Raw genomic sequence first — 115,343 nt, 5'->3', positions numbered from 1 at the left:
GGTTAAGTTGCTCTTCTCTACGGGCGGTTAATATAACTTTATGACCGTTGTTTACTAAGGTTTTTGCCGTTGCTTCACCAATGCCACTAGAAGCGCCGGTTATGAGTACTATTTTCTCTTTTGCCATGGTTTTTTCCTTATTAACAAATGAATAAAGGCGCAGCTCAATGTGCGCCATGCAGTTATTGCGCTATGTCAAAATTGACTGATAAATCGTCAGCTTGTGTTAGGCTAATTTGTTTTAGTTGATAAATATTAAAATCAGCATCTACTTGCTCTGCATCGTCTATGTGTGCGCTACACGTATAAGCAAGTTGATAGTCGCCTGGTGTTATGAATGCGAGTTCAAATTCGTATTCATTATCGTCTGAATCAAATACAACATTGGCGGTAGCTAATGGAGCGTTATCAGGCGTTTGGCCATCTATTTCATGAATATCTGTTGGGGTTTGTGCTTGCGCAGAGTAAAGGTAAACAGCATGGCCAAATGATGAATCATCAGCGGCAAGACCAATGTTGTCAGTCTCGCAATTGTTTATAAGTGTTTGGCTTACAGTGCCTTCAATATCTTGTGATTCAGAAAGGTTTTGTAAACGCACACCGCGAGGTTTTAAAAAGACTTCGTTATTATTTTGTGGATCAACCAATGATTTTTTTAAATCAAACTCTAATACAAACTCGTTGTCGGTTTGATTGAGTGTAAAGCCATCTAGCTGAATTTCGCCCACGCCATCATTACCTTTTCTTTTTACGATAAGCGGTGCAATGCTGCCGTCTTCATAAACTACGTGAGATGTTAAGCTAAGGTTGTTTGTGTCGCCGTTTATTACTTGCGCGCGGATCCACGAATAATCACCTGCAGGTACTTCTTGATCGTCAAGTAATTGAAAAATATCGTCGCCCGTATAGTCTAGTAAGTTGACCATTTGCGCTAAGGTGGCATCGTTTTTAGAGCGAGTTTCAAAGCTAACTTCTTCACCTTCTTGGGCTTTAATTGTTATTGAATCAAATACAACGTTAACCTGTTTTAAACCAGTGACTGGAGCGTCGGAAATTCCTAAGCTAAAAGTGGTTTTATCACTTGTTTGCGGTGGGGTTGTTTCAGCATCGTCATTTGATGAGCCGCAGCCTGCTAAGGCAAAAATAATAGCGCTACTTAATATTGTTGATTTAAAGTTCATGGTTGTTTCCTCTTATTTGATTTGTTAAGTGTATGTATTTAACCCTTAACCTAAATTGAATTAAAAATATGAGAAGTTATAACTTTTAACATGCTGTTTTAAAACGTTTTTAATTTCATCGATTTAATCGTTTTTTACTATATACTCGCGCCACTTCTTTTGAAGTCGGTTTTATTAGATTTAACCATTATTTTGCTGAGTTTCAGCCACATTTATCGGAACAAACATGAAAGATAAACTCTTAGCGTTTTGGCAAAGCCATTCAGAAACAATCATCACTTTAGGTTACAAGGTGATTTTAGCGTTGGTGATTTTAATTGCGAGTGCCTTAATTGCACGATCGGTTAAAAAAGCGATTAAAAACTCTAAATCGCCATTAAAAAGAGTGGATAGTACGCTGCTTCCTCTTTTATCGAGTATTGCTGGTTATTTAGTTTATATAATTGGTGGGCTATTTATTTTAGATATTTTTGGCGTTAATACGGCAAGCTTAATTGCGCTAATGGGTGCTGCTGGTTTAGCGATTGGTTTAGCCCTTAAAAATACGCTGAGCAATATTGCTGCGGGTATTATGCTGCTAATACTCAGACCTTTTAAAATAGGCGATTTTGTTGATGCCAGTGGCACGCTTGGTACTGTGAGTGAAATAAACCTATTTACCACTATTTTTAAAACCACCGACGGTCTTTACATTGCATCACCTAACGGCAAAGTGTGGGGTGGGAATATTAAAAACTTCACCCGTAATGGCAAAAGGCGAATGGACATAGTGGTGGGTATTTCGTATGCCGACTCTATTGATGTTGGCTTAAATGTACTTAAAGAATTAGCCGCATCAGAGAGCCGATTACTCGCAGAGCCTGCACCTAAAGTAATGGTGACATCAATAGGCGAAAGCGCAGTAAACATTCAATTACGTGCGTGGGCTGTTAATGGTGATTATTGGCAAACTGTGTGGGATTTAAATAAACGTGTTAAAGAAGCTATTGAAGGCGCAGGGCTGAGTATTCCGTTTCCGCAGCGTACGCTGCATATATCTGAGTCTATGGCGTCGGCAATAACTGTTAACAAAGATGCTTAAATATGTATTAACATAAACATAAGCACAAATAAAAATAGCGAGCCTTGGCTCGCTATTTTTATATTAGCCGTAGTATTAGCCTTTGTGTAGGCTGATGTATTAACCTTCTAATTGAAAGTCGTACACTGAGCCTAAATTAAGTAGTTGTGTGAGCTCATCAAGTGCTTGGTAGCTTTCAGTCAATAGGGCTGAGTCTGCAAAGTCACTTGCGCCTAATTTGTCGCGGTAGTTACGTTTTGCCCAGTCACACAGTTGTGTGTATTTAGTATCAGTTAAAATAACCTCTGGGTTTACTGCAGCAAGTTCTTGCTCGTTAAGGGCTACACGTAAACGCAAGCAAGCTGGGCCGCCGCCATTTTGCATACTTTGGCGTAAATCAAAAAACTGTACTTGGTTTACTGGGTTATCAGCCATGATCATTTCTTCAATGTAGGCGTTAACCGCGCTGTTGCGTTTACACTCTTGTGGTGCCACTAACAGCATTGAACCATCTTCAAGGCTCACTAGCTGGCTATTAAATAAATAACTACTTACAGCGTCGGTAATGCTTACTTTATCGGTAGGTACTTCAATAATATAAAATTCTTTATTGCCCACATACGCTTCGCGAATATCTTGCAATGCCAAAGCTTGGTTTAAAAATGCTTGCTGGTGGCACAGTAATACGTTGGCGTTACCTACTGCAATTACATCGTTATGAAACACACCTTGATCTATTACGTCTGGATTTTGCTGTAGTAAAATTTGGCTTGAATCTTTTAAGTTATGTAAGCGACAAATTGCTTCTGAGGCTTCTAGTGTTTGCCTTGCAGGAAATTTAGCTGGTTTTGGTAATTGGCTGTTAAACGCGCTGGCACCAAATACAAACATTTCAAGGCCTTGCTCGCCGTGGCTGTCACAAAAACGAGTATGGTTTGCTGCACCTTCGTCGCCAAAAAAGCCTTGGTCTGGTAAATGGGTATGGTGCGCAAAGTATTTGTCGTTGTTAAACATCGCTTTTAATAAGCGTGTAGTGGTTGCAGGCTCTAATGAACGATGAAACTTATTATTCAAATTAGCTGAAGTAAAATGTACTTTGCCGTCGGTTGTATCAGGAGATGGCGATACCGTAGCGGCATTTGCTGTCCACATTGCTGAAGCTGAATAACACGCGCGTAATAAAATAGGATCTGCTTTAAATGCTTTGTGAATTACTTGTGCATCATTACCGGTAAAGCCTAAGCGGCGCAGTACGTTTAAGTCGGGGCGCGCATGAGGGGCAAATACACCTTGAGTTAGGCCTTTGTCGTGCATGGCTTTCATTTTTTCAAGGCCTTGAAGCACAGCCTCTTGAGGATTTGAAAAGCTTGCTGCGTTATTTAACGAGGCAACATTACCATACGATAAACCAGCGTAGTTGTGAGTAGGGCCAACTAAGCCATCAAAATTAACTTCCAAAGCGTGCATACACGTCCCAACTAAAAATTTTCAATAGGATGCAACAATACAACGCAATAGGGCTGCTTGCAAAGTTATAAACGAAGTGTTTTTACTAATTTTTTCGATGTTTTTAAATGTGGAGTTTATTACAAGGGGGTTGTTTTTATATTGAACGATTAATTTGAAGTTTAATTAAAATGTACACATAAATTTCATAGTGTGCAAAAGCTTAGCCTAAAGTAGGTTTTTACATTTAAGCTTTATGCCAAGCCTTTACACAATACGATGTTACTTAACATAGACGCGCTCTTTGTCAGCGGTGGTATGGGTATTTGTTGGATCATTAACTTGCCAAACGCTAATGTCTAAACGCCATAAAAGGTAAAGGGTATGGTATAAGTTGAACATGGTTTTTCCTTGGTATTTTCACTGAACACATCAGTTTATAGAAAGAAGTATGCCAACATTAACTTGAATATTTTATGAATAGAAATCAGGTGTTTAGTATTTAAGTGTAAATACATACTTAAGGGTTAGCACCAAAGAGGTGAAGTATTTTTAAAATATGCACCAGTGTGGTGTGTTTTTAACAAAAAGCCCTGCAACTATTGGGTCACTTAAACGAGCAAGGCTTTTTAAAAAATGTAGTTACTTAAAAAAAAATTAGCGGCCTACTTTTCCTTTTACTAAAGGCTCGAACGACATTACTTTAAACTTACCGTGGCTTTGATTTTTGCCATTATTAAGTACAGGCGAATTATGTAAATCGTCAACGGTAAAGTATATTTTATGATCGGCTCCGTAACTAAAACCATCAGGCCAGCTCAAACGTTCGTCTTTAAATAATACTTCGTAGTCGCCAGTGGGTTTAACTACGCCAATTGCGCCATTGGTTATGTCGGTTACATATACGTTACCGCCGCCATCAACAATAATACCATCTGAAATTGGCTTAGTGCCGTAACGCGTAACTTTGTCTTCAAGTGCTTTACCCGAAAGGCTCTCGTTATTTATATCGCTGGTGGCAATGCGGTAAACCGACGTGCCCGACATTGAGCCAAAGTAAAGCCAGTCTTCGTTAGGGTCAAGCGTAATAGGGTTAACACCTAAACGGGCAGGTTGGCCGCCAAGGCTCATTGTGCGCCCATCAATAACCATATCGATATTTTCGGCTGTGGTGTAATGGCTATTTTGTAATACTCTGCGTGTTACACCTGTTTTAAGGTTTACCGTAATAATAGCGGCTTGGCTGCCTTGTGCTGTGTCGGCAATGTATACAACGCCATGCTTATTATCGATGACTAAATCGTTCAAAAACGAGGTGTCGGTAATGGTCGGTTTAGCCAGGTAAATAATTTTGTGCAGTTGCTCTTTATTTGTATCCCAACCTACTAAGCGCCCAGCGTGATCGGGTCCTGAAGTGTCGAGCATCCATAAAACGCCATCGCTTGATACATTTATGCCAAGTACGTCGTAAAAACCTTTACCGTTATTGTACGCGTATGCCCATTCTTCATTAGGGTAGGGCTTAGTTGTACCATCGCTTAAAAGCTCCATAATTTTTTGCTTTTGGCCAAAAAAGCCATGCACAGATAAAAACTTTCTGCCCGATGGGGTAATAGCAATGTTGCCCGGTGGGTGCTGCGCATCAAAAGTCGCTACTGTTTTTAAATCAGCATTTTGGCCAGCGGTGTTAGCAGTTACGGCGCTGCTACCTAAAAGTGCCGTGCTACACGCCGCTGCTAATAGTAATTTTTTAATATGAGTCATTTTTAAAACCTTTTAAAACACGTTTATTGTTTAAAAATTAAGAGCCTAATCGGCTAAGTCGTTTACTACTAAATCGAGCAGCTGCATCAACTGTTTCGCTTGTGTTGCATCTACACTATCAAATTTACATAAAATATTTTTAGGAATATCGGCTGCTTTTAACTTAAGTGATTGGCTATGCTTGGTTAGCTGAACTAGGCGTTTGCGTTTGTCGTGCTCATCTTTAATAACAGCCAGTAATGATTTGTCGCTCATTTTTTTGAGTATTTGGGTCATAGCACCGCCATCTATCGCGGTTTTATCTATTAGCTCTGCAATTGTTATTTCGTCTTGCTCCCACAGCGCCATCATTACTACGTATTGCGGGTAAGTTAAATTTAGCTCGTTTAAAGGCTCGCGATACGCACGCGCAATGCTGTTAGATGCCATGTATAACCGATGACATAACTGATTTTTTAACTTTAATTGCTCAAACGGCATAACGTTATCCTTTATTTCGATACATGGTATTTTAATTTGCATGCAAAGTATTTGCAATCTCTAATTACTTGTTCTATTATTTTGCACACAAACTAAATTAATTACTAAACTTTGGAGTTCATTATGAATGTATTACAAAACGTAGCTTACACAGCAAAAGCAACTGCAACTGGCGGCCGCGAAGGCGTAGCTAAATCTGATGATGGTCGTTTAGATGTAAAACTATCAACACCTAAAGGTTTAGGCGGAGACGACGGACAAGGCACTAACCCAGAGCAATTATTTGCCGCAGGTTATGCAGCATGTTTTATTGGTGCACTAAAATTTGTAGCAGGTAGCGAAAAAATAGATTTACCAAGCGACACACATATTGACTCACAAGTATCTATTGGCGCGATTGAAGGCGGTTTTGGTATTGCAGTAAAACTTGCTGTGTCACTAGGTGATATGGATAAAGCTGCAGCGCAGGAGCTTGTAGATAAAGCGCACCAAGTATGTCCATATTCAAACGCAACACGTGGCAATATTGAAGTAGAGCTTTCAGTTATTTAATTAATTGCTAAGTTAACTAATACTGTAATAGCTCAGTGGTTTTGCCACTGGGCTTTTTTGTGCGTGGAGTTTAATAAATGAGTCGTTAAATAAATATACAAAAAATCATATATTCACTATTCCATATATTCTGTTTTTGTTTTATTGTATGTGCAATAAAACTGCGAGGACAATATGGAACAATTCAACCCACTTCAATTTTATAAATGCCTAGCGGACGATACGCGTTTAAAAGCAATGCTGCTCATTAGCCATCAAGAAGAGCTATGTGTATGCGAACTGGTTGCTGCACTTGAGCTAAGCCAACCTAAAGTGTCTCGCCATTTAGCGCAGTTAAGACAATGCGGATTGTTGAGCGACCGTAAACAAAATCAATGGGTTTATTACAGTATTAATAAAGCCCTACCAGAGTGGGCTAAAAATGTATTAACGCAAACGCTTACTGCTAACCCTTCATTTTATGAAAACGATTTAACGCGCTTAAATGTTATGGGTAATCGCCCTGAACGTATTACTAGCTGCTGTAACTAACTTATTAAAGGTATTTAATTATGACTATTAAAGTAGGTATTAACGGTTTTGGCCGTATGGGACGTTTAACTCTGCGTGCAGCAGTTGATTGGCCAGAAATAGAGTTTATTAAAGTAAATGATGTAGCGGGCGATGCTAAAACCCACGCACATTTAATTGAGTTTGACTCAGTACACGGGCGCTTAGCACAACAGGTTTCTAGTGATGATAATAGCTTTAGTGTGGGTAAACACACTATTGCAGTTACCAACAACAAAACCATAAACGAAACTGATTGGTCTGATTGCGATGTAGTAATAGAAGCCAGCGGTAAAATGAAAACCACAGAGCTGTTAAATCAATATTTAGCACAAGGCGTTAAGCGTGTTGTGGTAACCGCACCTGTAAAAGAAGACGGTATTTTAAATGTAGTAATGGGTGTAAACGATGAGCTTTATAACCCAAGTGAGCATAAAATTGTTACAGCCGCCTCGTGTACTACTAACTGTTTAGCGCCAATAGTAAAAGTACTGCAAGAAAAAGTGGGTATTAAACACGGCTCAATGACTACTATTCACGACATTACTAATACTCAAACGATTATTGATGCCCCTCATAAAGATTTACGCCGTGCGCGTTCGTGCGGTACAAGTTTAATTCCTACTACAACCGGTAGTGCAACTGCTATTACGCATATTTTTCCTGAGCTAAAAGGTAAATTAAACGGCCACGCCGTGCGCGTACCTCTTACTAACGCATCAATTACTGATTGTGTTTTTGAACTCGAGCGAGGTGTTACACAAGACGAAGTAAACACGTGGTTTAAAGACGCTGCAAATAACGAGCTACAAGGTATTTTAGGCTACGAAGAAAAGCCGCTTGTATCTATAGATTACAAAACAGATCCGCGCAGCTGCACTATTGATGCGCTTTCAACCATGGTCATTAACAACACTCAACTTAAACTATACGCTTGGTACGATAACGAGTGGGGTTATGCAAACCGTACTGCTGAGCTAATGCTTAAAGTTGCACAAAGTGATTTGGTTTAATCTCGTTTAAAAAGGTTTAACGCTATGTTTGCGCAGTTGGCTAATTTACCGAGCTCTATAAAACAATATTTAATAATTACTAGTAACTATTGGGCATTTACTTTAACTGATGGTGCGCTACGCATGTTGGTGGTGCTGTATTTTCATCAGTTAGGTTATGGTGCATTTGCAATAGCCATGTTGTTTTTGTTTTATGAAATATTTGGGGTGATCACCAATTTAGTAGGTGGTTGGCTTGGCGCGCATTTAGGGTTGAACAAAACCATGAATGTAGGGCTTGGGCTACAACTTGTCGCTTTAGCCATGCTTTGCGTGCCAGGGGATTGGCTAACCGTTGCCTATGTTATGGCAGCGCAAGCACTGAGTGGCATAGCAAAAGACTTAAATAAAATGAGTGCAAAGAGCGCCATTAAGTATTTAGTACCGCAAGACGATGCAGGGCAAAGCCAATTATATAAATGGATTGCCATACTTACCGGCTCTAAAAATGCTTTAAAAGGGGTGGGCTTTTTTTTAGGCGGCTTATTACTAACTGTATTTGGTTTTGTGGGGGCATTAATAAGCCTAATTATTTTACTTAGTGTTGCGTGGGTTATTAGTTTAATTTTTTTAAAAGGCGATATTGGTAAAGCTAAAAACAAACCTAAGTTTAAAGAATTATTTTCTAAATCGCGGGCAATTAACTTACTTAGCGCAGCGCGTTTATGCTTGTTTGCAGCGCGCGATGTATGGTTTGTAGTTGCACTACCTGTTTACTTAGCCGCTCAGTTTAACTGGGATCACTGGTGGGTCAGCGGCTTTATGGCTTCGTGGGTAATTGCTTATGGATTGGTGCAATCACAAGCACCGCGAATAACTGGGCAAGGTGATTCAACTTCACATTCGGTCAAAAAAGCATACTGGTGGGTTGCTTTGTTAAGTGGTGTAACTGGCATTTTGGCGTTGTTGATGCAATTGGATATAGCGGTACATTTTACGCTTGTAATTGGCTTACTTATTTTTGGTGGTGTATTTGCTGTAAATTCATCGCTGCATAGTTACTTAATAGTAAGTTTTGCTAAAAATGATGGGGTGTCACTCGACGTTGGCTTTTATTATATGGCCAATGCGATAGGGCGTTTGCTTGGTACAGTGCTTTCTGGTTGGGTTTTTCAAGTATATGGGCTTAGTGCGTGTTTATGGGTAAGTGTGTGTTTATTAGTTTTAGCCGCAATTACAACAGCACGGTTAGCTAAACTTTAAAAAACCCAACGTATTGTATTAAATTCAATTTGTTTAACGATATTCATAGCTTCGTTGGTTAGATCTACTAAACTGTATCAGTAGTTTTAATTTAAAGGGTGTAATGAATGCGAGAAATATCGTTAGCAAAAAAGTTACTCTGGCTTAGTGTCGGTAGTATATTTATAACTGTACTAGTGTTATCAGGCATTTTGTGGTGGCAGTTATCATCAAGTAATAAGCAGTTAGCGACTAAATCTGAAGAGTACATTACTGTAGAAGTAGAAGAAAAGCTTAATGCTCATGCAGCTGGATACGGAGAAAAAATTGCAGGCTTTATTAATGAAGCTTACCGCATTCCTTATTCATTGGCTGCTTTATTAGGTGACGCAGCAAAAAGCGAAACCCTTAGCCGCGATACGGTGGTAAGTATTAACCGCTCGATGTTAGAGCAAAATACTCTGCTTTCTTCTATATATTCGCAATTTGAGCCTAATGCTTTTGATGGGCAAGATTCGAGCTTTAAACAAGGTTACAAACATTCGGTTAATGGTAATGGCACCTTAGAGGTGTATATAACTCGCGACCAAAACGGCGTAATTGAACAGCAAAAAGTAGCCAATGCTGCCGATAAATATATTACCTCTTTAAATGAATTTGGTATTCGTGAAGCGCATTGGTATTTGTGTGCAAAAGACACGCTTAAGCCTTGTATTATGGAACCGTATTTATACGAAATCCCATCGGGCGACTCAGTAATGCTAACTTCGTTAACTGTGCCTATTTTAAAGTCAGGTCAGTTTATAGGTTTAGCCGGCGTTGATTTAACTCTACCTACCTTCCAAGTAATGACTGAACAGCTTTCTAAGCAGCTTTACAATGGCCAAGCTAAAGTAACTATATTAAGTGATTTAGGTTTAGTAGTAGGCAGCAGTCATTATAAATCTAAATTAGGACGCCCAATTAAAGAGGCTGTGAGTGCTAATATATTTAATGATATTGAAAAGTCTAAAGGGCAAAGCGGTATTTTTAAAACAAACAGTGAATATTTAGTAAATTACCCAATTAATATAAAACTAGCTAACACTCAGTGGTCATTAATCATAGAAGTACCTACAGATCTAGCACTTGCAGGGCCTGAAGCGCTAGAAAAAAACATGCAAGAGACAGCAACATCACTCAGATTTATTATTTTAATAACAGGCTTAGTAATTGCTGTGGTTGCTTTTGTTATTATGAAATTAGTAATAGCAGGTGTAATAGCGCCGCTACAACAAATTCAACAACGGGTTGATAACCTCGCAAGTTCTGAAGGTGATTTAACACATACATTGCATGTTGATAGCCACGCAGAGCTTATTGCATTAGCTGGTGGGTTTAATAGATTTTTAGCAAAGCTACGTGATTTAATTTCTGAGCTTAAAACGGTGTCAGATCAAACCAAGCAGCAAGGCGAAATAGCACAACACATAGCTATTGATACTAAGCATAATGTGCAATCTCAATTTCAAGAAATTGAAAGTGTGGTAACGGCTATGAACGAAATGAGCGCAACAGCACTCGAAGTAGCCAGAGCATCAGAGCAATCAGCCCAACAAGCCGATGAAATAAATAGCTTGGTAGTAAGCAGTGAGTCGAGCCTGTCATCTGCGATGACGCAAGTTAAAACGATGTCTGAAGAAATTAAAGAAGCTAACCAAGCCGTTGAAAAAGTTGCTTCGCGTAGTAAAGACATTACGCAAATATTAGATGTAATTCGTACTATTTCAGAACAAACAAATTTACTTGCACTTAACGCTGCAATTGAAGCTGCGCGCGCTGGTGAACATGGGCGCGGCTTTGCCGTTGTTGCCGATGAAGTACGTGCACTCGCTTCTAAAACGCGTTCATCAACAGATGACATAAGCCAGCTAATTGATAGTTTATTATCTGAAGTAGGTAACGCATCCACCGTTATTGAAAAAGGCGTAGTACGTGCACAAAATGCCGTTGATGAAACATCAGTAGCTTTTGATGCTCTGCACAGTGTTGTTGTTAAAGTTGATGAAATAACCAATCAAATTACACATATTGCCACCGCTGCTGAAGAGCAAAGTTTAGTAACTGAAGAAATAAACCGTAATTTAACGCTTATATCTGATGCCGCATCGCAACTTGCTGACTTATCTACACAAGCAGGGGATAGCAGCGAAGCGCTTAATGCACTTGTTGCCCAGCAAGATAATGAACTAAATAAGCTTAAAACGTAACTTACAAATTAAGCTTTAAGCACAAAAAAATGGCCAGTTAATACTGGCCATTTTTATTTAGTAGAATAAATGTAACTTGTTGAGAATGCTCGATAACTGCTATTTATAACTTTTTAATCAACATAAACATTTGGTTGATCATTGGCTCAGCAAATTGCTCTACATTAGGACGATTAAAATAACCGCGTAAACCTGTAAATTGCACTTGAAAAAAGCGCGCATATTCAACAGCGGTCAACGTGTTACTTAACTCACCTTTGTTTATTGCTTGGTTAAATAATTGCGTTAAATAAGCTTCAAATTGAGCTGTTAAATCTAAGCTTAGCTCATACAGGTTTGAATCTTTTTCTGCAAACTCGCTGTTTGCTTTAACTAGCATACAAATAGCGCTTGGACTGCAATCTTTTGTTTTAATTACCACATTTTCAACAAACGCACGTAATCCACCAAGTACTGTATCGGCACTTGATAAAAACCCTTCTATTTGGGTTTTCATTTGTACGGTGTAATCTTTCAGCGATTCGCAATATAGACCTTCTTTAGAGCCAAACGCAGAGTAAATACTACCCGGGCGCATATTAACTGCCTCTTGTAAGTCACGCGTTGAGGTTGCATGAAAACCTTTTTGCCAAAATAGCTGACTAGCAACGCGAACTACATTCTCGCGTTCAAATTTAACCTTATTAGCCATATCATTCTCAATCAATTTGAACATTTGCTCAATTTTAACTTGAACAGTCGCTCAAAATCAAATACTATGTGTCTCGAAGTTACTTAAAACTATTAATTATTAGGAGCTAACCATGGCCGAATTTACTTTATACACTCAAGAAAACGCACCAGAAGAAGCAAAACCGTTACTAGCTGATTCAGTAGCAGCATTTGGTATGCTTCCTAACTTACATGCAGTAATGGCTGAAGCACCAACATTACTTAAAGGTTACCAAGTACTGCATGAGTTGTTTCAAAAAACATCATTCAACGCAGAAGAGCTAACAGTAGTATGGCAATCAATTAACGTAGAGCACGACTGTCATTACTGTGTTCCTGCTCACAGTGGCATTGCAGCGGCAATGAAGGTTGATCAAGGTATTGTTGACGCACTTGTTAACAAAACACCACTTGAAAACCCTAAGCTAGAAACTCTTCGTGAAACTACACTCGCAATGACACGTGAACGTGGCGTGATCAGCGATGAGCAAATCGAAAAATTCTTTGCCGCAGGTTACGCTAAGCAACAGCTACTTGAAATTATTGTAGGCTTGTCTCAAAAAGTAATGAGCAACTACACTAATCACCTTGCTGATACACCAGTAGACGCGCCATTTAAAAAATACGTAAAATAAATACGGTTTTATAAATGACAAAAGGCAGCCTAGGCTGCCTTTTGCGCTTTTAAATCACAGCTATTTAAATTTAACCGTTTTTGTACTGCGTGTATAAATACGTTGTTCGGGTTTTGTCCACTCACCTTTTTTTAAATAAGAGGTCGAAACAATAAATTTATCGTCTTTTAGTTCACTCATCGATTTAACCTTTGTAATACCATCTTGGCTACCAGTTACATCTTCATAGGCTACAAATTGAGTGGGGCTGAGCACTTTCATAGTGCCTTTTGTATAAAATCCTGCGGTTGTGAAATAGTAAAATACCAAAGACTCTTTTTTACTGTCGTAAAAAATCATCGACTCGCCGCCATACTCACCTTCATTAATAGAGTGCTTGGTATGTATCGCTTTACCGTTTAAAGCACGCTCCCAACGGCCAACATCTTGTATTTTTTTAGCACCTTCAGGTACTTTAAAGTCAGCCTGCCAAGTTCCTAAGTAGGGCTTAAATACGGCAAGTTCTTTATCAAGGTTGGTGGGTGTATCGGATGCATAGCTATTAAATGTTGATAAGCATAAGACTAAGAATATCGCTTTAAAATATGTCATAATTTGGCTCTTGTTTTTGTAATACCAATGCCAAGTATAGGCGATAATTAATTGATAAAGAAAATATTAATCACATTCTCATTACTTTATTTAGCCGCCATTTGGCTGGCTTACCTACTGCAATACTTACCTGTTTATATACCAATATATGTACCTGGTTATATAAGTGTATTAAGTGCTATCACTTTTTTAATGTACGCGTGGGATAAGCGACAAGCTAAGCGCTCTTCACATAAAAAAGTAAATCGTACGCCAGAGCGCACACTGCAACTACTTGCATTATTTGGAGGATGGCCGGGGGCATTACTTGCTCAACAATTACTTCGCCATAAATCGCAAAAGCGGCGTTTTATAGTGATGTTGTGGTTATGTATTTTAATAAATGTAGGGGCTGTGGGGAGTTTATTATATTATTTGGTGTAGTTTAAAATTATGCCTTTAATACATGTGAAATGTTTAAAGGCATAATTAAAGTTTAGATATTGGACTAGTTAGCCGCTTCAGTTGCTGCTACTTCATCTAAATTTACTGTTAAAATTGTCTTTTTATCGACTACAACCCACTTGCGGTAAGTTAAGTAACCTGGCTTGCTTACTTCAACGTCGTACTTACCTTCTTTAAGTTCAATGGCATCTTGGTACACAGGCGCAATGTTCATAATGCGTACGCGTGCATCACTAGGGTTAGTGATTACAGTTAATGAAATAGGTGCTACAGCTTCGACAATTTCTTCTTGTACTTGAACTGCTTCTTCTTTTGCAAGTTGCTGCGTTTCATCTACAGACGATGTAGTTGAACAACCACTTAGTATTAGTAATGCCGCTAGTGCGCTTATCTTTTTCATAGGTACTCCATAAACTCATTTAAATAGTGATAATTACGAAAAATCTTGGAGGAGTTTATGCAAAAGATCGCTCAACCCGTCGTCCTTGACCTTCGTTTGTTAAAACAAAACGTTTGTTAGTTTAATATATTTTTAGTTATTTGGTGATGCTCTCGCAATAAATAGTTTTTTAAAGCATTACATTATCAAGAGACTGAGTAATAGCTTCGCTTCTTTCAACTAGTTGCTCTGCTGTACGGTACATCTTTCTTTTCATTAACGTATTTGCCATAGTGATATAACGTCTAGATAATTCTTGTTTTAAAGAAACGAGTAATGAAAAGTCTTTAGGTAATGTTGCAGACTCGGTATTGATTAATTCTTCAAAATCTAATAAATCTCTGTACTCTTCAATCGTCTCTAGTTTTTGTGTGTATCTATCAAATCTAGGACCGTAAAATACGACGGCATCTTCAGTAGGAAAATCAGCTGGTTCACCTAGGTTTACTTTCTTTTTGTAAAGCGTTAAAGCATCTATCGCCGACTCTCTTTTTAGAAGGTCTGCAAAGCCAAGTTCATTTTTTTGATTATTGGTGAAAATAGCTTTACCAACATTAAGTAAAGATTTTTGCGTGATAACATCATCTTCTTCAATCGCTTTATCTAAGGCAAGTTTATAGTTATCAAAATGCACTTCAGACGGGCGATAAACGTAGGTGCTATCGACTACACTTAAATCATTGATTAATTGTGGAATACTATTATTGTCCAGTTCACTATAGCGAGATTGCTCAAGTAACAAATCAATACGAGAAGTAATATCTGAAATTATTGATTGACGCTCTCTTAAAATGCTTTCGAGTTGTACCGATAGCTTTTCTGAATCTGGGTAATACTCCAAGGCTTTACTATAAACATTAATTGTTTCATCAAAGTCTTTAAACTTGTTAGCGCTTGTATTGATTTGATTCGCTCTGTAATCAAAGCTTTGTAGAATATTAGCTTGATTAGATCTTAATAATCCCTGTTTTAATACCTCGTATTGAGGTGGGATTTCTGCAAGCTTGTTTAGAATCTCCGGCCCATCCCAAGACATCCATGTTTCTACTTGTTGGTTAATTGCTTTTGCATTATCTAATTTTGCTTCAAGCTGCTTTATATTATTTGTATTTGATAGATAGTACTGACCAGCCAAAAGGGCTAACACAACAGTACTGGCTGCAAGTGCTATTGCCGGTTTAAAGTTACTTTGAAGCTTATCTAAAACAGGCTTTAACGAATCAGTTCTTTTTGCTGCATCTAAAGAAATTGCTTTATTAAGTGTGCCCCATAACCATAAAGGGCAGTTACTAGGACGTTTTGCCGATGTATCTTTAGGGAGTGTGTCTGCTGCAACACGATTATATGGATGTTTGCTACTTAATAACTCTAGGGCAATACACGCATAAGAAAAAACGTCATCTTTAACGGATGCTGCAGCACCTTTTAATTGTTCAGGACTTGCATAGGTTGGCGTATAACCTCCTACAGTGCCTAGGCTTGATTCACTATTAACTGCATAGGCATCTTCAATGGTTTTGTGTTTAGCAATACCAAAGTCAAGTACCTTGAGACTACCATTTGAATCAAAGATTATATTCGATGGCTTTAAATCGTTATGAATGACGCCACGAGAATGGGCATAAATTAAAGCATCGGCAAGTTGATTAAGAATCACACTCGCTTTTTTGAAAACCATTCCAGAGGGTTTGTTGCGTTTAATTATTTGCTCTAGCGTTTCGCCTTCTACTAATTCCATGGTTACGTAATGTAAACCGTTATCAGAACCTGCAGAATATACTTTTACAATATTTGGATGGGAGAGCTGTTGTGTTTTAGTTGTTTCATCCTTAAGAAGTGAAATAGCTTCTTCAGAATGAGAAAACTCTTCTAATAATACTTTAATCGCTACGAAAACTTCAGGACGACTCGCACTTTCTAAAAATAAATCTCTGGCTCGGTAAATGTAACACATGCCACCTTGGCCAATAAGTTCTTCAACTAAGTAGCGATCCGATACTTTTTTACCAATAAGGTTTAATTTATTTATTGCTTTTGACGTGCGAAGATTTGAGTCAAGCGAAGCTATCTGCGTTTTATCATTAGAACTGTTGACACCGCTCATTATAAATCCTTTTATTGTGTATATTAAAATAATCGCAAAGGTGAGTTTTTTATTTTTATCAATTCTCCCTTTGATAAGCGCTGTATTTTTACAAAAATTAGCCAACTTAGCAATGTTTCTAAAGCAGAACTTTCGTACAAAACTTTAAAAAATTAAGGGCTTTTATATTAATTATTGAAATATCGTTTATTTACAGTTTATTTTTATAAACAGCGTAAGCCTACAGGCATTGTTTTGTAACACTTCTAGGGGCTTAAAATGAATAAAATGTAATGCTAATTATTAAATAGCAATTTTTTAAATGGGAACATACAAAATATCTTTTGTAAGCTTTGAAAAGGCTTTTTTATAGAGGTTTTGTTTAATTTAATTTATTTAAATTTGAGCTTTTGTATGGTTGAGTATATTTTTATATATTAATTTCAATGTTGACAATAGTTTCTCTTCTACTTTATCCTAATGAGAATGTAGATTTATGGGACTAACTTATCAAATGGAACTGATACTAAACATCACTAGTTATCATAGACTCTCTCCAGAAATTGAAGCAACGAAAACAGTAAAAGACTCTCTAATATTTGGCCGTTCAGAAGCATGTGATTGGCACTTTCCTGATCCTGAAAAAATCATTTCTAGTAAGCACGGACGCATAGTTAAAGAGGGCGACTCTTTTTATGTTTACGATACATCTACAAATGGTACTTTTGTAAATTTTGGTGTAGCTCCATTAGGTCAAGGCAACAAACAACGCTTGTCAAATAGTGATACGATCACTGTGGGTGATTTTCAGATAGAGGTAAAATTAGTTACTAATGAAAAAACACCTGACACCGATTATGGTAATTTAAGCGCTGCAGCTAGTATTAGCAAAGAGCCAGAAAGATCTTATCAGCATCCTACTGAGCATTTTTCTGAGCCAGAACAGTACTTTAATGAATCAATAATGGATGAGTCTATGCCTGCAGTTTCTATGACTCAGGCCAGTGACCTTAATTCAGCTAACCAAATACCGGAAAACTGGGATGAGCTTGCTCACTTAATGAACCCAGAAGCTGTAACTCAACAAGCACCCGTTGTAAGTAAACCACAACAAAAACCAGCTGTTGAGCAGCAAACTTCAGTTAATACACCAGTACTAGATACGCCTGTAACTAAACCTCAAGCAGTAAAGCCTGCTCCTAAACCAGTAGTGCAAAAAAATCCAACATCGCCTAGTGAAGATACCGCTTTAACTGATGCTTTTTTGAACGGGTTGGGGGTTAAAGCTGAGTTACAAAATTCATTAAACTCACAAGAACTTTGGTTTGAAATGGGCCAAGGGTTAAATCTATTACTGACCGAGTTGATGGAGTCTCTTCGCCAAAGAGCGCTTGTAAAAAACCAATTGCGTTTAAACCAAACGATGTTTCAAACTCAACAAAATAACCCAATTAAGTTTTCGGCAGATATTGATGACGTTATTCAGAATTTATTCATCAGAAATAGTGCAAGCTTCCTGTCGTCTCAAGAATCAATCAAAGAAAGCTTTGTTGATACGCGAAGACATGAACATGCTTTATTAGCAGGAGCTGACGGCGTATTAAAAGGGATGTTAGAGCAAGTTTCTCCCCAACATATAAATCAACAAATAAATGATAATTCTAACGTATTAAAAATCATCCCTGGTCAAACAGAGGCTAAGTGCTGGAAGCTATACAAAAATTTATATGATGAGTTATCTCATGATGTAAATAGTAAGGGAGCTATGGCGTTGTCAGATGATTTCTTAAAAGCATACAACGATAGAATTAAAGAATCGTTCTAGAAAGGAAAGTAGATAATGAACAAATTTAAGCTCTTTTTAATGAGTTTCAGTTTACTGTTTTTAGCCATGGGTTGTTCAACTGTTAATAAGTTTGTGCCTCCTTCTACGGATCTAAAAATTAATGTGTCTAAAAATGTAAATCCAGACACGTCAGATAGACCTTCACCGGTAGTAATGAAAATTTTTGAGCTTAGCTCGAGAACAATTTTTGATACTCAGGATTTCTTTAGCCTGTATGAAACACCTGAAAAACTATTAGGCCCGGACTTATTAAAAAAAGATGAATTAGAATTACAGCCAAACTCTGTTCAAGAATATAAAATGAGCTTAAACCGCAATACACGATATGTTGGTGTTGTTGTCGCGTACAGAAATATCGATCAAGCACGATGGAGAGCTGTAATCGAAGTTGACCCAACTGGCTATGACGATATAGATGTAAATGTTGAAGCAATTGCTACATACATGAGAGAGCAGTAAAAAAGGATTTGTACAATGAGTGATAACACTCGTGTTGCCTGGACCGAAGGAATGTTCTTAAGGCCGCAACACTTTCAGCAGTCAGATAAGCATTTTTCGCATTTAATTAAGCAAATTTGTAATGGGAATTTAGCAGATCCTTGGGGCATACTTGATATAAGTATCGATACTCAGCTATTAAGCTCAGGCCAATTTGCTATTGAGTCATTGTCAGCTATTACCCCTGATTTGCTACCTATCGATATGCCTCAATCTACCTCTTTGCCTGAGCCTTTAGTGGTGGGCAAAGATGTTTATGATGAAATAATTTATTTAGCGGTTCCTGCACTAAAAGCCAGTGGTATTAATATTTCATCTTTAGATGAGGATATTGTTACGCGTTATAAACTAAACGACTTATCTGTAAGTGATGACTCTTTAGGTGCACAAGCTCAAGAAATTATTCAAGTAGCTAAGGTATTTAGTAAGCTAGTATTGTCATCAGACGACCATGCAGGCTATATATTATTGCCACTTGCACGCATTGTTGAAGTTAGCAGTGAAGGTCAAATTAAGCTCGATCCAAAGTATATACCAGCATCGTTAAAAGTCGGTCAGTGTAAGCCATTACTTGGTTTAGTGAGAGAGATTGGCTCAATGATCAAGCAGCGCTCAGAGAGTATTGCTGTTAGATTGTGCCAAGGTTATGCGGGAAGTACCTCTGTAGCTGATTTTATTATGCTGCAAACATTAAACAAGTATGACGCTGTTTTTGAAAACTTATTATCAGTTAATAATCTTCATCCAAGCGTTCTTTATACACGTCTAATAGAGCTTGCTGGTGAGTTATCTACTTTTAGTACAGTAAACAAAAGAGTGCCTAAATTACCTAAGTACGATCATAAAAACTTAGGCCCGGTATTTAGTGAAGTAGTAAACTTTTTATACCAATCTTTAAGTCATGTAATTGAGCAAACTGCTACAGAAATAAAGTTAGAGCAAAGCAAGTTTGGTATTTCTTTTGGTGCGCTCAAAGACAAATCAGTACTTAGCTCAGGTCAATTTGTATTGGCTATTAAAGCCAGTGTTCCTCACGAGGAGCTTCGTAAGATATTACCTTCTCAAATTAAAATTGGTAGTGTTGAGACAATCCGAGATTTAGTAAATAATCAAATCCCAGGTATTACAATCAGTAACTTACCAACGGCACCGCGTCAAATTCCTTACCATGCAGGTTTTCATTATTTTGAATTAAATAAACATGGCGAGCATTGGGCTAAACTTCATTCAAGTGGTGGTATTGCTATCCACTTGTCAGGAAATTACCCCGAGTTACAACTAAGCCTGTGGGCAATAAGAACTTAACTTTTAAAAGGAAGAGTTTCAATGGACGAAACCATTATAAAACCACGTCCTGGTCGATTAGGGCGTGATGCCTCAAATAATCCTCAAGTAGATAATGATCCAGACAAAACAGTCATGTCTGTTGAGCCTGTTGCAAGTAATATTCCTAGTAATGCAAAGGTTTCTATATTTAGAAACCCATTAATGGAAGCCGCTACAGACTGTTTCTCTTTGGTTATTTCAATTAGAAAATCAGTTGAGATGACTAACTTAGCTGCGTTAAAGCATCGATGTGTAGAGGCTATCAAACGTTTTGAAGTCGAACTACGTAATCAAAATTTATCAAAAGATGTAATCAAAAACTCTCGTTATTGTTTATGTGCAATTTTAGATGAATCAGTTTTAAACTCTAAATGGAGTTCTATGGAATGGGCTGACGAAAGCTTGCTTTCGACATTTCATAAAGAAACTTTTGGCGGTGAGTACTTTTATACTTTACTTGATAATGCATTGACCCAGCCTGAGCAACACAAAGCCTTTTTAGAGCTGCAATACCACTGTTTAAATTTAGGTTTTAAAGGTAAGTACAGACTAGATACTGTGGGTGACAATAAAGTAGAAGAATACCGCTCACAAATGTACCACTTATTAAATCAATTAGATGGGCCAATCAATAATAAGCTTTCTCCTAACTGGAAACAAAGAGTAGCCGCTGGCGTAGAATTAAGAAATCAGGTGCCATTGTGGGTTATTTTTTCTGTTTTAGGCTTACTTTTACTTACCGTTTATTTATTTATAAATATGAAGCTAAATGATGATGTTATGGCTATTAGTGACAAGCTTGCTGTCATTCATCCTGTAGCTGAAGACCAAGCAGTAGATAAAAAAGATCAGCAGTTACTTGTACTAGAGCAGCTATTACAAACCGAGATTCAAATGGGGATTGTAACGATAAAGAAAAATATCGATAGGATCAGAATCTCAATTAATAGTGAGAGCCTTTTTAATCAAGGTGACTCTAAATTGTTACCTTCATTTCAGCCTATTTTAGAAAAACTAGCGTTAAGCCTTGAAGGAACCAAAGGACGTATTTTAATAACCGGCCATACAGATGACACACCAATTAGAACTGATAAGTACCCTTCTAATTGGCACCTTTCTTTAGCGCGCGCAACGCAAGTTGCAAACTCTATGGCTAAAAGTACAAACCTCAGTGGGCGTTTATGGCCCGAAGGTAAGGGCGCAGCAGAGCCTATTGCCAGTAATTCAGATTCAGCTTCTCGGTCACTAAACCGACGAATTGAAATCGATTTATTATTTTAAGAGGCTGAAATGAGTTTTTCACAAAAAATAAAAAAAGTGACCTACGCACTTACATCTCGTACGGCAATGCTAATTATTGGCTTTTTAGCTTTATCATTATTAATTTGGTTTGGCGGCCCATTAATCGCGATAGCTGACTATGTACCACTACAAAGTATTGCAGCAAGACTGTTTACTATTATATTGGTTTTATTGGTTTTTTCTGTGTCTAAAATTTACCGTCTTGTGCAACAAAGCAAACGAGACGAAAAAATGGCTGATGAGTTAATTGATAGTAATAACGATACAAATAGCTCTGAAGTAAATGAAGAAATTACTACGCTTAAAACGCGAATGAACGAAGCTATCGATCTTTTAAAAGACGTAAAGCTGTTCAAAGGTAAAAATATTTACCAGTTGCCATGGTACATAATGATAGGCCCACCAGGGGCTGGTAAAACTACTGTTATTCATAACTCAGGACTTGATTACCCGCTAAAAGACAAGCTAGGTGTTGACTTGGTTCATGGTGTTGGCGGTACTCGTAATTGTGATTGGTGGTTTACCAATAAAGCAGTTTTAATTGATACAGCTGGGCGCTACACAACGCAAAGCAGCCATGCAAAGCATGATTCACGTGCATGGGAAGGCTTTTTAGGATTACTTCGTAAGTACCGTCCTCTTAGGCCTATTAATGGTGTAATGATCAGTATGGGTATTTCTGAGCTTATGAGCCAGACCAAAACTGAGAGAAACCTACATGCTCGCGCTATTAAACAGCGCTTACAAGAGCTGCAAAGCCAATTAGGTATGACCTTTCCTGTTTACGTTATTTTTTCTAAAGTTGATTTAATTGAAGGCTTTAGAGAGTTTTTTGGCGAATTAACAGAAGAAGAGTGTGAGCAGGTTTGGGGCGTAACCTTTGAACTTGATCTAGATAAAGACACGCAAGTAGATGCTTTCAACAAAGAATTTCACTCATTAATTTCTAAATTAACTGAAATGTTAAATCGTAGATTAATTAATGAAAGAAACGAAGAAATTCGCGCTAAGATATTTGAATTCCCTAGGCAGCTTCGTGTTTTACAAGGTGTAGGAGATGCTTTTTTAAAAGAAATATTCACTCCTAATGCATACGAAGAACTACCAATGTTTCGTGGTGTTTACCTCACAAGTGCAACGCAAGAAGGTACGCCATCTAGTTTTTTAAACGAAGCAAACGCAGGTGAATCTGGATACATTAACCAATCTAAAAGCTTTTTTATAAAGAACGTATTAGAAGGTGTAATTTTTCCAGAGCAAAACTTAGCAAGCACTAACAAACATCATGACAAGCAAAATAAATGGCTTCGTGTTGGTAGCATATCGCTTGCATGCATAGCTTTATTTGGTTTTTCAACATCGTGGTACTTTAGTTTTGCTTGGAATAGTAACTTAATTTCAGAGACTGAAGATGCGATTGCAACGTACCAAGAGCTTGATACAGCCTCATTTGACCGTAATAACTTACTAGTACTAAACGACAGATTAAAGGCTCTTAGAAACTTACCTGCAAGCAACCCTGAACTTGTTAATACACAAGAGTCTAAATCAATTGGGTTTGATAAACTAAATGAAATAAAAATGGCTTCTACACAAGCCTACGACCGTTCATTACAAACGTATTTAGAACCGTTTATTGCAAGTACCTTAATTAAAGAAATAGAAGCTCATCCTGAGCACTTAAGTTATTTATACGAAACACTTAAGTGTTACCTCATGTTGTTTCAGCCTGAATACTTTGAAAGTGAAGATATAACGGTTTGGTTTAACGCTTATTTAGAGCGTAACTTACCAGGCGATAAAAATATGCAAACCAGAGTAGAGCTGATGGAGCATGTTGCTACATTACTTGAAAACGGTGTTAGCCAAATTGAAATTGATAATCAAGCAGTGCGTGTTGCGCGAGCTGAGCTAACTAAGCTACCAATTGCTGAGCGAGCATATCAACGATTACAAGCCGACTTCCTAGATAGCAGTATTCCGCCATTTAGGCTTACAGACATTATTAGTTTTGAAAGTGCGCAAAAATTTACTTTCAGAAATGACGGTGAGCTTACGCGAAGTATCCCTGGCTTATATACATTTAATGGTTTTCACGGCATTTTTAATGTTGAGAAAAGTAAAATGCTTGGCAATTTAATGGCAAGTAGCTGGGTGTATGGTGAAGAGGCAACGGGCACTTACGATATTTCTAAAGATGAGATTGAGAAGAAACTAGAGCAGCGATACTTTCAAGATTATATCTATTATTGGCAATCATTTATTGATGATCTGAGCCTGAATCAATATAGCTCTCCGGCTGAGGGGGTTAATATTACTGATGCCTTAGCTGGCTCTGAAGCGCCTATTAAAAATATTATCACTGCAGTACAAAAAAATGTGCAGCTAACTAAATTACCAGTATCTGATAACCAAAAGGCTGCAGGTAAAGTTGCAGCAAATGCTGCTGAAATAGCTATGCAAACCAAAGCTAATCGTATCAAGCGATTTTTACCTGACGAAGCCCCTAAATTTGATATTAAATTACCGGGTCACCAAGTTGAAGAAGCCTTTGAAGATGTAATAAAAATTGATGCTCAACAATTAGATAATATTCAGAAAAACCTAAGAGAGTTAAACGTTTACTTAACCAAACTTGATAGAGGCGATCAGTTAAAGTCGTCAATTAAAGACCAAATTAGCGGTAAAAGTAAGCCTAGCTTTATTCGTCAGCTTGAGTTTCAAAGTCGAGATTTACCTTACCCGTTTAATAGTTGGCTGTTAGATATAAGTAGAGATACTAGTAACATAACTAAAAATAGTGCCAACAGACATTTAAACGAGATGTGGAAAAGTAAGGTGCTACGCGAATATAACGCTGCAATTGTTGGCCGTTATCCGTTTTCTCCATACGCAGATAAAGAAGTGAATATGAAAGATTTCACTCGATTTTTCGGCCCAGGTGGAACAATTGATAGCTTTTTCACCAACTATATTGCACCAAGCGTAGATATGAGCTCAACGCCATGGAAATTTGAAAAAGATATAGGTATTAGCCGAGATACATTAGCGATGTTTGAACTGGCAAATCAAATTCAAACAGTCTTTTTTGATGGCGGAAGTGCAACACCAAGAATTGAGTTTGGCTTAAAACCATTAGAATTAGACCGTACCATCTCTAGCTTTATGCTCGAAATTGACGGTCAGTCAATGACTTACAGGCATGGTCCACTTAGAGTAACAAATTTTGTATGGCCTGGAGCAAGTGGCCAGAGTAAAACACGAGTTGTATTTACTCCTCCAAATGGTGGTCGTTCTATAAATACAACTTACCAAGGTGAATGGTCGCTATATCGCATGTTAGACGAGTTAAGTGCTAAAAGAGCAAAAACACGTGAAGACTTAGAGTTACATTTTTCACTCATGGGAAACAATGCGAAAGTCGAGTTATTGCCTAAATCAATCAGACATCCATTTTGGAATAAAAGTGTAGAGAAGTTTTCATGTCCGACCCGATTATAAATATTGGTTATCTTGGCAAAGTACCTAGTTTAGGTGATTTTGTACAAGATAGCGTTTCGAAAGAATTTTCAGAGCATTGGGAGCAGTGGCTGCAAGCAGCCATTGCAGTGAGTAAAGAACAGCTAGGTGAAGTATGGCAAGATAATTACTTAATTGGACCAGTATGGCACTTTGCATTATCGCCAAACATTGTTGGTGACAAAGGCGTTATGGGGACTTTATTACCGAGTATGGACGCAGTAGGTAGACACTATCCGTTCACAGTTGCTAGTACATTAGAATTTGCACCTATTGATGTTTTAAACTCAGGTGTGTTTTCTTTAGAGTATGAAGACACTGTATTAAAAGTGCTTGATAGTTCGGTTGATTTATTTTCTTGGCGTAAAGAGGTTGCTAAGTCTCTAAGCTCTATAGCAGGAGTTAAAAAGCAGGTTAGTTTTTTAAATTCTGTAGATAAAAATAAAAGTGCAGAAGCATTTGAGTTCTCAGGTGATGAGTTATCAAGTCAAGTCCTCCAAGATGCAATGCATGCTCTTTTGTTAAAAAAACACGGTGATTACAGCGTTTGGTGGACACATGGCTCTTATAATATAAAACCTATGGTACTCATAACGCCTGGCTTGCCTGCGGTAAATCAAGTTGCAGCAATGTTAGATGGAAGGTGGAAACACTGGGAATGGAACTTTACACAGGTAAAAAATAGTGATTAGCAAGTTTAGTACAAGTTATGCAATTACCCACCGAGGCGCTGTGAGGCAGCTTAACGAAGATGCGCATGTAGAGATAAATAACCATAACTTATGGGTAGTCGCAGATGGGATGGGAGGTCACGAAGCAGGTGAAGTTGCCAGTCAGCTTGTTGTAGATGTAATAAGAGCAAAAGTTGAAGAGCTACCACTTGAGAAGCTTGAAGTATCTCACATAGTTGAAGCCATTGAAGATGCGAATAGGCAATTAAACGAATATAGTGCCCAATATTTAGGTAGCAAAACCGCAGGAAGTACAGTTACTGCCTTATTTCTTAAAAATAATAAGTACTATGTTTTGTGGGTTGGTGATAGTCGAGCTTATATGCTTCGAGATGGTCAACTCAAGCAGATATCGAGAGATCACAGTCAAGTAAACGATTTAATTGATGAAGGGATTATTTCAGTAGAAGAAGCCAAGACACATCCATTATCAAATGTAATCACAAGAGCTGTGGGTGTTACTGCGGATGTAAAAGTAGACGTTATTCAAAATGAAGTAAAAACGGGCGATATATTTTTACTTTGTTCAGATGGGCTCACCGGTGAATTGTCTGATGAGGACATATGTTTATCGCTAGAGCCTAGTAGCATTATTGATTCTGGTATGGCGCTTATGCATTCATCATTAGTTAGAGGTGCCAGAGATAATGTGACCTGTATCTTAATTAAGTACGATGAAGGATACGCTGGTCATAAATCAGAAACATTCAACATTCAAGATGAAGCTACTATCCCGCTTTTTTCTAAATAACGATTTTAAGTTAAAAAATTTGGTTTGTATTTTATATTTGAGTTTTTACTTTAATTACATCTATTAATTAATAAGTATATTAAATTTTAATTGTTTATATAAAGGCAATAATTAAGGTTTAAACTCAATTGTAACTAGGCTTGTAATTTATTATAAAGAATGTAATATGAAATCCGCTCCGCTTTATTGGAGTTTTATGGATAATTATTAGGACGACGGAATGTTTTTATTTGAAGAGTATATTTCCCCTATTTCAGACACCGAGGTTGCAGGTATTGATCCTCGCTCAGATGTCTCGCCTACGTCGACTTATTACGCCTTAAAAGATTTAAGAAACCAGCTTCGCGCAGCAGAAAGAAATGCATTAGTGGATGAAGAAGGTATTTCCTCACTAGCAAGAGATTGGCTTCCTTTATTAGAGCAATGTAGCAAAGCAATAAAAACACAAAGCAAAGATATCGAATATTTAGCTTGGTTTATTGAAGCACTTTGTCGAATTCATGGCTTCAAAGGCTTAGCTTTTGGTTTTAAAGTTGCTCATAACTTGCTCGACAATTATTTTGATGAATTATACCCGTCACTGGATGACGATGATGAAGTATCAGACAAAGTATCTGCATTGGTTGGCCTTAATGGCTCAGCAGGCGAAGGTACATTAATAATCCCGATAAAAAGTATCTATCTGACCGATAGCGCCAGTATGGAGTCATATTCTTTTTGGGAATATCAGCAAGGCTATGATATTTCTCGTTTAACAGATGAGAAAAGAGAGAAAAAGCTTAATTTAGGTGCTGTTGACTATGAGCTCATTGAAAGAAGTGCTGCAGAAACAAGTACTGAATTCTTTGTTACTTTAAAACAAGACATTGAAAACGCTATTGAGCAATTTGCTTTATTAAGCGAAGTATTGGATAGAGTAACTGGACAGCCACAGCCAACATCAAATATAAAACAAGCATTAGAAGTTAGTCTTGCTGCTGTTGAGCATGTTGCTGCAGATAAGCTTGAAGCTGCTGATAAGGCAAAAGCTGCATTAAACGAAGTGCAAGAAGTGGTTCAAAGTGAAGACGACGACGGTCAAAGTGTTACAGAGCAAGTTGTAAAAGTTAATCACGAAATTAACTCAAGAGAAAGTGCGATTAATAAACTCAAAGAAATCGCTACTTTTTTTAGAAAGACAGAGCCGCACTCACCTATGTCGTACACCATAGAACAAGTAATTCGATGGAGCGAATTGTCGCTGCCTGAATTATTAAATGAATTAATTACAGATAGTGATGCTAGGACTGGGTACTTTAAGTTGTCTGGCATTAAAATCAGCGAAACTGAAACATAAGTAAAAGGAGTTCTCTATGAGTATCCATGATAAATTAAAACGAGTTCGTAAGCCTCGCGTACACATCACTTATGATGTGGAAACTGAAGGCACTGCAGTAAAAAAAGAATTACCATTTGTTGTTGGTGTTATGGGCGACTTCTCTGGTGATAACACAGAAGCATTAAAACCACTTAAAGATAGACGATTTGTGCAAATAGATCGTGAAAACTTTAATGACGTTTTAAAGCGCATGAGCCCTTCACTAAAATTATTAGTTGATAATACGCTTAATGATGATGGTTCTGAATTTGAAGTAAAACTTAACTTTAAATCGATTGATGACTTTGAACCAGCAGCTGTTGTAAATCAGGTTGAGCCATTACGTAAATTAATGGAAACACGCAACAAGTTACGCGATTTAATGACTAAGATTGACCGCTCAGAAGAATTAGAAAACGTGCTTGAAGAAGTACTAAGCAACACAGCAAGCTTAGATACAATCGCAAAAGAGCTTAAAATAGAGGAGACTGAAAAATGAGTACAGAGCAACTAAGTACTGAATTAGAGTCTACCTCAGAAGCAACGTCTTCACTATTAGAGCAAGCTATTGGCGCAACTAAGCAAACCGATGCAAGCCGTGCAGAAGAGTTACTTAAAACACTGACAGAAGAAGCCTTAAAAGGGACTGTTCAGTGGAACAAAAACATGACAGTGACGTTTAATGAAGCAATTCAATTAATCGATCAAAAGATCTCAAAACAGCTAAGTGTAGTAATGCACAGCGAAGAGTTTCAAAAGTTAGAAGGCTCTTGGCGTGGATTGCACCATTTAGTAATGAATTCTGAGACAAGCTCAACACTTAAAATTCGTATGCTAAATATGAAGAAAAAAGAACTTCATAAAGATTTGAGCAAAGCTGTTGAGTTTGACCAAAGCCAAACATTCAAAAAAATCTATGAGTCTGAGTTTGGTACTCCAGGTGGCGAACCATACGGTACTATCGTTGGTGACTTTGAGTTTACTAACCACCCTGAAGATGTTGAAACATTAAGTCTAATGTCTAATGTTGCAGCCGCTGGTTTCTGTCCATTTATTGCAGCTTCATCGCCATCATTATTTGGTTTTGATAACTGGGAAGAGCTAACCAAACCACGTGATTTAGAAAAAGTATTTGAATCTCTAGAGTACACTAAGTGGCGTTCATTCAGAGACAGCGATGATTCGCGTTTTGTTTCATTAACTATGCCTCGTTTCTTATCTCGCCTACCTTATGGTGCGGCTTCTAAACCAGTTGAAGAATTTAACTATGAAGAGTTTGAAGTTGAACCAAAAGATGGCCGTTCAGTAAGTACTGATAACAGTGATTACTGTTGGAGTAATGCAGCCTACGCTATGGCAACAAATATGACCAAAGCATTTGCTCAATACGGTTTCTGTACTGCAATACGTGGTGCTGAAGGCGGCGGTAAAGTAGAAGGTCTTCCTACGCATATCTTCACAAGTGATGATGGCGATCCAGATCTTAAATGCCCAACTGAAATTGGCATTACAGATCGTCGTGAAGCTGAATTAAGCAAGTTAGGTTTCTTGCCTCTTTGTCATTACAAAAATACAGATTATGCAGTATTTTTTGGTGGACAAAGCTGTCAAAAACCACAAATTTATTCAACTCCAGATGCCACAGCTAATGCGGCAATATCTGCACGTCTACCTTACCTTATGGCAACGTCTCGCTTTGCTCATTACCTAAAAGTAATGGCGCGTGATAAAATTGGTAGCTTTATGGAAGCTGAAGACGTTGAGTCTTGGTTAAACCGCTGGATCCTTTCGTATGTAAATGCGACTGAGGGTGGTGGTCAAGATATCAGAGCACGTTATCCTCTAGCAGATGCAAAAGTATCAGTTAAGGAAATTCCAGGTCAACCAGGTGCATATAATGCAGTTGCATGGTTACGACCTTGGCTACAAATGGAAGAGCTTACTTCTTCTTTACGCCTTGTAGCTAAAATTCCAGAGATCGGTTAATTAACTGATCTTTAGCGTTAAGGATAATGCAGTAGAATGAATCACGAAGAGTTTTCATTTATAAATCAAGACTTCGCTTTTGTACAAAAAGCGCAGTCTAGAATAAGTGATAATGAGGCTTTACTCGATAGGTTTTTAAACGAAAAAAACCTAGATAAAGCCTTGTTGTTATGGCTTGAAGGCTCTTCAGATTCACCTATATCTTGGACTAAAGAATCACTTGGTCCTTATTTACAGCGCGTAATTGTTGAACTCGATCAGCTCATTTCAGAACAATTAAACCTCATAATTCATAATGATAGATTTCAAAAGTTAGAAGCCAGTTGGCGTAATCTTTGGTGGCTAATACTTCAAAGCGAACAATACGACAAAGAAAATAAAGTAAAAATAAAAGTATTGAACTGCGATTGGGCAACACTCTCTAAAGATGTAAACAAAGCTATTGATTTTGACCAAAGCCTATTTTTTCAACTACTTTATCAAAGTGAGTTTGATAGCGCAGGTGGCGAGCCATTTGGTGTAGTAGTAGGTGATTATGAAATTAGTAACATGTGCTCAGCAGGCACAATTTATAATGACATAGACACAATAAAAGAAATATCTAGAACCGCTGCCGCTGCTTTCTCTCCATTTATTTGCTCAGCTTCTCCTAACTTATTTGGTGCAGATAACTTTTCTGATTTAGGCTATTACGCAGACTTATTTAACCAGTTTGAACAACCCGAATACGCTAAATGGCAAAGCTTTCGAGCGATGGAAGAATCTCGTTTTATTGGGCTTACGCTTCCTCATGTATTAGTTAGGCCGCCATATAGCAATGATGGAAAACGCCATCAAGATTTTTACTTTAAAGAACAAATTAAAGACCCTGAAAGCGATATGCTTTGGGGTAATGCAGCATATCAATTTGTATCTACCTTAATAAGAGCATATTGCGATAGTGGCTGGTTTGGGCACATTCGCGGTATTGAGCCAGGTAAAATTTCAAAGGGGCTGGTTACAGGGCTTGCGAGAGACAGTTTTGCAAACGACACTTATCAAAAAGAAGCAAAGCCACCACTAAACTTATTAGTAACAAGCAAATTTGAAAAGCAATTTTCTGAACTTGGCTTTATTCCAGCATCATCAGTGACTAATACAGAACACATTGTTTTTTATAGTAATGCATCGGTTCAAAAAACCAAAAACTATGAATCAAGCGCCGCGAATATTAATGCGCGCTTATCTTCAATGCTGCAATATATTTTGTGTGTATCTCGTTTTGCTCACTATTTAAAGCTATTAGCTCGAGACCGTGTCGGCTCTTATAACACGGCACAAGCTTGTGAGCGAGACCTACAAGCGTGGATAAATAATTATACAACGGCTTCAGATTCCTCCTCCGAGCATATAAGAAGTAAGTACCCATTAAGTAATGCCAGAATAAAAGTCAGTGAAAATAAAGCCAATCCAGGGCATTACTTTTCTGTTTTACAATTACAGCCACATTTTCAATTAGATCAGATGATCTCCAGTATTAAATTAATTACAGAGCTCAGTCCTCATCATAAAATAAAGGAATAGTCATGAAAAAAATACATAGCTTAATTCGCGAGGGGAAACTTACTGATGCATTATCTTGTTGTGCTACAGAGCTTCAAGATGAGCCATTAAACTTTGATATCAGAAGTATTTACGCCGAATTACTTTGCATAAATGGTGAACTTGAAAAAGCCGATAAACAGCTAGATTTCATGGTACAAAAAAATCCAGAATTTGCAGTAGGTGCAGTAAATTTAAGGCACTTAATTCGTGCTCAGCAATCTCGTGTAGATTTTTATCAAGGTAAAGGCATTCCTAAGTTATTTCATGATGCGAATGAGTTAGACACACTATTTTTGAAAATGCATGTTGCTCTGTTAGAAGGCTCAACCGACGAAGCAGCTCAGTTAGCTCAAAAGATGGAGTCTTTAAGAGTTAGCACAGACGAGGCATCAACAAGAGATCTTGATGATTGCTTAAACCCGTACCTAGAGGTTTTAGGTACTAATGGTGAGTTTTATCTAGCAAACTTTAACGAAATTGAATCGTTAAAAATGGAGCCAGTAGAATCTTTATTAGAAAGTATTTGGTTACGTGTTGAAATTACAATTAAAGATGGTCCATCAGGTACAGCTCATTTACCACTTGTTTATATTAACTCTGAATCGGAGCTTGAAAAGCTAGGTCAAGTGTCTGACTGGGTTGAGTTAAAAGATGAATTTATTATTGGTAAGGGCATGAAAATGCTGTTTGTTGATGATGAGGCTATCACCATCCCAAATTTAAAAATAAGCTCACTTGAAACAGCATAATTTAAGCTTAAGCAACCATGATAGAGCATAAACAACAGCTTCAAGCATCCATTATAGATAGGCTCATTGACGATGAGCCCGACTTCCAGGATGCGCCATCACGTACCGAAGGCATCACTATTAGTGAGCTTAGAAAAAACGTGCGCAGAGATATTGAAGCTTTGCTAAATGCTCGAATTCAATGGCATACATGGCCAACTCAATACACCGAGCTGGCTACTTCATGTTTGTCTTATGGTTTACCTGACTTTTCGAGTATGTCTGTAAGCTCTCACGAAGGGCGCGCATTACTGTGCGAAACCGTCAGAAATACAATTTTAAAGTTTGAGCCACGGTTTCTTGAAGTAGAAGTGTTTACAGATGAAGAAGTGCCTTTAAACAGAGTATTAAATTTAAGAATAAATGCGCTTTTATACGCCGACCCTGAGCCAGAGTTTATTAGTTTTGATTCAGAAGTAGAGCCCGTGAACTTGGGTATGAAGATTATTGAGGCATCATTATGAACGATGAGTTATTGAAGTATTACAATCGTGAATTAGCATTTGTGCGTCATTTAGGTAAAGACTTTGCTGAAAAATATCCAAAAGTTGCAGGGCGTTTAAAGTTAAGTGAAGATCATATTGAAGACCCTCATGTCTCAAGATTAATAGAATCTTTTGCATTTTTAACTGCCAATATAAGGCAAAAGCTCGACGATAGTTTCCCGGAGTTAACGGATGCTTTGCTAGGGCAAATGCTACCAGATTACCAAGCGCCAATTCCATCAATGTCAGTTGTTAAGCTCGAAGCTGAGAACTTATCTACGGCAGGGGTGGTTATACCAAAGGCAAGTGAAGTAGAAACTAACGTTGACTCAATGAAGCAATGTAAATTTCAAACGTGTTATGAAACCTACCTTTGGCCTGTTGAAATAACAAATGTGCAATTTGATAATAGCCCATTTGTAGCGCCTAAGCCTCGCTGGCAAGAAAAAGCAAAATCTATTTTCAAAATAGAATTAACAGGTGAGTATAAAGGGGTTTCGCTTGCAGAAACTGGCCTTGAAAAATTACGGATTTTTATCAATGGCCAATGGCATCATACACTTAAAGTTTACGAACTACTGTTCAAACATAGTATTGGTATTGCTATAGACAATGGCGATGAAGGTATTAGATATCTGTCAAAAAGCCAATTAAAAGCAGTGGGCTTTGATTCTAACGAGGCTGTGGTTCCTTATTCGCAGCGCTCATCTGCCGGATATCGTTTGCTCGTCGAAAATTTTACTTTTCCTGAGAAGTTTAGGTTTTTTGAGCTTGAAGGCATTCTTTCATCACTGCCTAAGCAATCTAATAAATGTAGTATTTATATTTACCTAGATACTGAATCTGCTGAGCTTGAAAAGCAAGTAGATAAAGATATGTTCTTATTAGGCTGTACACCAATAATAAACTTATTTGAACAAGAGCTTGAGCCAATACGACCTGAGATCAGTGAATATGAATATCAGTTAACACCGCGTTATATGGACTCGGAAATATCAGAAGTAATTGGTATATCGGAAGTTATTGCATTTGATCACAAAGGCAATAAACAAATTGTTTCGCCTTTTTATGGTCAAACACATCCTAAATATCATGGACATGATGATTTGTTTTGGCATATTCGTCGTGAAACTGCCTCTTGGGCTGGCGGTTATGTAGAGTCAGGAACCGAAACATTTTTATCGTTAGTTGATGCTACTTTTGAAAATAGTGCGATGGAATATGGTGACGGAAACTCTGTACTTACTGTGCGCGCAAATTGTAGTAATCGCAACCTACCAGCAAGCATGCCATTTGGTGATGACGAACTTGGTTTATTAATGCCTGAGCGCGGCGATGTAATTAAAAAAATAAGATGTTTAACGCCATTTACTCATGCAGTGAGACCTATATTAGCTGATGCAACACGGTGGCAGTTAGTTAATCATTTAACGCTTGATACCTTTAGTGGTGAAGATGCATGTAATAAGCTTAAAGAAGTTTTGCGTTTATACGATTTTAGAGCATCACCACAAACTAAAGGCATGATAGATAATATTTATAGAGTGGTAATAGAGCCCTCAACTGCCCGTGTGATTCAAAAAGGTAAAGTAAGCTTTGCAACAGGCAGCGAAATTGAAATTACATTTGCTAACGATGATTTTTCTGGCAGCGGCATGTTCTTCTTTGCATCAATACTTGATCACTTTTTTGCTCAATTTGCAGCAATAAATAGCTACACGCGTTTAAGTTTAAGGCTTAAAGAGCAAGAACAAATTTATTATCAATGGCCTGCAAGAGTGGGTGACTGTCCGTTATTATGATAAAGCAAATAATCTCACAAGCTTCTCAAATTGACTTTTACAAAGCTGTTTTCATAATTGAAAATCAGCTAAAAAAGCGTGGCTTAGATTATCGACATGTCGGTTACGACAGTAATCCAAAGCAAGAGTTGATTAAGTTTACAGCTACCCAAAAGTTTGGTTATCCAGGTAATGCAATTACCAAATTAGAAGAAACTGGTTTTGAAGACGGTATGCATAAAGTAACTATGCAGGTTTCTTTTATGGGGCTGACGGGTTGTTCAGGCGCTTTACCCCAGTTTTATAGTGAACTTGTGATGCAGCGTTTGCGCTATAAAGATACAACCATGCGTGACTTTTACGACATGTTTAATCATCGTTTAGTCTCACTGTATTACCGCGCTTGGAAAAAATATAAGCCTTCGCTTAATCACGTTAATAAAGAAAAAAACAAAGACCCATACACACAAATACTCGGTTTATTAAGTGGTGGCTATAACGAGCACCAACTGCATTTTTCAGGTTTATATAGCCGTAAAATTAGAAATGCATTTGATTTAAAAAATGTACTTTCGTCTTACCTAGGTTGTGATGTATCAATCAAACAAATGGTTGGCCAATGGCACGAGTTAAAAGAGCAAGAACAAACCCGTTTAGCAAGCCAGGCATTATATGAAGGCCAGCACGCCCGTTTAGGTGTTGATACCATGATTGGAAATAAAGTATGGGACGTATCTTCTAATATCGAAATCCACATAAAATCAGATGATCCAGATAAAGCAAAACAACTTTTGCCCAAAGGTCCGCTTTTCGAAATAGCGAATCAAATAACAAAAGACTATGTAGGAAATGCTATTAACTTTCGCTTAGTCATTGAGTCAAATTTTCAAAATTTAGGTGCCGCTAAACTTTCAAAAAATGAGTGTCAGTTAGGCGCTAATAGCTTCTTATCTGTACAAGATAACAAATTAAAATCTAACCCTACTAAGTTATCGTTTAAGGGATAATTAAAATTAAAAGGAAAAAAGTATGTCTTCGATGACACTGAATAAACTAGTTGAAAAACTGAGTCCTGATTGCAGAAAAAGCCTAGAAGGTGCTGTTGCTATATGTAATAGTCGCAGTCATTTCACGGTTGAACTTGAGCATTGGTTACTTGCAATGATTGAGCAGCAATTAGATGATGTTAGACTAATTTTTGGCTCGTTCGATATAGATATTGATAAAGTTCAACAGGATTTAAATCAATCATTAGAGTCGTTTAAAACGGGTAGTGAGTCATCTCCTAGTTTGTCAGTGCATGTTACGAGTCTTCTTAAGCAATCTTGGTTAAGTACCAGTATTGAGTTTACAGATAATCAAATTCGTAGTGCATACGTTATTTATACCCTTACTAAAGACGATACATTATCTAGCTTAGTAACACGTTGTAGTAAGTTATTTAATAAAATAGAGCCTGGTCAATTGCTTCATGCATGGCCTGAAATAGTTGCGCAATCTCAAGAGCGCAACCATTCAGTACAAAATGCGTCAACTCAAGCAAATGTTGGTTCTAAAACTCCAAGTTTAGATCAATTTACTGTTGATTTAACTGCCCAAGCACTCGCTGGAAAAATAGACCCTATTCTTGGTCGTGATTTCGAAATTCGTCAAATGGTTGATATTTTAACCAGACGCCGCCAAAACAACCCAATTTTAACTGGTGAAGCGGGCGTAGGTAAAACAGCTGTTGTTGAAGGGCTAGCATTAAGAATTGCTCAAAAAGACGTACCTGCTGTATTACAAAATGTAAAAATTCACAGCTTAGATTTAGCACTATTACAAGCTGGTGCAGGTATGAAAGGAGAATTTGAAAATCGCCTTAAATCGCTTATCAATGAAGTAAAAAATGCGGTAAATCCGGTTATTTTGTTTATTGATGAAGCTCATACCATGATTGGTAGCGGTGGTGCAGCGGGTCAAAATGATGCGGCAAATCTATTAAAGCCTGCTTTAGCGCGTGGTGAATTACGCACAATAGCTGCAACTACTTGGGCTGAATACAAAAAGTTTTTTGAGAAAGACGCCGCATTAACACGCCGATTCCAAGTTGTAAAAGTTGAAGAGCCAACCCCTGAAAAAGCGGTGGCAATGTTACGAGGCTTAGTGCCTGTAATGGAAAAACACCACAAAGTGTTTATATCTGAGCAAGCACTTGAAGGCGCAGTGCACTTATCACACCGATATATTACTGCAAGGCAGCTCCCAGACAAAGCCGTTGCATTACTAGATACAGCTTGTGCACGTGTTGCAATGAGCCAAGCATCTACTCCAAATACTATAGAGCAGCTTGTAAATCGCTTAAGCGAAATAGAAACACAAGTAAAAATGCTTAACAGAGAGCAAAAAACGGGTTTAGATCATTCACAGCAACTAGACACATTAAAAGCAGAGCTAATTACAATTGAAGAGCGATTAGCGCCGTTAAATGAGCAATTTAGTGCTGAAAAAGAAATTGTAGCTGAGCTTAATCAAGCTTTAGAGCTTATTAACTCTCAAGATGAAGAGTCATCACAAGAAATACTCGATAAGCTAAGACTTAGTAAAGAGAAGCTAGCCTCTTTTGAACATAATATGGTTCATTGGCAGGTTAACGAAGAGCTTATAGCGCAAGTTATTTCAGATTGGACAGGGATACCTGTTGGCAAAATGCATGAAGATGAAATACATGGCATTTTAAATTTAGCACAGCAAATGAAGCAACGAGTTGTAGGGCAAGACCACTCTCTTGATTTAATAGCTAAAGTTGTTCAAACATCTCGTGCTCAGCTAGCAGATGAAAGCCGTCCTAACGGTATATTTATGTTAGCAGGGCCAAGCGGTGTGGGTAAAACAGAAACTGCACTTTCGCTAGCCCAAGAAGTGTATGGTAGTGAAGAAAACGTCACAGTAATTAACATGTCAGAGTTTAAAGAAGAACATAAAGTTTCTTTATTACTTGGCTCTCCTCCAGGGTATGTAGGTTACGGTGAAGGAGGAATATTAACTGAGGCAGTAAGAAGAAAGCCATACAGTGTTGTACTTTTGGATGAGATGGAAAAAGCACACCCAGGCGTACAAGATATTTTTTACCAAGTGTTTGATAAGGGTACAATTAAAGACGGTGAAGGCCGCGATATCGACTTTAAAAACACAATCATTATTATGACCTCAAACGTGGGCACAGATACCACAATGAGCTTATTTGAAGACGAAGAAAGTAAACCAAGCATCAAAGGTTTATTAAAGGCATTACAAGATGATTTACTTGCTTCATTTAAACCGGCATTTTTAGGTCGTATTAATGTAATACCTTACATTCCATTAAGTGACGATATTCTTACTGAAATTGCCGCTATTCAAATAAATAAAATAATTAAACGTGTTAAAAAACACTACAATGCAGAGTTAATTTATAATGACGATGTAATTGAATATATTATTGCTAATTGCCAAAATGCAGGCTCAGGTGCACGTAATATTCACACTATACTTCAAAATAGAGTGCTGCCATTGTTGTCTGAGGTTTTACTTTCTAGCATGATTGACGACAAAGAAATTAATAGTATATCGCTATTAGTAAAAGATAATGAATTTGAACTAGAGCTGAATTAAAGGTTAATTAAAGTTAATTTGAAATAACTTGTTATTAAGGTTGTTTCTTTAGTTTGAGGGCATTATAATTTTGGTGCCTGATATCACTACATGGAATTTTTGAGACATTGTCTTCATCTAAGGAAAGGAATCAGAAGGCCTTTTCATTGCTGTATTAAAGATAATGGTTTCAAAGGAATTTTGGTATATACCAAAGTAAAGAATCCAGTATTAATGGATAACATTGTTTAATAAAAAGGAGCATTATCAAATGCAAGCAAATACATATTTAAAATACGGTTCAATCAAAGGCGAAACTACTGCTGAGTCTTTCAAAGATTTAATTACAGTTTTATCTCTTGATTGGAATGTAAGTCGCGAAATTAGCTCAGCTACTGGTACAGCGATGGACCGTGAGTCAAGCTCTACTCGCCTTGGTGACGTAACAATCACTAAACTTCAAGATAAAGCATCTCCGGATCTTTTCAAAGAAGCGACAATCGGTAAAGGTTTACCAGCTGTTTTCCATATCACTAAGCAAGGTGATAAGGTTGAAGAAATCATGAAAATCGAACTTACAGATGCAATGATTTCTAGCTACTCAGTTTCAGTACAAAATGATCGTCCAATCGAAACAATCACTATCAGCTACACAGAAATGATGATGACTGTTACTCCAACAGACGACAAAAATAACATTACTGCTCCTCTTGTATACGGTTACAGCGGTGTTAAAGGTCAACAAATGTAATATTTGTTACCTTATAATGGCTCTGGGCATTGCTCAGAGCTTTTTTTGATCTTTAGGACGGGAAAAGCAAGGAATGCAAAAAGCAACACAAGATAAAAACGTAATTCAAATTAGCACCCCTGTTGGTAAAGATGCCCTCTATTTAACTCGTTTTGTTGCCCAAGAGGCAATGTCTGATTTGTTTGTTATGTCGGCCAATATGTACACTATTGGAAAGCAGATCGCGCACGAAGACTTAGTGGGTAAACCTGTATCTATTAAAGTAAAAAATGCAGATGGCGGTGGTGAGCGTTACTACCACGGCATTGTTAGTCATTTGGTTTCAAATGGCAGCCGTACGGCTGATGTTGACGAGCAAAAAAATTATATAGATTATCAAGCGACGATAGTTCCATTCGCAGCTTCAATGCGCAATCGTAAAAATAGCCGCATTTTTCAAAAGAAAACAATTAAAGAAATATTTGCTGATTTATTTGGCCAACACAATGTTGCCTTTAGCGATAAAACCAGTAAAACCTACCCTAAATACGAATATTGTGTTCAGTATCAAGAGTCTGATTTTGATTTTATTCAGCGCTTATTCCAACAAGAAGGTATATTTTACTTTTTTGAACACTCAAACAGTAACCATACGCTTGTATTAGCTGATGATATTACGGCTTACGAAGTATGTAATGAAGGCAAAGTTGTATTTTCAACCGGCCATTTAAGCGAATCACACGTATCGCGCTGGCAAGGTGGCTTAAGCATTGCCCCTGGTAGTTTTAAACGTGTTGGTTACGACTTTAAACAGCCATCACGATACCCAGATGGCGAGCAAGCAAACGCTGAACTTCCTACTCAATCGGTCTCTGAAATTTTTGAATACACGGGCGAGCAAGAGTGCCACCCGCGCGCTGCTAATCTAGCGTCTGTGCAGCTAGAGTCACTGCAAAGAGACATGAAGCTTTCTAGTGGGCGCAGTGATTGCCGCTCATTTACTGTAGGTAAGTTATTTAGTTTTAAAAAGCACGAAGACCCACGTCTTGAAGGTAAAACATTTGTTATTACCTCTATGATGACTTCAATTACAGTACCCAACCAATCAGGTTCGCAGCAGTCATCGGTAGAAGAAGTTTATTCAAATCACTTTGAATGTGTCCCAAAAGAAATCCCTTACAGAGCACAAATAAATAAGAAAAAGCCTGTAATAAACGGGGTCCAAACGGCAATCGTAACTGGCGATAGCGCTGATGAAATTATGATTGACCAATATGGTCGCGTAAAAGTGCAATTTGATTGGGACAGAGAAGGCAAAAAAGATTCTAAAAGTTCGTGTTGGATCCGCGTTGCCCAAAACTGGGCTGGTAAAAAGTGGGGGGCTTTTTTCTTCCCTCGCGTTGGCCAAGAAGTACTTGTGGATTTTATAAATGGCGACCCAGATCAACCTATAATAAGTGGGGCCGTGTATAACGCAGACTTAATGCCTCCGTATGCATTACCAGCAGAAAAAACGCAAAGCGGCATAAAAACGCGTTCTACAAAAGAAGGCGGAGCAGATAATTTTAACGAGCTTAGGTTTGAAGATAAAAAAGGCAGTGAGCTGGTTTATCTTCAAGCAGAAAAAGACAAGCAGCTCTATGTTAAAAACGATCAAAATGATAAGACAGATCACGACCACAACATTGAAATTGGCAACGACAGAAAAACAGATATTGCTAACAACGACACCCTTAATGTTGCTAAAAATCGTATTGCCGAAATGGGTGAAAACGATACTTTAAAAGTAGGTAAAACATTAAATATAGAAGCGGGTGATGAAATAGTTATTAAAACAGGCTCTGCACAAATTAAAATGAGCAGTAATGGTAATATAACTATTGAAGGCACTAATATAAATATTAAAGGTAGTAATGTTAAAGTTGACGGCAGTGCTATTACTTTATCAGCTGGAATGATTAAATTAAATTAGTGCAAATATGGAAATAATAAATAGCTTTCATTCAGGACTTAGAAACGGCATTAATAATAACGGATATGTTGTATATTGCCGTTATGGGCTTGCGCATTTAATATGTTTGCCAATTAATAGACCAGACGATCCATTGCTAAATCCAGCATTAAGTCACCTAAAAGCAATGAATGGTTATTACGCTGGCCAGTTTTTAAATAATTTACACCCAGTATTAAATAGTGAAGATGTTGTGTCGGGATTATACCAGTATGCTATGCAAAGCCCTGTTGCACTTTCAGATTATTCTCAAAGTGAATTAATAGAGTGTTTATCTCTATTAGTGGCGCACAGCAAGTTATTAATTATCCCTTTATTTGATTAGTTTTATTTAAAAATATAAACAGACAAGGAGTCTTTATGGGCAAGCCCGCAGCTACAATTGGTCACATGCATGTGTGTCCTAAAACAACCGGCACAGTGCCGCATGTAGGCGGCCCTGTAGTTATTGGTTCAACTAATGTCTTAATTGGTGGAATGCCTGCTGCGCGTAAAGGCGACATGATGGTGTGTATTGGCCCACCAGATAGTATTAAATCGGGTTCTGGCTCGGTTAAAATTAACGGTAAGCCTGCAGCTAGAATGGGCGATGACAGCTCCCACGGCGGTAAAATTGTTGTTGGCAACCCTACAGTATTAATAGGTGGCTAACCTTGCTATCTACATACCTAAGTAATCATAAAGCGCAACTGCTAGCAATTAGTGAAGCACAATATTGCCCTTTTACATGCGTAGGTTTTATTAAAACGCTTAAAACAAAGCTATTAGAAGCATGTTGGTTGACGGCTAAGAAAAATAACGTCCCACAAAAATTTAGCCAGCCAGATTTAGTGCAATTAATCACTTTTTTACAAAGTGACCCCAATATTGATTCCGCTGCACAAGCATGCGTTGAGGTAATGGCTAATTTGCCTCAAAACATTAACTTAGCGTTTATTAACGCTTTAATGAACGAGCCTACCTTACATAGCCTAACTAAATTAATTATTTATAAAGTTCTGTTACAGCAACACAGCTTGAATTTAATCGCTTATATTGACTTAAAAACTTTGTGCTTTGCATTAACCACTGACAAAGAGTCACTTGAGCATTTACAGCCAGCGTTGGAGCAAAATTTATTAATAAGTAGCCAAGCCAAAAATACCGATGTAATAAATACATTTGAACACTTATGCAATGCTGGGCTTATTAATTCTCCATTAATGTCGCTTTTTTTATTATCACTCAGTTGGGAACAGGTGAATGTAGTTGGCAACCATGCAAGCAATACTTTAACGGTTGACCAAACCATGCAGGTATTACTGCAAAGTAGCTTTGCAAAATTAATTCCATTAGCTAATACTTTTTTAAATAAAGTTGCAGAACCACGTACCATTATTGCTTTAATAAGGCGCTTGCTTGGCGATAAGCTTGATTTATTAGTGAGCTTTGAAACACAATTGCAAGCATGGCAAGGTGATGAGTTATCGTGTAGTGAATTTAAGCGTCAGTTACACACTAACTGGCCAAAGTTTGAGGGCGAGCTTTCATCTTCGCGCTTAATAGCTGGTAAAGCGCTAAATACTAAGTTAAATGCTATAGAAATGTCTGCTATGGATAGTTATAGCCAAGCTGTATTTAACTTATATAACTACTACCAACACGCTACTGCTAAAAAGTTAGCTGCGGAGGCCGTGCTGTGAGTGCTTTTAATATTAATATGGAGTGTTTTTTAGCGCCACTTTCACAAGACATAGATGAGCTTTTATACGGCGAAGAGTCTGCATCAAATGAGTTTAAAGAATGGCAATCGTGGAATGCATGCATTTACGATTGCATATTAAAAGCAAAAGAATTATTTGCAAAAGTTGAAGACTTACAAGCGCCTTTAGTTTGGTTGCTTCCTGCGCTTGAATACCAAGGCGAGCTTAAGCAACTTTTGGCAAATAGTTTAAAACAGTTATTTCCACAACATGTAAGTCATATTTTGTTTTATGGTGCTACAGGCGCTAATGCAATGATTGAACTTGTGCAAAAAAATCAGTGGAAAAAGGTTAACGTACTTGCAGTAGACGCTACACACAAAGCAAATATAAACGGTGAATATGCCTATCAAGGTGTTGGTGGTGCACTTGCAACTGTTACAGCGGTTAAAACTGGTTGGATGCAACAAAGCCACGAACTGGCTCCATCTGTAGATTTTATAAAGCATAACCAATTAAGTGGGATTTTTTCTAATATTGCGCTTAATAGTAAAAAACAAATAGATTTTATATGTGCGCCAGGTAATGGCGTAAACCACGAAAGCGATGTGTGGTTAACAAATTTACAATTGCTCAGTAATTTAATTAGTGAGCATACACATTATGAATTACCTAATTACAAATTAGGTAAAATTGGTGCGCTTGAAGGACTCGTCAATTTATATCAATTGACCTCAAGCCCGGCTATTGTAAATCACTTTAAACACGCGTTAGTGATTTCTCAAGAACAATCAAAATACCAGGCCGCAGCATCATACTTATGGATAAGTGAGGAAGTACACAACTAATGCAAAGTAATACAGTTGTTTTACAAGGATCAAGTTACCCCATTTGCCTCGTTGCTGGTAAAGGCCAAACGCCCTCTGGCTATGCACCTGCAGTAGCAAACACGGCACAAAGTGCTAAACAGCAAATAGCTGAAATTGGTGGTGCGCTAACTGGCGATGCTGCCAAACGCCTCGACGTAATTAACTTATTAAATAGCGCAGGCGTTAGCTGCCCACGCAGCGCCTCTGCCCGCGAAACCGCAAGTGCACTTACCCAAGCTTTAATAGCTGGCGCTGTAACGTGTTATCACCAAAAAGCAAAGTCATCTATTCAAGTTAGTGATAACACCAATAGTGGAGCAGCTGGCAAAAAGTCGAGCAAAAAATCAAGCTCAACAGCATCAGGTAAAAGCGCCGCGCAAGCACCTGCAAAAAATACGGGTGGGGCAAGTAATAACACCGCAAGCGAAGAGCCCATTACAAATCAAGAGTGCCGCTCAGATCCGGTTTCAATGCTGTCGGGCGAAGAAATTCTCCCGCTTATCGACTTTACTCTAGCAGGCAGCCGCCAATTAGTATGGCGACGTTTGTACCGCTCATCTCATGCTGATGTGTGCACAACAATGGGGAATGGTTGGCGCCACGACTTTATGGCAAGCCTTACAGAGCATTACTTGCCGCCGCCAAAAGTGGGCCCTAAGCAAAAAGGCACCTACTGGTTAGAGTACCAAGACGAGCATGGCGCTAAACATAAATTTGAAAAGGTAAAGCCTGGCCAATCAAGCTATCAGTTAAGTAGTAACCTTGCGCTACATTACCAAACAAATGGTAAGCAAGTACTTGTAACGCCAGACGACCAACACCTTACGTTTAAACCAGGCGAAAGCGCATGGTTGCTTGAAAAAATAATTAACGAAAAAGGCCAAAGCATCGCGTTTTATTACGATGCAAAAGAGCGCCTACACCGTATAGAAGTAAACAAAGTACGTGGCTGCATTATTAGCTACAACGCGCAAGGTTTATTAAGCAAAATAGCAGCGTACTGCACCGATAAAAACAACAAACAGCAATTGCTATCGCCATTACTAGCAAGCTATGAGTACGACGAAAACAAAAACCTTGTTCAGTCAACTAATCAGCAAAACGAAACTGAGCGCTACGCCTATAACGCCGCTAATTTATTAACAAAGCGTACCCGAGCCAGTGGCTTTAGCCATCATTTTGAGTGGGATAGCTATTCACCGAGTGCTAAATGTACAAAACAATGGGGCGATAACAATACTTATACTTACCAGTTTGAATATAACTTAGAGGCTGGTGAAACAACCTGTATAGACTCTCGCGGCCACAAAGAGCACTTTGTACATAACGCACAAGGTAAGCTGGTAAAACATACCGACCCTAACGGCAATGTTTGGCAATATACATACAATGCGCAAGGGCAAAAGCTCAGTGAAATTAAGCCCGATAGCAGTACAACGGGCTATAGCTACACACCTTTCGGCCAATTAGAAACAATAACGCAGCCAGATGGTAGCCAAACGCATTTTGCCTACAACCAACTAGGGCAACGTGTATTAACTACCTTACCTGATGGCCAAACCGTTACGCGTAAATACAGTGTGGCTGGCTTATTACAAAGCGAAACCTTTGGCGATGGCCGCACTACATTATACAGCTACGATAAGCTTGGCCAGTTAACTCAGCATATAAATAAAAACGGCCAAATCACCAAGTTTATTTGGAACGAGCAAGGCGAGCTTTTAGCAAAGCATCATAACGATGAGCTAATACGTTACAGCTACGACAGTCTAGGCCGCGTAAATGCCACACTGAATAACGCAGGCTTACTCACTCAATATAAATACAATGAGCACGGCCAGCTTACGCAAACAATTGCCTTTGATGAAAAAGAGCCTGAAAATAAACAGCATCAAAATTTTAGCTACGACGAAGCTGGGCGATTAGTTAGCTCGCAAAACAGCAAAGGCGATACCACAGAGCAACACTTTGAAGGGCTAAGCCAACCGCATTGTGTTATTCAGCCCGATGGCAGTGCGCTGCATTTAACATACGACAAAGAGCGAAACTTAACAGCCATCGAGCGAAGCGACGGCCACGTATACCGCATAAGTTACGACGCTAACGAAAACCCAACACAAATAACCGGGTTTGATGGCACGCTACAGCAGTATAAATATGATGCCTGTAATCGCTTAGCCTCAGTAACGCAAAGTAATAAACGCCATGTAAAAATAGAGCGCGACAGCTTAGGCCGCGTAACTGCGCAGCATGCAAGCCTTGCAAGCGACTCACATATCGTTAATAACGCCAATTACTACAGCTACACAAAGCAAGGTAAAATAGCGCGTGCACATAATGCGCAATCAACACTTAAACAAACGTTTGATAAAGGCGGCAGGCTACTGTGCGCTGAGCAAGTGAATAACCAGCAACAAGCGCATACTTTAAAATACAGTTACGACGAATACGGCAGACGGCAATCACTTACGCTGCCAGACTCAACCACGCTTAAATACAGCTACAACCAGTTTGGCCAGCTAAGCGGCATTAACTTACTGCAAAACAATAGCAAAGAGGTTGAACTTGCGAAGCCGCTTGTAACATTAAGCTACGACAGCCAAGGTAATATTAAAACCCAGCAGTTTGGTAACAGCATAACCCTTACTCAACAGTTTGATGTATTTAATCGTTTAACGCAGCAACAGCTTACACACCCAGCGCAAACATTATTTGATACCTGTACGTACAACTACGACAGCGTCAACCAGCTTATTGCCCGTAAAAACGAAGGCGTAAGCAGCCAAAATATCAATTTTGAATACAACAGCCTCGGCCAGTTAATACAACAAACATTGGCAAGCTCACGTGCTGATACAACCACACACTACCAGTGGGATAGCTTTGGTAACCCACAAAGTAAGACTGTTCAATCAAACACAAACGATGCAGACCTTAGATATACAAGCACGTGTGATAAAGAAACTAGCGATACAGCTAACGGCGAGCAGGGTATAGAACATAATGCAGCCAGTAACGAGCATACAGCCAACTCTTCTATTGATTTAACACACGCCACGCACAGCGAATACAATGAGCTAGCGCTAAATAGTAGTGTAAATAGTAGTAAAAATAGTAGTAAAAATAGTAGTAAAAATAGTAGCAACGCTGACTCAGTAGCAAACAATGAAAGTACTAACAACACCACAATAAACAGTGCCACCGACGCCGACCGTCTAACACACTTTGGCGACAGCGACTTTTACTACGATGAGTTTGGTAACCAAATACGCGAAACCGGCAAAGGCATTAAAACCCGCCGTGAATATAACGCGTTTAATCAGTTAAGCTGTTTTAATAATAATGGCACGCTCACCCAATACGACTACGACCCATTAGGTCGTCGTATTGCCAAGCACACCGAGCACGGTAAAATTGACTACATTTGGGATAACGACCAGTTAATTGGTGAATGCCAGCACGGCGAATATACGTGGTATATTAACCTGCCAAATCAATTTCACCCAGTCGCACTGATTAAACAAGGTGAGGTGTACTACTACCACCTAGACCAGCTTCACACCCCACGTTTTGTAACCAATAACAAAGCAGAAGTCGTATGGGAGAACCAAGCCGATGTGTATGGTTATGAAGAGTTAAAAGCAGAATCAAATAAAGAAGACTCTTTCACTCAACCAATCCGTTTCCAAGGGCAATACCTTGATGAAGAGAGCGGCTTACATTACAACCGCTACCGCTACTACAGCCCAAAACAACAGCGTTTTATAAACCAAGATCCGATTGGTTTAGTAGGTGGCATAAACCACTATCAATATGCGCCGAACCCGGTGAATTGGGTAGATCCAATGGGGTTGCTGTGTAAAGAAGGGCAAGCAAAAGTAAAAGCTGCACTTGATGCTAATTCAGCTATTTCGCCAGAACTAAAAGAAAAGCTTATTGCGATTTCTAAATTTGAAGATACACCGTTTACTGCTGATGAAATGGTTGAAAAAATTGAAGCGAACTTAGTCAATTCAATAATTGAGGACGTTAGAGTAATTCCGACTAGAGAAGCATCCATTACAGATATACTTCATGATGTAGATGAGTGGTCATTGTCTCCAGTAAGTGAGGAACAAAAAGGTTGTATTAAATCGAATTTAAAAATTATTCAGCAAAGAGATAAAGTTCAGAATGAAGAGGCTAGGAAAAGCGGCTTTAGTAAGAAGCAGCAAAGAGAATTAATTAAGCAGTGGGAAGTTAATAATGGCTTATCATGGCCAAATGGGGCAACACCACATCATGTTATTCCATTGAAAAATGGTGGCACCAATGAGTGGTGGAATTTGATTCCAGTAAAGCACCCTCATACAGGGACTATTCATGGTACTGGCTCAGCACTTAGATCTGAATTGCCTTACAGTATTAAACCGGGAACAATAACGGAGTTGAAATGAACGACTTTCAAGCATCTTGTAAAAAATTGAATCATTTTCTTAAACAAACAGAAAAAGTAAAATTCGAGTCAGGAGAAGAGTATGGTTTTATATTGAAAAAAAGACATACTGAAATAGAGATTGATAATTTTGAAAAAAAGCATCAGATATGTTTACCTGAAGAGTATAAGTACTTCCTAATTAATGTAGGGACATCAAAACTTTATATTGATGAATATGGGTTAGGGGTAGAACTATACAATTTAGAAGATTTAAAAGTTTTTTCTGAAAGTGTTTTTGTGAATATGAAAAGTTTATTTCCTAGTTTATTAATTATTGGTTCAATACTTGGTAGGGGGGATCTTATTGGCTTTGATTTGGAAGGTAATCGAGGTAGTAGTAACTTTTCAGTGTTTTCACATGAAGACAATCCTGAATATTGGTTAGAAACTAACTCTGATTGGTCTAAGTTCAGTCTTTGGTTGCGAAAACTCGTTGAATCTGAAGGAGAAGATGACTTAATTTAATACTAAAAATCGTAAAGAAATAACAAAGACACCCACTTTAAATAGTGGTGTTGATATAATGGTAACAATTTGTAATAAAAAAAGAAGCCAATGGGGTCAAATCTTGACTTCATACATCTATTTTCATTATGTTGAATTTAGAAAAAACAAAGAAAATAACAAAAACACCCACTTTAAATAGTGGGTGCCTATCTACCACTAACACATTGTAATTAAAAATATAACTTTATAGAAAAGGACTCTTCGATGCGAGCAATGAAATTAATCCAATCAGTAGGAATTGGCGGCGCAAATAAGCCAGACGATATAAAGGCAGTACAAACCGCTTTAAATTCACTTCTTTCCCTCATAACGCCTACTAGAAAACTTACCGTAGACGGTCGTTTAGGCTCACGCCCTGAAAACTCTAAAACCGTAGCTGCTATAAAGCTCTTTCAAAGCAAAGTGGTAAATATGGTACGCCCTGATGGAAAAATAGATCCAAATGGACGCACCCATAGAAAAATTAACGAAAAGCTTATAACCCTTGTAGTTAAAAATAACTTTAAGCTACCAGTTGCCTCTACAGACGTTAAAAAGTTATCAGAATCGGATTATCAAGATATTGCAAAGGAACTAGGATGTAAAGTTGCAGCCATTAAAGCTGTAGCCGATGTTGAATCATCTGGTGATGCATTTTTTTCCAATGGTAAGCCAAAGATCTTATATGAAGCACATATATTTTCTCGCTATACAAATCATATATATGATCAGAGTCATCCATCTATATCTAGCAGACACTGGAATCGTAGTTTATACATAGGTGGTACAAGAGAATACACAAGACTAGAAGAGGCTATGACTCTAAATTCAACAGAGGCATTAAAATCAGCTTCTTGGGGGCGTTTTCAAATTATGGGCTTTAACTATCGTGCATCAGGGTTTTCTAATGTTGAAGAGTTTGTCCGAACAATGTTTAGCTCTGAAAGAAAGCAACTTGATGCGTTTGTTAATTTTGTGAAACATAAAGGCCTAGAGAGACATCTGCTCACGCTAAATTGGGCTGCATTTGCCAAAGGCTATAATGGGTCAAAATATGCGGAGAACCAATACGATATTAAACTGCAAAAGGCATTTGAAAAATATGATAAAAAATAACTGTTTTCAGGCTTTATTTATTCTTCCGCTATTTTTTGTTGCATCATGTAATGCAACTCAAAGTGAAGCTGAGATTATATTTAAGTGTCAAGCTGATGCACCTAAGCCAGTCGAAATTGTTGTTAGTGAAGTGAATGGAACATTTAAATTGGAGGCGTTTAATGTTGATGGAAGAAACCTCATCAATTCCATTTCACTCAGTGATATAAGTAAGTCCAGTTATCACCGCTCTTTAGTTACAGAGCATAGTATGACTTTTACGCAAGCTAATGGTGACGTCGTAGTAAGTGATTACTACAGTGAAGAGTTTGATACGGTTACAGAGGAAAAATCAGTCACCATACAAAAAAATGGCAAAAAAGAATATTGGACTTGTGATGATTCAAGTTTTAGCAAGCTATCTGCTATTGATGATTTTTAAAGTGCATCGTAACTATTCAGCCCCACCTTTAGAATAAATAACATGATACCCACTTTAAATAGTGGGTGTTAATTGGCAGAATAAACTAGATGGCAGAATAAACTAGACACTCATCTTAATTTTGAAGTTTGGCTGATACAAAATATTACCACTGTATCTCGCGTTGTGTTCGGCGTGCTTTTTTGTGCGGTGAAGAGCATTTTACAGGTCAATCTTATGAACATCGACGAGGCTGGGTTGAAGATAAGCTGCTTGAGTTAGCCGAGATATTTTGTATTGATGTGTGCCCTTATGCTGTTATTAGTAACCATACTCACTTGGTTCTGTATGTAGATGACAAAAAAGCTGAATGATAAAGTGACCATTTTTCGTTGGCATAAACTGTGTAGAGGTACTGTACTTACACAGAAATATATACAGGGCGAAAGCTACTCGCATAAAACTAAATCAATTATAGTGAAATTTTAGTAATAAATCACAACTGCATCATGCAGCGATTTTTATGCGTTTAATTTAAATTTAACAGCAGTAAAATTCTATTTTATGGGTTAAATAAAGTAAATTTATTAGGAAAGATAGGTTCTTAATCTAAAAATTTTTATGGCACAGTTTAGCTTTTACTTGCAACTGAAGTATATGAGGAGTTGAGTAAGTAGTGTCTAAAAACGATGAGGTATTTCTATTATTTCCACCATGGAAGCTTTTACGAAGGTTTCTATTAGTAACAGTGCTCTTACTTTTGGGTACTGTATACTCCGGAATGACTGTGTTAACGCAATACTTTGATACAGAACCTGAGTGGCTGTTAGGAATTTTATTTTCTACAGGGGTAGCATTTTGCCTTATAAATTTTAAAGTAAGCCAAGGCTCTTTTTTTTGCGCAAATATATTAAAATTCTATGCTTTATTTTTAGCTGTGATTTGCTTACCGACTTTTATAATTTTAGAAGGTAATGGGTATTATATTGCAACAGTTAGCAATATAGCCTTTATGTTGCTCTCTTTTTATTTAATTAAAGGTGAAAAATACCAAGGTCTTATTAAATATCAGTATGATTTTTTTAAAGATATAAAAGACGTTCGTGCTGCTGTCGAAAAAGAAATGGCAAAAAGTAACCGAAGGAACAAAAAGTAATAATTTTTTTTACCTTTATTCAATTTAGAACTCTAGGGAGCTATAAACGCCTAAGCTAAGGCACTATAGAAATAATATGGAACAACAAAACCAACAAACACTAACTAACCTTGTTTACGATATATATGAAGACCCAACTTTAATAGAAGAGCATCAAGTGCTTATAAACCCTTTGTTGAGCGATTTAGTTGCCACTGCGCCAGCTGGGTTTGAGGGTATGGCGACGATGATTAATACCCATATTTCTAATGGGTTTAAATTCAAAAATCCTAAAATACAAAAATTTGAACTTGAGTCAGGGCTTTTAAAACTTAAAACGTATTTTCAAAAAATAAACCTTTAATACCTACCTCTCTTTATTATTGAACACCCACATTATAATGCAGCACAAGTGCTGCATTAATTCTTTCTCATCAAGGATGATCTATGAGCCTTATCACCACGAGTATTTTAATGCTGTTTTTACAGCCTTTATTTGTATATTTAGCTCTTTTTAAAGAGTCAGATCGGAGTACTCCAAGCCGTTCATTAGATAACGAAGATGCTATGTATCTATTTATAGCACCAGGGTTAGCCGTATTTTATTCTGATAACTTTTGGCAGGCGTTACTTTATTTAGGAAGTGTATGCCTGTTAGGTTTAATGCTTGCCATTATTGTAAAAAGCAAAGCTAAAAAACGATTAACAAGAGATGACGCTATCGGGTTTACTATTGCCAGCTTTTTATTTTTTTGGATTATAAAATTAATTATTGGTGGGTTAGGATATTTTTTTAGCGAAAATGCCGCGAATGCTTCAGCGCCTGTCATAGGTGAACAAACTTATTCATCAACTACAGGTGAGCTTTTAAACTGGGGGTATTTATATTATCAGTTTTGGCCAACGCTATACTTTTTACTCTTTATGTTAGCCACATTAGTTATAAAAATAATAGAGAGCCGGTTTAATAAACATTCATTTTCAGGCTTGCTCTTAATATTGGGCGCAGTTTTGGCAGGTGTATCACCGTTATTTGGGCATGCTTTTATTTTAGGCGTTATCGCTAACTTTTTTATATTTTTTGTTGTGTGCACGGCATGTATAGAAATTGATAAAAGGAGCGATCCTTCAGCGGGTGCTATTAGTTTTATATATGGTTTTTTGCTTGTGGGCGGTATCGCGTTTAGTAGTATTGGTAAATTAATATATACGCTATTTTATAATTAAATTAGGATTGTTTTTTGATTAAAAAACATGCAATATAATTGTACCTAATTAGTATGTTCCCCTGCTTTTTTTAATATAAATATGGTTGGTGTAATTAATTGGCCATAAACATTAAGTAGCTTATAGCTAGGTCTTGGGAGAGTGTTTGCTTTGTTTTTATCGCGTTTAAAAATTTTTGTGTTGGTAATAGCCTCTATTGCCGTTGTTTTTTTTACTACATCACAGGCTTGTGCGGATATGTTTGGTTTTTTTAATAAACAAGAATTTTATTTATCGGCTCCAGTAAAGGGGCAGTTATTAGATAATGGGCAGCCAGTTGCAAACACTAAAGTAATGCGCTCACTCACCTATGGCGATGAATACGTTGACGAAACCACAACAGACGAACACGGTTATTTTACTTTTACAGAAAAAACAATAAAGACAGGTAAGCCCTCTAATATGTTTGATAACGACTCGTTGGTTCAGCATATTTATTTAGAAAACGGCACGCCGGAAGGAATTGTTTTATGGTACACGCTTGTTTCAATTCATGAAAAAAGTGACACACTTAAAGAGCTTCTTGCACACTTGAAGTGTGATATTTCTAAAGAGCCGCAAACATACGATATTCCAATTAAAGAAGATACTAGCCACGCTTTTGCGATTTACACATCATGTAAACTTTAACTATTAATTTAAAGGGAACTTATATGAATACTTTGACGCCAACCCAAGCGGTACAGTTAGCTAACCTTGCTTATAAAGCAAAAAGCATTAAAACCACTAACTTACTTCATCGTTCACTTCATGCATCTTTGCGCGACAATTTTAACTTTTCAGTTAACCCTGGCGCAGTACAAGGGGTAACGGGCGGTTTTTTCTCCCATTTGTTTAATTTAAGTACGGGTTTTGCTTTAGTAGGACATGGGCTTGGCGATTATCAGGGGGATTCAGTTATAACAATTCGTGGTACTAACTCGCTAAGAGATGGCTTAACTGATGGCCATTTTGGTTTAAGTGGAGGCTCAAATGGCAGTATGGTGCATGCTGGATTTAATAAGACCTTTTACAGTATGAAGCCCGCGTTACAGGAGTTTGTTGAAGCTAATATTAAAGATAAAGTAACCGATTGTATTCATTTAGTTGGCCACAGCTTAGGTGGTGCATTAGCGACGCTTTCTGCCGATTGGATTAGAGCTGAATATTCAATACCTGTAAAGCTTTATACGTTTGGATCACCGCGCGTTGGGCTTGAAAACTTCTCTCGGGCTGCGACATCAAGAATTGATAAAATTTATCGCTGTACTCATGGTGCAGACCCTGTTGCTAAGGTACCTTTGTGGCCGTTCTCGCATGCACCTTATAGCGGTCAAGAAATACGCTTAGATAATGGGCAAGGTTTAAAAGGTGCTGCGCATACCCTCAATGGTACGCCTGGCTATATAAACACAGCCAATAGTAATAATTGGAACAACTTAACCATTCAAGCTAATCATTTTTTGAGTACCCCTGTACGCTTAAAATTTGAAGACCGAAACCAAGCATCATTTACCTCACATTGGGCAGATAAACTAGGTGCTGCATTAATTACTCTTTTAAAAGATGCAGGTTATTACAGTGCAGTAGCAGCTCAAGCAGCTATTGGCACTGGGCTCACTTTTTACGATATGTTGGCGCGTACGCTTGATAAAATAGCGAAAGCGTCAGCCTCGTTTGCAACACAAACTTTAGGTTTACTAGGGCATATGCTGGTGTTTGCTGGCAAAGTAATTAGTAAAGCGGTGGAACTTACATATAGCTTTATAAAATCGGTATTCGACTCAACCCTAGGTGCTTTATACCGAGCGGCAAAAGAAGGATTAAGCGGCTTAGATTAACTTTAATCTAACCTTCAATCTCGCTCTAATAAAATAGCACCACTTTGGTTTTCGCCTAAGTGGTCGTTTTTGTTATAAATGGGGCATTTACTCATAGATAAGCACCCACAGCCAATACATCCATCAACGCGATCGCGCAAACGCTGCATATACGCTATGCGCTCATCAAGCTTTGCTTGCCACTGCTTTGAAAGGGCTGCCCAGTCTTCTTGTGTGGGTGTGCGCTGCTCAGGTAATGTGGCCAGAGTGAGTTTAATTTCATCAAGTGTTATTCCCATGGCTTGTGCGGCTTTTATTACCGCTATACGGCGCAGTACATCTTTTTTGTAGCGGCGTTGATTGCCGCCATTTCGCCAACTACGTATTAGCCCTTTTGTTTCGTAAAAGTGCAAGGTTGATACTTTTACGCCGCTGCGCTTGGCGACATAACCTACGGTTAGGTTGGCTTCAGTTAATTTTTTTTGCTGTATTGGCATTATTTTAAATTTCCGTTTGACCTCAATATAACTTGAGGTTTTAAGCTTCTTGCAACATTAAAAAAGGAGCTAACTAAATGCAACTAAAATTTGAGCGTAGCACTGTTATTATTTACTCAAGCGCACGTAAAAATGGTAATACGCAGGCGCACGTTAATGGATTTGCAGAGCAAAATAATGTGCGTGTAATATGCTTAGATGATTATAAAATTGCGCCGTACTGCTATAACAAAAGCTATAAAAATGATGATTTTTACGCTGTGTTTGAAGCACTTTTAAAATATGATCATTGGGTGTTCGCGTCTCCTGTTTATTGGTACAGCACCACGGTACAAATGAAATTATTTATCGATAGAATAACCGATTATATGGACGATGAAGCATTAAAACCTAAGCTTCGTAGTTTACGCAGTAAGCATTTTTCAGTACTTTCAAATGCGTCATCAAGTGAAGCCCCCGCCTGTTTTGTAGAGCAGTTTAAAAATACGTTTAGTTATTTAGGTATGTAGTTTATTAACCACAGCCATAAAAGTACCCAAAAGGTTGCTTAAATTGCAGCCTTTTTTGGTTGTCTCTGGTAGTTTAGTAATAATCTTAAAAAACACAGGATTGTTTTATGAAATATTTACTATTGTTAGTGCTGCTTTTTAGCCCTTTAATATATTCAACAGAGCAACCAATTAAGGGATATGGTAATTATTACAATGTACCCGAGCATGATGAAATTAATGACGCTACGGTATTTAAAATAGCATTTGATGTTGCTGATGGCGCTGAAAAAGGCGCGCAAAATAATTCAATAAATTCGCTAGCGCGTTTTATTAACATGCATGTGGCGCATGGCGTAAAGCCTGAAAACATACAACTTGCATTAGTTGTGCACGGTAGCGCAAGTGTTGACGTGTTAGCTAATAGCGAATATAAAAAACGCTTTAACGCTGACAATAAAAATCAAGCGTTAATTGAGCAGCTACTAGAAAACAACACTAAAGTGTATGTTTGCGGGCAATCTGCTACTCACTTTAAAGTAACGCCAGCGCTTTTAATTGAGGGTGTAAAAATGTCGCTTTCAGCTATGACTGCTCACGCACAACTTCAACAGCAAGGCTATACGCTCAACCCATTTTAATGACTCAAATAATAAAAAATATTCTCTGCTTTGGGGATTCAAATACATGGGGCTTAAACCCTGTAACGGGTAAACGTTTTGATGAAAATACCCGTTGGACATCACTTTTAAATAAAAACTTAGGGTGTGGCTTTAACGTAATAGAGGCAGGGCAACCTAATCGCACGGTAGTGCATAATCCCCCGTTTGACGGTGTGCTCAATGGTGTTAGCTATTTAAAACCTTATTTGGATAAGCATGATCTCGACTTTATTATTATAGCTCTTGGTACAAACGATCTTAAAAAACGTTTTAATTTAACACCTAGTTTAATAGCAGATGGCTTGAATGATTTAATTAACTCAATACACTTTTATTATCAGCAAGGTAGTACTTTAAAATCCCCTAAGACTATTATTGCTAGCCCACCTAGAATAAGAATTACCGAGCAGTATTCACGTATTTATGAAGAGGCTGATACAAAAGTAACAGAGCTCTCTAGTGCATTTAAAAGCGTTGCAGCTAATAATAAGTGTGCTTTTATTGATTTTAATTCGTTTATTAACATAACAGATGGTGATGGGATTCATTTTGATGATATCCAACATTTGGCAATAGGCTTTAAAATAGCGCAATTGGTTCAAAACTCACTCAATAATTGTTAAATCTATCTGTGTGAATTTAATGCGACTTATGCAATCATCTAATAAAGTAGTGATATAAATTAACAACTTCGAGATGCTATGAAAAAGTACCAACAAAAATCTATTATAGCCGTTCTAACCGGAGTGTTAGTTTTTATAACTGGCTGTATTATTTTACTCAATTTTGCAGCGCAGCAATTAACAGCACAAACAAAGTCAGATGCTGAGTATATTCTCACTCATGTAGAAGGTGCAATTGCAGAGAGGCGTCGAATACTTACCCCATTAAATAAGCTTGCGTTTAAACAGTGTGATAACACAACTCTTCTTGAGATGCGCCGCGCTTTATTTGACGCAAAATATGTAATTGATATAGGTTTTTTTAAAGATAATCAGCTAGTTTGTACTACGGGTGCAGGCTTATTAAGTAAACCAATTAACGACAAACAGCCTGACTTTATTCGAGATGATGAACAGGTGAGGGTTCGTTTTGAGCCAGAGCTTTATCTATTATTATTTAGTGAGCGCCCTATGGAGGTGATTATAGTCAGACAAGGGGACTATAATTTAATTATGCAGAGTACTCCCTTTACCAACATTGGCATTACTGTGCCAGATTGGGAAGTTGTTTATAAAACACCAAATACTTTGCATCATTTAGCAGGTAAAGAGGATCTCTACCTTCAAGTAAAAAACAATGTTTTCTTTCCTTACGAAACTAATTTAGTTTGCAGTTCTACAAGTAGTCAATATTGTGTGGTAGTGCACTTACCTTGGAGTCTGTTTTTTTCTAATAACCACTTATTACTAATAATTTCGTTAATTTTAAACTGTTTAGCGGGAATATCGAGTGCGTTAATAGTTGATGCAAGAATTGCTGCACGTCGCTCTATTAATCAGCGTATTCGTAAAGGACTCAAAAAGGGATCATTTTATTGGACTTACCAGCCTATTATTTGTTTGCAAAGTGGCAAGCTGATTGGTTGCGAGGTACTTGCACGTTTTGAAGATAAGTACGGTGTTTTATTTCCAGATGAGTTTATTCCGGTTATTAGAAAAAACAATTTAACCTGGACTTTTACTGAGGCCATGATTGCCACCACAATCAAAGAGCTAACCTCTATAGAGGTATTGCCTGAAGGCTTTAAAGTGTCGCTTAATATATTTCCGTGTGATGTAGAGCTGGGTAACGTGTCGTTGCTGCCACAAATTACAGAGCTTACCAATTCACGCTTTATTATTTGTTTAGAGATAACTGAAGACGAATACCTTGATACAAGCATCGCGCATGCTCATTTTAGAACCTTGGTTGAATCGGGATTTAACTTATCATTAGATGACTTTGGTACGGGTTATTCAAATTTAAGAAACTTACAAAATTTGAGCTTTCATCAACTTAAAATTGATCGTACGTTTGTTCAAGATATAACAACTGAGGGCTTAAAAGCCTCTATGATCCCAAATATTATGGAACTTGTGCATAAGTTTAATTATACCTGTGTAGCAGAAGGAATTGAAACCACTGAGCAAGAAGCCATTTTAAAAACAGCGGGTGTGCATTACGGACAAGGCTGGAAGTACGGTAAGCCCATGACTGCGTCTAAATTTAAAAATTATATAACTAGTCAGCATTTTTAGATCTCAGCTGCCATACTAAACGTATCGGTATGAAATTTATAAATATTAGGTTTATTATGATCAAATTAACATTAAGTGCTTTTGCACTTTTACTACTTAGCGCATGTACAACACAGTACCCAAACCAGCAATTAACAGGTAAGCAGTTTCCAAGCATTAGTGGCGAAAGCTTAGAGCAAAGTATAGTAACTATACCTAGTGATTTTAAAGCAGATAAAACATTACTGCTCATTGGGTACAAGCAAGACAGCCAGTTTGATATAGACCGTTGGTTAATTGGTTTAGATATGGCGGGCGTAACGCTCCCTACATACGAACTACCAACCATTGCCGGCATGGCACCACGTATGTTTAGCACATTTATAGACAGCGGTATGCGCAAAGGCATCCCTAAAGAATTATGGGGTGGGGTAATCACTATTTATAAAGATGGCGAGACAGTTCAAAAGTTTACAGGTAATCAAAGCCCAAATAACTCTCGTGTGGTACTTATAAATAGCAGCGGCGAAATTTTATATTTTTATGATCGAGGTTTTTCGGTTGATGCGCTGAATAAATTAAAAAAGACGATAGAATAATTAACCTAAAGCTTAGTTTACGATAATGTATATTTAAGGTTTTAAGAATTACTCAACTACTAATCCGATCTGTTATTTATCTTACAAAAGCAATTGTAAAAACAAATACAATATAGGTTATATATTGATTTAATAGGTTTTTATCTGTTTTAGGGTGAGAAACGATAACTTTATTTTAATACCAAAATCTCATTGTAAGTTGTATTTGATTTAGGTAATGTAGTGTAAATGTTTCAAGGACGAAATTTATGCCCCATAAAAACTCAGTATTCGTAAAAACTACATTTCAATCATCTTTTCATTCACACAACTACACTACTATTTTAAGAACACTACAGGCCTTGTTTGGTGATATTAAAATGGACGATGTTATTCCTAAAGCTGAGCAGCGTGCAAATTATGATTTATTTTTAATAGATGGTGCTAAAAGCAAATGGCAAGATCTCATTCCCGCAGACCTTATTTGTTTAGCTAAACACTATAGTGTTGTTATCTTTAATGTTGATAAAGAAGATGTGTGCGAGCAAAACTTATTGCTTAACCATTTTAATGGTGTTTTTTATAAATCTGATGCGCCAGAAGATATTTTTAAAGGGTTAGTTCGTGTTGATACTGGCGAGCTTTGGTTTACGCGTAAAGTAATTTCAAAAGCTTTTAACGACATTTTAGCCGTGGCATCGTCATTTAATAACCTACATGACGACATTGAATTAAAGCAGGACGATTACGATCATTTAACAAAGCGAGAAAAGTCCGTTATTCATTTAATTGCACAAGGTGCGAGTAACAATACAATTGCTGATAAGCTCAATATTAGCGACCACACTGTAAAAACACATTTGTACAGTGCGTTTAAAAAAACTAACTCACGTAACAGGGTAGAGCTTGCGAATTGGGCTCAGCGTTATGTTTCTGTTTTATTACCAATGGCTAAATAAATAGCATATATAATCTCAATTTCTCCCATAAAAAAGGCTACTGTTAGTAGCCTTTTTTATTTGTTATGACGGCCTGTGTAATTAGCTCACTTTTTTAGCCCATAAGCCTTTATCAATGCCTTTTGTTATAAGGTCTGTGAGTGCTTTTTCTATTGCCTGAGTTACACAAATACTCATAGGTTCGTTGTCACTAAAGCCGGCTTCAGCTTCTGCTAGACGTTTGTAGCTTACGTATCTAAAAAAGCCTGCACGCATCTCTTGGCTTAATACTTTTTTGCTGGTGGCCACACTAAGCAATACTTGGCCTGTACGAACATCCACAGCGCGTAGATAAATTGAAATAGCATCTTCACGGTAAAGCTCAGATGCGCCTATACCAAAGTATTCCATACCTAACCCACCCGTTTTTACATTGGTGTCATAGCTTATAATACCGCCCTCTAAAATGATTTTAGCTGTGGTAAGTGGAGGTAACTCAGCCTGGTTAGGATTATCAGTTTGGCCTGCACGAATAATTTTTCGCTCAGTTAAAATGTTTTGTAAACCTTCACGCTCAACAGGTGTAAACCAATCAGATTCATGCAGTGCTTGTACGAGTATTGAATTAGCACCTTGTGTAACGGCAGTCGAAAACGAACTAACGTTAGTTTGTGGTTTATATTGACCTGTTTGGTCTCTAAATGAGTAGACCGATACCGGAATGCTGCCAACAGGTTTTGGTAAGTTTTTTAAGTCTGCAAATAATTCAGTGGGCTCTAGGCTAATTGCTTTTTGCTGTGATGGTGGAATAAGCTTACCTAAACTTGTACAGCCGCTCAAACCCAGTAATGTTATTGTTATTAGTAGTTTATACATTATCCAAACCTCGGTACTTCAATGATCACAACAGAGTCATCTAATATGTTTGTTATTTTTACTGTAATAGAATCGGTTGTGCTGGTTATAACTTCAATTTGATAATCACCACTCATAAAAATTGAGTCCTGATTAAAAATACTATCTTCAATATCCTCACCAAAAGCCATATCTGTAATTTCTCTTACCATGCGGTTTAAGTAAGTGCGCTCTAAAGAGTCTTGAAATTGTTCAGCATAACCTTTTTCGATTACCGGAGCCTTGTGCTTATTTTGAGCCTGTGCTTTGCTCAGCAGCATATTTGCATTGAGTGGATTACCACCAAAGCTTGGATTTATTGGGGTGTAAATTATTTCAGTCGCGGAAGCTGAAAAGCTTAATATTGTTATTATTATAAGGGCTATTTTTTTCATTTTACCATCCATCTTTAGCCATATCTGGTGTTGATGCAGCCATGTTTGAGCGAGCCATTGCATCTATTACTGTATAAACAGCTTGCTCAACACGTTCATCGAGGGGTTCTAATCTGCGACCTAAATAAGTCGCGTAAACAAGTTGGTTATTCATTATTAAAGAAAGTTGTGTACCCGCTTTTGGTATTACGGTTTCTTTTATTTCAATATTAAAACCAGCTGTTGAAGGGAGATCTCGCCAGTAGTTTGAAAATTCATAATAAAATTGATGACCAAAGCGGCTAATACTTCTATCAAGTAATAAGCCATCTATTTCTAGTTCATCCGCAGCATGAGTTGCCCCAGAAAAACATAGGAAAAGTGTGAGTAGGTAACGATTAAAGTTAATATTTTTTTTCATAATTTAAAAAGGGGAGAGGGTCGCTCTCCCCACCTCAACAATTACATTTGAGTAATTGTTGCTGCGTTTCCATCACCAATTTGGGTAACAGATACAGTGCTGTCAAAGCCAATTACTGAGCCTTCAACAATATTGTCGTTACCAATTTGAGTAACACTAAACGATACGTTTTCACCACCAACTAAAAATGCTGATTGTTCAACGCCAGTAACCCAGTTACCTTCACCTGTTTGTGAAATATCAATGCTGTGGTTATTGCCTTCAACCATCATATCAATAAGGTTTAACGTGCCACTTTGTGCAATATCAATTTGGTTGTTATTACTATCTAAAATGCCAGCAAGGGTAACAATTGCTTCATTTTGAGAGCCGTCTTGAGCAATATCGATGTCATTATCGTTAGATGTAAGCGTTACATCTGGGTATGAAGATTGAACAAGTACGGCATTTTCATCGCCAGCTTGTACTAAATCAACATCATTGCCAGAGCCGTTAAAGTTAGCTAAGTGAATCGAGTTTAAATCACCTATTTGGGCTGATGTAAATTCATTGTCTGAACCAATTACACCCATGTAGGCTTCGTTTAAATCACCGTTTTGCATTGAAGTTAGTTCGTTGTTGTCACCAATTAAATCGGCTGTCATTAAGTTTTCAGCGCCAACTTGTGTTGCTGAAACCTCATTATTAGAACCTTCAAATAAGTTTGATTCAATTGTATTAAATGAACCTTCTTGATCTAAATCTATTTGGTTGTCGTCGCCAATTACAGTTGCAAACGTTACCGCATTAGTTAAGCCATCTTGTTCAATTTCAATTTCATTTGCATCACCAGAAATTGCACTAAATGCTACAGCATTACGATCACCTACTTGTTCAACTTCAAGCTCGTTGTCATTGCCTTGTAAACTACTTACTTTAAAGGTACTCCAATAGCCGTCTTGAACTAAATCAAGAGTATTTTCGTCGCCTGTAAGCATCGTAATTTCTGCTTCATGCCATTCACCGGTTTGCAGTGAGGTAATTTCGTTTGCGTTACCTTGCATATCCATGTTGTAGAACCAGTGACCACCAGTGCCTTGTTCAACATCAATGATATTATCATCACCAGTTACAGTATTAATCGCTTCATTATTTACAAAAAAGCCTTGGCCAAATTGTGAAACAAATAACATATTGTTATTACCAGTCACTTCAGAGATAAAACCATTAGCAACGCCATCTTGGCTGTATACTTGCAGGTTGTTGTCACCTGTGGTGGTTACTTCGGCATAATTACCAAATTGACTCTGCACAACTTCAGTTTCGTTATTATTACCGGTTGTTGTTACAAGCATGGTGTTGCTATCACCATCTTGTGTAAGTAGTGCAGTATTTTCATTAAAAGTTTGGATAAGAGTCATTGAGTTTTCAACACTTGCTACAGAAACGTTGGTAGCAAGTTCTGAGCTTGATGCTGATTTGTTGTTAGTATCTGCATAAGAAGCAAAGCTAGTACCCATTGCAATTGCAACTGCGCAGCTTAAAAGTGATTTGTTCAACTTCATTATTTTCTCCTTGAAATATTAAAACCAAACACCTTAAATTTTATAGGTTTTATAAGGTATTTGCTGTGTCAGCATGCCGTGCCGATATAATGTTTTGTGATCCGCTTGAAAAGCTCTTAAAGTAAAATTTTTCGATGTAGTTAATAATTATCACTAAACGCTTTGTCATTATTTTAACTTACGTTTAATAACTGTTAATTATTAAGTACCCAATTACTGTATTCCTCAAATGTATTTTCTGAAATCATCATTTTTTACCAATTTTTTAATTTTTATTTTTCAGTGGGTTATGGTTGGGTTGTTGAGGTTTTTTATTAATTCAATCTAAAAGCAGTAAAAATATCCGACCCTTTATTAGGTAAATGGTTTTGCGTGAATTTCATTAAAAGGTCTGTCTTTAGTGTTTTTTTTATACTATAACTGGTCAAAATTGTTGGTTTTAACAACGTTTTTATTTTTTAACTTGTTAAATGATTAGTTTGGTTGTTTCCTTAGGGTATGCCATGTGATCCCTTGTACTCGAAATAGTGAAAGAACGTGCTTAGAGCATCTAAGCTAACCCAACAAAACTATGGATAGAACAATGAAAACAAAATTATCTATTATTACTCTTGCCTTACTTCCGTGCTTAGCAGCTGCAAAAGTTCCTGATGTGGGTGTAAAGCAATCTGTAACTGCTAGCAGTGATTCTATAATTGTTAAATATAAAAGTAATGCAACGAAAGAAATGCGTAAGCAGGCTCGTTCATTAGTTAAAGCTAAAATTACTGATCTAAATAAAGATGAACTTGATGACAGTTATACGTCTTTACTTTCAGGTCGCTTAGCTAAGTTTAAAGTGTCGGGAATGAGCACTAAAGACGCAATTGCGCTTTTAAAGTCTCATCAAGCTATTGAATATGTAGAGCCTGATTACCAAGTAAGCATTGCACGTACGCCAGATGATCCTCGTTTTGATGAGCTTTGGGGCTTAAATAATGATGGCCAAACGGGTGGTACAGCAGACGCTGATATTGATGCAGTAGAAGCATGGGATATTTCGACAGGTAGCCGCGATGTAGTGGTAGGTGTAATCGATACGGGTATTGATTACAGCCACAGTGATTTAGCTAGCAATATGTGGGTAAATAGCAGCGAAATACCAGGAGATGGTATTGATAATGATGGTAACGGTTTTATAGATGACGTGCATGGTATAAATGCCATTACTGACAGTGGCGACCCTATGGATGACGAAGGTCATGGCACCCACGTTTCAGGTACTATTGGCGCAAGTGGTGGCAATGGTATTGGTGTTGTAGGTGTTAACCATGAAGTATCACTTGTTGGTTGTAAGTTTTTAGATGCTGCGGGTAATGGCTCAACATCAGACGCTATTAAGTGTATTGATTACATGGTTAGCCTTAAAAACTCAGGCGTTAACTTACGCGTATTAAATAATAGCTGGGGTGGTGGCGGTTACAGCCAAGCACTAGCAGATGCAATTGCATCAAGCGAAGCGGCGGATTTACTCTTTGTAGCCGCAGCTGGTAACGATACTATTGATAACGATGTTAACCCGCATTACCCATCTAACTACGAAAACGCAAGTGTATTATCGGTTGCAAGTACGGATCAAACCGATGGTATTTCATGGTTTTCACATTATGGTTTAACAAGCGTTGATATGGGCGCGCCGGGTAGTGCTATTTTATCTACTACACCAGGTGAGAGCTATGCATCTTACTCTGGCACATCTATGGCAACCCCTCATGTAGCAGGTGCAGCAGCGTTAGTATTGTCAATTAATCCTGAGCTTAGCACTCAAGAGCTGAAAGATTTACTAATGAACTCTGGCGATGCAAATGCTGCGCTACAAGGTGTAACGGTTGCAGGTACTCGTCTTAATGTTAACCAAGCGCTTATTGATGCAGACCCTACACCTGGCTTTAAAATATCAGCCGATCCACTTACGCAACAAATTGAAGCAGGCCAAGCTACAAACTACACATTTACAATTGGTTCAATTGCCGAATGGGATGAAGAAGTAACGCTTGAGTTATCAACAACATTAGGCGGCGCTTATTTATCATCGCTTACAGCGCGCCCAGGCGATGAAGTAATGCTAAATGTTGAAACCGATACTAACACTCAGTGGGGCGAATACGAGCTTACTGTAACAGCTACAGCTGGTGATATTGTTAAAGATCAGTCAGTTAAATTAATGGTTCAACCTGTTGGCTTAAACGACTTTACTTACAGCAGTAACACAAGTGTTGATATTCCTGACAACTCGCCAGTAGGTGCAGTGTCAGTAATTAATGTTCCTGATGACTTAACAGTATTTGGCACTACTGCTGATGTAGATATTTCGCATACTTACTCTGGCGACTTAGTGGTTAAGTTAGTATCTGCTCAAGGCACACAAGTAACGCTACAAAGCAATGTGGGTGGTTCAAACGACGACATAGTTAGAAGCTTTACTTCTGAATCATTTAACGGCGAAGTTGCTACAGGCGATTGGACACTACAAGTAGAAGATACTGCTGCAGCCGATACCGGCACAATTAATGGCTGGTCATTAACGCTAAGCGCTATTGGCGAAGTTAGCCCACAACCACCACGTGCTAGTTTTGACGTTGAGACACAAGGCTTAACAGTTAACTTTGTTGATTCAAGCACTGATTCAAATAACGATATTACACAGTGGAGCTGGAGCTTTGGCGATGGTGCAACATCATCTGATCAAAACCCTATGCATGTGTATGCAGCATCAGGTAATTACGATGTAGAACTAACGGTAACAGACAGTGAAGGCAATACAAGTACATTAACTCAAACGGTTGTTGTAAGTGATGTAGAGCTAGAAATTACCTTAAAACGTGCTAATAAGTCTCGCCTTGATACTATGCGTGTAGAGCTTAGTTGGGAAAGTGTTGGCGCTGAATCACTAAGTGTTTACCGTAATGGTGAGCTTTTAGATACTACTGCTGATAGAGGTCGTTACCGCGACTACGTACGTGGTGCTACATTACCATCGTACGATTACCAATTATGTGTAACTGAAAATGTATGTTCTAACATCATTACGGTTTCATTTAACTAACTACTCCTAAAGTGACTTTAAGCCCAGCATTGCTGGGCTTTTTTATGTTTTTAAAAAATATAAACTATGCTTTTTTATACGGATGGGTTTTAAGCCAATGCTCGGCTATTTGCTCACGTGTGGCAAACCAAACCTGATCATGCGAGCGAGCATATTCTAAAAACCGTGCTAATGCTTTTATTCTTCCTGGTCTGCCAATTAAGCGACAATGCAAACCTATCGACATCATTTTAGGGGTGTTTTCACCTTCTGGATCGCCTTCCTCGTATAGCGTATCAAAGGCATCTTTTAAATAATTATAAAACTGATCGCCTGCGTTAAAACCCTGCACGGCAGCAAAGCGCATGTCGTTTACATCAAGCGTGTAGGGCACTATTAACTGTGGTTTACCTTCTTTAATACTGTAAAAAGGTAGGTCGTCGCTGTAATCGTCGGCATCATATAAAAAATTACCATTTTCAACTACAAGGGCTGCTGTGTTAGGGCTTGTGCGCCCTGTGTACCAACCTTTGGGCTTTTTACCGGTAAGCGCTTGAATGATTTCAATGGCTTGTTGCATATGCTCGCGTTCGGTTTGTTTATCTATATGTTGATAATTAATCCAGCGCAGGCCATGGCTTGCAATTTCGTGACCCGCTTCAACAAATGCTTTAGCTATATCGGGGTGGCGCTCAAGGGCCATCGCCACTGCAAAAATGGTGACCGGTATATCGTATTTTTTAAATAAACGCAGTAGCCTCCACACGCCAGCGCGTGAGCCATATTCGTAAATAGACTCCATGCTTATATGGCGGTCTTCAACATGCGGGGCACTGACTATTTCAGATAAAAATGTTTCGGCTGCCGCGTCACCATGTAATACACAATTTTCGCCGCCTTCTTCGTAATTTAATACTACTTGCACGGCAATACGGGCTTTATTGGGCCAATTTGCATGGGGTGCATCAGGGCCATAACCAATTAAATCGCGCGGGTAGTTTTTAAAATGCTCACTCATTTTATTGCTCCTTTTTAAGTGCTGAGAGCCAAGCGCCTAGCGTTTCGCGCTCTGTGTCTGTCATTTTTGTCATATTGGCCAGTGGCATATCTTTGGTTATAACCGCGCGGGTATGAATAAGCGTGCTGGCTTTTTTTACATCACTAATAGAGTCGAGTTTAAAGCCTAGCGGCGCTGTTTGAAAAAGCGCAGAGGTGGGTGTTTCGCTGTGGCACTGTGTACAGTGCTTACTAATTATATCCCACGCTTGTGCGTCTGTAATACTTGCTTGTAAAGGCGCGCTTTCGCCTGCATTTGTTGGTGTACTGGGCCAAGGGGCTATGGCGAGCATAAGGGCAAAAAAGGCGGCAATACCGCTTACAAGTACTGAGGGCTTATTAACGCCTTGATGCTTTAAGTTAAAGTAATGGCGTATCCACATACCAATACCAAACAACGCAATCAAAATAAGCCAGCCAAAGTTGTGGCTATACGTGTAAGGAAAGTGATTGCTAAGCATAATAAATACCACAGGTAACGTGGCGTAGTTATTATGAATAGAACACAGCTTTGCCTTTAAACCTGGCGCTGAATCAGGGATTCTACCCGCTTCTACTTCACTTACCATATAGCGTTGGCCTGGCATAATAATGTGATACACATTACCCACCATACACGTGCCAATAAGTGCACCTACATGAATATACACAGCGCGGTCGCTAAATAATTGATCAACCCCAAAAGTCCACAGAGCTAATAAACCAATAACTACAGCAATAAACACTTTGCCGTTTTCAACCAGTGGGGTTTTACACAATAAACGATAAACACCATAGCCTAAGCCAATAAAACCAAGGGATGCGCCAATAGCTGCAAATTTACTTAGCTCACTTTTGCTGTTATCAATTAAATACACATCGGCGCCAACATAATAAAGTAAGCTAAATAGTAATATACCGGTGATCCACGTTGTGTAGGCTTCCCACTTAAACCAATGCAGAGTATGAGGCATTTGTTCAGGGCCATTTTGATACTTAGCCACTTCGTAAAAGCCACCACCATGCACGGCCCATAAATCGCCTTTTATGCCTTTATCTATTTTCCACTGCGGTGGTGTTTGTAGGTTGTTATCAAGCCATGCAAAATAAAATGAAGCGCCAATCCATGCTATACCAGCAATAACATGAAAATAACGCAGTACTAAATGAGCAAGCTCAAATAAATAGTTTTCCATAACGGTTAAGCCTCTTCTAATACCGGTGAGCGGGTGTCTGAAAATTGATTGTTATCATCGCGCTTATACACACTTTTACCCATAATGTAGGTTTGCTCAACGCAGCGGTCGTCGCCTAACATCATCATTGCAAACAGTTTTTCATGCAGGGTTTTGGCATGTTGTATTCTAAATTTTAAAAATGAAGTTGCTGAACAATCCATTACAATAAAATCGGCTTCACAACCGGCTTCAAAATTACCAATTGTCCCTTCTAAATCAAGTGCTCTGGCACCGCCGAGAGTTGCTAAATACAGCCCTTTAAATGCTGAAAACTTTTGACCTTGTAATTGCTGAATTTTATAAGCTTCGTTACCTGTTTGTAGCATAGAAAAGCTTGTTCCTGCGCCTACATCGGTTCCCATGCCTACGTTTATACCGTGCTCTTCACAGGCTTTTAAATTTAAAAGTCCTGATCCTAAAAATAGGTTTGAGGTAGGGCAGTGCGATATTGCCGCATTGTTATCTGCAAGGCAGCAAAGCTCGCGCTCAGATAAATGAATACTATGGGCAAATACTGAGCGTTTACGTACCATTTTTGCTTGCTCGTACACGCCAAGGTAATCTTCAGCTTCTGGAAATAGCCCTTTAACCCATTCGCACTCGTCTTTGTTTTCCGATAGGTGTGTATGCAGGTAGGTGTCTGGGTATTCTTCAAGCAACTGAGTGCATTTTTGTAATTGCTCAGGGGTTGATGTGGGGGCAAAACGCGGTGTAACTGCGTAGCTTAACCTATCAACATTGTGCCATTTTTTTATTAGGGCTTTGGATTCGTCATAGCTTGTTTGCGCGCAATCAGATAAGTCGTCTGGGCAGTTACGGTCCATCATTACTTTACCGGCAATCATGCGTAAATTGCGTTTTTGTGATTCTTTAAAAAACGCATCAACCGATTGCGGGTGCACAGTGCCAAACACAAGAGCGGTGGTTGTGCCATTGCGCAGCAGCTCGTCTAAAAAGCGATTAGAGATCTCTTTTGAATAATGCTTACATGTAAACTTTTTTTCGGTTGGGAAGGCGTATTCGGTGAGCCAACTTAGCAGTTGCTCGCCGTACGCACCCACCATTTCGGTTTGTGGCAAATGTATGTGTGTGTCAATCATACCAGGCATAACGAGCTTACCATCGTGGCGGATAACACGCGCTGATTTATCAATTGTTGGTAATATGTCGTGCTCATAGCCAAGTTTAACTACTTTGCCGTGCTTGATAACTAATGCGCCTTTTTCAAAAAAACGATGGGCGTTTTCGCCAGCAATGGCAGGGTCGTCAACAAAGTCGAGTATATCGGCACAAACTACTGTTAAGTTATTATTGTTTTGTGTGCTCATAGTTAGCTACCTCTGTATGTAGAGTAGCCAAACGGGCTAAGCAACAATGGGATATGGTGATGTTTAGTATCTTGTAATCTAAACGTTATTTGCGCCTCTGGGTAAAACGCAGGGGTAGGTTGATTTTGGTAGTAGCTATCTAAATCAAATACTAGCTTATAGGTTGCAAATTCTACATCTGTATTTAGCCAGTCGGTAATTCGCCCATCGGTATCGGTTGTGCCTTGGGTTAGTTGTACCCATTCGTTATTTGTAAGTTTAAATAGCTTAACAGCAACGTTTGCTGCTGGTTTTCCGGTGCTTGTATCAAGTATATGGGTAGTTATAGGGCTTTTGCTCATAGCAGTGACTCCAATCTTATTTTTGTTATTTTGGCTTGTTCGCTCGCAGCTATATTTAGCTCTGTACTGCGGGTGTTGTGTATGCGCTGCTCTATGAGTTCGAGCATTTGTTCGGCCGTTTTACCGGTGGCGCACACAATAAAAATAAAGCCAAACTTGCTAAGGTACTCTTTATTAAGGGCAATCATTTTGGTAAGTACGGCCTCGTTTGCTTTGCTCATACCTGATTGCTCATGCCCCGCTTTTTGTGCGGTAGCAGCGTATTTTTTGCTAAGGGTTGATAAGTCGCCTATTTGCGGGTGGCCTTCGAAGGCAGCTAAATAGTCGCTCTCGCCAAGGCTATCCCATATGCTTTGTGCGCATTCAAACAGCTGTTGAGCACTTTTAAATGGCATTGCTTTTATCATGCCCGCTACCCAGTTAGGGGCCGCGCAGCAATGCTCAAGTGCTTGTTTTGCTTGTGCATCATTTAGCGTATTTATTTGTAAACTGCTCATGCGTCTACTTCCTCCTGCGTGGTGCTAATTAAGGCATTTTTTAGTGTGCGCCATTGCAAGCCTTGGCGTTTTGGCGCTTGGGTTTGCATAGCCTGATAAAGGGCAATTAGCTGTCCACTAATCGAAATAGCCACTTCCATTGGTAATTTGCCCGTAATATTTTTAAGCCCAACAGGGCAGGTCATTTGTTGTATTTGAGCGGCTGTAAAATCGCGATGTGCTAGGCGTTGTTTAAAACGTTTTGCTTTAGTGTCAGAGCCAATAACGCCCAGCCAATTGGCATCAGCGCGTTTAATAATGGCTTGGGTGAGTGCAAAGTCGAGCTGGTGGTTATGGGTCAATATTAAGTAGTTGTTAGACTTAGGTGCACGCTTTACTTGTTCTGTGGGCTCTTCATCAACCACTTTTACTACGTTATTTGGAATAGTCTGTGGGAATACATCTGCGCGGCTATCTATCCAACGTATGCGCATAGGCAGCTGTGCCAATATACCAATAAGCGCTTGTGCTACATGGCCTGCGCCATAAATGTCGAGGGTAAAGCGCTCGCATTGCATGCATTCAAGCATAACGGTGGCAGCTCCGCCGCAGCACTGGCCTAAATTTGCACCTAGGTTAAATTGCTCAATTACTTGGGCGGCTTCGCCTTTGGCAAGTAGTTCGCGGGCTTTTTCTATTACTACGTATTCAAGGTGGCCACCGCCAAGAGTGTCGTAAATATGCTCGCCGCTTATTACCATTTTTGAGCCTGTGCCGCGTGGGGTTGAGCCATTTGTGCCAAGTACCGTGGCAATTACATAATTAGTGCCGCTTTGTTCGTGCTCGTTTATAGCCTGCGCCCAGTTTTGAGTATGAAAACCCTGAAACGACTCATTTAAATTAGTCATGTTGATGCTCCTTAAACCAACTAGCGGTTTGCTCAATTGCACTCAATACTCGCTCTGGGGTTGCGGGTGTATCCAGTGGGGCTGTGTATTTGTAATCAGCCACACTACTTATGGCATTACGAATAGCGCTCCATACACTAAAGGCCAGCATAAATGGCGGCTCGCCTACGGCTTTTGATCTAAACACGGTGGTTTCTGGATTTGCTGAGTTATAAAGATTGACGTTAAATTCGGCAGGTGTATCGCCAATGGCTGGTATTTTGTAGTTGGCTGGGCCAAAGCTTGCAAGCTGGCCTTTATCATTCCATTGTAAGTCTTCGGTTGTTAGCCAGCCCATACCTTGTACAAAGGCGCCTTCAATTTGCCCTATATCAAGTGCTGGGTTAATTGAGCTGCCTACATCATGCAGTATATCAACGCGAGTTACCGTGTTTTCGCCCGTAAGCGTATCTACTTCTACTTCACTCAGTGCAACGCCGTGTGCGTAGTAAAAAAATGGGCGGCCTTCGCCTTTGGCTCTGTCGTAATGAATTTTTGGTGTGGCGTAATAACCGGTAGATGAAAGCGATATACGATTCATGTAAGCAAGATTTGCAAGTTCGCTAAAGCTAATTTCCCCTTTACTAAAAGTAATGAGGTTATCTTTAAATACAACAGTGTTGCTGTCTACTTCAAAGTGCTCGGTAATAAAGTTTATTAAGCGCTCTTTTATTGTGTTTACTGCATTTAGCGCCGCCATACCGTTTAAGTCGGTACCGCTTGAGGCCGCTGTTGGTGAAGTGTTTGGCACTTTGTCGGTACGCGTAGCACTAATACTTACCGCGTTAAAATCGACCCCAAAGCCATGGGCCACAATTTGCGCAATTTTGGTGTTTAGCCCTTGGCCCATTTCGGTGCCGCCATGGTTTAAATGTATCGAACCATCGCTATATACATGTACTAATGCACCAGCTTGGTTTAAATGTTGTACCGTAAACGAAATACCGTATTTAACCGGCGTCATTGCAAGGCCTTTTTTGATAATAGGTGACGATACGTTAAATGCTTTAATAGCCTCTTTACGTGCCCAGTAGTCACCCGACTGCTCAAGCTGAGCAATCATATCTATTAAAATATGTTGCTCTACGGTTTGATGATACGGCGTGGTATCGCGGCCTTTTTTGTATAAATTAAGTTTTCGGATCTCAAGCGGATCTTTACCTAATTTAGCGGCTATATCGTCCATTATTAGCTCGCCCATAATCATTCCTTGCGGGCCACCAAATCCTCTAAATGCGGTATGGCTTACGGTATTTACTTTACAGCGATTACCCTTAATTGTGGCGGCTGGGTAGTAGTAGGCGTTATCGGCATGAAACATGGCGCGGTCTACAATTGCATCTGATAAATCAGGCGAGTAGCCACAAAATCCGTTTACGGTAATGTCGGCACCTTCTATTAAGCCATTTTCGTCAAAACCAACATGATAGTGATTATAAAACGGGTGGCGCTTACCGGTTAATTTAAAATCGTCGCTGCGGGCTAGGCGCATTTTTACTGCGCAGCCAAGGTGGTAAACCGCAAGAGCTGCAAGGCATGCCCATGGTGCGCCTTGGGTTTCTTTGCCGCCAAAAGCACCGCCCATACGGCGGGTTTCTACGTTTACAAAACTAAATGGCTTTTTTAAAATTTTAGCAACTAAGTGCTGCACCTCAGTAGGGTGTTGCGTAGAGCATTGAACATGAATGCCCCCGTCGTTATCAGGTTGCGCCAGCGCAATTTGGCCTTCTAAATAAAAGTGTTCTTGCCCGCCTATGTTTATTTCGCCTTTAAGCTGGTGGGCTGCGTTATTAATGGCGTTTTCGCTGTTACCACGGTTAAGTGAATGAGGCGGCCTTACCCAATGCTCTTTGCTAATTGCTTCTTTAATATCAAGTATGGGTGTGGTTTGCTCGCACTCTATAACCACTAAACGTGCCGCGCGGCGCGCTATTTCATAGGTGTCGGCAACTACTACCAGCACAGGTTGTCCGTGATATTGAATTTCATGGTTAGTGAGTAATACGTCACCAGGAAATACCGGGCCAATATCTAATTTACCGGGTACATCTTCTGCCGATAAAATACGTTTAACGCCTTCAACTGCCAGTGCGAGACTGGTATCTATTGATTTAATAAAGCCGCTTGTAACAGGGGCGAGCACTGGGTAGGCATGCAGGCAGCCGTATGGCTCAGGGTTATCGTCGGCAAAATTTGCACTGCCACAAACTTGTTTAATAGCGCTTTCGTGATATTTAGATTGTCCAACGCTACCACCTTGCGCTTTTAGTTTATCCATTTCAAAGTGACGCATGTGAGATCCTCGTAATGGCAATGTTGTTATTGTTGCGTGCTTGTGGCTCACAAAACTCAATACCAATGCGTTGTAATAAGTTTTTGCTTACCGTGGTGCGATAATGCGCACTGCTTCTTACATCGCTCATAGGCGTAAAGTCATCGTTAATAGCCGTTGCTGCGTCTATAAAACTACTTACTTGTAATGATTGAGATATCAGCTTTTGCTCAATATGCTGCGCGCGCTTAGGAATAGCTGCCATACCGCCCATAGCGCAGCGGGCTTGAGTAATCATGTTTTGTGAATGCTCTATAGCAAGCACCAAACACACGGTAGATATATCGTCTTCAAAGCGTTTTGATATTTTATGACACGCCAGTTTTAGTGACTCTGGGCGCTTTGGGATGGTGAACTTACTAATTACTTCATCGCTTTTAAGAACTGTTTTTTTGTAATCAATAAAGTAGTCGGCAACTTTAATAGTGCGCGTACCAGCGCTGCTTAATAAATCCATTGATGCATTAAGAGCGATTAAAAGGGGAGCTGGATCGCCAATAGGAGAGGCATTCCCTATGCTGCCACCAAGTGTGCCGCTGTTACGTACTTGGCTTGATCCTAAGCGTTCAAATAGCTCTTTTGACTCTGGGTAATGGTTATAAAATACCTCAACAAATTGGCTATAAGGGAGTGCTGCACCAATGTGTAACTCATCGTTATTATCTGCCAAGGTGCAAAACTCCTTTACTTGGCTAAGGGAGATAATTACATCCGGTAAGAGCATGTTTTGGCTAAGCTCAATGGCAAAGTCGGTGCCACCAGCAACTAAATGTGCATAAGGATAAAGCGCTTTTAGCTCAACAAGTTGTTGGGCAGTTTGTGGTAAGTAAAATTTGCGAGGACCATTTTTTAAAAATGGAATATCGTCATCATATTGCGTATTAAGTGATGCTTTAAATTGAGCGGCCATTGCTGAGTAAGGTTCAGCTTTACGCTCATAGCTATAGGCTTTTTCGGCTGCAAGTAATATAGGGCTATAACCTGTACAACGGCATAAGTTACCACCAAGTGCATGAATAACCGCTTTTTTACCAGGGTACGTTGGTTCATTAATATAAAGAGCCAACAAGCTCATTATTATACCAGGCGTACAAAAACCACACTGCGAACCATGGCACTCCACCAGTGCACGTTGTACGGGGTGTAAATCGGTTAAGTTTGGGTATAAGCCAGTAGTCACAGCCTCTACCGTTACTATATGTTTTGCATGCGCATTACCTAATAACAATAAACAGCTGTTCATTGTTTTGTATTGCCAACTAGTTTGCCCGTTTGCATTTATACGCTCTTCACCCACTAAAATTGTGCACGCGCCACAGTCGCCAGTTGCACACCCTTCTTTGGTGCCCACTTTCCCTTTTTTGGTGCGTAGCCAGTCCAAAATGGTGAGACTTGGCGAACATTCTTGTACTTCAATTGGCGTGTTATTTAATAAAAATTGAATCACACAGACCCCCTTAATTTTTATAAAGCCCTGATACATAAAGGCTTGGCGTATGTTTTTTCTTGTTGTTTGCGCACGGGTAAGAAAAATACTTTTTCATCTTGGTAAGTATATTGCAGTTACCATGCCATTGTTGACCGTTTGGTCAGTTGATGTTTTGAGTAGGCTAAATTGCTCATTAAGTACAAATAGGCCCTAATAATGAATAATAAATACCGCCTTACTATGCAGGGAATGACAAAGCAGTATCCCGGATGTATAGCCAATAATGACGTAACCTTAAAAATTAAGCATGGTGAAGTGCATGCCTTATTAGGTGAAAACGGTGCAGGTAAAAGCACATTAATGAAAATGCTTTATGGTGTGGTTAAACCTGACCAAGGGGACATGTTTTTTAATGGCCGTATAATGAATATAAAAGAGCCTGCTGATGCGCGTGATTTAGGCATTGGAATGGTGTTTCAGCATTTTTCGTTATTTGAAACACTTACGGTCGCCCAAAATATTGAACTAGCGTTAGGTGATTTAGCAGGGCATAGCAGCACGCTTGCGGGTCGAATTACGAAAACATCAACACGTTATGGTATGCCATTAGACCCCCATAGACTGGTATCAACACTTTCAACTGGCGAGCGCCAACGAGTAGAAATTGTTAGATGCTTATTATTAGATATTCAGTTACTTATTTTAGACGAACCCACTTCAGTACTGACTCCACAAGAGGTCGATGCATTATTTAAAACCCTAAAGTCACTTAAAAAAGAAGGCTGCTCTGTGCTGTTTATTAGCCATAAACTGCACGAAGTGATTGAGCTATGTGACAGTGCGACCATTTTGAGAGGCGGGAAAGTAAGCGGGCATTGTATTCCTAAAAACGAAACTAGTGAGTCAATTGCTAGGCTGATGGTAGGCGACAATACGCCAATTAGTAACCAAACTCGCAGAGCTTTGGGTACTGCGGATTTTTTAACCGTTAATAATCTAACCACCGCCGCACAAGCGTTATTTGAAACACCCCTTAAAAACATTAACTTTGCAGTACAGCAAGGCGAAATAGTGGGGATTGCGGGTGTTGCTGGCAACGGACAAGAAGAGTTATTAAAAGTGCTTTCGGGGGAGCAGATTCAAGCTAGTAGTAGCGCCATTAAATTTAAAAATACCGTAGTTGATGCACTGTGCCCGCTAAAAAGGCGCCGCCTTGGGCTTGCATGTGTGCCAGAGGATAGGCTTGGGCGAGGAGCCGTGCCCACTATGGATTTAGCACAAAATGCACTGCTTACTAGTTTTGATAGTGGACTAGTTAAAAATGGCTTTTTAGTAAAACAAAAAATTACTGAGCTTGCTAATAAAATCATTACAAAATACAAGGTTAAAACACCAAGTTTTCGCACTCATGCAGCTAGCCTTTCAGGTGGTAATTTACAAAAATTTATTATTGGTCGCGAGGTAGAGCAAAGCCCAAAACTACTCGTTATGTCGCACCCTACTTGGGGTGTAGATATAGGCGCACAAGTGGCGATACATGAAGCAATTTTAAAGCTTCGCGACGAAGGGTGTGCGGTACTCGTTATTTCAGAAGATTTAGACGAACTTTATAAAATTTGCGACCGTATTGGCGCAATTTGTGATGGCAAATTGTCTCCTATTTTAAATACCGATACCGTACCGCTTGTGCAGTTAGGGCAGTGGATGGCTGGCGACTTTAGCGATGTTTTTAATAACCAGTCTAAAGTACACACACCACAAGGGGAACTCGCATGATTAAGTTAGAACCACGTGTTGAACGTTCACCAGCGTGGAGTTATCTCTCACCTGTTTTAGCTATTTTACTAACATTAATAACCGGTTACGTGGTGTTTGCCTTATTAGGGCATGACCCTCTAAATGCCCTGTATACATTGCTTATAGCACCTGTTGCCGATTGGTATGGTGTAACAGAGCTACTTGTAATGACCATTCCTATTTTGCTATGCGCCTATGGCTTAGCGCTTTGTTATAGAACATCGGTTTGGAATATAGGCGCAGAAGGGCAACTGCTTATTGGTGGTGTATGTGCAAGTGCTGTAGCCGTTAACTTTGTTGACTCAACAAGTGCTTTTGCAATGCCACTTACATTACTCGCTGGTATTGCTGGTGGCATGTTGTGGGCGGGGCTTGCTGCTTTTATGAAGCTGCGTTTAAACACCAATGAAATTTTAGTCACTATAATGCTCAACTACATAGCAGTAAATGTATTGCTGTGGGCTGTTCATGGGCCACTCAAAGATCCTCACGGTTATAATTTTCCTGAAAGTGCATTGTTTGGCGATAGCACGTTATTGCCTGTTTTATTCGACGGTACTCGATTGCACTTAGGCCTGGCGTTTGCGTTATTAGCGCTATGCGCCACATGGGTTTTTATTAGTAAAACCTTTATAGGCTTTCAAATACAAGTACTTGGGCTTGATGCATCCGCGGCCAAAATGGCGGGTTACAAGCGAGCATTATTAATTGCCGGAGTGCTAGTTATTAGCGGGGGCTTGGCGGGGCTCGCTGGAGCGGGCGAAGTAGCTGGGCCTATTGGACAGTTGGTTCCGCAAATATCACCCGGTTATGGCTATGCCGCCATTATTGTTGCTTTTTTAGGGCGACTCCACCCAGTAGGAATTACGTTTGCGGGCTTATTAATGGGGCTTATTTATATGGGAGGTGAACTTGCGCAAATTAACATGGGATTACCTAACGCTATAACCGGTATTTTTCAGGGGTTAATGCTGTTTTATCTACTCTCGTGCGATGTGCTTATTACTTATCGCCTTAGATTTTCGCTGCCATTTAAACAACAAAAAGCGCAGCCAATACATATTGCACAGGAGTCTTAAATCATGGAATTAGATGTAATTACTAATATTTTATACGCCACTATTCGTACAGGCACCCCCTTATTGCTGGTGGCGCTGGGTGAAATGGTATGCGAAAAAAGCGGCACCTTAAATTTAGGGCAAGAAGGCATGATGCTCTTAGGCGCGGTGGCAGGGTTTATAACTATGTACCAATGCGACAACCTATTTATTGGTTTTACGGTAGCAGCTTTGGTCGGGGTTATGGCCTCACTTATTTTTGCTTTTGTAGCACTTAATTTAAATGCTAGCCAAGTAGCGGCAGGTTTAGCGCTGACTATTTTTGGTACAGGCCTTTCGGCATTTTTAGGTGCCGACTATGAGGGAAAAACCATTAACGCGTTACCTACTTTAGCAATTGCAGGGTTTGAGCATATTCCGGTTTTAGGCAAAGCGCTATTTTCGCAAGACGCCATTGTGTATTTAAGTTGGGGTTTAGTGCTTGGTGCGTATTTGTTTTTTAAATACCACAGAGCAGGGCTTGCAGTACGAGCTATTGGCGAAAACCCAAGTGTGGGTAATAACTTAGGATTACCTGTAATGCGTACACGTTATTTAGCCGTAATGTTTGGCGGCGCACTGGCTGGCATTGCGGGCGCATATTTGTCGTTGGCTTATACACCACTTTGGACTCAAAACATGACGGCAGGGCGAGGTTGGATAGCCCTTGCTTTAGTGGTGTTTGCAAGCTGGCGTATTGAGCGCGTAATGCTTGGCGCTTATTTATTTGGCTTTGCCAGCATTATGCACTTAGTGGCACAGGCTTTTGGGTGGGCTGTGGAGTCTAACTTACTGGCCATGTTGCCTTATGGTGCAACGCTTATAGTACTGATTATGCTCAGCAAAAATAAACAAAAATTAAAAATGTACGAACCCATGTGGCTAGGTAAGCCTTGGCACAAGGGTCATTAAATTAATTACAAAATCAATAAGGTAAATCACCTGCTTCAACAGGATATTAAAAAAATAACACGGAGAATAACAATGAAAAAACTTATAACAGCACTCGGGGTTGCATTGAGCTTAGGCATAAGCGCATCTGCTATTGCAAAAGATAGCGTAAAAGTTGGCTTTGTATATGTAAGCCCCATAGGTGAGGCCGGTTGGACTTATACACATGACTCTAGCCGCCACTACCTTGAAGAAAAGTTTGGCGACAAAATAGAAACTACTTTTGTCGAAAGCGTACCAGAAGGAGCGGATGCAGAGCGTGTTATTACGCAGCTGGCTAAAAGCGGGCACGATTTAATATTTACCACGTCGTTTGGCTACATGAACCCAACACTTAAAGTGGCTAAACGATTTCCTAATGTAAAGTTTGAGCATGCCACAGGCTATAAACGCGCAAAAAACGTAAGCACTTACTTTGATCGCATTTACGAAGGACGCTACCTAACAGGTGTTATTGCAGGGCACATGAGTAAAACCGACAGTATTGGTTATATTGCTGCGTTTCCTATTCCGGAGGTAATACGCGGTATAAATGCATTTACGCTTGGTTTGCGCTCAGTAAAGCCTAATGCAAAAGTAAAAGTAGTGTGGGTTAATAGCTGGTTTGATCCAGGTAAAGAGCGCGAAGCTGCCGATAGCCTAATAGATCAAGGCGTTGATATTATTACCCAACATACTGATTCGCCTGCACCACTGCAAGCAGCGCAAGCCGCTGGTATTTACGCTATTGGCTACCACTCAGATATGAGCGGATACGGTAGAAAAGCACATTTAACGGCAGCGGTTCATCACTGGGATGAATTTTATGCAGAGCGCGTACAGCAAGTACTTGACGATAAATGGCAATCACAAGATATATGGAAAGGGATAGGCTCAGGGATGACTCGCTTAGCGCCGCTAAGTAAAGACATTCCAAGTGATGTAGTAAGTGAAGTAAATGCTATTTCAGAGAAAATTGGTAAAGGTGAATTTCATCCATTTACTGGCCCTATAAAAAATCAGCAAGGTGAGCTGATTATTGATGCGGGTAAAACAATAGACGACAAAACGTTGTTGGGTATGGATTTTTATGTTGAGGGCGTTGAAGGGCAGCTTAAATAAGCCGTTAATGCAATAACAATGAGTTAATCACTTAGACAAATACAGTGGCTAACTCGCAAAACGTAGAGGTTTATATGTCAATAAATACAAGCTCGTCTGACGATATTATATATGCAGTTGATGACAAACCAGGCTTAACTGAATCATTTTTTGCCGCACTACAGCACGTACTCGCAAGCTTTGTAGGTATTATTACACCCACGCTTATTATTGGTGGTGTGCTTGGTTTAGCTGCTGAAATACCTTATTTAATTAGTATGGCATTATTTGTATCTGGTGTGGGCACGGTTATACAAGCGCGGCGTGTTGGCCCTGTGGGTTCAGGATTAATATGTGTGCAAGGTACAAGCTTTGCCTTTTTAGGGACTATTTTAGCAACAGGCTTTACCGTTAAAGCCACCGGAGGCAATAACGACGAGGTCCTTGCCACTATATTTGCAGTGTGCTTTTTGGCCGCTTTTGTTGAAGTATTTATTAGTTTTTTTATTAGTAAATTAGGCAAAATAATTAAGCCAGTAGTTACTGGTGTGGTCATCACTACTATTGGTATTTACCTAATTAAAGTAGGTATGACTGATATAGGTGGCGGGCAATGGCTACTTACTAATATGCCTGAAAAATTTGCTTCAACGAGCAACTTAATTGTTGGTTTTTCGGTTGTTGCTTTAGTGGTGCTGCTTAATGCAAGTAAAAACCAATGGGTGAGGCTAACGGCTGTGGTAGTTGCAATGATACTTGGCTGGTTACTTGCGTTTGTATTAGGTATCGCTAATTTTAAATTAGGTGAATTTGACCTAATTGCTATCCCACTGCCTTTTAAATACGGCTTTAATGTTGATTTTGGTGCACTCATAGCCTTTGGTTTTTTATACCTTATTACTGCAATTGAATCGACAGGCGATATTACTGCCAATTGTGCGGTTTCTAAGTTACCTGTTAGAGGACCTAGTTACTTAGCGCGTATTCGCGGCGGTATTTTAGGTGATGGCGTCAACTCGATGATTGCCGCCTTATTTAATACTTTTCCTAATACTACTTTTAGTCAAAACAACGGCGTTATTCAGCTAACTGGAGTTGCCAGCAGATATATTGGCCTGTGGATAGGCAGTATTTTAATCATTCTTGGTTTGTTTCCTGTGATTGGCGCTGTATTACAAAATATACCTAAACCTGTTTTGGGCGGTGCAACGCTTGTAATGTTTGGCACCGTAGCAGCCGCTGGGGTCAAAATACTCGCCAGCGAAAAAATAAATCGCAGAAGTTTACTTATTATTGCGGTGAGTTTGGGGCTCGGGCTAGGTGTTAGTTTTGTACCGGAGTTGTTTGCAAACGCACCTAAGTTAGTTACTGCCATATTTGGTAGTGCAGTGACGGTGTCGGGTATCACCGCAATAATAATGACGTTGGTACTACCAGAAAATTACTCAGCAAGTACGGATCATCTTAACTAAACTAATAAAAATCATAAAAGGGATTAACAATGAAAATCAAAACAATAAAAAAATTAGCATTAGTAACTGCAATTGCAATGTGCTCTACAGGTGTATCGGCTAAAGAGCTTTGGTCTGATTTTAGTATTACCGCAATGACAGGAGCCGACTACCTAGAGCCGTTTTCAGGGGAGGAAGATGATAGAAGTGTTGTTACTATAGAGCATGCATCGGGACATACATGGGGCAGTACGTTCTTCTTTATGGATAGGCTAAGTAATCCCGATGAAGTGTACGGTGAGCTAAACATAAACCCTACTCTTTACAAGCCACAAAATAGCTTTGTTAAAGAGGTGTTTTTAGGCCTACAAACAGAGTATGGCTCGGGAGATACGGATCAAAATAACTATTTATTAGGGGGCGGTGTATCACTTGATGTACCTGGCTTTCAATATTTTAATGTGGCTTATTATCGTCGCTTTCAAGATGATATAGGTATTCAACGTGAAGATAATAACCAAATAACAGTCACGTGGGGCTATAACAAAGGTAACTTTAGATACGATGGCTTTTTAGATATTGTAGATAGCACCGACACAATGTTTGGTAAAAGTGAAGGTGGCTTTAACTTTACCTCGCAGATTAAATACAATATTGCCCCTATGCTCGGCTTAGATACCACTCGTCTTGATGTGGGTATTGAGTATGTTTATTGGAAAAATAAATTTGGTGTAGATGGGCAAACCGAACATAATCCAAACTTACTAGTTAAATGGCATTTTTAACAGCAAATTGAATGGTATTTAATTAATAATTAAAGGCTACTTTTTAGTAGCTTTTTTATTTGATAATCTTAAATAATTGAATAGCTTAAATTAATTGTGTTAAATTACTTTTTAATAACACTATATGGATTTTTTGCATGGACTCTGAAATTGATTTTTCTACCTACACTTTAGATGAGCTTTACTCATCAGCGAGAGCTATAGATCGCGAAGCCTACCCAGATCGAGCAAAAGAAATAGACGACTTAATTGAAACGCGAGAAGCACAGAACCCATCTGAAAATATTGTATCAAAAGTAGCAGGAGAAAAAGCAACGCGCTCAGATAGGCTAGTGGCTGCTATTGTTGTTGGCGTTTTAGGTGTTGCTTGTTTTATACCTGTATTCATACTCGTAGGATTTGATAATTTAAGCCAACCAACACTTACTTTATCTGCAGGTTTGCTAGGTTATGGCATATTAAGCACGTTAGTGCTTCATGGTTACCTTATGTACCAACGCGGACAAACGATTGGTAAATCTTTAATGTCTATCCGTATTGAAAATTTAGATGGTACACAAGCAAGCTTTACTACAATTTACTTTAAACGCATGCTTTGTATGCAACTATTATCACTTGTCCCTTCGGTAGGTCAGTTTATAGCTGGTTTTGTTAATCCATTATTTATATTTGGAAAAGATAAACGATGTTTACATGATCATTTAGCGGGAACAAAAGTGAGTTATGTAGATTAATCAGGATATTAATTATGGCAGCTTTGCCTAGGCAAAAAAAACTACCCGGATTTAAAATAGTCTATAGTTTGGCTTTATCAGCATTATTTATTGTCATTTTGCTATTTTACATGGAAGTAATTAACGAAAAACCTTTATTGCATCAGTTTTTATATTTGTTTGGATTATCTTCTTTAGCAGTGGTTATTGAATGGCTATCTACAAATAATAAGCAATCACAAGCTATTGATATTGCCAATGGTGAATTTAAATTACTTGGTATAAATATAAAGGTGTCTGAGCTAGAAGAAGTACTTTACTGTCAAACGAAGCGGTTTGAGCATACCTTAAGGTTTAAATTTAGAGACGCGACTTACCGAGACATAGAAATATCAGCCCCTGACTTGATTGATGATTTGCGTTTTTATCACTTTATGGTTGGTAACGGTTTACCAGTAAAAATGACAGACGATACAGGGCGTTTTTTTGAGCGAACTTAACGTTACAGCAAGGAGCGAGTGATGATTAAAACAGCTTTTATGTTAGCAAGTGCGGTCTTTAGTGGATATTCACATGCAGACTCATTTGAAGGATGCTATTCAAGAACAGACAAAATAACTAGCGCGACCCCTATGCTCAACGACGATGGTAGCGAAAGTGATGAGCGTTTTAAATTAAAAACGAGCTATATAAATATATTTAAAAAAGACGATAAATATTTTACAGAAGGTCTTATCTGGGGCTTTAACTTTCATATTTGCACGATAACAGCACCGTTAGAAGGGGCGGCAGAACCATTACCTTTAGTACTAAAGGGTAAAAAATTGGTGTTTGAAGAGCAAGAGCCCGAATACGATATTAACTGTAAGTTTGAGCTAGAATTTGATGAGAATGGTTTGAATATTATGGATGAAAACTATCATTGCTCTAACTACATGTTTTACTGTGGAGTACACGCAAGTGTTAATAATATTCAATTAGTTAAAACGTCTAAAGGGTGCAATTAACAAAGCCATTTTTAATATTTTTTGGATTAGCTAGTTTGTATTTTAACTTGTTGGTATAGCTAAGAAGGACTTACCATGCGCAGTTTTTTATTATTTATAGGCTACTCATCTTATATTGGTAGTATGGGTGATAGTCTGCTTGGTTTATATGCCTTATGGGTTCTAATAAGTAATGAATTAGCGCTACTAAGCTTATCGCTTAATGACTTTTTAGCGCAGTATGTTGAGTTTATATTTTGGGTGAAGCGGGTCGCATTTTATGTAATGCCACAAGGCTTTGCCAATTGGTTATTTGGCCTACCAGCTATTATTTACTTTCCTGTACGTATATTAATGAGCTTAGTAATTGGTTGGTGGGCGCTTAAAAAGGCAGCACAGTTAAAAAGCTGAAGGGTAATTAATAATTAAAGGCTACTTTTTAGTAGCTTTTTTATTTGATAATCTTAAACAATTGAATAGCTTGAATTAGTTGTGTTAGATTGCTTTTTAATAACACTATATGACGGATTTTTTTCATGGACTCTGAAATAGATTTTTCTACCTACACTTTAGATGAGCTTTACTCATCAGCGAGAGCCTAATATTTTATTGCGGATATAATAGTGTATCAAACGCTGTTTGATTAGCAAAAGTTACAAAATGGCGTATTTCACTAAATTGGTAATATAATTAAAAAACCTTACCGATTTTTTTGACTAGTAACAAAGGATGATTATGAAAAACAACACACAGCTAATTTTAGCACTAGCGGCCTCTTTAATTTGTTACTCAACATATATTGTATTGATAGATAAACCTTTTAGTTTGCAAGCGCTTAACCTGTTTTTATTCCCCGTTATTTTATATTTTGTGTTTATTCGTTCGCGCAATGTTGAGCAAAGCCCGTTAAAGGCTGTACGCGTAGAGGGGCAAATATTATACGTTTATAAGCAAGTGTTTAATATTAACGATATTAACAAAGTTGTCATCGACAAAACTAAGAGGCACGGTGTATTTGCACTACCGTATAATCAAGTTGATGGTAAAACAACTGAGTTTATTTTCAATAAAGATGCGTTTGAATCTTTAAAATCCTACCTTTTACAAAACATTCCAAATGTAAAAATTATTGAATAAAGTAAAGAAGTGACAATGAATTTAAAGAGCATATATTATTCATTGGGTTTCTTACTGCGGCGAAAATCAATGAGGTGATAAATGAGAATATTTAGGAAAACAAACGAGTTTGATAAACTGTCGAGGTGTTACGCATGTATTAAATGTGGTACTTGGGTGAGCATAAAAGCCCAAAACTGTATGCAGTGCCAGCATAGTTTTACCAATAATGATAAAAGCTCAATGCAAACACTCTATAATCAAAATAAAGAACAAAACTGGCAACATGCAATATTGCCTATTATTTTTGTAATATTGGTAATAGCTTTATTGTTCATTTAATTTTTGCTTAAAATTTAAAAGTGCTCGACTGCAACTCTGTAACAAAATCCCTCTGTACTTTAACGTGTAAAAACTACCCATAATTAAAATAATTACTCTTGTTAATCCTTCACTAAATATCACATAGCTAACGTTTTTTAATAAATGAAATAAGCTTATAAATTTCAGTCACTTAAATTGTGGGTTTATTTATATTTACTCAGTTTTTTGGCACGTAAGTTGATACAACTCCTAATAAACTTTAAAAAGGAATTACCATGACTGCTGAATACTTTATGGTACTAGGGTTACTCGGTGTTGCATTTTTTGCTGTTGCAGGGGCATTGCTTGGGTATGAAAAAAACATTAGTGGCTTTGGCGTCGTAGTGGTTGCAACCGTTACAGCATTAGGGGGCGGTACCCTCAGAGATATACTTTTAAACAAACCGGTATTTTGGATTGCTACCCCAGAGTATTTATATTCAACCTATGGGGCCGTTATAGCAACAATTGCATTTATTCGATACTTACCGCGCGTTAATAACTACTACTTTTTATTGGTAGACGCTGTGGGTATGGCGTTATTTAATATTATGGGGATAGAAAAAGCACTCATTAATGGCTCTGGCATGGTGGTCGCAATTACCATGGGTATCACTACAGGTATATTTGGTGGTTTAATACGCGACGTAATTTGCCGTGAGGTGCCAACTGTTATGCGCAGCGAACCTTACGCCTCTGCGTGTTTAGCGGGTGGTGCAGTTTATGCCGCTTTATTTAGCCTTAATGTAGATTACATTTGGTGTATTTTAGGCTCATTTTTCACGACTATCTTTTTAAGATTAGGCTCTTTGCATTGGGGTTGGCATTTAACTATTTTCAGAAAAAAAGACTTCAGAGATCAAAGCGACTAATTTTAGTTACGAGTAGCTCGCGTTTGCATGTGGTACTCGTAATTATCCTCATCCGTTATAGTAAAACCCAGCCGCTTATAAAGTCCTAATGCTGGGTTGTTTTTAAGCACTGTGAGTTTAATGGGTTTTGACTGCGCATTTGTAATTACTTGTTCAATAACCGCTTTCCCATACCCTTTATTTTGGTGCAATGGATGTATTTGTAATTGCATTATTTCAACGTGTTGAGCGTGCGTTTGGTATTTTAAAGTACCAATTGGTACCTCATTTATAACTATAAGATGGGAGCAGTCATATTGATCATCAAGCCTTAAAACATGCTGTTGATCTGTTATACCAATCCGCAATAATACTTAATCATTTTGCGGGGCTAAACGTGTCGCTACCTGCGTTAAAAAATGCTCATTTAGAACAACTAAATAGCGAATTTTTTGCCTAGCTATCAACACGTTTTTCCAGCCTCAAAATAGATCACTTAATTAAGCGAATTGGTATTAAAAATAACCCGGCATTTTCTAAGTGTTCAATCATAGTTAGTTTTCTGAGGCTTAATAAGTAGTCTCTGTCTGAATATGCTGCTTTTATGAATTTAAAAACCATAGTGCTCCCTTGCAACAGCCTTAATGTTTATATTTGTAGAACTAATCAAAATAAGTGCGCAGTATTAAATGTGCAAGCCAAGCTAACAAAGGCAATACTACCAATACCCAAGTGCTTTCCACCAAAGCCCGCCAATAATTCCCCATACACTTAAATTAATAACGCTCATTATAAGGCCCATTACCCACCAGTCTTTTAACGATACATAGCCTGAGCCAAACACTATGGGTGATGTGCCTGTTGCGTAATGCGTTAACGACATCATCAGTGATGAAGCACCAGCTAACAGTAAACCTAAAAATAAAGGCGGAGCGCCAAGCGCTAAACCTGCGGCGTAAAATGCGGCAAACATAGCAGTAATATGTGCTGTGGTACTGGCAAAAAAGTAATGAGCGTAAAAATATACAGCTACCAATATAATGGCCGATACAATCCAGTCAAAGCCCAGTTGCGCAATATTGCTCTCAACAAGTGTTGAAAACCACGTTACCAAACCTAGTTTATTTAAAAAAGTGGCCATCATTACTAATGCTGAAAACCAAACAACGGTATCCCACGCAGACTTTTCTTTAAGTACATCGTCCCAACTTAATACACCAGTGACTAATAAAACCGACAAGCCTAAAAAAGCCACTGCGGTAGTATTAACCGCGTAGTCAGCCCCTAAAATCATTGCAGGTACGCCGGCCCATAAAACAAGCAACATAGCAAAAACACCCACCATTATTTTTTCGCCATAACTCATTGGGCCCATTTCAGTTAATTTAGATTCTGCGTAGGTTTTAGCGTCGGGCGTACTTTTAACTTCAGGTGGGTAAATGGCATAAACAACCAAAGGCACAAGGGTAATACATAGCAAACCAGGAACAAGCGCTGCCAGCGCCCATGTACTCCAAGTAATACTGATACTTGCACCGGTAGCATCAGCAATCAGCTTTACAATTAGCGGGTTTGGCGCAGTCGCTGTAATAAACATAGCTGATGTAATAGGGTTTATATGGTAGCTCACTAAAGCAAGGTAGTGCCCAATTTTACGAGAGGTGCCTTCCTCAGGGGACGAGCCAAAGCTTGTTGCTATCGACTTCATAATTGGGTGAATAATAGCGCCGCCTCGCGCGGTATTACTTGGCGTTACAGGTGCTATAACAAGTTCAGAAAGTGCGAGTGCATAGCCAATACCAACTGTTTTTTTACCAAAAAGAGAAATAAAATTATAGCCAATACGATTTCCCAGACCAGTTTTAGCTAAACCCCGAGAAATAATAATAGCAATACCAATCAACCAAATTAATGAATTAGAAAAGCCACTTAATGCATCTTTAATAGCGCCAGATGGGCTGTCATTAGTTACGCCGGTTAACGCAACAGAAGTAATAGCTAAAATAGCAATGGCGCCGATAGGCATTGCTTTACCAATAATGGCAACTACAGTACCAATAAATAAAGCGAGCAAATGCCATGCGTTTTCGGTAACACCTTGCGGAGGCGGTACAGCAAACCAAAGTAGTAAAACAATGGCTATAGAAATCAGTCCAGAGGTAACTCGAATATCAGTACCCTTCATTAAAAATGTCCCTAAGTTTTAGAAATGCATGCATTCTGTGTATTGAAAAGGCGACGTTATTCTACTTCATTTAATAATAAAAAAGATGACGCACATCATATGAATATTAGACTTATTTAATTTTATTAATAAAGAGGAAATAAACTATAAACTAAAGTGATTGATTACATTACCCGATGAGAGCTTACAGTGTGCTTAATTAACTCTGATTTTTAAGAGTTAGCTTGAATTGTTTTATGGGTTCGTAAGGTCTTTTTAAACCTCAACGAATACTTGGAAATACAATGAACTTAAAACTAACCAATAACGTGATTACTTTTTTATTAACGAGTAGCTTTTTACTACTTGGCTTGTCGTTTGCGTTAGGAGCAAACCCTAATACGTTAACGGCTACGTTTAGTTTTTATGGCGTTGATTCGCTAATGTCTGTATCTGCGTTAGGTTTAATTAGTGGCTCCTTTATGATTGCCTTAGCGTTTGCCACCGTGCTCGCTCGCCTTAAACTAATGAAACCTACACCAGTACTTTTACTTGCAGCAATTATAAGTTTAGTTGCATTACTTACCTTGTTTGCCAGTAACCGTTGGATGGCGCAACTTGGTGGCTTTCCAATCATTGGTAGCGGGCAGGGCATAATTAAATACTTTGCTGTAGTGCCTTTGTATGTATTTTTGTTTTATAAAGACAAACTTACCGACAAACAACACGTACTTTTAAACTTTATACCGGTTGCTATGGTTTTATTGTGGATTGGCGGCATGAAGTTTTATGAATTTGAAGCAAAAGGCATTGTAAGTTTAGTAGAAACCTCACCATTTATGTCGTGGTTATACACGGTATTTAGCGTACAAGGCGCGTCTAACATGATTGGCGGGTTTGATGTATTATTTGCTGTGTTATTGGGCTTAGGGCTATTTTTAAATAATAAAAAGCTAATTATTGTAAGTGGCTTAGCGTGTTTAAGCGTATTTATGATGACCCAAACATTCTTAATTACCGCAACCGGTGCATTTAGTTCATCCACTTTATTGGATCGTTTAGGGCAATTTGTAATTAAAGATTTGTGGTATATAGCCAACCTTGTTGTTATTGCTTTTTTAATGGTTTTTAAACCGACTAAATAAAGAGGACGTTATGATCAGTTGCAACCAATACGACTACATCGAAATTGCTTGTATGCACCATTTAAGCATTGAGCTTATATTAAAAAATGGTGATGGTGTATGCGGGATAGCAACTGACACAAAGCGCAATGCTAATAGAGACGAATGCATAGTTGTTAGCGTAAATAGCGAGTTGCAACTCATTGTGCTCACTACAATTAGTATACTTAAAGCGCGTGAGGAAAATCCATACTTTGACCATGTGAACTTTGATGTAAAGTAAACACTTTACTCATTCGTTTTTATCATAAATATCTCAGCGAGTCTGTATCAATCAATATGTTTATGGCTCGCTTATCTAACCAATGCTTTAGCTAATTACGTGCTAAATACATAAAGCCAAAATTTTCCTATTACTTTCTTTTATTCTTTACTCGAGTTTTTCCACCGAACAAGTCTAAACGCCAACTATTAAGTGTATAAAAATGCTAAACCAGTATAAGTAAGCCTCAATAAGCCTTAGCTAGCCCTTAGTATCCGTCCGTTTGTTAATTATTGTTGTAAAGGTAACTACATAAATAAAGCTCTATTTTTATTTTGTCCAATAACATTATTAAACACCGTTTTGGTGAAAAATTACAAAGGGGTTTTTGTAACATATTTAATTACTTGTTTACATTGAAGTTGTTTAGTGGAATTATTGAACACTGTAATATACGCCGTTTTGGGGTGCTATAAATCCCCAAAGTGGTGTCTAATAAGCAGATTAGTTTTAAATCTGACCAAGGAGTAGGTTTCATGAAAAAGCTCATATTACTAAGCAAAACCTCAATATTGTTTTGCTTAGTATCAAGTAGTGCCTTTGCTACGCCTAAGGTAAATATAAATACGGAGTATTACTCAATACATGGTTCAACGGCTAATGAGCTAAGAAATGAAATGAATACTAAAAGCTCTATTAAGCAATCGGGAAACACCTACGATGCTTATACTTCTTGGTTTGTTAATTGGCGCTTTAACTGGAATGAAAGTAATGGTCTGTGCTCTATGACGAGTGTTAAAAGTACTGTCAAAGTTAATTTCACTCTTCCCAAGTGGGAGAATAGTAATAGTGCAAAGGTAAACCTAAAAAAGCGTTGGGCACATTATTACAATGCACTAATTGCTCACGAAAATGGCCATAAAGACTTTGGTATTAATGCAGCTAAAGAGATTGAAAATCGTCTGTCAGTTTTAGCAGCAAAAAGTTGCTCTAGTTTAAAAAGTAAAGCCAATAGTCTTGGTAAAAAGATTATTGATAAATACGTAGTGCTTGAAAAAAAGTATGATAAAAATACTAATCATGGAATGAAAAATGGGGCTGTATTTCCATAAAACATAACAGCACGCCCAGGGGGGGACAGCAAGCACCAAAGCTCACTTTTCACCGCAAATTTTAATAGTGGTGATCCCTTACTTTTCAATGCTGTTAAGTAAGTTGATTCGTCGTAAGGCGTGTGTGTTTTCCAGCACCTAAATAGTATTCGTATCCACTTAAATGCCAATGAAGTGATGATGGTATTATGAGGCTTTCCTATGGTTTCTTGCTGCCAACTATCGTGGTCAATTAACGGTGCTTTAGCCCAAAATAAATAACGCACAGATAATCCTGCTCATTCTAGAAAGAGTAAAAAAGGTACCCACACTAAATTTTTCAGTAATACCTTCCAAAACGCCAATTAAAACAACACCAAACACTTCTTTATATGTTGCGTAAAAGCACAGTAATAGATTGAACCAAAATAGGAACTCAGCTATGGTTTGTTTATCAATAAAAATAAATAAAAAAACGAGTTAATCTACAGGCTCGTTATGTAACTACGTGAGGAGAGATGATGAACAAGGAAACTATAGGGAAATACGTCGCAGTTTTGGGTTTATTGCTTTTCTGGGCACCACTTTGGGGAATTGTTGATTCGTATTTAATTATGTCCTCTTCATTTCAAGAGATAACGCTGTTTGGAAATAATGAACCTAAAATATCACAAGAAGAAATGTCATCAACAGCTTTGTCTACAGTAACAGGGTTCATCTTATTTTTAGTTGCACTTTGCTTTTTAACATTTTCCGTTGTGGGCTTAAACTATCGAACTGAGTGGCTTTTTTGGGTACTAATAATATATTCAACATTGTTACTCTTCATGTTCCCTGTTGGCACAGTGCTAGGAGTAACTGTGCTGGCAGCGCTAGTTTTGAACAGGAAAAAATTTGGACTTGACGGTGACGTTACATAACAAAACCATTAACCGGATTTGTGCAAGAGCGCCACAAATCGGTTATGGCAGGCGTTAGCTTTCTAAGAAGGTTTCGAGTTGAGAACAATATTTAGCTTTATTTTAGCCTCTTTAATTGTTGCATTTTTAGCGCCAATGGCAATTGAAATGAAATTTACTATTATGCCTTTTGGTATATTTATTTGGACGTTAATAGTTGTTCTAATTTTGGTTCCAGTAACAGCATTTCCCATTTATAAATTTATCACTAAAAGCTGTGGTTATTCGCTAAATACAGTGCTCAAATCTTCAGTTATATCTACTTGCTTAGTTTCTTTCTTTTTTGTTTTCCCTTCAGGTTTAGATAGCTCAATTATTAATGATAAGGTATTGGTCGAAAATGGTTCAATTACGTTAATAGGTTATGGATATAGCTTTTTACAATTGTTTTTATTTTCTATAGTAGGTCTTGTTGCTGGTATTGTATTTTACGTTTCAAAAATAGAGTTAAACAAAAGCTAAAGAGTTAGGATGAAATTCATTCTAATCTTTACATAAATAATAAATAATATCAGCTGGTTAGGTTTTATTTGTCACGCAAAAAGCTGAACTACAATGAAAGAAAGAGTAAAAAGCCAACCACGCTAAACTTTCCCGTAATACCTTCCAAAACGCCAATTAAAACAATAGCTAACTATTTTATATTCCACGTAAAAATACAGTAATCAATTGAACCAAAATAGGAACTCAGTTATGGTTTATTTATCAATAAAAATAAATAAAATACGAGTTAATCTACAGGCTCGTTATGCATTAAGGAGAGTCAGTGCGCATATTTTTTATATTGTTAATTGTCTCTTTAACGTCATGTAGTAAAAACATTGATTCAGCTTTGACCGATAAAGAGCTTGAGACCAAATTCTCTGAGCACAAACTGCAATACAATCAGCTACGCGAAATGATCACTGATGACTCAAAGTTTCTCCAAAAATTTAAGGTTGGAAATGATCGCTTAGGTGAATATCAGTTATATGATAAGGGATGGGCAAAGCAATATGGCTATTATGTATCATTCGTGCGTATTTTATCAGAGTATAAGCTTACGCAAACACGATACCTTGAATATTTAAATCTGTTATCGGTCGTTGGAGCTTCAGAAATAGAACTATATAAAGGTAATATTTTTGTTACATTATCGTCTTCTGGTTTTGTTTTCGGCGGTTGTCTAAGTCAGATTATTTACAGCCCGAATAATTTAAAACTTGAAAGACCATCGTGGGCGCAAGTTTATTACCAAGCAAAAATCACTGACAATTGGGGCGGTGAAACCAAGTGCAATTAATGCATAACAAGTTGTTAAACAAGGACAAAAAATAGTTGGTTTTGCTCCTTCGTCGCTAATTTTAACCAACTATTTTTTGCCTGTTTTACGGGTTCCAAATGCATTTCCTAATGCTTTAAAAACGCTTAGAGTTAATTACAGGAATTCATTTTTTAATTGAATTTGGTTGTTGGAGTTATACTACAGCCTCGTTAGCTATATGTATCAGACTCTGGGGTAAACTTAACAAATGGATTTACAAGAAAGTTATAGTGAAGACCCAAAACTGTTAGAGTCATGGCTAGCAACAATTGGAATGCTAACTATATTTTGGTCTCCAATTGAGCGTAGAGTAGATCAATGTGTGCATTTACTACATTCAAACCTGCCGAAATCTAGCAACAAAAATAAACCGGGAAGTCTACAAAGAAAGCTTGAGTTTATTACATGTCATCTTCCAGATAATGTAGCTAATAAAGACCAGATACTCTCACTAGTTAAGAACACAAAAAACACGGTACAAATTCGCGATGTTTGTGTGCATGGTGTTCTTGAGTCATATGACCAAAATGAGATGAAAATCAGTAAAATAGATGGCAAAAAATCAGAGTATGCGACAGAAATATTTACAATAGATAGTAAGCGCTTAAACATATCGGCACAAAGCCTAACTAATTTGAGTAAAGATTGGGAACTAATAGTAAACTTGCTAATTCAGGGACACGAAAAATAGCTAACAAGAGATTAAACAAAGCCAAAAATAGCTGGTTTTTGCTTTTTCACCCTAATCTTAGATAACAACCTTACGGCCTATTTATTCGGCATAAGTAAAAAAGGAATTTAAATTTGCTATTCGATTGGTTTAGCTCTGAAAAGCCAAATGTTTATTTGGGATCGTTAGCTGTAGCTAATAGCAGCCATTTTTCTAAGGTAGAGTCGTTTTTTTATATAACGGGCGATTCACTACAAGATCATATGCACAAGAAGCTTGAAGATATTTTTTGTCTTCACAGCATTTCGTCTATTAAAGAGCCTAAAAAGTCAGATATTGGTTTAGATGTTGTTATAGTTACTTTGCATGGTGGTGATGCATTCACTATAGATTTTGATACAGCTATTATTCCGCTATTTTGGCGACCAAAAGTTAAGTTAGTATCGCGCTTGTATAATATTAAACATAATAAGACGATTAAAACGTTCAGCGTTTCTAAATCTGTTACGTGGCGCGAATTCATAGCTAAAAAATTTAGCTTAAGAGGCTTTTTTCGTTGGGGCCCTTTGTATCATAACGAAGACATGGAAATACTGTTGTATAAAGCATGCTACGAGTTATTAAATAAAATGCGAAAGGCTATTTAACCAGTAGCCAATAAGAATAATTAAGATAAGGTAAAAATACATTTTGCTCTTGGTGAACATTACTACAAACAAAATAGGAACTCAGCTCTGGTTTGTTTATCAATAAAAACAAATAAAAAACGAGTTAATCTACAGGCTCATTATTTTTTCGAACATCGAGGATATTTATGGAAATTGAATATATTTGGGGTGTTTTAGCGGTTATTGCAGTTTTATTTATATTAATATTTGGTAACTCAATACCTAAACATGGCAGTGTAACTGAAGGTGATGTTATTGTTGCTTTAAAATCAGGTCATAAAGTTAGAGCAATAAAATATTATAGATCTGTTCATGGTGTAAGTTTGAAAGAAGCTAAAGATGCCATTGAAAAATTAACTTCAAAACATGCCCTGAAGTGAGGCCCAAGTAAAATTCAGCCATTAATTGCAAGTTTTAAAAGTTGTGAGCCTCTTCGTTTTTCCACCACCTAAATACAACCCTTATCCATTTGAATACCAGCGATCTAATAATAAATTGCGCTATCCCCGCTTATTTCACTTCAGCGATATCATTAAACGCGCGCAATTTCCCTTAAAACCAATACCCTAAAAAAATAATTATGGGAGGTCCTATAGTCAAATAACAATATTTTAGTAAACGCTAGTTCATATTGCGTCACGTAATATCCATACAGAACTTTAAGTTAAACATACGTTCGTGCAGCGTTCCCATTTTTATTTGACTCAATTTATTGGATATTCTTTTTATGAAATTAAAGTTATTTATCGCAATTATTTTTAGCACTTCGATGTCGTCTTACGCGACAGAAGCAGTAGATAAAACGCAGTTTTCATTCGAAGACTTAAAAGCGCTGGCAAAAGCCTCAGCTGAAAAGCCCTATACGCCAACTGCAGTACCAGCCCCTGAGCTTATCGATAAAATTACCTATGACGAACACTGGAAAATACGTTTTAAAGAAGATGAAACCTTATACCCAAGTGGAAAAAAGGCTCCCGTACAGTTATTTTACCCTGGCCGATATTTTCCAGAGCCAGTAAGTATTTACATCAGAGACGATAAAAATCAGGTTCAAAATGTACCTTTTAGTAATGATGTTTTTGATATGCCTGATGACAGCCCAGCTCACGATCTCCCAGAAGGGTTTGGATTTGCAGGTTTTAGAATAATGCGCCCAGATATGAAACCCGATTGGATATCTTTTTTAGGCGCGTCTTATTTTCGTACCGACGGGCCAGAGGGGCAATATGGACTGTCGGCTCGAGGTATTGCAATTAATACGGGCATGAATCAACCAGAAGAGTTTCCGCGCTTTTCTGCATTTTGGATTGGCCCCGCAGAGAAAAAAGGTGAAAGTGTGTCTGTTTGGGCATTGCTTGAAGGGCCTTCTATCACTGGTGCTTATCGATTTGGTTTAAGTAAAGATAACAAAGAAGCCAAAGGCCATATTACCTCAGTGAGCGCTAATTTGTATATGCGCGCCGATGTTGAACGCTTAGGCGTGGCACCGTTAACCAGTATGTATTGGTACTCACAAAAAGATAAAACAGAAGCTAAAGATTGGCGCCCAGAAATTCACGACAGCGATGGCCTGGCGATCCACACAGGAACGGGTCAATACGTTTGGCGCCCATTAAATAATCCTCAGTCGGTGTCGACCAATAGCTTTATTGATGAGAACCCAAAAGGGTTTGGTTTAATCCAAAGAGATCGTGACTTTAATAACTACCAAGACGATGGCGTATTTTACAATAAGCGTTCATCAGCGTGGATTAAACCTACTGACGATTGGGGAAAAGGCGCAGTACAGTTAATCGAAATTCCTACAAAAGATGAAACGTTCGACAATATTGTTGCCTATTGGGTGCCCGAAAAAGAGGCGCGCAAAGGTGATGAGTTTACCTTTTCTTATGATATTGAATGGCGTCCACTCGATCCAAAATCAAAAACGCTTGCAAGCGTTGTAAATACTCGCCAAGGCTTAGGCGGAATTCCCGGCCAGCCAATTCCTGAAGGCGTTAACAAAATGGTGATTGATTTTGAAGGTCCAGTATTTAAAGGCTTAGATAACAAAAGTGGTATAAAGCCGATTGTTGAAGCCAGCAACGGTGAAATACTAGAACCTATTGGAGTTTATCCGGTAGTTGGTACAAACCAATGGCGATTAGCGTTTGACTACAAACAAGCTAACAACAATCCGGTGAACATACGCGCGTATTTAGTTGATAAAAATGATGAAGCTATAACTGAAACATGGGTAAGTGATGCAAAGGTAACGATTAAATAAGCATTAAAGTAAAACGGGTGGCTATATTTTGATTTTCTGTCAATTATAGCCACCATAATGTCTTTTAAAACGCCAATCAAAACACCATTAAAACTCCCTTTTATATCCCACGTAAAATACAGTAATCGATTGAATCAAAATATGAACTCGGCTATGGTTTGTTTATCAATAAAAATAAAAAAACAAGTTAACCTGCAGCTTGTTAGCTGTTTCGAGGGATTGTATGTTTTTTTTGAGTAAATTATTTTGTTGGGAGCGAGGCCGACAAAAATCAGGCTACGATAAAATGTTGATTTGTGGTGCTACGTGGCCAATTAAATTTGATACATATTTGCTTAAATTCCCACAAGGAAGTGAAATAGCACCACACACAGACAAAGTTGAATCTGGTAAACACTATCGATTGAATATAGTGCTTAAAAAAGCAGATTTGGGTGGTGAGTTTATTTGCAGTGATCCGATATTTGAAACAAAGCGGGTTAAGCTATTCCGCCCTGATGTAAGTGAGCATCAGGTATCAAAAATTATAAAAGGTAGTCGATATTTACTCAGCATTGGGTGGATAAAAGGGAGCTCTAAATGCTAGATTTAAGACCTAATTGTGAATGTTGTGATAAGAATCTACCTGCACAGTCCACAGAGGCTTTTATTTGTTCATTTGAATGCACATTTTGTTCTGGCTGTGCTCAAACGGTATTAAATAACGTGTGCCCAAACTGCTCAGGTAATTTGGTTCAGCGGCCAATTCGCCCTTTGGCTGCACTAAAAAATTACCCAGCATCGACTAAGCGGGTGTTAAAAGAAAGTGCTTTTGCGCCAAGCGCTTAAGAGCACAAAGTATAATAATTACATTTCTGGATATGGAGATCTGATGAGAAAATCCTTTGAATTTACTGTTAAGTCAATCAAAGTTAAAATAATTAACACTTGGTTTAGTGGTGCTAAATTATATGTGAATGGTGACTTACGAGATACTGACAAAACTTTGTTAGCTATTAGGAATAATACTTTACTATCTGCGAATTTAGGTGAGTTGGGTGTTCTAGAAATCAAGCCATTATCGGGTTTAATTACCGTCGAAATGGATGCATATTTGGTTAATGGTACAAACATTCAACATGTATATAGCTCACATAAACGCCTTAGCCTAAAAGAGCAAAGGGCAGCCCGATAAAGCTACTTTAAATAACGTATATTCCTGCATTTACCTGCCTTCAGTAATAACCTCCAAATGACTTTGAGGAGGTTTAAGCCCCTAAGCATACCTAGTTAATATACTTGGTTTACTCGATTACCTTAAATCACTCACACTCTTTCACATAAAGTAAAAGCGCGCTGTACATTACACTGAGTGCCTTTGTTACATCGCTGTCGATAACCGCTTCTGCTGGGTGATGGCTTATACCGCCAGGGCTTCGTATAAACAACATGCCAACGGGGCAAATTGGAGCGATTGCCATTGCATCGTGCCCTGCGCCTGAGGCAAGTGAAGGCGATGCTTGGTTATTGAGTTTACATGCGCTTGAAAATAAATGCTGAATAGTGGTGTCGCACGCTACGGCATCGGCGGCATGCGTCCATTGCCAATCAAGCGTTAAATTGCGTTTGCTTGCTATAGATTGAGCGCTGTTTTGTATGGCGCTTAGTAAGTTAGCGAGATCGGTGTCGCTTTGTGCGCGTGCGTCTAGGCTTATGGTTGTTTTACCTGCAATCACGTTTGTAGCCCCAGGGCGAGACTGTATTTGCCCAACGGTGGCAACTTCGCCATTTTTAGCATTACTTGCTAGTTTTTCAATTTCGGTTACTAATTCAGCGCAGCCTGCTAGTGAATCCTGCCTCAAGTTCATTGGGGTTGTACCCGCATGACCGCTTTGGCCTGTTAGGGTAAGCATGGCGCGCTTTGCTCCTGCGATTGCAGTTACAACCCCTAACGCCTGATTAACCGATTCGAGTACAGGACCTTGTTCAATATGAGTTTCCCAGTAACCTAGTAATTCGTTTTTGTTTAGTGCGGCCTTTGCATAGTCGTTGGGGTTTAAACCAAAGTCCAGCATGGCTTGGCGCATAGTTATGCCGTTTGTGTCTTCAATGTTTAGCCACTGTGGGTCAAATTCGTTAGCGAGGGCTTTTGAGCCAATTAAAGTTGTGGCAAAGCGGGTGCCTTCTTCATCGCAAAAGCCCACTACATCTAAATGAAAGGGCAGGTCGAGCTTTAACTTATGTGCAAGCGCGGCAATTTCTATCCCTAGTAGTACACCTAAAATACCATCAAACGCACCTGCGTTTGGTACGGTGTCTAGGTGCGATCCTATAATTAAACGTTTAGCATGTGGGTTAGATGATTTTAGTCGCCCCCAAAGGTTGCCCACTTCGTCTTGCCACGATTGCATGCCTGCCTCAACCATCCACGATGCAGTAACAGCATTACACTCTTTGTGCTCTTTTGATAAGTACACGCGGTGAATACCGCCTTGCATTTGCGATAGTGCGCTGAGGGTTTTACAGCGAGATAAAGCGCGTGTTGCGTATTCATCAGCAAGCTCTTTATCTAATAAAGGGCTGTGTTGTGGGCTTACAATCGTCATGCTAAATCCTTTTTTTATTTATAGTGAGCAAGGGCGGCAATGGCGGCTTCGCCTTTAGGGCCTTTGTAACCGTTGGCATGTAGGCAAGCGTCTAAGCTTGCAAGTGTTTGTAATACAGCATCTTTACGTGCGTTGTAACCCATGGTGCCAATACGCCAAATTTTGCCATGCAGTGGTCCAAATGAGGTGCCAATTTCTATTCCAAAATCGGTTAGCATTTGTCCGCGTACGTGATCGGCATTAATGCCCTCGGGTATATACACACCCAGTACGTTGTTCATTTTATGTGTTAAATCACCAAATACATTTAAGCCGAGCGCTTGAATACCCGTTAGCATGGCATCGCCATGTAATTTGTGGCGCGCTACGCAGTTATCCACGCCTTCTTCAATAACAATGCGAGCACATTCTGAGGCGCAATACAGCATGCTGGTGGCTTCGGTGTGGTGGTTGAGGCGCTCCTCTCCCCAGTAATTCATGATCATGCCTAAATCAAAGTAGTTTGAGCGTACAAATGGCTCGGTGCCGTCGGTATGGTCGGCCGTGCGAATACCTGCTTCTACCTTTTTACGTTTTTGGATCCACTCGGCGCATTTGTCGCTAAGCGTTAATGGCGCAGACCCAGAAGGACCGCCTAAACATTTTTGCAGGCCAACAGAAAGTGCATCGAGTTTCCATTCATCGGCAGGAAGTTCGTTACCCACAATAGAGGCGGTGGCATCGCAGTAAAATAGTACATCGTGCTTTTGGCAAATATCGCCAATATGCTCAAGAGGTTGGTTCATGGTGGTGGATGTATCGCCTTGTACCATAGCAAGTACATGGGGTTTTACATCAACAATGGCTTTTTCGATTTGCTCTGGCGTAAACACTTCGCCCCACGGTACTTCTATTGTGTGCACCTTTGCGCCAACGCGTTCTGCTATTTCAGCAAGTAGGTGGCCAAAGCGCCCCATAATTGGCACAAGTACTTTATCGCCTGGGCGTAAAATTGAGCATAATACGGCTTCAATCCCTGCGCGCGATGTGCCATCTATTAGCATGGTCCATTCGTTTTTAGTTTTAAAAATTTCGCGGTAACGTGCCATGGTTTCGTTCATAAAACCGGTCATTACTGGGTCGTATTGGCCTATAAGCTGCGCCGACATAGCACGTAAAACACGAGGGTCGGCATTAATTGGGCCTGGTCCCATTAATAAACGCTGTGGTGGGTTTAAGGTTTGAACTTGCGTGTTATTAAACATATTTTAGGCTCCCAGAGTCTGAATAAGCATGCGTATGCCGGTTATCATTAAGACAACGGCAAAGGCGCGTTTTAGTTGTTTTTGATCCAGCTTGCTACCAATTTTTACGCCAATAGGCGCAAATAAAATAGTTAGCGGAATAATAAGAAAAAAGGCAGGGAGGTTAACCAACCCCCACGTACCTAGGGGAGCATCGGTTGGCGTTGTGCCAATACTTAATAAGGTAATAACGCCAGGTAGCGCAATCAATAAACCAAAAACGGCCGCAGTACCTACTGCAACATGAGCACGTACATTAAATGCGTTTAGCATAGGTACGCCAATAGTGCCGCCGCCTATGCCAATCATTACCGACAAACCACCTACAATACTTGCCATAACGCCTTGACCAAATTTACCTGGTAGTTGTTTTACAAGCGCGGGTGCGCCGGCTCTAAATAGCATGTTTAAACTGACTAAAATAGCAATACAGGCAAACATAAGTACCAGTGCATTACCGCGTATTGAGTGCGCTAAGTAGCTGCCTACAACGGCCATAACTAAAATAAATGGTGCCCAGTATTTTATTAGCGCAAGGTCAATATTCCCTTTGCTATGATGCGAGCGAATAGATGAAAGCGAAGTAGGTACTATGGTTGCAAGTGATGTAGCGGTGGCTATCATCATTGCCGACTCTGGGCTTACGCCAAAACCTTGCAGTAAAAAATACAGCACAGGGACGATAACAATACCGCCGCCTACACCAAAAAGTCCTGCTAAAATACCGGCAAAAACACCGGTTGCTATTAAGGCTACTATAATTGGCCATTGATTTATTATTTCTGACATTGTGTTCCTGCTGTAGTTACTGTTGCACGTCCATCTGAACGAGGATCTGTTGCAGCTTCAAGGCTTGTAGGTGTATCTAAAATAGCCCCAGCGTGCCCCATCATTTCGTTATTATTATCAACGCTTACCCAATCGTGGTCACGTTGATTTAATTCATGTTCTATATGAAAAACTAACTCTTTTTCAATTTTTAAATTTGTACTCGTATCGCCCCATGTGCGTCCAAGTAACCAACGAGGGTCGCTAATTGCTTGTTTTATAGATTTATTTCGCCACGCGTAGCCTGCAAAAACAGCGGCTTGAGTTTGTGGCTGCCCTTCACCGCCCATTGTTCCGTAAGCAAGTCGACGACCATCGCTAAACTTGGCCAGTGCAGGGTTAAGTGTATGAGCGGGCTTTTTATTTGGCGCAAGGACGTTGGTATCTTGATTGTTTAAACTAAAGCTTAAACCACGGTTATTCCACACAAAGCCGCCTTCACTCATTAATATTCCGCTGCCAAATTCCCAGTAAATACTTTGAATAAAGCTGACTAATTGCCCGTTTTTATCTCTGGCTGCCATCCACACAGTATCGCCAGGCTCTGCGTTAAATGGCCATTTTTTGGCTTTACTCATATCAATATTGTTAGCAAGTTCGCCTAAGCGATTATCGGTTAGTGCGTTTTTATAATCGTCTCCTAATGCTTCAGGGTCAGCCCAAAGGGTAGGGCGATGGGTAAAGCTTTGTTTAGTTGCCTCAACAATTAAATGTGTCCAGTCGGCATCGGTTTTAGCTAAATGCTTTAACTTATTTACGGCACCAATTATTTGTAGTGAATGCACGCCCTGTGTTGGCGCGGGTAAGTTGTAGCAATCAATACCACTGAGGTTTGCATTTAGCGCAGTAACTACCTCGGCTTTAGTATTTGCAATGTCACCTGCGGTGATTGAGCTGCCTGCTTTTGCTAAGTCGGCGGCAAATGAGTTGGCAAGTGCGCCTTCATAAAATGCGTTTAAACCATGCTTTGCTAGGTATTCAAACGTTGCTGCAAGTTTAGGATTTTTAAAATGCTGGCCTGCTTGTAAGGGCTTGCCATTGGGTATGTAGAGGTTTTTAAACGCGTCATTGGTATTGTTAGCAGCGGCTAGCTTTTCGCAGCCTGCTTGCAGGCTTTTTGTAACGGTAAAGCCCTCGCGCGCAAGTTCAATAGCGGGTGCTAAAATTTGTGACAGTGGTAGTGCCGCATGCTCATCTAGTTCAAGCGCTTTTTGCCAGCCGCGTATTGTGCCCGCTTGAGTAAGTGCGCTTAATCCGCCGCGCTCTGGTATTTGCGTGAGCGTGTTATAGGGCGTTGTATTAGTTGCTGCGCGGCCGCAGGCATCAATAGCAGTGGGCGTTTTTTGATTTGGGTTATCGATAAGCCAAAAGCTGTCGCCACCAATTGAGTTCATATGTGGGTATACAACGCTAATAGCAGCGGCAGCCGCTACCATAGCCTCGGTAGCTGTACCGCCTTGTTTTAGTATATTTATACCCGCCTCTGTTGCCGAAAAATGAGACGCGGTAAATGCAATGTTGTGTGTGGTCATGCCGGTGTGTCCTGTTTAAAGTGTGCAGCTAGGTGCTTAACGCAAGCAAGTAGGCTTTTATCGTTACCGTGGCTCATCATTAATGAAAAACCATACGGATGATCATTTGCTAAATCAGCCAGCGGTAAATGCACTTGCGCTGAGCCACTAAGCCCTGCAATTGCCGAAAGCGTAATAATTTGCATGCGTAAGGCGCTTGTGTCGGCGCCTAATTTAGGTGCGGTTGTAGGTGTGGTTGGCAAAAATAAACAGCTGTTTGTATTTAGGTTTTTAGCTATTAGTGTTTGCCATTGGGTTTGTACTTTTAGTGCTTCTTGTTCTTCTTGATCAGTTAGGGCAAGCGCCATATTAAAACGTGCCGCAATTGCTGGAGCAAACTGGGGAAGTTGCCCCTGCAATTGAAGCCAATCTTTATGCGTTTTTGCGATTGCTCGCCCTTGCAGTACTCTAAAACTATCAGCAAGTTCATTTAATAAGTTGCTGTTAGGTAGTTCAAATTCTTTATGGTGCTTAAAATTAGGCTTGGTTTTTTCAAGCAATTGTTTAAGTGGGGCTTGTAAAGCAGAGTCAACGAGTTCAAATAACGGCTCGCAAATAACTAAGGTATCAACGTTATTAATAGCTTGATTTGGTAGCAGTACATTACCTACATCGCTTAATAGCTCAGCGCTTTGGGTAAACCAACCTATGGTATCAAAAGGGGGAGCCAGCGGTATTAGGCCGTCTTTTTCAATCACGTTATGGCTTGGCCTTATGCCATATAAACCACAATAGCTGGCGGGTATTCTAATTGAGCCGCCGGTGTCGGTGCCTAAGCCAATATCAGCTAAGTTAGCAGCAACTGCAGCAGCAGACCCCATACTCGAACCACCGCAAGCATGCCCTTTTAATTTAGGATTTTGCGCAGCGCCATAATGTATATTATTACCCTCTAAGCTATAAGCCAGTTCGTCAGTATGGGTAAAGCCTATAAAGTTACAACCAGCGGTCATGAGCTTATTAACTGAGCTTGCCGTATTTTGAGCCGGTTTAGCTGTTTTAAACCAGTGTGGGTTGCCTGCGCTGTTACGCTCGCCCTTTACTGCAAATACATCTTTTACAGCTAAGCGATTGTTTGCAAGCACTCCAGACTGGCTTGTTTGCCACAGGGTAGGACCGTGATTGCAAAATATACCTTTGTTGTTTTTTTTATCACTCATTTGCAGCTCATTATTATAAAACTGACCAAGTACTTACTTATTAAGTTAAGAGTGATTAAAAAGCGGGCTGGTTATTATTATTATTATGAATACCAATTTTATTAAAAACATGATCATTCTATCGGATTAAATAGCGCACTCACTGCGTCATTTTCTTCGCGTTATAATAGTTCACTAATTTAATGCAATTGCTAAAGCTGTGCTTTTTAATCGGTAGTTTTGATTTTATAGTGCTTAGACTAAGCAAGAGGAATGCCATAAATTAAAATCCTGTCCAACTGGTCAGGATTTGGTGAGTTGTATGAGATTTGTAAGTGTGGGCTGTAGAAATAGTGAGATTAAAATGAGCTAAAACAAACCAATTTGGTGCGCAGATGCACCAAGTTGGTCTTTATTTATATGGTTTTGAGTGCTAAATAAGGGGCGTTTTACTGATGATTAAACCGTTAATATCGGCGTAAACCCAATCGTTAGGTTCTATGGTGGTGCTAAGCATGGTAATAGCTTGGTTTTTATCACCAAAGCCGCGCTTTAAGGTACTACGTGGTGTAGAGCCTAGCGCCATTACAGGTAAGTTCATCGTGGCAAGTATTTCTATATCTCGGCAACAGCCATTTATTATTACGCCTTCCCAGCCATTACTTAAGGCACGCTCAGCCATAATATCGCCTATAAACGCAAAGCGTTTGCTCGCAAACCCGTTTATAACCAATACTTTACCTTCACCATTTTCATGCAATATATCGGCGGCAAAAGAGTTGTCTTCTGGGCAGGTAACGGTAACTACTTTGCCATAAAACGTGGTTTTTTTACCAAAGTGATAAAGGCCGCTGTCTGCTACTTGCACGTTATCGCGATGATCGTCAAATAAATCGGGTGTAGTAAAGGATGTCATGGGTTAAGTCTCACTTTGCTCAGGTATTTTAAGACCAATACCTTTTAAAATTATGTGGGCAATTGATTGCGTAATTTGTGCCACATCGGTTTCGTCGTACTCTAATTTGTTCATTACGAGTAAAACCTCAGCCTGAAAGTCGGCGTAATATTGTGTGGTAGACCAAATAGTAAAGAGCAAATGGTAGGGGTCAACCTTATCCATTTTATCTGCGTCCATCCATGCTTGAAGTACATCAACCTTTTGTTTAACCCAAGGACGGGTATTGGTTCTAAAGTAGTTTTGTAAATAGGGTGCACCGCGCAGTATTTCACTGGCAAATAAGCGAGATTGCATTGGCTGATTTACGGACAGTATTACTTTGCTTTTAATATAGTTATAAAGCACGGTAGCTGGATCGTCGTTAATTGTGACGTTATCGAGCCCTAAGTTCCAATTAGCTATTATGCGGTCAATCACAGACTCGTACAGACCATCCTTACTTTTAAAGTAATACAAAATATTAGCTTTTGGCACCTGCGCTTCTTTAGCAACCATGCTCATACTTGCTCCGTCGTAACCTAATTGCGAAAACAATTGCTCGGCGGCATCTAAAATTAGTTTTTGGTTTTTCTCGCGTGTCACTTCTTTTTTATTTGGTTTTATTTGTGTGGTCATTATTGAGTTTGCGTGTTTAACGTATTGATTGATTGTAGCTTTACTGACCAAAAGGTCAATTACTAAAAAGGGTGAATATTAAAAACAGGCGAGAGGTTTAAGCTATTAACTTTAGGGTCTGTTGATATTTGCGGATTAAAATTTGTTCAAACTAGGGGCTATTTAATCGCGGCGCGAGATTTGTAACCTAGTGGGCTAAGTAAAAACCGAGCAACAAAGAGTAAGTAGCCCCTAGGAAGAACCCTTTGGGCAGCGCCTGTTTGGCATTAATGCTACGTTATCGCCCATTAATGGGGAATAACCACACTATATAGGCTCTGCCTTGCCTAAATACCAAACAGACTGCTGCAAATTTAACCTTGAAAGATCAACAGACCCTTATTGTTTAATTAAATAATTACTGTTAGTTTAGTTTCAAATTTACGAGTAGTACTTTTGGGTTGGCAAATGGATTTTATAAGCAAAAATAAATACACGCTTTATGGAGTCGCGGCCATATTACTGTGGAGTTGCTTAGTTGCATTACTACGGGATATTTCTGAGTTGTTTAGCCCCATTGGTGGTGCGGCGGCTATGTATTCTGCCAGTGCGATATTTTTAATTTTGGTTATGGGAGTGCCCAAGTTTAGTGGGTTTTCAAAACGTTACTTGGTAATAGGTACTTTATTATTTGTATCGTACGAAATTTGTTTGGCGCTTTCTATTGGTATGGCAAATAGCCGTCATCAGGCAATGGAAATGGCGGTTATTAATTATTTATGGCCCACGCTGACTATATTGCTCTCTATTATTATTGGCCGTAAAAAAGTAAATTTCTGGGTTTACCCAAGCATGATCATTGCTTTTTTAGGCGTTGCTTGGTGTATTACGGGCGATCAAGAAATGTCACTCGATACGCTTGTTACTAACTTTGCTGATAATCCTGCTACTTACTTAATGGCATTAGCTGCAGCGTTTATATGGGCTATTTATTGCGTAGTAACGCAAAAGCTGAGTAATGGTAAAAATGCCATTACGTTATTTTTTGCGGTTACGGCAATGAGTTTGTGGGCGCAATATGGTTTTAGTAATGAAGCGCCATTAACGTTTTCACTCAGCTCAAGCATAACGTTGCTATTGGCTGGTGTAGTCGTGGGGAGCGGTTATGCACTTTGGAATCAAGCTATTATTGGCGGTAACTTAATGCTTTTGGGAACGCTTTCGTACTTTACACCGGTGTTTTCTACTATTATTTCGGCGTTGTATTTATCTATTACGCTGAGTGCTTCGTTTTGGCAGGGGGTTGTGCTGGTAACAGTGGGCTCGCTAATTTGCTACTTTGTAACGCGAGAAAAGCCTAAACAACCTCAAATAGCGTCTGCAACATAAGACTAATTTTATTAAAAATAAGCCCTATTATTTTAGGGCTTTTTGTTGCGTGCAGATTATTTTGCATTATTTACCTGCGCTAGTAACTCTATAACTTTTTGTTGACCAAATGTTTGTGCAAATTGCTCTGCTGTTTGACCGGCTTTGTTTTGATGCGCGTTGTCGCAATCAAGTGATACGAGTGTTTTAGCTATACTAAATTCACCTCTAAAAATAGCGGCCATTAGCGCTGTGTTGCCACGGTTATCTTCTAGACAGGCATTAGCGCCTAAGTGTAAAAGTGTGTTAACCGTGTTTTTATTACCATGGTAAGTGGCAATCATTAACGCGGTGTAGCCTTTATTGTTGTAGCTGTCGATAGGAATACCAGCATCTACAAATTGCTCTATTACAGCTGTGTCGTTTGTACGTGCTGCGGCAAAGTAATAAGCAAATAAGCTATCGTATTGAGTTTTTGCAGAATGTTGGCTTTCAACTTGCGAACTGGGTGTTTGTGTATCTGATGTATTTTGAGCGTAAACGCTACTGGTAAAGCTCAGTAGTAGAGCGACTATAATTAATAAATTACGCATAACAATTGTCTCTTATAAAAGAGGAAGGGGTTTATTCCTTCCTCATGATTGTGGTTGTTTTTATAGCTGCTTAGTTGGGACTAATTTTACAACTGATTACTTACAGCTAGTTAATTACAACTAGCTACTTACAAGTTAGCGGCTAGTTGTTTAACCATTTTAATATCGCCGTTTACAGCTTTAGTTAAGCGTGTACCGTACTCGCTATCAGCTTTGTAAAAGTGACTAAGCATTTTGTGTTTAACACTGCTGTTTTGCACTTTGCCTAAATCGCCTGCTAGGTTATTAATTAGGTTTGTACGTTCTTGCTTGCTAAAACCACGGTATATAACACCTGCTTGCGCGAAGTTTTGCTGCTTTTTAATCGCGGCTTGTTGTACAAAGCCTTTTAGCTCTGTGTTACTTCTACGTGCAATTGGGTTTTCAGCTACGTTTTCTTGGCTTGGCTGGTAGTTCACATTGCTTGTAGTGTTACCAATATTCATTGCGCCGTCTTGGTTGTAGTTAACCACTTCAACTTTTGCACGGTTAATTGGCAGTTGCTGGTGGTTAGCACCTAGGCGGTACATTTGTGTATCAGCGTAAGAAAACATACGACCTTGTAATAGTCTGTCTTCTGATGGCTCAATACCTGGAATAATGTTTGCCGGTGCCATTGCTACTTGTTCTGTAGACTGGAAGAAGTTAGTTGGCATACGGTTTAGGGTCATTGTTCCTACTTTAGTTTCTTTAATGTCTAACCACATTTTTGTTGCATCTAATGGGTTGTAATCAAAGTCATCAAGCTGCGACGGATCAAGCGTTTTAATGTATAGATCCCACTTAGGGAAGTTGCCTTTACCAATTTCGCTGTAAAGGTCGCGTGTTAAGTGTTGGAAGTCTTGGCTTTGCACTTTAGCTACTTCTTTTGCGTCAAGGTTATCAATACCTTGTTGGCTTACCCAATGAAACTTAACGTATTTAACATCGCCCGATTTGTTAATCATTTTGTATGCATGTACACCCCAACCGTCCATTTTACGAAGACTTGCTGGTGTACCGTAGTCGCTGTAAACCCACGTTAGCATTTGTGTAGAACCTGGTTCGTGCGAGAAAAAATCGAATACGCGGTTAGGATCTTGAATGTTATCAACCGGTGATGGCTTTAACGAGTGAACCATGTCTGGAAATTTAATCGCATCGCGAATAAAGAACACCGGTAAGTTGTTACCTACTAAATCCCAGTTACCTTGGTCTGTGTAAAACTTAGTTGCAAAGCCACGTGGGTCACGCAGTGTTTCTGGGCTGCCTTTTGAGTGAATTACTGATGAAAAACGAACAAATACGTCTGTTTCTTTACCAGCTTGTGTAAACGGTGCTGCAATTGTTAAATCATCTAGCTCTTTTGATGCTACAAACACACCGTGTGCGCCAGTACCACGAGCATGCACAACACGCTCAGGAATACGCTCACGTGCAAAGCGTTGCAGTTTTTGAATTAGTTGCACGTCTTCTAGTAATACACTGCCACGTTCGCCAGCAGTAATTGAATTTTGGTTGTCGCCAACAGCTGCGCCGTTATCTTTAGTAAGAGTTGTTGCTGCGCTTGCCGGTAATGCCATTGCAAGTGCCAGTGCAGTTAGTGTTAATTTTGTTTTGTTTATTTGAGTATTCATTGTCGACCTCATCTATTTAAAAGTGCCGGCAGTGGTGCAGGCTGTTAATCTGTTAACGATAGTATTAACTTTATTAACTTCGGTAAAACTGATTAATTAGATTGATGTGATTTGTAAAACAGATGAAATGAATTTGCAGATACACTTTTTACATTAATGTAATTTTTTTACTACGACCTTAGTCGCAATATGCTTTTATAAAATTTATTAAATACAAAGGTTTTTAGTTTTATCTGGCGGTATTTTCACCAAGCTGGTGCGTTTTATACTTACAGTGTGTTGACATATTCGCGCAATAAAGGGAATATGCTCAACCAGTGAGCTTATGCTCATTACTGAGTTGCACTAAAAAGTTGCACAATATTAATCGCGCTTAACTCGTTATACTTAAATTAGCTAAACCAAACAGTGTTAATAAGGTGACAAGATGAATACTAATATTGAGCTAGTGATATTTGATTGTGATGGCGTTGTTATTGATAGCGAAATTTTAAGCGCACAAGTACTCATTAATATGCTTGTTGAAAAAGACGTTGAGATTGACCGCGCTTATGTACAGCAACACTTTTTAGGCTGCAACTTTAAAACAGTAAGCCAAAAAATAGCGGATGCATTTAATGTCACTCTTCCTGAAAGCTTTGAAGGTGACTACCGCGAGGCACTATTAAACGAATTTGAAACCGGACTAACCACGACTGATGGTATAGAAGACGTACTTAACAATTTAGCTGTGCCTATTTGTATAGCTACTAGCAGTAGCCCAGCACGCACCGCAAAAGCGTTGAGCGTAGTGAGTTTAAGTAAGTACTTTAGCGATACGGTTTTTACCAGCAGCGAAGTTAAGCGTGGTAAACCGGCGCCTGATTTATTTTTACATGCAGCTAAGCAAATGGGTGTAAAGCCAGAGCATTGCTTAGTAATTGAAGACAGTAAAGCCGGCGTAAATGCAGGAATTGACGCCAATATGCAAGTACTGCATTACAGCGGTGGGCAACATATGCAAGGCTCTGTTAATCATGTACACAGTGCTTACCCAAATGTTGATCATTTAACGCATTGGCAAGATTTTTTTAGTGCATACCCTGCACTTAAAAGCAGTAAACACGCAGCTTTTTAAATACACAAAGTTTTAAACGCGATTTGCTCGCCTTACTCACTGACAGGCAAGCAAACGCAAAATATAAATGTAGATGGTTTTGCTTTACTAAAAATAAAACAAAACGTGGCAAAACATCATGCGTTTATAAACCAAATTATAAAAGGCGAAGTATTTAGGTATTAAGTACTTTGCTGTTAACAATAGGAAATACCATGGCAACGAGTCCACACACACAAACATTTAAAGATGTAAACGAAGAGCAACTTCCTGTTGCTAATAATAAGCTTCACGGCTGGAAGCATTTTGCAGGGCTATACGCTGGCGAACATGTTGCGGCTACTGAATTTGTTATTGGTGCAACGTTTGTTGCATTAGGCGCTTCAACCATCGACATTCTACTGGGTTTATTAATAGGTAACCTGTTAGCAATGTGTTCTTGGTGGCTAATTACTGCACCCATTGCAGTAGAAACCCGCTTAAGTTTATATAACTACTTAAACAAAATTGCTGGTAACTCAATGACCAAGCTCTATAACTGGGCTAATGTGGTTATTTTTAGTGTTATATCGGCCGCGATGATCACGGTATCCTCCACCGCCGTGCGGTTTTTGTTTGATATACCTGCGCAACTTGATTGGTATCCAAATAGCTTTTGGTTTGTAGCCATTGTTTTAGCTGTTGGCTCTATTGTTGTATTTGTTGCGATGTATGGCTTTTCTACGGTTGCTGACTTTTCAAAGCTGTGTGCGCCGTGGCTATTTGTTATATTTATTGCAGGCTCGTTCGCGTTATTCCCTGAGCTTTCAAATCACGTATTAGGTTCTACCTCTTTAACTAGCTTTAGCGACTTTATGACCATAGGCGACTCCTCCATATGGACGGGCACCAATGCCGATGGTGAAAAGGGCATTGGCCTATTAGAAGTGATTGGCTTTGCATGGGCTGCTAACTCAATAACTCACTTTGGTTTAATCGACATGGCTATTTTTAGATTTGCTAAACGCAAAAGCTATGGTTTGTTTTCTGGTGTGGGCATGTTTTTTGGTCATTACTTAGCGTGGATCTCTGCCGGTATTATGGGCGCAGGTGTTGCGGTATTACTTAAAACAACTATTTCATCACTTGATCCGGGCGATGTTGCATACCATGCATTAGGTTGGACTGGTTTTGTTATTGTAATTATTGCCGGTTGGACTACAGCTAACGCAAACCTTTACCGTGCAGGCCTTGCAGCACAATCTATATTTGTTAATCAATCACGTGAACGCACAACCGCTATTGTAGGTGTTGTAACCGTAATTATTGCATGTTTCCCGTTTGTATTTTCTCAAATGCTTCCGCTACTTACTTACGCAGGCTTATTAGTTGTACCAGTAGGCGGCATTGTGTTTGCTGAGCATGTGTTATTTCCTAAAATTGGCCTAACACGTTACTGGGCTAAATATAAAAATATTACCCGCAGCGTACCGGCTATAGCATCTTGGGCGTTAGCACTTGTGTTTGGCTTTGGCTTGAACGCAATTGATGTAATGTCGTTTTACTACTTGTTTATCCCTACATGGATTTTCACCATTGTTGTTTACACGCTTTTAGCTAAAAAATACGGTGCTGGTGACGATTACACACAAGAAATTGCAGCAGAAAAGCAAGAGCAACGTGATATTAAAGAATATCAAGCAGCTGAGGCTAAAGACATTCCAAAGCCAGTAATTGACAGCTCTGTATTTACAAAAGTACTTAACGCGGTTTCTACGGTTTCACTGGTTATTATTTTTATATTTGCAAGCCAAGTGATGTTTTTCAGTGAAACTATGAGTATGTACAGCGCTAATAAATCGCAATTCGAAATAGCCTGTTTTATTTGTACTGTTATTTATTTTGTTACTGCGTACTGGTCGTTAAAGCGCCATAAAGTACTCAATACAGCATCGTAATTACTTATCGTAATACAGTATCGTAATTTATATTTTATCTTTGTTTAGTAAGGTCACACCATGACACAATACCAACACACTGACGCTCTAGTTACAGGGCTAAACCAACAGAGCTTGGCTCAATTACCAAGCCATGTTGATACACCAACCTACGACCGTAGCGCAGTTAAAGCCGGTATTGTACATATTGGTGTGGGCGGTTTTCATCGTGCTCACCAAGCAGTGTATGTTAACGAGCTTTTAAAAACTCCGGGCTCTGAGCAATGGGGTATATGTGGTGTTGGCCTTTTAGAGGGTAACCGTGGTCTGCGTGATATTTTAAAGCAGCAAGATTACCTTTACACGCTTACTGTTAGACACCCAGACGGTACAATAGATAACAAAGTAATTGGCTCAATGATCGACTTTTTGTTTGCTCCAGAGGACAAACAAGCGGTAATTAATAAGCTAGCGCACAGCGATACTAAAATTGTGTCGCTTACTATTACCGAAGGCGGTTACAACTTTAACCCTGCAACGGGCGAGTTTGATTACAGCAATCCAGATATTATTAACGACATTAATAACCCAAACGACCCAATTACAGCGTTTGGCTACATTACCGCTGCGTTAAAATTGCGTAAAGAGCAAGGCCTAGGCGCGTTTACAGTACAGTCGTGCGATAACATTCAGCACAACGGTAACGTAACACGCAAAATGCTTTTAGCCTTTGCTACAGAGCAAGACAAAGACTTAAGTGAGTGGATTGAGCAAAACGTATCGTTTCCAAATGCGATGGTTGACCGTATTACACCGGTATCTAAAAAGAGTGATATTGATTACGTTGTTGATGCATATGGTGTTAGCGACGAGTGGCCAATTACCTGTGAGTCGTTTACACAATGGGTAATAGAGGACACATTTAGTGACTCTCGTCCAAATTGGGATGTTGTTGGTGCACAGTTTGTTACTGATGTAACGCCTTATGAAACCATGAAAATACGTTTACTTAATGCAGGGCATTCTGTGCTTGGTTTATTAGGTTCAATCCATGGCTATGGCACTATTGACGAAACGGTATCGGATGAATTATTTGCCACATACCTACGTGCTTTTATGGATAAAGAAGTAACCCCAAATCTTGAACCACTTGAAGGCATTGACCTTGAAAGTTACAAAGATACGTTAATAGAGCGATTTGCTAATCCTAATATTAAAGACAGCCTAGCGCGTATCTGTAGTGAAAGCTCAGCTAAACTGCCTAAGTTTTTAATTGCCACAATTAACGAAAACCTAGTACAAGGTCGAGATGTATCACTGGCAACGCTTGTTATTGCTACTTGGTGTTTATACAGCGATAAAGGTTTAACTGAAAACGGCGAGCAACTTGAAATTCAAGATGCTATGCACAAAGAGCTTAATTCTTACGCGCAAGAGACTCAAACTAGCCCGATTGCATTTTTAAAGTTAACGAGCTTGTTTGGTAAGCTTGAGCATAACGAAACGTTTACTGCTGAATATAAAAAGTCGATTGCTGCGCTGTATGCACCTAATAGTAAAATTAAAGCCATTATGCAGGCTGTACTTGATCAAAAGAGTAACTAATTATGAGCATTTTAATTAATCATAAATCAGGCGAAAACGTAAGTGTTAGCTGTTTTGGCGAAGTGCTGTGGGATTGTTTTGATTCAGGTAAACGCTTAGGTGGCGCGCCACTTAATATGTGTGTGCGTATTAACTCACTAGGCATTAAAGCCGACATGATCAGCGCTGTTGGTAACGATGAGTTAGGCGCTGAGTTACTAGGCGAAATTACTAGCAAAGGCGTAAGCTGCGAATACATTGCTATTAATAGTGACAAAAAAACTAGCACGGTTGAGGTAACGCTCGACAGTGGTGGCTCTGCAAGTTATGAAATAGTGGCAGACACTGCGTGGGATAATATAGCGCTTACCGATGAGTTACTTAGTAAAGTTAAAAGTAGCGATGTATTTGTATTTGGCAGCCTAATTGGGCGAAGCGAAGCGTCTTTAGCTACGTTAAATCAACTCGTTGATGTAGCAAACTTTAAAGTATTTGACGTAAATCTACGTGCACCGCATTACAAGCTAGAAACACTTGTAGATTTAATGAATAAAGCAGACTTTATTAAGTTAAACGATGAAGAGCTATACGAAATTGCAAAAGCGATGGGTTGTAAGTTTCATTCGCTTGAACAAAATTTAGCGTTTATAGCACAGCAAACAAGTACCGATTACTTATGTGTAACCAAAGGCAGCCACGGTGCTTTATTAACAATCAAAGGCGAAAATTTTTATAATTCAGGTTATTTAATTAGCGTAATTGACACTGTTGGCGCAGGGGATTCGTTTTTAGGTTCGTTAATTTATCAGCTTTGTAGCAACGACGACGCGCAATATGCCGTTGACTTTGCATGTGCCGTTGGAGCAATGGTCGCCGAAAGTTCTGGTGCAACACCTACTTTAACGCATCAACAAATTAGTGAGTTTATGAACCCACTTTAAAAAAACATTGTGTGTGAAAGCGGTTATACGTAAAAGTTTAACCGCTTTTTTTGTGCCTAAAATAAGACATAGGCGATAAGTGAGTGTTAAGTGCGCAGGTTGCGTAAATAGTGGCTTATATCGATTATTGTATTAGCTAAACGTCTTATTGTTTGAGGGTTAAAGCTTTGTTATCGTTCGTCGATTATTCACGGATTGAAAAGGCGGGGCGACACACAATGCGCTCTATAACTAAAATACAAAAAGAGAAACGTGCTTTATGATCATCTTTTTTATCTGCCTCACTATTTTAATACTGGGCTATAAGTTTTACAGCCCATTTGTTGAAAAACAAGCCGGTTTGGATTCAACTGCTGACACACCACAAAAACGCTTTAGCGAAGGTGTTGATTACGTAGCTATTCACCCTGTACGAGCATTTTTAATTCAGTTTTTAAACATTGCTGGCGTAGGTCCAATATTTGGCCCAATTTTAGGTGCTTTATACGGACCCGTTGCACTAGTATGGATTGTACTTGGTAATGTGTTAGGTGGCGCTGTACACGACTTCTTCTCAGGTGTAATGAGTATAAAAGAAGACGGTAAAAGCCTACCAGAAATCGCAGGCCATTATTACAACGTCGTATTTAAAGGCTTTATGCTTGTATTTACTGCCATGCTACTGTTTTTTGTAGGTGTAGTATTTATTATGAGCCCTGCAGGTTTGCTAAGTAACCTTGATTTTTTTGAAGGTACAATACTGGCAAATAATACCTTTTGGGTACTTGCCATTTTA

110 protein-coding genes and 1 pseudogene (2 of these 111 only partly in view) are annotated in these 115,343 nt (G+C 38.8%); 78 read left to right on the top strand and 33 right to left on the bottom strand.

All coding sequences use genetic code 11. The features are described from left to right. Window positions 1–127, bottom strand: partial view of an SDR family oxidoreductase gene (locus QMA08_RS09710; protein ID WP_290174377.1) — the start only. It extends 554 nt beyond the left edge of the window; 127 of the gene's 681 nt are visible here — the first part of the coding sequence; its start codon is at window positions 125–127; its stop codon lies off the left edge, out of view. A gap of 55 nt (window positions 128–182) precedes the next feature. Beyond that, window positions 183–1,181, bottom strand: a complete 999-nt coding sequence (locus QMA08_RS09705) for a DUF4382 domain-containing protein (protein WP_290174375.1) — start codon at window positions 1,179–1,181, stop codon at window positions 183–185. Window positions 1,182–1,407: 226 nt separating this feature from the next. Between QMA08_RS09705 and QMA08_RS09700 the strand changes: the two genes are divergently transcribed. Beyond that, on the top strand, window positions 1,408–2,262 hold the full coding sequence (locus QMA08_RS09700; protein ID WP_290174374.1) for a mechanosensitive ion channel domain-containing protein: 855 nt from the start codon (window positions 1,408–1,410) through the stop codon (window positions 2,260–2,262). A gap of 99 nt (window positions 2,263–2,361) precedes the next feature. On the opposite strand, the gene astB is transcribed toward QMA08_RS09700, so the two are convergent. The 3 genes from astB to QMA08_RS09685 form a co-directional block, all read right to left on the bottom strand. Next, a complete protein-coding gene (astB, locus tag QMA08_RS09695; RefSeq protein WP_004334492.1) occupies window positions 2,362–3,708 on the bottom strand; it encodes an N-succinylarginine dihydrolase in 1,347 nt (448 codons plus the stop codon). 636 nt (window positions 3,709–4,344) lie between these two features. Then, a complete protein-coding gene (locus QMA08_RS09690; RefSeq protein WP_004334499.1) occupies window positions 4,345–5,451 on the bottom strand; it encodes an L-dopachrome tautomerase-related protein in 1,107 nt (368 codons plus the stop codon). 45 nt (window positions 5,452–5,496) lie between these two features. Beyond that, window positions 5,497–5,931 (bottom strand): MarR family transcriptional regulator, encoded by a 435-nt coding sequence (locus tag QMA08_RS09685; RefSeq protein ID WP_290174371.1) that lies wholly within the window; start codon window positions 5,929–5,931, stop codon window positions 5,497–5,499. A gap of 123 nt (window positions 5,932–6,054) precedes the next feature. Here QMA08_RS09685 and QMA08_RS09680 point away from each other — a divergent pair, with 123 nt between their 5' ends. The 5 genes from QMA08_RS09680 (at window position 6,055) to QMA08_RS09660 (ending at window position 11,515) form a co-directional block, all read left to right on the top strand. Further along, complete coding sequence (locus QMA08_RS09680; RefSeq protein WP_149593264.1) at window positions 6,055–6,483, top strand: organic hydroperoxide resistance protein; 429 nt, start codon at window positions 6,055–6,057, stop codon at window positions 6,481–6,483. A gap of 174 nt (window positions 6,484–6,657) precedes the next feature. Continuing rightward, window positions 6,658–7,014: a metalloregulator ArsR/SmtB family transcription factor gene (locus QMA08_RS09675; protein ID WP_004334508.1), complete on the top strand. Its 357-nt coding sequence runs from the start codon at window positions 6,658–6,660 to the stop codon at window positions 7,012–7,014. 20 nt (window positions 7,015–7,034) lie between these two features. Continuing rightward, complete coding sequence (locus tag QMA08_RS09670) at window positions 7,035–8,045, top strand: ArsJ-associated glyceraldehyde-3-phosphate dehydrogenase (RefSeq protein WP_272451804.1); 1,011 nt, start codon at window positions 7,035–7,037, stop codon at window positions 8,043–8,045. 24 nt (window positions 8,046–8,069) lie between these two features. Further along, entirely contained in the window at window positions 8,070–9,287 is a 1,218-nt protein-coding gene (arsJ, locus tag QMA08_RS09665; RefSeq protein WP_182738711.1) for an organoarsenical effux MFS transporter ArsJ, read from the top strand. Window positions 9,288–9,394: 107 nt separating this feature from the next. Then, window positions 9,395–11,515: a methyl-accepting chemotaxis protein gene (locus QMA08_RS09660; protein ID WP_290174367.1), complete on the top strand. Its 2,121-nt coding sequence runs from the start codon at window positions 9,395–9,397 to the stop codon at window positions 11,513–11,515. Window positions 11,516–11,618: 103 nt separating this feature from the next. Here QMA08_RS09660 and QMA08_RS09655 read toward each other — a convergent pair whose 3' ends face one another. Continuing rightward, entirely contained in the window at window positions 11,619–12,206 is a 588-nt protein-coding gene (locus tag QMA08_RS09655) for a TetR/AcrR family transcriptional regulator (RefSeq protein WP_004334521.1), read from the bottom strand. A 112-nt stretch (window positions 12,207–12,318) separates the two neighbouring features. Between QMA08_RS09655 and QMA08_RS09650 the strand changes: the two genes are divergently transcribed. Next, on the top strand, window positions 12,319–12,861 hold the full coding sequence (locus tag QMA08_RS09650) for a carboxymuconolactone decarboxylase family protein (RefSeq protein ID WP_004334524.1): 543 nt from the start codon (window positions 12,319–12,321) through the stop codon (window positions 12,859–12,861). 60 nt (window positions 12,862–12,921) lie between these two features. Here QMA08_RS09650 and QMA08_RS09645 read toward each other — a convergent pair whose 3' ends face one another. Next, on the bottom strand, window positions 12,922–13,452 hold the full coding sequence (locus QMA08_RS09645) for a hypothetical protein (RefSeq protein WP_182671921.1): 531 nt from the start codon (window positions 13,450–13,452) through the stop codon (window positions 12,922–12,924). Window positions 13,453–13,503: 51 nt separating this feature from the next. Between QMA08_RS09645 and QMA08_RS09640 the strand changes: the two genes are divergently transcribed. Further along, window positions 13,504–13,875, top strand: a complete 372-nt coding sequence (locus QMA08_RS09640) for a DUF1294 domain-containing protein (protein ID WP_290174364.1) — start codon at window positions 13,504–13,506, stop codon at window positions 13,873–13,875. A 64-nt stretch (window positions 13,876–13,939) separates the two neighbouring features. Here the strand turns inward: QMA08_RS09640 and QMA08_RS09635 are convergent, their stop codons facing one another. Together QMA08_RS09635 and QMA08_RS09630 are read right to left on the bottom strand one after the other, a co-directional pair. Beyond that, window positions 13,940–14,296 (bottom strand): PEGA domain-containing protein, encoded by a 357-nt coding sequence (locus tag QMA08_RS09635; protein ID WP_024595403.1) that lies wholly within the window; start codon window positions 14,294–14,296, stop codon window positions 13,940–13,942. A gap of 169 nt (window positions 14,297–14,465) precedes the next feature. Next, a complete protein-coding gene (locus tag QMA08_RS09630) occupies window positions 14,466–16,439 on the bottom strand; it encodes a serine/threonine-protein kinase (RefSeq protein ID WP_290174362.1) in 1,974 nt (657 codons plus the stop codon). Between the two features lie 493 nt (window positions 16,440–16,932). On the opposite strand from QMA08_RS09630, the gene tagH reads away from it, so the two are divergent. From tagH to QMA08_RS09470, 32 genes and pseudogenes are all read left to right on the top strand, one after another. Then, a complete protein-coding gene (gene tagH, locus QMA08_RS09625) occupies window positions 16,933–18,243 on the top strand; it encodes a type VI secretion system-associated FHA domain protein TagH (protein ID WP_290174361.1) in 1,311 nt (436 codons plus the stop codon). A gap of 15 nt (window positions 18,244–18,258) precedes the next feature. Next, window positions 18,259–18,723, top strand: coding sequence for a type VI secretion system lipoprotein TssJ (gene tssJ / locus QMA08_RS09620; protein WP_182671924.1), 465 nt, complete (start codon window positions 18,259–18,261; stop codon window positions 18,721–18,723). 15 nt (window positions 18,724–18,738) lie between these two features. Then, window positions 18,739–20,067 carry a type VI secretion system baseplate subunit TssK gene (gene tssK, locus QMA08_RS09615; protein WP_182737674.1) on the top strand — a complete coding sequence of 443 codons (1,329 nt, stop codon included), beginning with the start codon at window positions 18,739–18,741 and terminating at the stop codon, window positions 20,065–20,067. Window positions 20,068–20,088: 21 nt separating this feature from the next. Continuing rightward, window positions 20,089–21,369 carry a type VI secretion system protein TssL, long form gene (tssL, locus tag QMA08_RS09610; protein ID WP_290174359.1) on the top strand — a complete coding sequence of 427 codons (1,281 nt, stop codon included), beginning with the start codon at window positions 20,089–20,091 and terminating at the stop codon, window positions 21,367–21,369. Between the two features lie 9 nt (window positions 21,370–21,378). After that, window positions 21,379–24,891, top strand: coding sequence for a type VI secretion system membrane subunit TssM (tssM, locus tag QMA08_RS09605; protein ID WP_290174357.1), 3,513 nt, complete (start codon window positions 21,379–21,381; stop codon window positions 24,889–24,891). Beyond that, complete coding sequence (gene tagF, locus QMA08_RS09600) at window positions 24,873–25,601, top strand: type VI secretion system-associated protein TagF (RefSeq protein ID WP_182671928.1); 729 nt, start codon at window positions 24,873–24,875, stop codon at window positions 25,599–25,601. The genes tssM and tagF overlap by 19 nt, the downstream gene beginning before the upstream one ends. Continuing rightward, complete coding sequence (locus QMA08_RS09595) at window positions 25,594–26,391, top strand: protein phosphatase 2C domain-containing protein (protein WP_024595081.1); 798 nt, start codon at window positions 25,594–25,596, stop codon at window positions 26,389–26,391. The genes tagF and QMA08_RS09595 overlap by 8 nt, the downstream gene beginning before the upstream one ends. A gap of 220 nt (window positions 26,392–26,611) precedes the next feature. Further along, complete coding sequence (gene tssA, locus QMA08_RS09590) at window positions 26,612–27,727, top strand: type VI secretion system protein TssA (RefSeq protein ID WP_182671929.1); 1,116 nt, start codon at window positions 26,612–26,614, stop codon at window positions 27,725–27,727. 16 nt (window positions 27,728–27,743) lie between these two features. Further along, entirely contained in the window at window positions 27,744–28,247 is a 504-nt protein-coding gene (gene tssB, locus QMA08_RS09585; RefSeq protein WP_024594566.1) for a type VI secretion system contractile sheath small subunit, read from the top strand. Further along, window positions 28,244–29,734 (top strand): type VI secretion system contractile sheath large subunit, encoded by a 1,491-nt coding sequence (tssC, locus tag QMA08_RS09580; RefSeq protein ID WP_058547845.1) that lies wholly within the window; start codon window positions 28,244–28,246, stop codon window positions 29,732–29,734. The genes tssB and tssC (QMA08_RS09580) overlap by 4 nt, the downstream gene beginning before the upstream one ends. A 36-nt stretch (window positions 29,735–29,770) precedes the next feature. Continuing rightward, window positions 29,771–31,297, top strand: a complete 1,527-nt coding sequence (gene tssC, locus QMA08_RS09575; RefSeq protein WP_278382085.1) for a type VI secretion system contractile sheath large subunit — start codon at window positions 29,771–29,773, stop codon at window positions 31,295–31,297. Window positions 31,298–31,299: 2 nt separating this feature from the next. Continuing rightward, on the top strand, window positions 31,300–32,067 hold the full coding sequence (locus QMA08_RS09570; protein ID WP_290174354.1) for a type VI secretion system accessory protein TagJ: 768 nt from the start codon (window positions 31,300–31,302) through the stop codon (window positions 32,065–32,067). 17 nt (window positions 32,068–32,084) lie between these two features. After that, a complete protein-coding gene (tssE, locus tag QMA08_RS09565) occupies window positions 32,085–32,570 on the top strand; it encodes a type VI secretion system baseplate subunit TssE (protein ID WP_024594570.1) in 486 nt (161 codons plus the stop codon). Beyond that, window positions 32,567–34,393: a type VI secretion system baseplate subunit TssF gene (gene tssF, locus QMA08_RS09560; protein WP_290174352.1), complete on the top strand. Its 1,827-nt coding sequence runs from the start codon at window positions 32,567–32,569 to the stop codon at window positions 34,391–34,393. The genes tssE and tssF overlap by 4 nt, the downstream gene beginning before the upstream one ends. Beyond that, on the top strand, window positions 34,390–35,379 hold the full coding sequence (tssG, locus tag QMA08_RS09555; RefSeq protein ID WP_024594572.1) for a type VI secretion system baseplate subunit TssG: 990 nt from the start codon (window positions 34,390–34,392) through the stop codon (window positions 35,377–35,379). The genes tssF and tssG overlap by 4 nt, the downstream gene beginning before the upstream one ends. Before the next feature lie 22 nt (window positions 35,380–35,401). Beyond that, window positions 35,402–38,005, top strand: a complete 2,604-nt coding sequence (tssH, locus tag QMA08_RS09550) for a type VI secretion system ATPase TssH (protein ID WP_278382092.1) — start codon at window positions 35,402–35,404, stop codon at window positions 38,003–38,005. Between the two features lie 250 nt (window positions 38,006–38,255). Further along, a complete protein-coding gene (locus tag QMA08_RS09545) occupies window positions 38,256–38,735 on the top strand; it encodes a type VI secretion system tube protein Hcp (protein ID WP_024594574.1) in 480 nt (159 codons plus the stop codon). A gap of 73 nt (window positions 38,736–38,808) precedes the next feature. Then, window positions 38,809–40,686, top strand: coding sequence for a type VI secretion system tip protein TssI/VgrG (gene tssI, locus QMA08_RS09540; RefSeq protein ID WP_076924330.1), 1,878 nt, complete (start codon window positions 38,809–38,811; stop codon window positions 40,684–40,686). Between the two features lie 7 nt (window positions 40,687–40,693). After that, a complete protein-coding gene (locus tag QMA08_RS09535) occupies window positions 40,694–41,050 on the top strand; it encodes a hypothetical protein (protein WP_182671935.1) in 357 nt (118 codons plus the stop codon). A 35-nt stretch (window positions 41,051–41,085) separates the two neighbouring features. Next, window positions 41,086–41,376, top strand: a complete 291-nt coding sequence (locus QMA08_RS09530) for a PAAR domain-containing protein (protein WP_024595244.1) — start codon at window positions 41,086–41,088, stop codon at window positions 41,374–41,376. A 2-nt stretch (window positions 41,377–41,378) separates the two neighbouring features. Further along, window positions 41,379–42,407, top strand: coding sequence for a hypothetical protein (locus tag QMA08_RS09525; RefSeq protein WP_290174347.1), 1,029 nt, complete (start codon window positions 41,379–41,381; stop codon window positions 42,405–42,407). Next, a complete protein-coding gene (locus tag QMA08_RS09520; protein ID WP_290174345.1) occupies window positions 42,404–43,255 on the top strand; it encodes a hypothetical protein in 852 nt (283 codons plus the stop codon). The genes QMA08_RS09525 and QMA08_RS09520 overlap by 4 nt, the downstream gene beginning before the upstream one ends. Next, window positions 43,255–47,712, top strand: coding sequence for an RHS repeat-associated core domain-containing protein (locus QMA08_RS09515; RefSeq protein ID WP_290174343.1), 4,458 nt, complete (start codon window positions 43,255–43,257; stop codon window positions 47,710–47,712). Before QMA08_RS09520 ends, QMA08_RS09515 begins: the two co-directional genes overlap by 1 nt. Next, on the top strand, window positions 47,709–48,218 hold the full coding sequence (locus QMA08_RS09510) for an SMI1/KNR4 family protein (protein ID WP_138586530.1): 510 nt from the start codon (window positions 47,709–47,711) through the stop codon (window positions 48,216–48,218). The genes QMA08_RS09515 and QMA08_RS09510 overlap by 4 nt, the downstream gene beginning before the upstream one ends. A 246-nt stretch (window positions 48,219–48,464) precedes the next feature. Further along, window positions 48,465–49,355, top strand: a complete 891-nt coding sequence (locus tag QMA08_RS09505) for an N-acetylmuramidase family protein (protein WP_290174342.1) — start codon at window positions 48,465–48,467, stop codon at window positions 49,353–49,355. Beyond that, complete coding sequence (locus QMA08_RS09500) at window positions 49,342–49,776, top strand: hypothetical protein (RefSeq protein WP_290174340.1); 435 nt, start codon at window positions 49,342–49,344, stop codon at window positions 49,774–49,776. Before QMA08_RS09505 ends, QMA08_RS09500 begins: the two co-directional genes overlap by 14 nt. Window positions 49,777–49,904: 128 nt before the next feature. Beyond that, a pseudogene (locus QMA08_RS09495) lies at window positions 49,905–50,202 on the top strand (hypothetical protein); the annotation flags it as partial. Window positions 50,203–50,431: 229 nt separating this feature from the next. Further along, a complete protein-coding gene (locus tag QMA08_RS09490; RefSeq protein ID WP_290174339.1) occupies window positions 50,432–50,911 on the top strand; it encodes a hypothetical protein in 480 nt (159 codons plus the stop codon). 76 nt (window positions 50,912–50,987) lie between these two features. Next, window positions 50,988–51,254: a hypothetical protein gene (locus tag QMA08_RS09485; RefSeq protein ID WP_182724117.1), complete on the top strand. Its 267-nt coding sequence runs from the start codon at window positions 50,988–50,990 to the stop codon at window positions 51,252–51,254. A gap of 83 nt (window positions 51,255–51,337) precedes the next feature. Continuing rightward, on the top strand, window positions 51,338–52,117 hold the full coding sequence (locus QMA08_RS09480; RefSeq protein WP_076924321.1) for a hypothetical protein: 780 nt from the start codon (window positions 51,338–51,340) through the stop codon (window positions 52,115–52,117). A gap of 237 nt (window positions 52,118–52,354) precedes the next feature. Next, window positions 52,355–52,786: a DUF4198 domain-containing protein gene (locus tag QMA08_RS09475; protein WP_253188801.1), complete on the top strand. Its 432-nt coding sequence runs from the start codon at window positions 52,355–52,357 to the stop codon at window positions 52,784–52,786. Between the two features lie 23 nt (window positions 52,787–52,809). Further along, entirely contained in the window at window positions 52,810–53,976 is a 1,167-nt protein-coding gene (locus QMA08_RS09470; RefSeq protein WP_290174333.1) for a lipase family protein, read from the top strand. A 14-nt stretch (window positions 53,977–53,990) separates the two neighbouring features. Here QMA08_RS09470 and soxR read toward each other — a convergent pair whose 3' ends face one another. Continuing rightward, window positions 53,991–54,452, bottom strand: coding sequence for a redox-sensitive transcriptional activator SoxR (soxR, locus tag QMA08_RS09465; RefSeq protein WP_290174331.1), 462 nt, complete (start codon window positions 54,450–54,452; stop codon window positions 53,991–53,993). Window positions 54,453–54,529: 77 nt separating this feature from the next. Here soxR and QMA08_RS09460 point away from each other — a divergent pair, with 77 nt between their 5' ends. The 6 genes from QMA08_RS09460 (at window position 54,530) to QMA08_RS09435 (ending at window position 59,358) form a co-directional block, all read left to right on the top strand. Beyond that, window positions 54,530–54,961 (top strand): flavodoxin family protein, encoded by a 432-nt coding sequence (locus QMA08_RS09460; RefSeq protein WP_290174329.1) that lies wholly within the window; start codon window positions 54,530–54,532, stop codon window positions 54,959–54,961. 107 nt (window positions 54,962–55,068) lie between these two features. Next, window positions 55,069–55,581, top strand: coding sequence for a DsrE family protein (locus QMA08_RS09455; protein ID WP_290174328.1), 513 nt, complete (start codon window positions 55,069–55,071; stop codon window positions 55,579–55,581). Window positions 55,582–55,589: 8 nt separating this feature from the next. Further along, entirely contained in the window at window positions 55,590–56,225 is a 636-nt protein-coding gene (locus QMA08_RS09450; protein ID WP_290174396.1) for an SGNH/GDSL hydrolase family protein, read from the top strand. Window positions 56,226–56,303: 78 nt separating this feature from the next. After that, window positions 56,304–57,842 carry an EAL domain-containing protein gene (locus QMA08_RS09445; protein ID WP_290174326.1) on the top strand — a complete coding sequence of 513 codons (1,539 nt, stop codon included), beginning with the start codon at window positions 56,304–56,306 and terminating at the stop codon, window positions 57,840–57,842. A 56-nt stretch (window positions 57,843–57,898) separates the two neighbouring features. Continuing rightward, complete coding sequence (locus tag QMA08_RS09440; protein ID WP_278382114.1) at window positions 57,899–58,420, top strand: hypothetical protein; 522 nt, start codon at window positions 57,899–57,901, stop codon at window positions 58,418–58,420. 248 nt (window positions 58,421–58,668) lie between these two features. Beyond that, window positions 58,669–59,358 (top strand): LuxR C-terminal-related transcriptional regulator, encoded by a 690-nt coding sequence (locus QMA08_RS09435; protein WP_290174324.1) that lies wholly within the window; start codon window positions 58,669–58,671, stop codon window positions 59,356–59,358. A gap of 81 nt (window positions 59,359–59,439) precedes the next feature. Here the strand turns inward: QMA08_RS09435 and QMA08_RS09430 are convergent, their stop codons facing one another. From QMA08_RS09430 to QMA08_RS09415, 4 genes are read right to left on the bottom strand one after another with little or no spacing between them, the layout of a single operon-like run. Continuing rightward, complete coding sequence (locus QMA08_RS09430; protein ID WP_182197166.1) at window positions 59,440–60,213, bottom strand: CsgG/HfaB family protein; 774 nt, start codon at window positions 60,211–60,213, stop codon at window positions 59,440–59,442. Next, the gene (locus QMA08_RS09425) at window positions 60,213–60,638 is read right to left on the bottom strand and encodes a curli assembly protein CsgF (protein ID WP_024595597.1); all 426 of its coding nucleotides are present in this window, start codon (window positions 60,636–60,638) and stop codon (window positions 60,213–60,215) included. The genes QMA08_RS09430 and QMA08_RS09425 overlap by 1 nt, the downstream gene beginning before the upstream one ends. After that, window positions 60,628–61,026, bottom strand: coding sequence for a curli production assembly/transport protein CsgE (locus tag QMA08_RS09420; protein WP_024595596.1), 399 nt, complete (start codon window positions 61,024–61,026; stop codon window positions 60,628–60,630). The genes QMA08_RS09425 and QMA08_RS09420 overlap by 11 nt, the downstream gene beginning before the upstream one ends. A gap of 41 nt (window positions 61,027–61,067) precedes the next feature. Next, entirely contained in the window at window positions 61,068–62,570 is a 1,503-nt protein-coding gene (locus QMA08_RS09415) for a curlin (RefSeq protein ID WP_290174321.1), read from the bottom strand. A 583-nt stretch (window positions 62,571–63,153) separates the two neighbouring features. Here QMA08_RS09415 and QMA08_RS09410 point away from each other — a divergent pair. Continuing rightward, window positions 63,154–65,655, top strand: coding sequence for a S8 family serine peptidase (locus QMA08_RS09410; protein WP_290174319.1), 2,502 nt, complete (start codon window positions 63,154–63,156; stop codon window positions 65,653–65,655). A 64-nt stretch (window positions 65,656–65,719) separates the two neighbouring features. Here QMA08_RS09410 and puuE read toward each other — a convergent pair whose 3' ends face one another. The 8 genes from puuE to xdhA are packed head-to-tail and all read right to left on the bottom strand — an operon-like array spanning window position 65,720 to window position 74,778. After that, complete coding sequence (gene puuE, locus QMA08_RS09405) at window positions 65,720–66,652, bottom strand: allantoinase PuuE (protein ID WP_290174317.1); 933 nt, start codon at window positions 66,650–66,652, stop codon at window positions 65,720–65,722. A 1-nt stretch (window position 66,653) separates the two neighbouring features. Next, window positions 66,654–67,865 carry a urate hydroxylase PuuD gene (locus tag QMA08_RS09400; RefSeq protein ID WP_290174316.1) on the bottom strand — a complete coding sequence of 404 codons (1,212 nt, stop codon included), beginning with the start codon at window positions 67,863–67,865 and terminating at the stop codon, window positions 66,654–66,656. Between the two features lie 5 nt (window positions 67,866–67,870). Beyond that, entirely contained in the window at window positions 67,871–69,235 is a 1,365-nt protein-coding gene (guaD, locus tag QMA08_RS09395; protein WP_290174315.1) for a guanine deaminase, read from the bottom strand. Window positions 69,236–69,237: 2 nt separating this feature from the next. Next, the gene (gene uraH, locus QMA08_RS09390) at window positions 69,238–69,576 is read right to left on the bottom strand and encodes a hydroxyisourate hydrolase (RefSeq protein ID WP_290174314.1); all 339 of its coding nucleotides are present in this window, start codon (window positions 69,574–69,576) and stop codon (window positions 69,238–69,240) included. Further along, window positions 69,573–70,073, bottom strand: a complete 501-nt coding sequence (gene uraD, locus QMA08_RS09385) for a 2-oxo-4-hydroxy-4-carboxy-5-ureidoimidazoline decarboxylase (protein ID WP_290174313.1) — start codon at window positions 70,071–70,073, stop codon at window positions 69,573–69,575. The genes uraH and uraD overlap by 4 nt, the downstream gene beginning before the upstream one ends. Then, a complete protein-coding gene (xdhC, locus tag QMA08_RS09380; RefSeq protein ID WP_149603499.1) occupies window positions 70,070–70,960 on the bottom strand; it encodes a xanthine dehydrogenase accessory protein XdhC in 891 nt (296 codons plus the stop codon). The genes uraD and xdhC overlap by 4 nt, the downstream gene beginning before the upstream one ends. Beyond that, window positions 70,953–73,292 (bottom strand): xanthine dehydrogenase molybdopterin binding subunit, encoded by a 2,340-nt coding sequence (xdhB, locus tag QMA08_RS09375; protein ID WP_290174311.1) that lies wholly within the window; start codon window positions 73,290–73,292, stop codon window positions 70,953–70,955. The genes xdhC and xdhB overlap by 8 nt, the downstream gene beginning before the upstream one ends. After that, complete coding sequence (gene xdhA, locus QMA08_RS09370) at window positions 73,279–74,778, bottom strand: xanthine dehydrogenase small subunit (protein ID WP_290174309.1); 1,500 nt, start codon at window positions 74,776–74,778, stop codon at window positions 73,279–73,281. The genes xdhB and xdhA overlap by 14 nt, the downstream gene beginning before the upstream one ends. A gap of 198 nt (window positions 74,779–74,976) precedes the next feature. On the opposite strand from xdhA, the gene QMA08_RS09365 reads away from it, so the two are divergent. The 12 genes from QMA08_RS09365 to QMA08_RS09310 all read left to right on the top strand — a co-directional run bounded on the left by QMA08_RS09365 (window position 74,977) and on the right by QMA08_RS09310 (window position 85,971). Then, window positions 74,977–76,536 carry an ABC transporter ATP-binding protein gene (locus QMA08_RS09365; RefSeq protein WP_290174307.1) on the top strand — a complete coding sequence of 520 codons (1,560 nt, stop codon included), beginning with the start codon at window positions 74,977–74,979 and terminating at the stop codon, window positions 76,534–76,536. Next, window positions 76,533–77,636, top strand: coding sequence for an ABC transporter permease (locus tag QMA08_RS09360; protein WP_290174306.1), 1,104 nt, complete (start codon window positions 76,533–76,535; stop codon window positions 77,634–77,636). Before QMA08_RS09365 ends, QMA08_RS09360 begins: the two co-directional genes overlap by 4 nt. Before the next feature lie 3 nt (window positions 77,637–77,639). Beyond that, window positions 77,640–78,566 (top strand): ABC transporter permease, encoded by a 927-nt coding sequence (locus QMA08_RS09355; protein ID WP_024591976.1) that lies wholly within the window; start codon window positions 77,640–77,642, stop codon window positions 78,564–78,566. Window positions 78,567–78,638: 72 nt separating this feature from the next. Continuing rightward, on the top strand, window positions 78,639–79,706 hold the full coding sequence (locus QMA08_RS09350) for a BMP family ABC transporter substrate-binding protein (RefSeq protein ID WP_154902968.1): 1,068 nt from the start codon (window positions 78,639–78,641) through the stop codon (window positions 79,704–79,706). 74 nt (window positions 79,707–79,780) lie between these two features. Beyond that, complete coding sequence (locus QMA08_RS09345) at window positions 79,781–81,157, top strand: nucleobase:cation symporter-2 family protein (RefSeq protein ID WP_290174304.1); 1,377 nt, start codon at window positions 79,781–79,783, stop codon at window positions 81,155–81,157. 29 nt (window positions 81,158–81,186) lie between these two features. Continuing rightward, on the top strand, window positions 81,187–81,921 hold the full coding sequence (locus tag QMA08_RS09340; protein ID WP_290174303.1) for a DUF5020 family protein: 735 nt from the start codon (window positions 81,187–81,189) through the stop codon (window positions 81,919–81,921). Between the two features lie 137 nt (window positions 81,922–82,058). After that, on the top strand, window positions 82,059–82,655 hold the full coding sequence (locus tag QMA08_RS09335; RefSeq protein ID WP_290174301.1) for an RDD family protein: 597 nt from the start codon (window positions 82,059–82,061) through the stop codon (window positions 82,653–82,655). A 14-nt stretch (window positions 82,656–82,669) separates the two neighbouring features. Then, a complete protein-coding gene (locus QMA08_RS09330) occupies window positions 82,670–83,134 on the top strand; it encodes a hypothetical protein (RefSeq protein WP_290174300.1) in 465 nt (154 codons plus the stop codon). Window positions 83,135–83,155: 21 nt separating this feature from the next. Continuing rightward, complete coding sequence (locus tag QMA08_RS09325) at window positions 83,156–83,641, top strand: hypothetical protein (protein WP_238719422.1); 486 nt, start codon at window positions 83,156–83,158, stop codon at window positions 83,639–83,641. A gap of 75 nt (window positions 83,642–83,716) precedes the next feature. Further along, window positions 83,717–84,031, top strand: a complete 315-nt coding sequence (locus QMA08_RS09320) for a hypothetical protein (protein ID WP_182756195.1) — start codon at window positions 83,717–83,719, stop codon at window positions 84,029–84,031. Window positions 84,032–84,355: 324 nt separating this feature from the next. Further along, a complete protein-coding gene (locus tag QMA08_RS09315) occupies window positions 84,356–84,757 on the top strand; it encodes a hypothetical protein (protein ID WP_024595034.1) in 402 nt (133 codons plus the stop codon). Window positions 84,758–85,335: 578 nt separating this feature from the next. Next, window positions 85,336–85,971, top strand: a complete 636-nt coding sequence (locus QMA08_RS09310) for a trimeric intracellular cation channel family protein (RefSeq protein WP_004334621.1) — start codon at window positions 85,336–85,338, stop codon at window positions 85,969–85,971. Window positions 85,972–85,973: 2 nt separating this feature from the next. Here the strand turns inward: QMA08_RS09310 and QMA08_RS09305 are convergent, their stop codons facing one another. Both QMA08_RS09305 and QMA08_RS09300 read right to left on the bottom strand, forming a co-directional pair. After that, on the bottom strand, window positions 85,974–86,318 hold the full coding sequence (locus QMA08_RS09305; protein WP_197120541.1) for a GNAT family N-acetyltransferase: 345 nt from the start codon (window positions 86,316–86,318) through the stop codon (window positions 85,974–85,976). Window positions 86,319–86,668: 350 nt separating this feature from the next. Next, complete coding sequence (locus QMA08_RS09300; protein ID WP_290174296.1) at window positions 86,669–88,135, bottom strand: DASS family sodium-coupled anion symporter; 1,467 nt, start codon at window positions 88,133–88,135, stop codon at window positions 86,669–86,671. 284 nt (window positions 88,136–88,419) lie between these two features. Between QMA08_RS09300 and QMA08_RS09295 the strand changes: the two genes are divergently transcribed. The 13 genes from QMA08_RS09295 (at window position 88,420) to QMA08_RS09235 (ending at window position 97,631) form a co-directional block, all read left to right on the top strand. Continuing rightward, window positions 88,420–89,259 carry a DUF417 family protein gene (locus tag QMA08_RS09295; protein WP_290174294.1) on the top strand — a complete coding sequence of 280 codons (840 nt, stop codon included), beginning with the start codon at window positions 88,420–88,422 and terminating at the stop codon, window positions 89,257–89,259. A 10-nt stretch (window positions 89,260–89,269) separates the two neighbouring features. Then, on the top strand, window positions 89,270–89,521 hold the full coding sequence (locus QMA08_RS09290) for a Rho-binding antiterminator (protein ID WP_004334632.1): 252 nt from the start codon (window positions 89,270–89,272) through the stop codon (window positions 89,519–89,521). A 515-nt stretch (window positions 89,522–90,036) separates the two neighbouring features. Next, window positions 90,037–90,612 (top strand): DUF922 domain-containing protein, encoded by a 576-nt coding sequence (locus QMA08_RS09285; RefSeq protein WP_290174292.1) that lies wholly within the window; start codon window positions 90,037–90,039, stop codon window positions 90,610–90,612. Window positions 90,613–91,112: 500 nt separating this feature from the next. Further along, complete coding sequence (locus QMA08_RS09280; protein WP_138490280.1) at window positions 91,113–91,511, top strand: hypothetical protein; 399 nt, start codon at window positions 91,113–91,115, stop codon at window positions 91,509–91,511. Window positions 91,512–91,589: 78 nt separating this feature from the next. Continuing rightward, window positions 91,590–92,012 (top strand): hypothetical protein, encoded by a 423-nt coding sequence (locus QMA08_RS09275; protein ID WP_138490281.1) that lies wholly within the window; start codon window positions 91,590–91,592, stop codon window positions 92,010–92,012. A gap of 304 nt (window positions 92,013–92,316) precedes the next feature. Next, window positions 92,317–92,832, top strand: coding sequence for a hypothetical protein (locus QMA08_RS09270; protein WP_290174290.1), 516 nt, complete (start codon window positions 92,317–92,319; stop codon window positions 92,830–92,832). Between the two features lie 229 nt (window positions 92,833–93,061). Then, window positions 93,062–93,544 (top strand): hypothetical protein, encoded by a 483-nt coding sequence (locus QMA08_RS09265; RefSeq protein ID WP_290174289.1) that lies wholly within the window; start codon window positions 93,062–93,064, stop codon window positions 93,542–93,544. Window positions 93,545–93,657: 113 nt separating this feature from the next. Continuing rightward, complete coding sequence (locus tag QMA08_RS09260) at window positions 93,658–94,170, top strand: hypothetical protein (RefSeq protein ID WP_033038241.1); 513 nt, start codon at window positions 93,658–93,660, stop codon at window positions 94,168–94,170. A 167-nt stretch (window positions 94,171–94,337) separates the two neighbouring features. Continuing rightward, the gene (locus QMA08_RS09255; RefSeq protein ID WP_182675012.1) at window positions 94,338–94,571 is read left to right on the top strand and encodes a hypothetical protein; all 234 of its coding nucleotides are present in this window, start codon (window positions 94,338–94,340) and stop codon (window positions 94,569–94,571) included. Window positions 94,572–94,918: 347 nt separating this feature from the next. Continuing rightward, complete coding sequence (locus QMA08_RS09250; RefSeq protein ID WP_290174286.1) at window positions 94,919–96,457, top strand: glucan biosynthesis protein; 1,539 nt, start codon at window positions 94,919–94,921, stop codon at window positions 96,455–96,457. Between the two features lie 223 nt (window positions 96,458–96,680). Beyond that, the gene (locus QMA08_RS09245; protein ID WP_290174285.1) at window positions 96,681–97,043 is read left to right on the top strand and encodes a 2OG-Fe(II) oxygenase; all 363 of its coding nucleotides are present in this window, start codon (window positions 96,681–96,683) and stop codon (window positions 97,041–97,043) included. Next, window positions 97,037–97,285, top strand: a complete 249-nt coding sequence (locus tag QMA08_RS09240; protein WP_272451834.1) for a DUF1272 domain-containing protein — start codon at window positions 97,037–97,039, stop codon at window positions 97,283–97,285. The genes QMA08_RS09245 and QMA08_RS09240 overlap by 7 nt, the downstream gene beginning before the upstream one ends. Before the next feature lie 43 nt (window positions 97,286–97,328). Then, window positions 97,329–97,631 carry a hypothetical protein gene (locus tag QMA08_RS09235; RefSeq protein WP_024596154.1) on the top strand — a complete coding sequence of 101 codons (303 nt, stop codon included), beginning with the start codon at window positions 97,329–97,331 and terminating at the stop codon, window positions 97,629–97,631. A gap of 127 nt (window positions 97,632–97,758) precedes the next feature. On the opposite strand, the gene QMA08_RS09230 is transcribed toward QMA08_RS09235, so the two are convergent. The 7 genes from QMA08_RS09230 to QMA08_RS09200 all read right to left on the bottom strand — a co-directional run bounded on the left by QMA08_RS09230 (window position 97,759) and on the right by QMA08_RS09200 (window position 105,436). Next, a complete protein-coding gene (locus tag QMA08_RS09230) occupies window positions 97,759–99,042 on the bottom strand; it encodes an allantoate amidohydrolase (protein ID WP_290174283.1) in 1,284 nt (427 codons plus the stop codon). A 14-nt stretch (window positions 99,043–99,056) separates the two neighbouring features. Further along, the gene (locus tag QMA08_RS09225; protein ID WP_004334657.1) at window positions 99,057–100,286 is read right to left on the bottom strand and encodes an alanine--glyoxylate aminotransferase family protein; all 1,230 of its coding nucleotides are present in this window, start codon (window positions 100,284–100,286) and stop codon (window positions 99,057–99,059) included. A gap of 3 nt (window positions 100,287–100,289) precedes the next feature. Continuing rightward, a complete protein-coding gene (locus QMA08_RS09220; RefSeq protein ID WP_004334658.1) occupies window positions 100,290–101,114 on the bottom strand; it encodes a sulfite exporter TauE/SafE family protein in 825 nt (274 codons plus the stop codon). Next, window positions 101,102–102,685, bottom strand: a complete 1,584-nt coding sequence (locus QMA08_RS09215) for a gamma-glutamyltransferase (protein WP_290174280.1) — start codon at window positions 102,683–102,685, stop codon at window positions 101,102–101,104. The genes QMA08_RS09220 and QMA08_RS09215 overlap by 13 nt, the downstream gene beginning before the upstream one ends. Continuing rightward, window positions 102,682–103,884, bottom strand: coding sequence for an amidase family protein (locus QMA08_RS09210; protein WP_290174278.1), 1,203 nt, complete (start codon window positions 103,882–103,884; stop codon window positions 102,682–102,684). The genes QMA08_RS09215 and QMA08_RS09210 overlap by 4 nt, the downstream gene beginning before the upstream one ends. Window positions 103,885–104,296: 412 nt before the next feature. Next, the gene (locus tag QMA08_RS09205; protein WP_039488377.1) at window positions 104,297–104,779 is read right to left on the bottom strand and encodes a putative 4-hydroxy-4-methyl-2-oxoglutarate aldolase; all 483 of its coding nucleotides are present in this window, start codon (window positions 104,777–104,779) and stop codon (window positions 104,297–104,299) included. 3 nt (window positions 104,780–104,782) lie between these two features. Continuing rightward, entirely contained in the window at window positions 104,783–105,436 is a 654-nt protein-coding gene (locus tag QMA08_RS09200; protein WP_290174276.1) for a TetR/AcrR family transcriptional regulator, read from the bottom strand. 447 nt (window positions 105,437–105,883) lie between these two features. Between QMA08_RS09200 and yddG the strand changes: the two genes are divergently transcribed. Continuing rightward, window positions 105,884–106,804: an aromatic amino acid DMT transporter YddG gene (gene yddG / locus QMA08_RS09195; RefSeq protein WP_290174274.1), complete on the top strand. Its 921-nt coding sequence runs from the start codon at window positions 105,884–105,886 to the stop codon at window positions 106,802–106,804. Between the two features lie 56 nt (window positions 106,805–106,860). Here yddG and QMA08_RS09190 read toward each other — a convergent pair whose 3' ends face one another. Then, window positions 106,861–107,376, bottom strand: coding sequence for an ankyrin repeat domain-containing protein (locus QMA08_RS09190; RefSeq protein ID WP_197117222.1), 516 nt, complete (start codon window positions 107,374–107,376; stop codon window positions 106,861–106,863). A gap of 128 nt (window positions 107,377–107,504) precedes the next feature. Next, a complete protein-coding gene (locus QMA08_RS09185; RefSeq protein WP_188161010.1) occupies window positions 107,505–109,031 on the bottom strand; it encodes a catalase in 1,527 nt (508 codons plus the stop codon). Window positions 109,032–109,458: 427 nt separating this feature from the next. Between QMA08_RS09185 and QMA08_RS09180 the strand changes: the two genes are divergently transcribed. From QMA08_RS09180 to QMA08_RS09160, 5 genes are all read left to right on the top strand, one after another. After that, entirely contained in the window at window positions 109,459–110,148 is a 690-nt protein-coding gene (locus QMA08_RS09180; RefSeq protein ID WP_290174269.1) for an HAD family hydrolase, read from the top strand. Window positions 110,149–110,342: 194 nt separating this feature from the next. Further along, complete coding sequence (locus QMA08_RS09175) at window positions 110,343–112,064, top strand: hypothetical protein (RefSeq protein WP_004334683.1); 1,722 nt, start codon at window positions 110,343–110,345, stop codon at window positions 112,062–112,064. Window positions 112,065–112,124: 60 nt separating this feature from the next. Then, window positions 112,125–113,648 (top strand): mannitol dehydrogenase family protein, encoded by a 1,524-nt coding sequence (locus QMA08_RS09170; RefSeq protein WP_039488382.1) that lies wholly within the window; start codon window positions 112,125–112,127, stop codon window positions 113,646–113,648. A 2-nt stretch (window positions 113,649–113,650) separates the two neighbouring features. Then, window positions 113,651–114,568 carry a carbohydrate kinase gene (locus QMA08_RS09165; protein WP_290174266.1) on the top strand — a complete coding sequence of 306 codons (918 nt, stop codon included), beginning with the start codon at window positions 113,651–113,653 and terminating at the stop codon, window positions 114,566–114,568. 259 nt (window positions 114,569–114,827) lie between these two features. Then, window positions 114,828–115,343 carry the 5' portion of a carbon starvation protein A gene (locus QMA08_RS09160; protein WP_182711730.1) on the top strand. Its footprint extends 954 nt past the window's final position, so the window shows 516 of its 1,470 coding nt (coding positions 1–516); it begins with the start codon at window positions 114,828–114,830; its stop codon lies beyond the right edge, outside the window.

The organism is Pseudoalteromonas sp. APC 3355 (genome assembly GCF_030407615.1).
Classification (GTDB): Bacteria; Pseudomonadota; Gammaproteobacteria; order Enterobacterales; family Alteromonadaceae; genus Pseudoalteromonas; species Pseudoalteromonas distincta.
The sequence above is the reverse complement of the archived record's forward strand: the minus strand, read 5'-3'. Positions and strand labels throughout refer to the sequence as shown.

Bases quoted from the DNA above. Each gene is read 5' to 3' on its own strand.
- QMA08_RS09705 (WP_290174375.1), bottom strand. From the start codon at position 1,181: ATGAACTTTAAATCAACAATATTAAGTAGCGCTATTATTTTTGCCTTA.
- QMA08_RS09700 (WP_290174374.1), top strand. From the start codon at position 1,408: ATGAAAGATAAACTCTTAGCGTTTTGGCAAAGCCATTCAGAAACAATC.
- astB (WP_004334492.1), bottom strand. From the start codon at position 3,708: ATGCACGCTTTGGAAGTTAATTTTGATGGCTTAGTTGGCCCTACTCAC.
- QMA08_RS09690 (WP_004334499.1), bottom strand. From the start codon at position 5,451: ATGACTCATATTAAAAAATTACTATTAGCAGCGGCGTGTAGCACGGCA.
- QMA08_RS09685 (WP_290174371.1), bottom strand. From the start codon at position 5,931: ATGCCGTTTGAGCAATTAAAGTTAAAAAATCAGTTATGTCATCGGTTA.
- QMA08_RS09680 (WP_149593264.1), top strand. From the start codon at position 6,055: ATGAATGTATTACAAAACGTAGCTTACACAGCAAAAGCAACTGCAACT.
- QMA08_RS09675 (WP_004334508.1), top strand. From the start codon at position 6,658: ATGGAACAATTCAACCCACTTCAATTTTATAAATGCCTAGCGGACGAT.
- QMA08_RS09670 (WP_272451804.1), top strand. From the start codon at position 7,035: ATGACTATTAAAGTAGGTATTAACGGTTTTGGCCGTATGGGACGTTTA.
- arsJ (WP_182738711.1), top strand. From the start codon at position 8,070: ATGTTTGCGCAGTTGGCTAATTTACCGAGCTCTATAAAACAATATTTA.
- QMA08_RS09660 (WP_290174367.1), top strand. From the start codon at position 9,395: ATGCGAGAAATATCGTTAGCAAAAAAGTTACTCTGGCTTAGTGTCGGT.
- QMA08_RS09655 (WP_004334521.1), bottom strand. From the start codon at position 12,206: ATGGCTAATAAGGTTAAATTTGAACGCGAGAATGTAGTTCGCGTTGCT.
- QMA08_RS09650 (WP_004334524.1), top strand. From the start codon at position 12,319: ATGGCCGAATTTACTTTATACACTCAAGAAAACGCACCAGAAGAAGCA.
- QMA08_RS09645 (WP_182671921.1), bottom strand. From the start codon at position 13,452: ATGACATATTTTAAAGCGATATTCTTAGTCTTATGCTTATCAACATTT.
- QMA08_RS09635 (WP_024595403.1), bottom strand. From the start codon at position 14,296: ATGAAAAAGATAAGCGCACTAGCGGCATTACTAATACTAAGTGGTTGT.
- QMA08_RS09630 (WP_290174362.1), bottom strand. From the start codon at position 16,439: ATGAGCGGTGTCAACAGTTCTAATGATAAAACGCAGATAGCTTCGCTT.
- tagH (WP_290174361.1), top strand. From the start codon at position 16,933: ATGGAACTGATACTAAACATCACTAGTTATCATAGACTCTCTCCAGAA.
- tssJ (WP_182671924.1), top strand. From the start codon at position 18,259: ATGAACAAATTTAAGCTCTTTTTAATGAGTTTCAGTTTACTGTTTTTA.
- tssK (WP_182737674.1), top strand. From the start codon at position 18,739: ATGAGTGATAACACTCGTGTTGCCTGGACCGAAGGAATGTTCTTAAGG.
- tssL (WP_290174359.1), top strand. From the start codon at position 20,089: ATGGACGAAACCATTATAAAACCACGTCCTGGTCGATTAGGGCGTGAT.
- tssM (WP_290174357.1), top strand. From the start codon at position 21,379: ATGAGTTTTTCACAAAAAATAAAAAAAGTGACCTACGCACTTACATCT.
- tagF (WP_182671928.1), top strand. From the start codon at position 24,873: ATGTCCGACCCGATTATAAATATTGGTTATCTTGGCAAAGTACCTAGT.
- tssA (WP_182671929.1), top strand. From the start codon at position 26,612: ATGTTTTTATTTGAAGAGTATATTTCCCCTATTTCAGACACCGAGGTT.
- tssB (WP_024594566.1), top strand. From the start codon at position 27,744: ATGAGTATCCATGATAAATTAAAACGAGTTCGTAAGCCTCGCGTACAC.
- tssC (WP_058547845.1), top strand. From the start codon at position 28,244: ATGAGTACAGAGCAACTAAGTACTGAATTAGAGTCTACCTCAGAAGCA.
- tssC (WP_278382085.1), top strand. From the start codon at position 29,771: ATGAATCACGAAGAGTTTTCATTTATAAATCAAGACTTCGCTTTTGTA.
- QMA08_RS09570 (WP_290174354.1), top strand. From the start codon at position 31,300: ATGAAAAAAATACATAGCTTAATTCGCGAGGGGAAACTTACTGATGCA.
- tssE (WP_024594570.1), top strand. From the start codon at position 32,085: ATGATAGAGCATAAACAACAGCTTCAAGCATCCATTATAGATAGGCTC.
- tssF (WP_290174352.1), top strand. From the start codon at position 32,567: ATGAACGATGAGTTATTGAAGTATTACAATCGTGAATTAGCATTTGTG.
- tssG (WP_024594572.1), top strand. From the start codon at position 34,390: ATGATAAAGCAAATAATCTCACAAGCTTCTCAAATTGACTTTTACAAA.
- tssH (WP_278382092.1), top strand. From the start codon at position 35,402: ATGTCTTCGATGACACTGAATAAACTAGTTGAAAAACTGAGTCCTGAT.
- QMA08_RS09545 (WP_024594574.1), top strand. From the start codon at position 38,256: ATGCAAGCAAATACATATTTAAAATACGGTTCAATCAAAGGCGAAACT.
- tssI (WP_076924330.1), top strand. From the start codon at position 38,809: ATGCAAAAAGCAACACAAGATAAAAACGTAATTCAAATTAGCACCCCT.
- QMA08_RS09535 (WP_182671935.1), top strand. From the start codon at position 40,694: ATGGAAATAATAAATAGCTTTCATTCAGGACTTAGAAACGGCATTAAT.
- QMA08_RS09530 (WP_024595244.1), top strand. From the start codon at position 41,086: ATGGGCAAGCCCGCAGCTACAATTGGTCACATGCATGTGTGTCCTAAA.
- QMA08_RS09515 (WP_290174343.1), top strand. From the start codon at position 43,255: ATGCAAAGTAATACAGTTGTTTTACAAGGATCAAGTTACCCCATTTGC.
- QMA08_RS09510 (WP_138586530.1), top strand. From the start codon at position 47,709: ATGAACGACTTTCAAGCATCTTGTAAAAAATTGAATCATTTTCTTAAA.
- QMA08_RS09505 (WP_290174342.1), top strand. From the start codon at position 48,465: ATGCGAGCAATGAAATTAATCCAATCAGTAGGAATTGGCGGCGCAAAT.
- QMA08_RS09500 (WP_290174340.1), top strand. From the start codon at position 49,342: ATGATAAAAAATAACTGTTTTCAGGCTTTATTTATTCTTCCGCTATTT.
- QMA08_RS09485 (WP_182724117.1), top strand. From the start codon at position 50,988: ATGGAACAACAAAACCAACAAACACTAACTAACCTTGTTTACGATATA.
- QMA08_RS09480 (WP_076924321.1), top strand. From the start codon at position 51,338: ATGAGCCTTATCACCACGAGTATTTTAATGCTGTTTTTACAGCCTTTA.
- QMA08_RS09475 (WP_253188801.1), top strand. From the start codon at position 52,355: ATGTTTGGTTTTTTTAATAAACAAGAATTTTATTTATCGGCTCCAGTA.
- QMA08_RS09470 (WP_290174333.1), top strand. From the start codon at position 52,810: ATGAATACTTTGACGCCAACCCAAGCGGTACAGTTAGCTAACCTTGCT.
- soxR (WP_290174331.1), bottom strand. From the start codon at position 54,452: ATGCCAATACAGCAAAAAAAATTAACTGAAGCCAACCTAACCGTAGGT.
- QMA08_RS09460 (WP_290174329.1), top strand. From the start codon at position 54,530: ATGCAACTAAAATTTGAGCGTAGCACTGTTATTATTTACTCAAGCGCA.
- QMA08_RS09455 (WP_290174328.1), top strand. From the start codon at position 55,069: ATGAAATATTTACTATTGTTAGTGCTGCTTTTTAGCCCTTTAATATAT.
- QMA08_RS09445 (WP_290174326.1), top strand. From the start codon at position 56,304: ATGAAAAAGTACCAACAAAAATCTATTATAGCCGTTCTAACCGGAGTG.
- QMA08_RS09440 (WP_278382114.1), top strand. From the start codon at position 57,899: ATGATCAAATTAACATTAAGTGCTTTTGCACTTTTACTACTTAGCGCA.
- QMA08_RS09435 (WP_290174324.1), top strand. From the start codon at position 58,669: ATGCCCCATAAAAACTCAGTATTCGTAAAAACTACATTTCAATCATCT.
- QMA08_RS09430 (WP_182197166.1), bottom strand. From the start codon at position 60,213: ATGTATAAACTACTAATAACAATAACATTACTGGGTTTGAGCGGCTGT.
- QMA08_RS09425 (WP_024595597.1), bottom strand. From the start codon at position 60,638: ATGGATGGTAAAATGAAAAAAATAGCCCTTATAATAATAACAATATTA.
- QMA08_RS09420 (WP_024595596.1), bottom strand. From the start codon at position 61,026: ATGAAAAAAAATATTAACTTTAATCGTTACCTACTCACACTTTTCCTA.
- QMA08_RS09415 (WP_290174321.1), bottom strand. From the start codon at position 62,570: ATGAAGTTGAACAAATCACTTTTAAGCTGCGCAGTTGCAATTGCAATG.
- QMA08_RS09410 (WP_290174319.1), top strand. From the start codon at position 63,154: ATGAAAACAAAATTATCTATTATTACTCTTGCCTTACTTCCGTGCTTA.
- puuE (WP_290174317.1), bottom strand. From the start codon at position 66,652: ATGAGTGAGCATTTTAAAAACTACCCGCGCGATTTAATTGGTTATGGC.
- QMA08_RS09400 (WP_290174316.1), bottom strand. From the start codon at position 67,865: ATGGAAAACTATTTATTTGAGCTTGCTCATTTAGTACTGCGTTATTTT.
- guaD (WP_290174315.1), bottom strand. From the start codon at position 69,235: ATGAGCACACAAAACAATAATAACTTAACAGTAGTTTGTGCCGATATA.
- uraH (WP_290174314.1), bottom strand. From the start codon at position 69,576: ATGAGCAAAAGCCCTATAACTACCCATATACTTGATACAAGCACCGGA.
- uraD (WP_290174313.1), bottom strand. From the start codon at position 70,073: ATGAGCAGTTTACAAATAAATACGCTAAATGATGCACAAGCAAAACAA.
- xdhC (WP_149603499.1), bottom strand. From the start codon at position 70,960: ATGACTAATTTAAATGAGTCGTTTCAGGGTTTTCATACTCAAAACTGG.
- xdhB (WP_290174311.1), bottom strand. From the start codon at position 73,292: ATGCGTCACTTTGAAATGGATAAACTAAAAGCGCAAGGTGGTAGCGTT.
- QMA08_RS09365 (WP_290174307.1), top strand. From the start codon at position 74,977: ATGAATAATAAATACCGCCTTACTATGCAGGGAATGACAAAGCAGTAT.
- QMA08_RS09360 (WP_290174306.1), top strand. From the start codon at position 76,533: ATGATTAAGTTAGAACCACGTGTTGAACGTTCACCAGCGTGGAGTTAT.
- QMA08_RS09355 (WP_024591976.1), top strand. From the start codon at position 77,640: ATGGAATTAGATGTAATTACTAATATTTTATACGCCACTATTCGTACA.
- QMA08_RS09350 (WP_154902968.1), top strand. From the start codon at position 78,639: ATGAAAAAACTTATAACAGCACTCGGGGTTGCATTGAGCTTAGGCATA.
- QMA08_RS09345 (WP_290174304.1), top strand. From the start codon at position 79,781: ATGTCAATAAATACAAGCTCGTCTGACGATATTATATATGCAGTTGAT.
- QMA08_RS09340 (WP_290174303.1), top strand. From the start codon at position 81,187: ATGAAAATCAAAACAATAAAAAAATTAGCATTAGTAACTGCAATTGCA.
- QMA08_RS09335 (WP_290174301.1), top strand. From the start codon at position 82,059: ATGGACTCTGAAATTGATTTTTCTACCTACACTTTAGATGAGCTTTAC.
- QMA08_RS09330 (WP_290174300.1), top strand. From the start codon at position 82,670: ATGGCAGCTTTGCCTAGGCAAAAAAAACTACCCGGATTTAAAATAGTC.
- QMA08_RS09325 (WP_238719422.1), top strand. From the start codon at position 83,156: ATGATTAAAACAGCTTTTATGTTAGCAAGTGCGGTCTTTAGTGGATAT.
- QMA08_RS09320 (WP_182756195.1), top strand. From the start codon at position 83,717: ATGCGCAGTTTTTTATTATTTATAGGCTACTCATCTTATATTGGTAGT.
- QMA08_RS09315 (WP_024595034.1), top strand. From the start codon at position 84,356: ATGAAAAACAACACACAGCTAATTTTAGCACTAGCGGCCTCTTTAATT.
- QMA08_RS09310 (WP_004334621.1), top strand. From the start codon at position 85,336: ATGACTGCTGAATACTTTATGGTACTAGGGTTACTCGGTGTTGCATTT.
- QMA08_RS09300 (WP_290174296.1), bottom strand. From the start codon at position 88,135: ATGAAGGGTACTGATATTCGAGTTACCTCTGGACTGATTTCTATAGCC.
- QMA08_RS09295 (WP_290174294.1), top strand. From the start codon at position 88,420: ATGAACTTAAAACTAACCAATAACGTGATTACTTTTTTATTAACGAGT.
- QMA08_RS09290 (WP_004334632.1), top strand. From the start codon at position 89,270: ATGATCAGTTGCAACCAATACGACTACATCGAAATTGCTTGTATGCAC.
- QMA08_RS09285 (WP_290174292.1), top strand. From the start codon at position 90,037: ATGAAAAAGCTCATATTACTAAGCAAAACCTCAATATTGTTTTGCTTA.
- QMA08_RS09280 (WP_138490280.1), top strand. From the start codon at position 91,113: ATGAACAAGGAAACTATAGGGAAATACGTCGCAGTTTTGGGTTTATTG.
- QMA08_RS09265 (WP_290174289.1), top strand. From the start codon at position 93,062: ATGGATTTACAAGAAAGTTATAGTGAAGACCCAAAACTGTTAGAGTCA.
- QMA08_RS09255 (WP_182675012.1), top strand. From the start codon at position 94,338: ATGGAAATTGAATATATTTGGGGTGTTTTAGCGGTTATTGCAGTTTTA.
- QMA08_RS09250 (WP_290174286.1), top strand. From the start codon at position 94,919: ATGAAATTAAAGTTATTTATCGCAATTATTTTTAGCACTTCGATGTCG.
- QMA08_RS09245 (WP_290174285.1), top strand. From the start codon at position 96,681: ATGTTTTTTTTGAGTAAATTATTTTGTTGGGAGCGAGGCCGACAAAAA.
- QMA08_RS09240 (WP_272451834.1), top strand. From the start codon at position 97,037: ATGCTAGATTTAAGACCTAATTGTGAATGTTGTGATAAGAATCTACCT.
- QMA08_RS09235 (WP_024596154.1), top strand. From the start codon at position 97,329: ATGAGAAAATCCTTTGAATTTACTGTTAAGTCAATCAAAGTTAAAATA.
- QMA08_RS09230 (WP_290174283.1), bottom strand. From the start codon at position 99,042: ATGACGATTGTAAGCCCACAACACAGCCCTTTATTAGATAAAGAGCTT.
- QMA08_RS09225 (WP_004334657.1), bottom strand. From the start codon at position 100,286: ATGTTTAATAACACGCAAGTTCAAACCTTAAACCCACCACAGCGTTTA.
- QMA08_RS09220 (WP_004334658.1), bottom strand. From the start codon at position 101,114: ATGTCAGAAATAATAAATCAATGGCCAATTATAGTAGCCTTAATAGCA.
- QMA08_RS09215 (WP_290174280.1), bottom strand. From the start codon at position 102,685: ATGACCACACACAACATTGCATTTACCGCGTCTCATTTTTCGGCAACA.
- QMA08_RS09210 (WP_290174278.1), bottom strand. From the start codon at position 103,884: ATGAGTGATAAAAAAAACAACAAAGGTATATTTTGCAATCACGGTCCT.
- QMA08_RS09205 (WP_039488377.1), bottom strand. From the start codon at position 104,779: ATGACATCCTTTACTACACCCGATTTATTTGACGATCATCGCGATAAC.
- QMA08_RS09200 (WP_290174276.1), bottom strand. From the start codon at position 105,436: ATGACCACACAAATAAAACCAAATAAAAAAGAAGTGACACGCGAGAAA.
- yddG (WP_290174274.1), top strand. From the start codon at position 105,884: ATGGATTTTATAAGCAAAAATAAATACACGCTTTATGGAGTCGCGGCC.
- QMA08_RS09190 (WP_197117222.1), bottom strand. From the start codon at position 107,376: ATGCGTAATTTATTAATTATAGTCGCTCTACTACTGAGCTTTACCAGT.
- QMA08_RS09185 (WP_188161010.1), bottom strand. From the start codon at position 109,031: ATGAATACTCAAATAAACAAAACAAAATTAACACTAACTGCACTGGCA.
- QMA08_RS09180 (WP_290174269.1), top strand. From the start codon at position 109,459: ATGAATACTAATATTGAGCTAGTGATATTTGATTGTGATGGCGTTGTT.
- QMA08_RS09175 (WP_004334683.1), top strand. From the start codon at position 110,343: ATGGCAACGAGTCCACACACACAAACATTTAAAGATGTAAACGAAGAG.
- QMA08_RS09170 (WP_039488382.1), top strand. From the start codon at position 112,125: ATGACACAATACCAACACACTGACGCTCTAGTTACAGGGCTAAACCAA.
- QMA08_RS09165 (WP_290174266.1), top strand. From the start codon at position 113,651: ATGAGCATTTTAATTAATCATAAATCAGGCGAAAACGTAAGTGTTAGC.